This is a genomic window from Colwellia sp. MB02u-9, assembly GCF_014077085.1.
Lineage (GTDB): Bacteria > Pseudomonadota > Gammaproteobacteria > Enterobacterales > Alteromonadaceae > Cognaticolwellia.
Genome location: NZ_JACGVF010000091.1, coordinates 1 through 115343 on the forward strand (window position 1 = coordinate 1; position 115343 = coordinate 115343).

Sequence of the window (115343 nt, forward strand, 5' to 3'; positions counted from 1 at the left end):
GCTTGGCGCTGCAATGAGAAAGTTAGTACAGATTTGTTTTGGGGTGTTAAAGCACCAAAGCGAATACCGATCTCAAGCAATTTAAATGAGTGTTTGAAATCGGTATAGAGAGATGGTATCTACATAGGGCCTACGGGTGGTAATATAGCGTTAGGCAATTGTTTCATAGATCTTTTGTCGGTCTTTTATAGCTCTTTTGTAGGTCAGACTTCAGTCCGTCAAACGCTTAGCGGGCGATCAAAGCGATGGGTTAATAAAAAATCTTCAGCAGGTATTGTTTTGTTACCCAATCTTAATACCAACTTGATACCAACAAAGTTAAATTTCATTTAACCTGATGGACTAAAGTCCAACCTACATAGGGCCTACGGGTGATAATATAGTTTTGGATAATTGTTTTGTCGGTCTTTTGTAGGTCGGAATTCAGTCCGTCAAACGTTTAGCGGGCGATCAAAGTAATGGGCCAATAAATATCTGCAGTGGCTGTTGCTTTTGTTTATCGGCATTTGTGCTGAAGAAAGTTAAATTTTATTTAACTTGATGAATTAAAGCCCAACCAAGCGAGTAAACCTGATAGCCACTAACCGACAAACTTTATACCTGCCCGCCGCCATATATCATATTAAAAACATTGGCCATACTAAAATTGTGATGATTAACACTGAGCTTAACTAGCCTTTATTCAACCAGTAAGCGTGTTAAGTAAATTTAAGCATAGCTTCTGCTAGAAGGTAACTTCTTCACCTTCATTTAAAATGTGTAAAGGTATTGGCGAGTTCATTGCTTTATGCATTTTTAATAAACGTAATAACGGCGAATGGGAACTATGATCACCCATTTTCCAGCTATTATTGCCATAACCCCATGGGATCATGACTTTACAGTTTAGCGCTTGCGCCGCTACTAAAGCATCTTCGGGCGTGGTGTGAACATAGCGATACCATGCACTATTTTCTTGATGAAAATATGAAGCAATGGGCATCAAGCAAACATCCATATCACCATAACGCTGTTGAATATCTTTAAAATGCTCAGAATATCCGGTATCACCCGCAAAAAATATCCGTTGACCTTGGTGCTCGATAACCCAGCCGCCCCAAAGCGTAACATCTTTATCTTCGTATAAATAAGGGATTAAAATTCGACTACTAAAATGATGTGCAGGCACAAAGTTAATCTTCAGCTCGGCTAATGTCGTTTTTGAAAACCAAGCCATTTCATTAATGCGATAGCCTTTATTAGGAAAATGCGCTGCAAAACCTAAAGGCACAAAATATTGCGTATCGGTGCCAATTTTTTCAATATCAGCTTTATTAAAATGATCATAGTGAATATGTGAGTACAATACAGCGTCAACATCGCCAATTTCGCTGAGCGATGGCCACTGTGGTTCATTACGAAAAAAGCCAGCGCTTAACTTAAAAGCCCAATTCACTGGCCAATCAAATTGTTCACTCACTGGGTCTAGCAGTAAGGTACTGCCTTCAGGACTTTTGATATAAAAACTGGCGTGCCCAAGCCAGCGAAAACTAAAACCTGTGTTGACCTTAGGTGGCGATTGTTCACCAATAAAGCGACAATTTTCAGCCGGTGTTTCACATTCAACGACTGGTGAGGACTGATAACAATTGTCCTTACAGGTAATTAAGTAACTTTTTTTGCCGGGATATAAATTAGAAAAACGTGCGGGTTTAGCTAAACTTTCTTTATATTTTATAACAGAATCAGCTTGTTCTATCTGCCTTAACTGATTTTTTGCTGTGCAGCCAGTGAGTAGAATAAAGCAGACAATAGTCATTATCTGCAAAGCCACCATTTTTCGCAAACTAAACATTATTTGCAAGCTAATAACTCCTAAAACTGATGTTTATCAAGTGCTCGCTAAATGCTAACCCTGGCTTAGATTTATCAAGACTAGAAGCTATAATTTTTACGACCTGACAGTGCATGTGACAAGGTATTTCCGTCAACATATTCTAGTTCACCACCGACCGGCACACCGTGAGCGATACGTGAAATTTTAACATCGTAGGTTTGAGTCAGTTCAGCAATAAAATGCGCGGTGGCTTCTCCTTCCACAGTCGGATTAGTCGCCAAGATCACTTCGCTAAATTGCCCTGTCGCCAATTGTTTTTCCAACACGTCTAAACCTAAATCGTCTGGACCAATACCATCAAGGGGGGATAAATGTCCCATTAAAACAAAATAAAGCCCTTGAAACTCACCCGTTTGTTCAATAGCAATAACATCACCTGGCGTTTCAACAATACACAATTGCGCCGCTATTTTACGCTTTGGACTCAGGCAGATATCGCACAAGGCTTCTTCAGTAAATGTACGACATTGTTCGCAATGACCAATATTTTCCATGGCCCGAGCCAAGGTTTGTGAAAGCTTGTTACCGCCATGACGGTTTCGCTCAAGTAAATGAAAGGCCATGCGTTGTGCTGATTTTGCACCAACCCCAGGTAAACATTTTAATGAATCAATAAGTTCTTGAACTAACGGGCTAAATTTCATTACAACTCTTTCTAGGCTTATAGCAAATCGACTAATTAATGGCTCGGTTTGCTATTATTAATTTTTGCAAAGTGCTTGGCTAAAGAGTTATTGCCATTAATCCTATGACTCTTTATCAAGCAAACGAATAATTTTCAAAACGCAGTTTATCACTCGATTTAAGGATTGATAATAAATAATTAAAAAGAATTAATTATCTTCAAAATCGCTAATTTCCCCCAAAGCTTTAAAATTTCAGTATGATAGTCTCAGACTATTTAGCCAAATTCGGCAGTCATCTATAAGGGCAGTTAATGCTAATCAATATTTTCATAACGCTGGCGTTATTGCTCTTAAGCTTTTTAGGCTTACAACGGCTGTTTACGCTACCTAAAAACGTCTGGTTACTTTTTTTAGTACAACCTCTAGTGATGGCCGCATCGCCAGTGATTGTTTTTATTGGCGGTATACTTGCCACTAGCATGGGGGCTGATCCTGCACTAGTTACCCTACCGGTGACTATGATGATACTCGGCGTGGCCAGTGGCGCTATTCCAGCGGCGTTATTAGCTAAAAATAAAGGTCGACGTTTTGCGACATTTACTGGCTTCACACTAGGTTTTTCCGGCACACTGGTCGCCATGTTTGCTGCCTTAAACGCCCATTTTGAATTACTCATTTTAGCCAGTTTTTTACTGGGTATTAGCACCGCTTTTACCCAACAATTACGCTTTGCCGCGATTGAAAGTGTTAGCAACCGCAATGAAGTGCCAACGGTATTATCGATTTTAATGCTCAGTGGCATTTTTTCTGCTTTTTTAGGGCCTGAAATAGCCGTAACTGCAAAAGACTGGTTAAGCTCACCACACGGCTATGCCGGTTCTTTCTTATTTTTGTCTGGGCTATTTCTACTGGCTATGTTGCTGATGTTGAACTTTACTAATCCTGAAGTAACAACGAGTGATAACCAAGGAGAAGCTAGGCCCTTAAGTGAAATAATCAAACAACCCATTTTCATTATCGCCATATTGTCAGCCGCTATTGGCTTTGCTCTGATGAGTTATCTAATGACCGCAACTCCCCTGAGCATGCACAAACTTCATGGTCATAGTTTAAACGATACAAAATGGGTGATCCAAAGTCACATTGCCGCCATGTTTATTCCATCGTTATTTACCGCCTTATTAGTCAAACGCATTGGCTTAAAAAACTTAATGCTCGCAGGCACAATCATTTATGCGGTGGTCACAGTTATTGCCTTGTCCGGTGAACAAGTGATGCATTATTGGTGGGCATTAATTTTATTGGGCATTGGCTGGAATTTTCTTTTTCTTACCGGCACCTCGCTATTACCACAAAGTTATCAAGCTAGCGAACGTCATAAAGTTCAGGCGATTAATGATTTTATTATTTTTGGCTTTCAGGCTATTGCGTCATTAATGGCTGGCTGGATATTGTTTAAAGCAGGTTGGCATGTGTTGGTATTAACCGGTTTACCTTTTATTGTTATCTTATTCGTTGTTAGCTGGTTTTACTTTAAAAAAGAACGTGAAAAAATAAATAAAACCTCTGCCGCCACAGACACTGCGCTCAATGCAGAGCAAAAAAGAGAAGTATCATCATGAGCACTTTAACTATTTTACAACGTGGTGAGCCGGTTTTATCTGCTATCGCAAAACCAATAACCAATGTTCACACGGCTGACATAAAACAGCTAATTGAAGATCTAAAAGCTACCGTTGCCCAAGCCAATGGTGTTGGTATTGCCGCGCCGCAAGTTGGCAAAAGTGTGCGTTTATTTATCATGTGTTCTGCGCCCAGTGAACGCTACCCTGATGCGCCGTTATTAGCGCCTGCAGTTATCATCAACCCAGAAATACTCAGCGCCAGTACTCAGCAAGTGTTAGGCTGGGAAGGCTGTTTAAGTGTGAAAGGCAAACGCGCTTTGGTCAGTCGTCATCAAAGTATCTCTGTACGATATCTCGATGAACAAGGCCAAGCGCATCAACTAACCTTTACTGACTTTCTTGCGCGTATTTTTCAGCACGAGTTAGACCATCTTGATGGTATTACTTTTATTGAACGACTCGATCATGAAGCTGATGCCATTGATGAACAAACATGGCGAGCAACAATGGCAAGTAACAATGACAAGTAAAAATGAATAAAACCCCTTAACTAACGCCAAGTAACTTTGCTTATTCATCATAACTTTTGGCTTGTAAATTAACTTACTGGTTTTATGCTGTTAATTACCTATTACCGATAAGCAATAAGCAACGACAGATTACTCATCACTCAGGCTAACTATCCCATAAAATTGTCAATGGAAAAAACAATATGCTACAAGCTATTATCGACTACCATCTTGATGACGAAAATCATTGGGTAGCCAGACTACAATGTGGCCATTTCCAACATGTTCGTCATCAACCGCCTTTTATTAACCGCCCATGGGTAGTCAATAAGGCAACCAGACACGCCATGCTAGGTCAGCAGCTAAACTGTATAAAGTGTGATCATGGTGCCGCTAGAGACTTTCCTGCAACCGAATCAACGTCATCGTCTTAATAGGCTTATACTTGTGCGGTTTCAAAGTTCAGACTTGCCCAAAGGGATCGCAACTTAAATTGCATCTTGAAAAAGCACAACAACTAAGTAATGATTAAATCATGACTGATCAGTGTGGTTATCGACTCAACATACTTTTATGCACTGAGTTGACCAAAAAAACACATAACACTTACCTGAACAGCCCAACAGAGTACTTATATCTGCAACCCTGACAAGGGATCAAAGCTTAACTATTAACAATACAAGGATTTTTCGATGATTGATTTTAATAACAAAGGTTTTTTCAAGCTTAAGCAAGACACTGATTATGCTGAAAAAGTAAGCAGCCTACTATTAGATGATGAACAAATAGTTGACTCATATAAAACCATGCGTGACGGTGTAGTCTTTACCAATAAGAGAATAATCGCGGTTAATGTTCAGGGTATTACTGGCAGTAAAAAAGATTTCACCTCTTTACCTTACAAAAATATTGTTGCCTACTCTATTGAAACATCAGGTACCTTCGATCTTGATTCTGAACTAGAAATATATTTTTCTGCCCTAGGTAAAGTGAAATTTGAGTTTTCAGGGCAATCCTCAATGCTAGAAATATCAAAAATAATTTCTAGCTATTTATTATAAGTGCTGACAGTGCCTTGATCATGATCACTAAGCTACATACCGCTTATTTTTGATGTCAGGCTATAGTGATTTTAGCTGTTTTATCGCTAGTATAAGACAGCTAATATAAGGCCTACAATAGCGAAAAAATTAAACCCATGATAATTCCCTGCCCTCGCTTACCGGCTACTTTATTTACCAACAAAAATAACCTCTTCACCACACTCAAGCCACAGTGGATGCTTTGCCATTACTCGGGTAAACATCGGGCTTTGTAGGTAACGATTCAGCCAATTTTTCAGTTTAGGATACGGTGATTGCAAATACCACTGGCGTTCTATGCGGGCAAATTGACGAATAAACGGCAACAGAGCAATGTCAGCTAAACTCTCTTGAGCAGAGAATAAATAGTCATGCTGTATTAAGCGTGACTCCAATAATTGGATATAATGCTCGCATGCGGCTCGGCATTCATTCAGGTTAGTTTCATGGTAACGCTTTGCGCATTTATAAGCTTCTAAACGCAATTTAAATTCAACATCAAACTCGGTAATGAGTGCCAACATTTCATTTAACTTTTCGTTGGTCTTGTTGGTCTTGTTGGTCTTGTTTGGGAAGGTATTTACTTTTTCGTCTGGCTTTATAGGTAAATTAACCCTGTTATCAGTATGAAGTAAGTTGTTGGGATCAGATTTTTTAAGCGCCCATAGCATAATATCTAGGCTTTCATCGATAACGACACGGTTATCTTCTGCTCGATTTGTACTTGCTTCGCTTAATGCTTTATTCCCTCGCGCATTATCCTCCTTAAACGGGCTGTTTTCATCCAAGACTAAAATAGGCACGGTAGCCTTGGGGGAAGCTAAAATCATCGCGGCAGGTTTATCCGTTAATACCAGATCACGCAGCGCAACCGGTTGATGCGACTTAAAAATAGCAATACGTGCTCGCATTGCATAAGGACAGTTTCTTAATGAATAAAGGATAGGTAATGCCATAACACGCAACTATTGAATTAACATTATTTATAAACGGCAACTTTAACGGTATTCATTGGTGAAATATACGGGTAAAATCCCTGCTCTTAAATTTAGCGAAAAAAATAAGTTGTACCAATGGATCATAAAATAGAATTATTAGCCCCCGGTGGAGATGTCGACGCAATTAAAGCGGCCATTATAGCGGGTGCCGACGCGGTATATTGCGGCTTAGATACCCTAAATGCCCGTAATCGCGCCGCTAATATATCCTTTGAACAGCTGATTGGCATCATACGTTTGGCACACCAATACCAATGCCAAATATTTTTAACCTTAAATGTGATTATTTTAGAACGTGAATTTAAGTCTATTGCCAAATTACTCAGTAAACTGGTTAACACGACGTTAGACGGCGTTATCGTACAAGATATCGGCATGTTTAATATCATCAAGAAGCATTTCCCGACCTTAGACATTCATGCTTCAACCCAGTTAACCACACATAATATCGGACAAATTCCGTTCCTAAAAAAACTAGGTGCTTCGCGGGTTAATTTATCAAGAGAATTAAACTTACGTGAAATTACCGCCATAACCGCTGTCTGTCGTGAATATGACCTGTTAAGCGAAGTATTTGTTCATGGTTCGCTTTGTGTTGCCTTTTCAGGTTTATGTTATTCAACGTCTGCCAGTGTTGGCAATTCAGGTAACCGCGGCCGCTGTAGTCAAGCTTGTCGAGAAGAATATGAAACCACAGCCACAGGTCATAATTTTCCATTAAACATTAAAGACAACTCTGCCTTTTTTGATTTGCCTGCCTTAATCGACGCTGGTGTGCATTCGTTTAAAATTGAAGGACGTATTAAAGGCGCAAACTATGTACATACCGTGGTTGATAGTTTTCGTAAACAAATTGATGGCTTCCTCAATACCGGCGAATTAACCGAAGATGGCGAACGCCTTTACAAAGTATTTAATCGTGACTTTTCCAATGCATTTTTAAGAGGCGATTTAAATCAATCAATGTTTATTGATAATCCGCGTGATAATTCAAAAGTTCATGCCATAAATAAACATAACGCCACTGAAAGCCAAAGCCATTCGCAAGATAAGTCGCAACAAATTTCAGTGGTTCAAATTCATGAGGTTGAGCAAAACCTACAAACTGACAAAAATGAAATTGAAGCCGAAGTAGTTGAAAAAATAAAGCATTTAAGTATTGAAAAAGTACCACTAACATTACGTTTTTCTGGTCAAGCAGCACAACATTTAGAGGTTAGCGTAACCACTACCGGCTTCTCTGTTGAACAAAATAGCTTCACTGTGCAATCCACTAGCTTATTACGCGCCAGTGAAAACGCCAGTATTGATAAGGCCACGATAGACAAGCGCTTTAAAAGCTTTAACAACGCCGAGTTTTTACTGACCGAGCTAAACTGTGACAATTTAAATACCGGTTTAAGCATTCCGTTTAAAGAGCTAACTGCGCTGAAAAATCAAATCGCCAGTTTGTTAAATAATGCTGTTGATATCATTCCAGAAGTGACCTTGCCGCCATTAGTTAATCATCCAAAAGCAGCCTCTCAACTAAGCAGCGAAGTTAGAAGCGAAGTTCAAAGCCAAGCAAAAAATGAATTGTCTATTTTGATCTGTGACGAAGCAGATGCTGAGTTAGCGCATATTACCCATGCCGATATTTATTTTAAATTGCCTGATGCTTATAAACGTGACTGTACAAAATATGTTGGTTTTTTACAGGACAATCCACGTTTAATTCCGTGGTTTCCGGCTGTGCTAATTGGTAAAGATTATGACGCTGCCGTAACTATTTTAGAGCAAGTAAAACCGCCATTAATTGTCACTAACAATACTGGCATTGCTTATAAAGCCAATGCTTTAGGCATAAAATGGATAGCAGGCCCATTCTTAAATACCACTAATTCCTACGCGCTATTAGCGATGAAAGAAGACTTTGACTGTAGCGGTGCCTTTATTTCTAACGAAATTAACGCCATGCAAATGAAACATATTGCTCGCCCAGAAAACTTTAAATTATTTTATAGTATTTACCACCCTATTTTGTTGATGACTAGCCGACAGTGTTTCTTCCAACAAAGTGTTGGCTGTGAAAAACCACGTATCGACAATGGCTGTATGCTCTCTTGTGATAAATCAACAACCATCACTAATCTCAAAGGTGTCTCGTTCGCGATTGATAAACAAAAAGCCGGTTACCCGAGTATTTACAACCAAGATCAGTTTTTAAATATGGAAATTATTGAAGACTTATCTGATTTATTCGACGGTTTTATGATTGATTTAACCAACATAGGTACCGGTGATCGCCAAGCGCCTGATAAGGCGTTGTTGATCAGCCAGTTTGAAGAGTTATTAGCTGATAAAAAGCCTACTGACGAGTCTAAAAATCCGATAGATAGCCATTCATCAGCAAAACAACAGCTGAATAATTTAGTGCCTGAGTCAACCAATATTCAATATCATAATGGTTTGTAACTAAATCACTCGCTACTGCCCGGTCTTAAAATGACAAAAAAGCCACTGACATTTTCAGTGGCTTTTTTTATGCGATATATTGTTGATTCAATATACTTTTAGTGCGATATAGTTTTGATTCAATATAGTTATGGCACAGCTTGGCCGTTTCTAGCTTCTAATAAGCGATACCAATTTTCACGCGAGTAATCTAGTGTTAAAGCTTGTTTAGCGGCAACAATGCGCTCTGGTGTGGTTGACCCTATGATGGGGCAAATATTGGCTGGATGTTTTAATAACCAAGCCAGAATAACTTGCCAAGGCGCGCAAGCATATTTTTCACTTTGGTGGCTTAATTCGTTTTCAATTCTTTGTTCATCTTCACCTGAAAAAGTATTTCCCCAAGCAGAGTAAGCAACACCCCCTAAAGGACACCAAGCAATCGGTGTAATATCATGCTGCTGACATTGATCTAAGGTTCCATCCAGTAAGGTGTCAATATTGTGAATATTAATTTCAACTTGATTCACCAACAAGGGCATAGCTAACGCAGACTTTAATAATTCAACTTGCGACGGTTTAAAGTTACTGACACCAAAATGCTTAACTTTGCCACTGGCTTTTAATAACGCAAAAGTTTCAGCGACTTCATGCACATCAAATAAATAATCTGGGCGATGCAATAAAAACATATCTAAGTGATCGGTATTTAAACGTTTAAGTGAACCTTCAACACTGGCCAACAAGTATTGCTGGCTAAAGTCATAACGCGTGGGGGCATAAGTGTCGTGCTCATTATTGCGCGGTCGAATACCGGCTTTAGAGGTGAGAATAATTTGCTCACGTAAATGTGGTTTTTCAGCTAACAGTTCACCAAAAATACTTTCGCTTTCACCACCACCGTAAATATCCGCATGATCAAAGTGATTATAACCCGCCTCTAGCGCAGCCATTATCGCTGTTTTTCCTTTAATACGATCACTGGCACTATTGTCACCGGCAATACGCATGCAGCCATATATAAAACGAGAAGATTCGATGCTCGAGTTACCCATTGAGACTTTTTTCATGTCTTTACTCTTCATTATTATTGATTAAATATACTTAAAATTCTTCATGTGTTGGCCATTGTTCAGCCACCTGTGTTGGCCATTGAATAACCGAATGTTTAATTAAAGCCTTTAAAATATCATATCGTTATTCTACATATATAGGATGGCGATGAATATAATCATCTTTTTCTTCACGATTAAAATAAAACAACTTATTGCCATGCAAAAAGCGATTTTATTGCGACTTAGCTCGCCAAATTTTGCTCACTACTCACTGCTTGATACTAGAACTTAGTGTCGCTATTTTGCATTGAGATACACACAACGGCATATTCTTTTCACTGATTGACAGGGTTATATTGTTGAGTTGTCATTCCTGAAAATAAGCTTACATATAAACTTTAATCTAGCAAAATTGTTACATTACCTTTCGCCTTTATCAATGGATAATCTACAAATCTAGCTGTAGCGAGTGTTAACTTTATGGTTAACGAAATTCAATCTAAGTATAGTATTTATCGAGCCGTTCCAATAGGATATCAAAACTACGCATTCGATATTAATGTGCTTAAATGCTGTAAAAGTGTAGCGTTGGCTTAACTAAACGTAAACCAATGTAAAACGAAAAAAAACCATTATTATAACCATCACTACAAAAGGATTTATTGTGAGAACATCTGTAACATACCGCTTAATATACTTATTTATTGTCATAACCAGCTACTACTTGGGTTTTACTTTTATACCTGAAACTACAAACACCAGATTAGGACTCTATCCGGTAATTGTCGCGAGCGTAATATACTTTGCTGTGCTGCCAATATTTTACTGGTTTATGATCATAAAAGCTGGCAAACAAAAAGCGTGGAAAATAGTCATTATTTTCAGCCTTTCTTGTGCTGTTGCACGCTATAGTTATCCTGAAGATATTGCCCAATATTTTGATTTTATTCTCTGGCTACGTTATCCCATTATGGGCGTTTTGCTGGTCATTGAGTTTTATTTAATGTTTATGATTGTCAAAGGACTATACCAAGCTCGAAATTTATCAGGCGATCCTCGTATTGGCGTACTGGATAAATATGATGATGACAAAAAAAAAGGCTTGGCATTAACACTTGCCACTGAGCCTGCAAGTTGGTATTACGCTATTCCTCGCCTATCTAAGCGGCACGTAAAGTCATTAGGTAAAATTACTTTATTGTCAGGAAAAGCTAGTCACTTTTTAGTTATTATCTCTTCATTGATTGTCATAGCAAGCGTTAGCTACCAATTATTGGTCGATTGGAGCCAAACTGCTGCAATAATGGCGGCTAGCTTTATTTTATATGGCTTTATTCTAATGACAGCAAATTATCGCTTATCGCGCTATTATTCGTTTTATGTTCAAGATAAAAAACTGATCATTAACAACTCTATCTTCAACTTTATGATTATACCCTTTGCTGATATTAATACCGTGTCGATAAACCAAGCCGGTGAAGATGAAATTAACCACACAAAAGTTAAAAGTAAAGGTAAAAACAAAAGCAATGAACTTTTAAAAATTGGCCGTAGTAAACAGCACAATATAAAAATAACCTTTAACCAGCCAATAAAATACTGGGGCATGATGGGGGCTTTTGTTGAGTCGTTTGAACAAGTTTTAATCCAGGTTGAACAACCCATAGACGTGATTAACGCTTTCAGCGAAATTAATTCAGCACAGCAACCACTAGCTTGCTAGAATATCGCTGTTTAAGTGAAGACTTAACTTAAAGTCACATTTAACTCATTAAACTCATTCAACATAAGTAACATAAGCAACATTAAGGGCTACGCTTTGCAACATTTAGTTTGGGATTTTGATCCCGTATTTTTCTCCATTGGGCCATTGACTATACATTGGTATGGCGTGTTATTCGCCACCGCTATTTTATCTGGCTTACAAGTCATGAAGTGGATTTTTCAAACCGAGAAACAAGATTTAGTCGCGCTAGATAACTTACTGGTCTATATCGTTGTTGGTGTTATCGTCGGTGCCCGTTTAGGACATTGTTTCTTTTATGACCCAAGCTATTACTTTGCTAACCCACTGAAAATAATCGCCATTTGGGAAGGTGGTTTGGCCAGTCATGGCGGCGGTTTAGGGGCTATTATTGCGGCGGGGATTTATAGCAAAAAAAACCAGATGAACTTTCTCTGGTTACTCGACAGACTCGCGATATGTACCGCGCTGTTTGGTTTTTTTGTTCGCAGCGCAAACTTTGTTAACTCTGAAATATTAGGCACACCTAGTAATGTTCCTTGGGCGGTAGTTTTTGCCCGTATTGATAACCTTGCTCGCCACCCTTCTCAACTTTATGAAGCCTTGTCTTATTTAACGATATTTTTTGTTTTGATGATTTTTTATAAACAGAAAAAAGCCCAAACACCACCCGGTGCTATTTTAGGCGTTTTCTTAGTTTTAATTTTTACTGCTCGCTTTCTTATTGAAATATTAAAAGAAAAACAAGCGGCCTATGCGGCTGATATTGCCTTAACTGCAGGGCAAATGTTAAGTATTCCGTTTTTTATTGCCGGTGTCCTATTAATTGTTTGGTCAATTAAAAACAATAAAAAAGTAAAGTAGTCTTAACAAATGGCGTACAGAGCATAAAAAATTATGGCGAATAAAATAGGGTTAACAATTGATGAGTAAAAAATATTATGTGGTGTGGAAAGGGGCAAAAACTGGGGTATTTGAACAGTGGAATGATGTTAAAAGCCACACCCAAGGACGTGCCGATGCGCAATATATGGGTTTTGCATCAAAAGCTGAAGCCGAGGCGGCGTTTCAATCTACCTACACTAAAGCATTAACTAAGCGCTCGATGAGTAAAAGTGCCGGTACTAAACCTGCCGCTTCTGCTGCCTACGTTAAAGCGGATCGTAGCGCCGTAAGTAATAGCTTAGCGCCTGTTAAACAAAGTGCTGATATTAATATTTATTGTGACGGTGCTTGCTCTCCCAATCCAGGGAAGTCAGGTACGGGCATGGCAGTGTATCAAGAGCAACAACTCATTGAATTGTGGTACGGTTTATATGAGCCGATGGGCACTAATAATACCGCCGAACTTAATGGCATACTTGCCGCATTTAACTACGCACAAGATCATATTAAACAAGGTAAAACCGTGCAAGTCTTGTCTGACTCTAGATATTCAATTGATTGCATCACTAAGTGGGCAAAAGGTTGGCAAGCTAAAGGCTGGACTCGTGGCAAAGGTGAAGAAATTAAAAACCTTGAAATAATTAAGCAATGTTTTGCGCTCTACCAAGCATTGAAAAGTAATTTAATTATTAGTCATGTTAAAGGCCATGCCAATATAGAAGGGAATGAACTCTCCGATAGAATGGCGGTATTAGCACGCGTTAAGTGCACAAAAGGTTTTGTGCAATATCAAGACACACTTGATATTAAAACTATTTTGGCCATGGCTTCGGGTTAAGATAGTTTAGTCTTTTATCGCCATTTTATTAGTGCGCTCAGCTATTTTATACGGGTAAAAAATAACCCGTTGAAATGTTCTCCAAGTGAATGAGCTTGCTCTTAGGTAAATTAAACACCAAAAGGCAGCTTGAAGCTGCCTTTTGGTTTGAATTACTCGGATAATTTACCCTTAATAACCCGACTATTTTCTCCTTTATTGAGTGCAGCAATAATCACTCAAAACGCCACATACGACTTTAAATCCACTTTTGCTTGCAGGGTACAACTAATGCCGTTTTTATCAATAATAAAAGCACCTGGGCTTGTAAGCCGTTACCACCTTCAGCATTAAACTATTTAAGCGTTAAACCTGTATTAGCTAGGTAATGGGTTAATTTATCACTCGCTGCTTTCATCATGGTTTTAGCTTTATCAGCCGAGCTAGCTCACTTCTTCTGCACTTTAGCTTTTATTTTTCGCCTAAATTTGAATCGATTCATAAATCGATTCAACCGCGAAAAAATTTACACAGGCAAAAGTTTAAGCTGTGAGCGTCGACATGGCCGTGATTGACAGGATTAAAACTACGTTTGTGCGCCTTTGAAATAAATTAATAATGACTTATTGGCTTTTAGCTTATTAAAAATGTTACCTAATAAGCTAAAAGCCCTTGCCTAGTGCTACATATCCCAGTATCCTTCGCGGCCATTTTATATTTGGATATCAACATGATCGGATTTGATTACGGTACATCGAACTGTGCTGTCGGCGTAATGAAAAACAACACGCCAGAACTATTATCTTTAGGTGATCATGGTCGCTATATCTCCTCAACTTTGTATGCGCCCAGTCGTGACATTATTGTCAACTGGCTGCACGACAACTTGGCTTTGGCAGAACAAAAAAGCTTTCAACAGCAACGTCAAGCACAGCTAAACAAAGGAAAAAACTCACTACGAGAGCTGACCTTAGATGGCTATCCAACCGAATTATCGTTTGGCCAAGCCGCATTAAATAACTATTTACAAGAGCCGGACGAAGGCTACTACATAAAATCACCAAAATCGTTTCTTGGTGCCAGTGGTTTAATGCCACAGCAAGTTGACTTATTTGAAGATATTGTTGCCGCTATGATGAGCAATATAAAAACGCTCACCGAAGAAAGTCTTGGCAGAAGTGTTGATCAAACTGTTATTGGTCGCCCTATTAACTTTCAAGGTATGAAAGGCGAAGAAAGTAATCGACAAGCCATACAAATATTAACCAATGCAGCAAAACGGGTTGGCTTTAAAGATGTTGAATTTCAATTTGAACCTGTTGCAGCCGGCTTTGAATATGAAGCTAGTCTGACTACAGAAACTAAAGTATTAGTGGTTGATATTGGCGGTGGTACTACCGATTGTTCCATGCTTTTAATGGGACCAGAGCATGCTGCGTTAACTGATAGAAGCAATGATTTATTAAGCCACAGTGGTGAACGAGTTGGTGGTAATGATTTTGATATTGCCTTTGCCCTTAAAGGTATCATGCCGAGTTTTGGTTTAGATAGTTTATTAAAATCTGGTAAAACAATGCCAAGTAACAGTTACTTTCAGGCTATGGCGATTAACAATATTAGTCATCAAACACAATTTTACAGTGCCGAAAATGGACGGTTTTTGCAGCAACTGATCCGCGATGCAGAACATCCTGAGTTATTAACTCGTTTGTTAACTGTTCAACAACAAAAGTTGAGCTACCGTGTAGTTAATGCCGCAGAGCAAAGCAAAATTGGCTTAACCGAGCAAACCGAGCAGCAAATAGATTTATCTGATATCTATGAAGGGCTCACTGTTAAGCTTGATAGGGACGGTTTTACTGAGGCATGTCATCGACAACTCAGTGCGATAGCCGCGCTAATGAAAGATGCAATTGCCCAAGCTAACTGTCAGCCTGATGTGGTGTTTGTCACTGGCGGTAGTGCTAAATCACCGATGTTAAATAAGTTTTTACAATCGCAATTTCAACATACCCCTATTGTTGTTGGTGACCATTTTGGCAGCGTAACGGCTGGCCTAACGCGCTGGGCTAACACTATCTATGCATAAGCTATTGGTTGAGCAAAAAATTTAGCCCTATTTAAAGTCATTAACGCTAGCGAATAATAAAGTTTATGACTTTAAATGTTGATATTTTATAGACAGTTACTTTAATAAATAGCTTTTAATAAATAGCTTTTATTAAAGTAACTTATATTGATAAGTTTTGTTGATAAGTGTTAAACACGACTTGAGTTAAAAGAGTTATGAATAGTCTGTTGCTAAATGGCTAAGTGCCTGTATTTATGACCTTGATAGCTAATAGAACTACCGCAAGAATAGTAGATTAATCCCGCTTTAAGCTAGTGTGATTTATCAACGGCAATAATACCAATCTCACTCATTATCTGCTCATTTTTACTGGTTAAAATAACCCACTACTGCGTTATTTATTTAATAATTAGAACAACTAGTGATTAAAATAAATGCCTTATATTTGGCCATTTTTCCTGCGTATAAAATAGACCATCTAATTAATGAAATTGGTATAAGCTAAAATTTTGAAAAAAGTACCTATCGTTAATCACTAGTTGTAACTGCGTGAAAACACTAAAACTTGCCAGTAAATTTTACTAAGAAAATATCCTCAACTGTTCTGTACTGCTTTTCATCGCTAAAACTTAGTCGTTTGGCAGACATTTATCAACGACTACATGGCCTGATATTTAACTTACTAATTTAGTGAAACAGTTATAACGTCGAGCTATAGAGCATTAATTTTTTTTTGCTTATACATAGCTGCATCAGCTTCTTTGAGCATTGCTTCTATTGATTTGTCCGTGTCATGCTTAAAATAACTAACACCGGCACTGTACTCAATTTTATAGGGTTTATTTAAGGTTTTATTTGCTTGATCAATAGCGCCAGCAAATCGCTCTAGTGCTATATTTGCTTTCCCTGAGTAATAGTCAGAGTCGCTCAGCATAGCCACAAATTCATCTCCACCGAGTCGAGCGATCAAATCACAGTCTCGAAATGAATTAAGCATTATTTTGGCAAAAGTGGCTAAGACAAAATCGCCTTCGTGATGGCCATGTTCATCATTAATGATCTTAAATTGGTTTAGATCAAAGAATATAAACGACATTGACATTTGATTACGTCGACATACTTTTAAACTATGATCGGCCAGAGTCAAAAAACCACGTCGGTTAGAAATCATGGTTAACTCATCTAAGGTAGCGAGTTCAATAGATTTGATTTCTTGCTCAATTATAGCCCCTAGATCTTCAAGTAACTCTTGGTCTTCTTCGTTAAGATGTTTAGGTTCTGTATCGATAAGACACAAAGTACCTATATTAATACCTTGTCTAATTTTTAAAGGGCAGCCGGCATAAAAGCGAATTTTCGGACCGCTAGTAACAAGAGGATTATCGAAAAAGCGTTTATCTTTGGAAGCGTCAGGCACTATGAATAAGTTATCTTGATTAATAGCATGTGCACAGAATGAAATGTCGCGAGGCGTTTCCAAAAGCTCGAGTCCCTGCGTGGATTTAAACCATTGACGGTCTTCGTCAATTATACTGACCAGCGAGATTGATACGTTAAACATGCGTTTAGCCATACGAGTAATTCGATCAAAGCGCTCTTCGTGTGATGAGTCAAGTATTTTTAAGGTTCTAAGCGCATACAAACGTTCAACTTCATTTCTGGGCACTGCAGGCTTAATCATTAGGGGGTACTTAATTTAAAATGTAAACTCTTCAGATTGTATCAGCAAATTAAGATGGTTTCTTTAAAAAATAAAGCGCTTTAAAAAAAGAGTTTTGCACAAAATAATCGGGCCAGGCTGTGACCAATTGAGTCGCTAAACAACTGCTTGGATAAAATAAATTTATCTATATAAAACAATACATTAAACTTTGACTTATGAGTAAACCCACATCCATTTAAACCTTCATTCGTTACCTATTAACCAGCTAAGTTACTTAATATACATAAGGTAATACTGGCATAGCATTTATCACTTAACGTTTTGATTTGCCTACAACAACTCAATCTAAAATTAAATGATTACGTTTATATTTTCAAAGGATAAGGAGATATTTACTGGTTTAGATAAGTGTCTGAACATGGCCAAAACGATTTTATGTTCGCATGAATGCTAGGCAATAATGTTAGTCTTTTTTAAGATTTAAGTAGCTAGTTAAGCACTTAATATGAGACTTTATTATTAGGGTATATTATTCTCCACTGTCTTAGGGTTAAAAAAAATGACAACTTGTACCAATGGACATAAACCAGAGCAAGCCAAAGTGGCGCTAATTGTTGGCGCCAGTGGTTTAGTGGGACAACATTTGTTACAGCAACTATTAGCCAGCAAAACCTATAGCAAAGTTATCGCCTTAGTACGTAAACCACTCTTAATAGAAGATACTAAACTTGAACAATGGCAAATTAATTTTGAACATCTAGCAGCAGAATTGACCTCAAGTACCTTTTTGGATAATAAACCTCAGGATATAGGCGCTAACCACAAGATAAAAACGATTGATCATATATTTTGCACTCTGGGCAGTACCATAAAAAAAGCCGGTTCTAAAACTGCTTTTTCTGAAATTGACCATCATTATCCGCTGCTTATCGCCAAATACTTTTATGGTCAACATGCCACTTTATTTGCCATAGTCACGGCAATGTCAGCAAATGAAGCATCTGCTATATTTTATAACCAGATAAAAGGCAAAATAGAAAAAGACTTAAGTAACTTAGATTACCAACATCTGGGTCTATTTCGCCCGTCAATGTTATCTGGGCAGCGTGATGAATTTCGACTTGGCGAGCAATTAGGTACAATAGTGATGAACGCGCTAGCTTTTATTATCCCAAAAAAATACCAAGTAATTCAAGCAAAGAAGGTAGCAAACGCTATGCTAGTTTATGCAGAAAACCCTCCAGTGGGTGTTAGTATTATTCAGTCAGATCAGCTGCAAAATTACTAAGTGTTTTACCTGTCATGCGATAGCCAACCCACTCTTCTTGCGCGACAGCACCGAGTGAGTGATAAAATTCTCTTGACGGTGTATTCCAATCTAAGCAACTCCATTCAAACCGTGCGCAGTCTTTTTCCACAGCAATTTTTGCCATAGCTTTTAACAGCTTAACACCTGCGCCTTTACCACGATATTCTGGCATAACGTACAGGTCTTCTAAATAAAGACCTGATTTTGCTAACCAAGTTGAATAATTAAAAAAGTAAATGGCTGAGCCAACGGCAACCCCATCTAGCTCGCAAATTAAGGCAAAAACATGACTATTTTCAGCAAAAATGCTGGCTTTTATTGTTTGCTCGGTTGCTAATACTTCGTGTTCCGCTTTTTCATAAATAGCGAGATCGATAATAAATTTAAATAATATACTGGTATCGTCTGCTGTTGCTGTTCTAACGACTAAATTGCTCACATTTAACTCCTGACTATTTTATTGACTCATTTACTGGCTATTTTACTGGCCATTTCAGATAACACTGAATATTAGCAAATTATTGATTATTTAGCGCGTATTGTGCACGGCTAATTATTGCGCTTGAAAGCTGCTTAAATACCCCTTTCAATAATACCCAATGATGCCAGTAAAGTGTTCTAATTATCGGGTTTTCTGGCATTAAATTGATCAGCTCTCCTGATGCAAGTTCTGCTTGTATTTGCAATTTAGGGATCAAACAATAGGCTAAACCTTGTTTGGCAAAATTAACAAAGGCTTCTGAAGAGCGCACGGTATGACACGGGTATGAACCGCCTTTTAAGCCAAAGGTTTGTTCGATATATTTAATATGCATATCGTCTTTTTGATCATAAGCAACCGCGGGTGTTCGTGCCAAGGTTTGTTTATTAATACCCTCAGGAAAATAGCTTGCAATGAAGCTTGGCGCAGCAACTAACAAATAGTGCATATCACCGAGTTTTTCTAATGTACAGCCAGGTAAAGCCTGATCATATGTACTAATCGCACCAAAAACCTCACCATCTTTCAAATAGTTAATGGTTCTGTTTTCATCAGCCAATCGAAAATTTACCGCTAGGTTATATTGATGACTAACGTCACCAATTGCTGCAATTAACCAAGTGGCTAAACTATCGGCATTGCTAGCGATATTGGCAGTAATAGTTTCATGTTTTTTATTACCTGAAATATCAGGAATAATGTCTTGTTCAAGTAATTTTACCTGTTGATAATGGCCAAGTAATTTTTTGCCAATAGCCGTTGCCACTATCGGTTGTGCCCGAATTAATACCGGTTGGCCTATAATTTGCTCTAAGCTTTTAATACGCTGAGACACGGCAGATTGTGTGATAGCTAATACCGATGCCGCTTTGTCAAAGCTTTGCTCATTTAATACCACGCTCAATGCATGTAATAACTTATAATCTAGCAAGACCATTTACCCCCTGATGTTAGCAACATATCTTACTCATGTTAGCAAAAAATACATTAGCAAAACTAATCAAAGATTAAAATCATTAATTATACTTATGATTTGTTTTTCGTTAAATTAGCCACAATAACTTAGCACAGCATGAAATTTTTAGGAGCAAAAATGTTTTCCCCCCTACTACAAGGCCTTTTTTTAGGGGCTAGCATGATTATACCTATTGGCGCGCAAAACTCTCATATCCTCAATCACGGTATTAAAAAAAATCATCACTTTTTAGCCGCTTCAATTTGCATGGTTTGTGATGTTGTCCTTATTGCATTAGGGGTGTTTGGTGGCGCACAGCTTATTGCGACATCGCCAACCTTGGTAACCGTAATTTCTTGGGCAGGTATTATTTTTTTACTGGCTTATGCTAGCTTGTCATTTCGCCAAGCATGGCTTAATAGCAGCACCAGTGAGCAAAGTTCAACCGATAAAGCACACAAGAAGCCTGGTTTGGTGATTGTTTCAACGTTAGCGGTAACCCTGTTAAACCCGCATGTTTATCTTGATACAGTAGTGGTATTGGGCAGTGTTGGCGGACAATTTCAAGGTAATGAAAAAATCGCCTTTGCACTCGGCACTATGTTGGCATCTATGCTGTGGTTTTATAGCTTAGCTGGAGCGGCAGCAAAAATGTCACCTTGGCTTAACCAAGCTAAGGTGAGAAGAGTTATTGATATGCTTGTTGGACTAATCATGTGCGCCATCGCATGGTCATTATTTAATAGCCTAGCAAGTTAAGACAATCTTTTATGCCAATTTCCAGCGTGATACAGGGTGCAATTTTCTTCGCTGTCTAATTCTATTTGGTTTTTAACACTGTTTAGCTTTATGCCAATATCTGCCAAGCTATCGGCTATTAATAACGCTAAGTGCTTACTATCAGATGACTTGAGATAGCTCGCTAATTTTTTATTGCTATCAAAAACACAAACAACTTTTAGACTGTCGGGAAAGTTATCGAAATTAACCGTATGGGTTAACCATTCAAAGCCGTCAATTTCTTCTAGCGCTGATTGGCATACTTCGGTTAACGACTTTATGATTTGATTGTCTATTTTCTTATCTGATTTACGCATTATTTATTAACATTACCTTTAAACTTTATCTTCGATGAATACACTTTATATAATAGCACTTTGATTAAGTTTTTGGTCTTGTTGTAAGCAGAGATTTTAATGAAATAGCTTTCAAGTCAGGGAAGCTGCCATCATTATTAATTGGTTTTTAACTTAGCGATATGAGCATAAGTGGGTGCTGGCAAGCTAAAGTATGTTTGCGCGTCAACTTGGCTTAACAAATGCTCAACAAAAAGACGATTGTTATCACTCGTTAAATGCTGAAATTTTTTCAATTCAGCATGATTTTCTGTCGGTGTTTTGGCATATACTTTTGTCACTAAAAAAGCCGCTAAAAGTAAGGTAATAATAATAGTGAGGTTAAGTAGAGTAATCCTTCTAGTTAAGGTCATGTTATAAATTCCCTTTTTCACAAAAATCCAATGTTTGAACAACAGCTTAGCTTATACTGCCATAAAAGTATAAAATTTGTACTTTCATTTGAAAGCGTTATCTAAGGGCATAACTCAAAGTAACTCCACTTCAGGCCTATTTCTCTAAAAACGCCCCAGAAAAATAATTTATTTTGGCTACCAAACAGTAAATATCAACTTTTAATTTGTACTATCTAAAGTTTACTATTTAAAGTGTACTAAGTGATCGGGCAATGACTGTTAAAAGACCATCAAAAGAGTATCAAAAAAGTAACCAATGCCATATATTACTAGTGGGCAGTATAAACTCAAAATTTTCAAGCTATAGCTAAGTTAATGCAAGTTTAATATATATTAAGCACTAATTAATCGCTGATTTTTTCATTACATTTGGCGAAATTACCAATATAGTATTCATCTTAAAGCTAAAAAATTGTCCTTAAAATAACCTATAGTAGAAACGATCAGCAATTAACTCACTTTATGATGAGATTACTCATCAAAGTCATAGATAGTGATTTGATTCAGGCTTGGCAATAAAACCGACAAGAAGTAGAGGATAGAAGTGAATAACGCTAAACTCACCCAAGACGAAAACCTTTCCATCAAGGTCAGTTACCAGTTGTTGCCTACTGACCACCAAAGACTCGATTTATACTTTTCATTACCGGTTGAAATGGGTATCGGCCCTAAAACCCTAGACGAGGAGCATTACTTTCATAGCAGTATAGAAAATCATAGTGCTTATTACTCAGACCAACTGCACTTGCCGTTAGTAAGAAGCCGCTTTATTAGCCAAAAAAAAGGTGAGCTAAGTGACTATCGACTTAACCTTAATTTATTTTCTTATCAAATTTTAATTGCTCTCGACACTGATATAAAACAAACGATTAAGCTTAAAGAAAGTAAAGATTTTTACCCACAAGCCATTGTACTAGCAGAGTTGATTTCTGGTTTACTGAAAAAATTAAGACGATATACGCCATCAGATAAAAAGCTCAGTCCATTTTTTCAAAATGCTGACAACTACCTTAGTTGGCAAGTAGAGCAGTCATTTTTAAAGTTGCTATCTCGAGGACCAAAAAGTAGTGAATTTTCCACTGAAAGAAACTTCTTGTTTGCACTATGCCGCAGTGAAAATGAATACCGTACAACCCATAAATATAATTCAGAAGTTACCTTAGCTGACCCTAACCGCATCACCAATAAAATGCGTTTACTGCAACGATTAATCGAATACGGCGTAGTACTGCAAAAAGAAATGAAAAGCCTCAATCGCAATTTAAAGCGCATTGTACGTGGCACAGTTACAGCGATTATTATGGCGTTTGTGATGTTGTTAGTGCTAAATGCGCGGGCAAACTTCACTGAAGTCACGATTGCCTTAGTAGGCATGTTAGGCGTTGTTTATGGTTTAAGGGAGATATTTAAAGACGATATAACCCGTGTTATTTGGCGTAGCATTCAAAAAGGCTTACCTAAATGGAGAAATATTTACACAAATAATGTTAATAAAACCCGTATCGCTAGTCAAACCATTTGGCTAGAATATATTCGCAATAAAGATCTACCTCAGCAAGTTGATAAGTTATTTCAAACTCGGCGTCATCAAAACAAACAAGCGGCACAATTGCTACATTTTCGCAGTGACACTAAAGTTAATGCTAAAAGTTTTTTGCCTGGCTATGATGAAATTCAGCAACGTATCTATTTTAATTTAACCCCCTTTATTCGCTTCCTGAAAAAAGGAGAAGGCCGTTTATATTCACTTGATGGCAGTAAAATAACCAAGCAAGCGGTTGAACGCCGTTACCAAATTAATGTCGTATTAATGCAAACAGACAAACAAGAACTTCAACAAATACAACGCTTTAAGATAACACTAAATCGTTCAACTATTATTAACATTGAAGCAATGAAAATAGATGACGACGATTAATAGCGACAAGCTGATGGTCAAACTAGGAGATTAGGCTAGGTATTTTAAAGTAAAGCACAAGCATGCAAAAAATTATGTGGTGTTCAATTTTTATAATCTACTCAAACTGAGTAAAAATGACAATATTGCGGCGCTTAAGAAAATGTCTACCTTGCTATTTCTGTCACTTGGTCAGCGTTTGTTGCTTTACCTTATGCAAAAAACTGCCTACAATAACGGCGAAATTATCCTAGTAAAGCTTATAGTCTTACTATCGGTAAAGCGACAAGCTGTTTCATGGAACGAAAACGATCCAACCCACGGATAGGGCCAGCATTTTGGATCACCCTCTATAGCTTGGAGTTTCTTATGATTGATTTATTATTTAATATCATTGGCATGTCAGGAACCTTTCTCATCGTTGCCGCATTTATAATGTTACAACTAGAAAAATTAAATCCTAAAAGTTTGGCTTATAACCTAACGAACCTTTTTGGCGCAATATTACTGTTAATTAGCCTGTGCTATAACTTTAATTTGGCGAGTTTTGTTATTGAACTATTTTGGATTGCCGCCTCGGTGATTGGTTTAGTTAAGTATTATACCAGGTCACCAGAAACAGTAACCACCGACTAACGGTTACTTTTCGCAACAGTCAGCCTTTGTCTGCTAAGTTTTAAAAATTGAATCGGCAAAGGTTTTCGTTTATTAATCCTCCACATATTGTTTTTTTATGCACCAGCGTAGAGTTTATCCCCTAATTTAAGTCTTAGCACTTGTAATAGGTTATTTTACACGTATCATGCCGACCTATTTTTGTTTTTATCATCGGAAAACCCCTGTTTCATGAGAAAATTACTTACCTCGCCAAATGCCATGTCGCTTAGCGCTACCGAACAAACAATTTACCAAAATGCCTTGTCGTTAGTCGCCGATCTCAGCCTTAATTTAATGGCAGTAAAAGTAGAGAGTCATCCAGATAGTTTTCTTAACTGGTGCAGAGAGTTATACCGAATTTGCTTACACGACATCAACCAAGATTTATTAGAACCTAGTCAACAAAAACCCTTAAAAAAACTACAAGACACCATGTCAAACGGTGTTAGTGCTTGCCAATTAAAAATGGCTCGTATTATCCCATGGCCAATATTTACTAGTTTTGTACAAGAACACTCAAAGTTACAAGCCTTACCAGAAAGACTTAAACTCTTAAATTATATTGCGACGCTACGCCATAATAAATTAGCTGAAATGATTGATGAAGACAGATTAGCTTTTGCAGGCAAGCATAGCGCCCAGCATGATATTAGTGTTTATGACTTTGATGTTGAATGGTTTGCCGGCACACGCGGCGCAAAAACCTTTCACCAGTTATTAAAGTCTCACCCAAAAGATTTTGATCAAGCGCTTGATCATATTCCGTTAGACGGTGACGTTACCTTGGCAGACTATCAAAACTTTGTTAATGCCTACAAAGCAATATTTGCCAACCATACTAATGAAGAAAAAGCGCCGTTAAGTGCAGCAACTCGTTTATTGGCTATGCGCCGCCCAGACCAATTTATTGCTCTAAACAGTGGTAAAATAGATACCCTTTCGCAAGGCTTAGGTTTAGTAAAACTCAACAACCAAAGCTTTGATGATTATTGGCATGAGATGATAGAAGCCATTAGAAACACACAATGGTGGCGCAGTGAAATGCCTAGCGATGAAGCTGAACTTCAGCTTTGGCAAAATCGAGCCATATTAATTGATTTGTTTTTGTTTGCTGACAATTCATTGGCACAAAACTCTAACTATATTCGTATGCGTGATAAGCCTAAAAAAATAAAAATTGGTGTCGCTAAAGCGGTAAAACGTAGTAAAGCGTCAGCCGAAGCTATTGTAGATAAAGCTTTTGAATCAGATGATATTCCTGACTTTATTCTCAATATGCGCAGCACCATAGTGAACAGCGTTAAAGATGGTAAAACCGTTGATCAAGCGATAACCTTAATGCGTAACATTTTTGGTTAGTGTTTACTTTAAGCTCAGCTTATTGAAATTAAATTATTATAAGCCCAATAGCATTGGGCTTTTTTTATGGTTAAAATATCAGCTACTTCTCTGCTTTTTTATTTACCGTTAAGTTTTGCTGTTGACCCCGTTCACGGGCCATTAATAACAGAGTTAAATACAGTTTTGTCGGTAATGAAAAAAGCAAACCAAAGGCAATACAGCAGGCACAAATAATAATCCCCGTAACACCCATTTTTGTTGGTAGGTCTACATATAAAAGTAAGTAATATCCTAAAATAAGGAGCGTAATACCTAGCAAAATAAAAAACTTAATTAAACGTACTTGTACTAATACCGACATAAATCCCCGCTAAGACAAACTCAGTTTACTTGCTCAAACAACGCCTGCTTTGCTCAAAAGCAAGAGCGTCATTAAAAAATTTTCAATAAAAAGCTCTCCACACATTATCCACATGACTCGTTTCTGCAAGAATAGCCTAACGCTAACAACTATATTCTATGGTGTTGAAGCTTAAAATCGTTCACAAGTGTTATTTCAGTGCCTATAGTCACTCTTGGTCAAGGTACACAATAAATAATGACTACTTAATACTTAATTTGTAAAAGTTAGATATTATCTCCTGCTATTTGGCTAGTTATTTAGTCTAATAATGCAGAGGCTTTGACTCGGATCAACTAATAACTTAACCCTTAGTGCATACTGATACGATACTCACTCATTATTTGATCATTTCTACTGGCTAAAAAACCAACGGTTCGTTGTTTATGTAACTTTCACGTAGCTTTTATTTAATCAGTAGAACAAGTAATTATTGAATAAATACTATGTATTTAGCGGTTTTACCTAGGTATAAAGTAGACTCGCTAATTCATAAATCTGCTATTAAACAGATACAGTTTACATTCTGTGATAAATTTAATTGTAACCTTGCCCAAACCAAGAGAATTCAGAGACAATTATGCAGATACGCAAACAGCGCCAATCTTCTATAGACTGGTCTAAATACCTCAAATCTGGCAATCGAGTTTTTATTGGCTCTAATGCCGCAGTACCCAATGCCTTAATTGATAACCTTATTGCCAATAGCGATGGTTTACATGATATTGAAGTTGTTCATATTTTAACGCTTTCAGACAACGTTTGGGCTGATAAAAAGCACCAAGACCTATTTAAGGTCAACGCATTTTTTATTGGTGGCGAAAAAATTCGTACGGCAATTAATGAAGGGCGCGCTGATTATACCCCGACATTTTTATCTGAAATCCCCAGGCTATTTAATGAAAATATTTTACCCTTAGACGTAGCCTTAATCATGGTTGGCCCACCCGATGAATACGGTTATTGTTCGCTTGGGGTCACGGTTGATATTGTACCCGCAGCCATTAAAAAAGCTAAGGTGGTTATCGCACAAATTAACCCTAAAATGCCACGCACTAATGGTCATAGTTTTGTCCATATGAGTCAAATTCACGCTCACATCACCGTTGAACAATATTTACCCGAATTGCCCGAGCCTGAAATTGATCAGGTCACAGAACAAGTAGGTCAATACGTGGCTATGTTAGTAGAAGACGGTTCTACTATCCAAATTGGTATTGGTAAAATTCCATCTGCTATCTTGCGTTACTTAGCTAACCATAAAGATTTAGGTGTACACAGTGAATTAATATCTGACGGCATTATCGACTTAATGCTTTCCGGTGTTATCAACAATCGCAAAAAAACCTTTCATAAAGGAAAAACCGTCATCAGTTATTGTATCGGCACTCGTCGCTTATATAAGTTTGTTGATGGTAATCCCCATGTAGAGTTCTACCCGAGCGAACACATTAATTCGCCAGTGAACATTGCCCGTAACGACAACATGGTTTCTATCAATAGCGCCATCGAAGTTGACTTAACCGGGCAAGTGGTTTCTGACTCCATCGGCTATTATTTTTATAGTGGTATTGGTGGCCAAGTTGACTTTATTCGTGGCGCCTCATTAAGTAAAGGCGGTAAACCCATTATTGCCCTGCCATCGACAACCAAAGATGGCAAAATATCTCGTATCGTCGCACACATTACCGAGGGTGGCGGTGTAGTTACTTCACGGGGTCATGTGGCTTATGTAGTCACTGAATATGGTATCGCTTCGCTGCAAGGTAAAAGTATTCGTGAACGCGCATTAGAATTAATACGTATTGCCCACCCTAAATTTCGCGCTCAACTACTTAAAGATGTGCGAAAACATTATTGGGTGCCTGAATACCAAGAAAACACGCCAACATCAGTACCTGAACTGGGTAAAGTTGAGATCAAACGTTTTACTTTTGCTGATTCTGAATACTTCCTTAGACCCTTATCGCCTTCAGACGAACGTAAACTACAAGAGTTTTTTTATTCTCATAACCAAGAAACATTAATGATGCGATACAACCATCATATGACACAAATGACCCGAGAAAAGTCCTGTGATCTCGTCAGTGTCAACCAGCAGGTTGATTTAGCCTTGTGTTTAACTGAACGAGATGATTTAGGTGAATCTATACAAGGTGTTGCTCGTTATTATTACCTTGAAGCAAGTAATAGTGCTGAAGTGGCTTTTGTTATTAAAGAAAGTAAACGCGGCAAAGGTATGGCAAAAGCACTATTAAGTGAATTAATCGCTATTGCTAAAATTCGTGGTTTAACGCAATTAGTTGCTAGTGTACGACGAGACAATGCTCCTATGTTAAAAGTATTTGAAAATGCAGGGTTTTTAAGAGCACCTTCTCAAGATTATGACGAAGTAAGCTTGGCTTACACACTATAATTAATCAATTGGGTATAAGCACACAAAAGAAAATTTAAGCAACTAAACTACTATTAAGTGATAAGTAAGTTATAAATAACTTAATAGCTCAGAGATAAAGGAATGTAAATATGACAGTCGGCGTAATTAGTCACCACCATTGCTTGACCCACGATATGGGAGAGCATCACCCTGAGGCGCCAGAACGTATGGCGGCTATTCAGGATCAGCTTATTCGTAGCGGTTTGGATTATGTTATTCGACAATTTAACGCTAAACCTATTGATAAGGAACTACTTTATTTAGCACATGACAAAAACTATATCGAATCAATTTTTGCCAATGCCCCGAGTGAAGGCACTTATAATGTTGATGACGATACCATTATGACCCCAGATACCCTTAATGCCGCCTTACTTTCTGCCGGTGCTGCCAAAGACGCAGTAGACTTAGTGATGTCAAAAGAAATTTCATCGGCATTTTGTGCGACTAGGCCACCCGGCCATCATGCTGAATATAATAAAGGTATGGGTTTTTGTTTTTTTAACAATGTCGCTATCGCCGCCGCCTACGCCAAAGAGCACTATAAATTAAAGCGCGTGGCTATTGTTGATTTTGACGTTCATCATGGCAATGGTACAGAAGATATTGTAAAAAATAAAAAAGGTTATTTATTTTGTTCTACTTATCAATACCCATTCTATCCCTTTGAAATTAAAGAAAGTACTACGCCACCCATCATTAACACACCATTAGCTGCGACAGCAAAAAGTGCTGATTTTCGACAAGCTATTCTCGATACTTGGCTGCCGGCATTGAACAAGTTTAAACCAGAAATAATATTTATTTCTGCCGGGTTTGACGCGCATATCGAAGATGACATGTCACAAGTGAGTTTAGTAGATGAAGATTATCGTTGGGTAACTGACCAACTTAAAACGCTTGCTGATAAATATGCTCAAGGGCGTATTGTATCAGTGCTTGAAGGAGGATATGCTCTGAACGCTTTAGGCAGAAGTGCGGTCGCACATATTAATGGCTTAATTGGCTATTAGTTGGAATATAATCACCACTAGCCTTTGGCTTAAGTAAACTTGACCTAAAGCATTTGCTTTAGGTCATAGCAGGGTAAATAGTGATCTTTAAAGCCCTATCAATGCTGCTAGTCGCTATTTTTCTTCAAAAGTACGAACCGCTGGTTTAACCAATATTTCAAGATAAAATGCGCTTAACTCTGCCGCTACAAGCGTATCAATTTCTTGGCTAATCGCTGTCACATGAATAACGTCAGCTGTTTGCTCTGACTTACCAATTTTACAATCAAAATCCCAATAATCCGCATCTTCAGGTAGCTTTTTATTGCGCTCACGTTTTAAATATTTTTTAACTTCGTGTTTCGCTGACTCAACCATTCTAGCGACTTTAATTTTAGGGTGAGTTAACTCGAATGTTTTTTTCATGGAATTCCTTGGAGGAGATAAAAGTACGCTTTATAGTGAGTTTTTGTCATATAAAGCCAATAGGGCTATTTTACGTAAACATTTAAGTAATAGCCATACTTCATCTAATTGTTAAGTAAATAACCTCAAGGGTAGCTAAATTTTATATCTTAGTAGATTAAAGTGCGCTTTTTCGCAACATTCACAAGCGGGATAAACTAGGAGTAATATCTTGGCATTATTTCATCTGATGTAGATATAAGTAACTGGCTTTAACTCACTAGGGGCATGTATTGAGCCATGTATTTAGCAATGTAATCAAGCGCACGCATGCTTCAAAAGAAAATAGGTTTGAAATAGGCCTGAATATAAAAAAGACCGTTTAATAACGGCCTTTGGTATTTAACTTTTATTTTTAGTTTTAACTGTTAGTTAATACTAACTGACGTGCTTTAAGGACTTTCAAAAGCGTTTGACTGCTCTACTTCAAACTTCTTTTTTTGCTTAGCCGATAATACACCTTTACGATGTGCTAAAGCCGCTTCAAGCTTACTCGCTGCACTTGCTATCGCGGCATACAATTCTTTGTCGACAGCGTTAACTGAGACAGTAGCGCCTTCATAAGTGGTAGAAACTTCTAGTTTTTGTTGATTGGGCTCTACGGTGATAATGACGTCTAAGGTCATTAAGCTTGGGAAATGTTTAGCAATTTTAGCAAATTTGCTTTCAACTGCTTGGTTAATACCGTCGGTAATTTCAACGTGATGTCCGGAAATAATTATTTTCATATTGCTACCTTATTGGTTGTCTTCAATTATATATTCAGGGCGAAAGCGACAAAATACAATAGCTAAAATGAAATATTTTGTCGCATTTACGCTATGCAATTGAAAAGCCTATATTAAATTAAGATAAACTTAGGTCTACTCTATGGTTAATCGCCTATTTTTCAACCGTGACATTAAGCTAACCACTGCCAATACTATACCACCGGCAATAATCCCTGTGATGCCATTAAGTAAAATCGATAAAATACTTTCAGATAAACTACCAAAATATTGCCCTACCCAAAGTTCAAGGTAATGAAATTGACGACCAAGCCATGAAAAACTATGCACAATAATACCGCCACCAACCAAAAACATCGCAATGGTACCTACCACAGTTAATAGCTTCATTAAAAATGGCGCAAACATCAATAAACCGCGACCCATCGTGCTTTGCAAAGCCTTAAAGTGCCCTGACACCGAGTTTTTCAGCAGATAAAGACCTAAGTCATCTAATTTGACAATACCAGCAACCAGCCCATAAACCCCAACAGTAATCGCTATAGCTAATGATGAAACAACCAGCACTTGTGTTTGGAACGCCGCTTCTTGTACTGTGCCTAAAGCAATAACCACAATTTCTGCAGAAAGAATAAAATCAGTACGAATAGCGCCTTTTATTTTTTCTTTTTCAAAAGCCGCAATGTCAATATTTTCATCGTTAACGGCGTTAAGTAGTGCTTGCTGTTCATCTGCCAAGGCTTTTTTACTATGAAGAAATTTATGAGAAACCTTTTCAAAACCTTCAAAGCAAAGAAATAAGCCCCCAATCACTAATAAAACAGTGATCAATGGTGGTACAAAAGCACTAATGAACAAAGCAGAAGGCACTAAAATCAATTTATTAAGAAACGAGCCTTTGGCAACAGCCCAAACTACAGGTAACTCTCTATCGGCCTTAACACCGGAAACTTGTTCGGCATTCAGTGCCAAGTCATCACCGAGAACACCTGCGGTTTTTTTTACCGCTACTTTTGATAAAATCGCCACGTCATCGAGTACCGTTGCAATATCATCAAGTAAGGTTAATAAACTCGAACCCGCCACCTTTAACTCCTTTTATCAATAGCGTTATACCAAAGCTATTAAATCGCTATTAAATTGCTATTACACGTTAGTTAATCAGTTATTTTTTTAACATCGACTTTAAATTTGCAAACGGGTTATAGGTTGCGGTGTCTTGATTGGTATCGCCCGCTTTAATTTCTGTCTGATACTTTGCATGATCGGTATATTTCGCATGCTCATTGTCATGGCAGTAAATACACAGTAACTCCCAATTAGTACCGTCATTGGGGTTGTTCGTGTGATCATGGTCGACATGGTGCACTGTTAACTCTCTGAGATTTGAATATTCAAACGCGCGCGCACAGCGTCCACAAACCCAAGGGTATAATTTCAATGCTCGGTCGCGATAACCTTGCTCTTCGCGTTTATAATTAAGGCTAGAGCCTAATGTATCTGAGGACATAATATTAACTTTTCAGTAAAAAATATCTTTATTGTATGAGTAAGGCAACATAACTGCAATAAGGCAATTAGAATACATTAATCAAGCGCGTTATAGGCTTATCTTATTTATCAAATACCTGGTTAAAAACAATAAATCTTGCCACACTCCCCTAGCCTGCTCGCTTTACTTTTAAGCGATAACTTGCCATGATATTTTATAAAATAATAACGCGGAACTGTCATGAAAACAGTCGAAGAACAATTATCAAATTACAAAAGTGTGCACTTGAATAAACGTAATATCCACACTCACTTTATTGGCGTGCCGCTGATTGTTTGGGCGATTACCGTCTTGTTAAGTTTAAATACTTTTACCCTAGTGCTAGCAGAACAAACAGTTACCTACACACCCGCAATAATATTGTTCACTATTGCTATGCTTTACTACTTTACATTACATATAAAATTAGCCATTGGCATGTTGATATATGTCGCTGTAAACCTATACCTTGCTAGTTTAGTCACCGATATGGAAAACGTATTATGGCTAGCCATTATAGTGTTTGTTGTTGGTTGGATTATTCAATTTATTGGCCATATCTTTGAAAAAGCTAAACCGGCTTTCTTAGATGATATGATGGGTTTAGCTATTGGCCCTTTGTTTTTGATGGCTGAAGTTTACTTTATGCTAGGCTGGGAGAAAAAATTGGCCAATAACATCATCCCCAAAGCTATAGAGAAACGTCGTTTAATCGAGCGAGCACAAAAATAATTTAGTCAGTTGCAGCAAACATAAGTCAATACTGTCCTGAAAAGTTCACTAAGTTACAAACACTAAAAGCACTATCAATCACAGTGTCAGCCACTAGCTTAGGCTCAAACTTACAGCAGTGAAACTTTAAGGTAACGGTTTGTACGCCACAATTATAAAACCATGCCATTTTTAAACTGCTCTGAGCGCAGAGTTGGCATTAACGCCAATAACGTTAATAACGTTAATGCCAACTTTACCAACAAGCCTACCATCATAATCAACCACTACTTTATGACACCCTTTTTCTCAATACCTTTTGGCGGTTTTAAAAATCACTTTATTAACATACAGTTGATAACAACCTTGTCATTAACACTAAAGTATAACCGTCAATAATTTATAGTTTGCTATTATTAATAGCAACAACGTAAACAGATAAAATCTTTATTACTGATCCTTAAAGAGTCAAATCATGCAATCAAATGATTATAACAACAAGCAGGCTAAAGCAGCGCTCATTAGTATAGAATCTTTACATAATGCTATTTTCAACAGTGCCAACTTCTCCAGTATCACCACCGATGCTAAAGGCGTTATTCGGCTATTTAATGTTGGTGCCGAACATATGTTGGGCTATAGCGCTGCGGAGGTGATGAATAAACTCACACCAGCCGATATTTCTGATGAACAAGAGCTTATTGTTCGCGCTGAAGGCCTTAGCATCGAATTTAATACCAACATTAACCCAGGCTTTGAGGCTTTAGTTTACAAGGCGGCACGTAGTATTGAAGATATTTATGAACTGACCTATATCCGCAAAGATGGCAGCCGCTTTCCAGCGATAGTATCAGTGACTGCCTTGCGTAATACTGAAAAAAATATTATTGGCTACCTGTTAATTGGTACCGATAATACCGCACGTACTCTGGTCAGAGCCGGAGCATTACAAATTGCTCTTTTCAACAGCGTTAATTTCTCCAGTATCGCCACCGATGCCAAAGGTATTATTCAAATATTTAATATTGGCGCCGAACATTTGTTGGGCTATACGGCTAAAGAGGTAATTAATAAACTCACACCCGCCGATTTCTCTAATAAAAAAGAGCTTATTACACGCGCCCAAGCCCTCAGTATTGAACTTAACACGCCCATTAGCGCAGGCTTTGAGGCCATGGTTTACAAAGCTAGACACGGTATTGAAGATATCTATGAACTGACCTATATTTGCAAAGATGGCAGCTACTTGCCGGCAATGGTGTCGGTAACACCATTGCACAGTCCTCATGGTGTTATTATTGGCTATCTATTAATTGTTACCGATAATACCTTGCGCAAAAAAGCTGAATTAGCGCTCATGGAGGCCAAAGTTTTACAGAACGCTATTTTTAAAAGTAAAACTTTCTCCAGTATCGCCACCGATGCCAAAGGAATTATTCAGCTATTTAATGCCGGTGCAGAGCATATCCTGGGCTATAGCGCTGCGGAGGTGGTGAATAAACTTACACCAGCCGATATTTCTGATCCACAAGAGCTGATTGTTCGCGCTAAAGGCCTCAGTATTGAATTTAATACTAACATTAGTGCCGGCTTTGAAGCTTTGGTTTACAAAGCTAATCATAGCATTGAAGATATTTATGAACTGACCTATATCCGCAAAGATGGCAGCCAGTTTCCAGCAGAAGTGTCGGTAACGGCATTGCGTGATGCCCAAAATATTATCATTGGCTATCTATTAATTGCTAATGATAATACTGCACGTAAGAGAGAGGCTGAAGCTCGCCTGCAATTAGCCGCCAGCGTTTTTACCAACGCCAGTGAAGGTATTTTCATTACCGATGCTGCCGGATTGATTATTGACGTTAATAATACCTTTACGACGATCACCGGCTATAGCCGTGACGAAGTTATTGGACAGCACCCAAGTATGCTTCAGTCGGATCAACAAGAGCCTGAGTTTTATGACAATATGTGGCAAGTGCTATTGGAAAAAGGTTTTTTCTCTGGTGAAGTATTGAGCCGCCGTAAAAATGGTCAAGTGTACAGCGAAATGCTGAACATAAGTTCAGTCAAAAATGCTAATGGCCAAACAAGTAACTACGTGGCGTTATTCACTGATATTACACCAATAAAAGAACACCAAAATCAACTAGAGCATATTGCTCATTACGACATACTGACTAATTTACCCAATCGTGTTTTACTTGCCGACCGATTATCTCAAGCCATGTTACAGTGCAGCCGTCATCAAAAGTCACTCGCCGTGGTATTTATAGATTTAGATGGTTTTAAGAATATCAATGATGCCCATGGTCATCAAGTGGGTGATGACCTTCTGATTGCCCTCTCACTTCGCATGAAAGAGGCGTTACGTGAAGGTGATACTTTAGCTCGACTTGGCGGTGATGAATTTGTTGCGGTATTAGCTGATTTATCCAAAGTTGAAGACTGTGAGCCGGTATTAAAACGGCTGTTATTGGCTGCGGCTAAGCCGACGACCATTAATAACATCGTATTAAAAGTCTCAGCCAGTATTGGCGTTACCATCTATCCGCAAGACAGTGCTGATACCGACCAACTCATGCGCCATGCCGACCAAGCCATGTATGTCGCTAAAGAATCAGGTAAGAATCGTTATCACTTATTTGATACCGCTCAAGATGACGCCATTAAATTACAACAAGACAATCTTGAAGCCATTCGCCGCGCATTAGACCAAGATCAATTTGTGCTCCATTATCAGCCTAAAGTTAATATGAGAACAGGCTTAGTAACCGGCGTTGAAGCACTTATTCGCTGGCAACACCCAACACTAGGCTTATTAAATCCTATTGAGTTTTTGCCGTTTATTGAGAATAACCCCATAAGTATTGAGATAGGTGAATGGGTTATTGATACCGCACTGAAACAAATCAGCGCATGGCAAAAAATGGGCCTTAATGGCCCACTAAAAACTAGCGTAAATATTGCTGCCGTACAATTGCAGCAGCCTGACTTCACCCATAAACTAACAAAACTACTGGCCGCCCACGCCAATATAGCACCCCATTATTTAGAGCTAGAAGTGCTGGAAACAAGTGCTCTAGATGACGTTAGTCACGTCTCAGCCACCATGAATAAATGTATCGCGTTAGGTGTAAGCTTTGCCTTAGATGATTTTGGCACCGGCTACTTGTCTTTAACTTACCTGAGACGACTGCCCGCAGACTTGATCAAGATAGATCAGAGTTTTATCCGAGACATGTTAATTGACCTTGATGATTTGGCCATTGTTGAAGGCGTAATAGCGTTAGCTAAATCATTCAAACGTCAGGTAATTGCCGAGGGTGTTGAAACAATTGAACATGGCACTGCGTTACTGCAACTAGGTTGCGACTTAGCACAAGGTTATGGCATTGCCAAACCTATGCCCGCTAGCGAAATTCCCGCCTGGATCAATAACTGGCAGCCTGATGCGAGTTGGAAAACATAAGAATCTACATATAATAAACTCACTATAAATACTGTGAAGTGAGTTTAATGAGTTTAATGAGTTTGATGAGTTTGATGAGTTTAGATAATCATGCCACTTTACTTTTAAAAGGCAACCAAGCGCACTAAGTAACCCCCGACATTTAAAATTTCAGTTCAAATGTCGGTTCAAATGCCAATAAAAAAACGGGTTACAGACTAATATTTTTATATAAATTTATTTTAAAAAAACTTTCAGCAACTTTTTACTTATAAAAAATTATAATTTATCAATAGACAGTCACTGGCAACACTAACAGGGCGAAAACTACCATGAGTTTATTTTCTTTACTGCTGCCCACAATAGTACCTGCCAATTACCCACCTCATTCTCAAGCTTATTTCTAAGTAAGGAGTTAAACTTAATAGATAAGCTATATTTCTATTAAGTTTAACAAGCTGTTAAATGAATTTTTCATATTAACAGCGGTAAATTTAAATATGAAAACGATTGGCTAAATCTTGCATCTTGGTTGCTAAGTAAGCTTGTTCTTTTGCTGTTGCCGCTATTTGTGTAGCTCCTGCAGAAGTTTCTGACGATTTCAGTTCTATATTAATAATATTTTGCGCAACATCTTGTGTCACAACTGATTGCTCTTCAATCGCAGTAGCCACTTGTTCTGTCATAGCAAAAATATGACTAATCGTAGAGGTTATTTCTTGCAAGCTATGCTCGACATTTTTTGAATTCTCTACCGCAACACTCGCCTTTTGTTGGCTATTTTCGATAACTTTATGGGCAGCATTTACATCAGCTTGTAATGAACCAATAAAGCTCTCAATTTCTAAGGTGGATTGATGTGTACGTTTAGCTAGCGTTCGCACTTCATCAGCAACCACAGCAAATCCTCGCCCTTGCTCTCCGGCCCTGGCGGCCTCAATAGCAGCATTAAGTGCTAATAAATTAGTCTGGTCAGCAACTGATTTAATTACGTCAACCACCTTAGTTATATTGCCACTACTTGCATGTAAGCTGTTAATTCTTTGCGCTAATCTGTCAATTTCTTGCGAAAGCTCTTCAATTGAGTGATAGGAAAGCTGCACAACATCAAGGCCACTTTTTGCTTGGCTATCAGCCTCTCTGGCTGAATCTGCGGTAGCTTGGGTATTACCAGCAACCTCTTTTACCGTTGCTGACAATTCTTCTACGGCAGTAGCAATAGCAACAATACCTTCTTGTTGTTCCGCTAATGTAATCGCATTATGTTCACAAGTGACTGAGGTTTCTTCCGCTGCTGCAGATAGCGTTAAGCTAGCGCTAGAAATTTCATTAATGGTCTGCGAGAATTGCTCCAAAGTAAGATTTAATGCTATTGAAATTTGTCCTAGCTCACTCTTACCTTGTAATTTTGTTCGTACCGTTAAATCACTTTCGTTTCTAACCAGTCTCATGACTTGAGTCAATTCATTTACCCGTGAAGTTAAATCCTTAATTGACACACGGGTGATCACAATAACTAACATCAGTAAAACTATGGTTACAGCAATGCTTAGAGCTAAAGTATTAAACGCGGTGGCCTGTGCATTTTTAACAAATAACAGTAAGTTGTCAGCGATTTTCTGACCACTTTTTTGATACTGACCGATTTTTAATGTCGCTTGTTGAAACCAATACAGCGGGTCGACACCAAAACCTGATGTTTTACTTTCAGCTATGGTACGCAGTTTCATCACTTCTTTTATCGCTGGGTGAGCCATCTGCTCTTGGTAATAGCGGATATTTTCAGCGCTAGTGAAAGCTAAAAAATTAGCCATAAAAACTTTTTGTTCCGTCTCTAAAGTAACAAACTTAACAAAGGTACCCTCGCTAAATTCATCACGAGCAAAGGTGCTACTGAGGACAGCACGCTCAATTCCAGCACGCTCTTTACCCTGAAGAAAGTTGTAATAGGCAATGCTTTGCTCTGTTAATTTTGCATTGGTGCTGAGATCGGTAATGATGTAAGAAACAGAGAGTAACTTGGCATTAAGTCTTGTGTAGTAAGCAATCGCTTTACTACTGTCTATAGCTAAGTCACTCACTTGCGAGCGTATAAGGTTTAATTTTTCTAACTCAGCAGCAATCTCTTGATTTAACTTCACAATTGACACTTGCTTAAAGTCATTAAGCTTTAAAAAAGCATCACGCGAAGTTAATTTCTCATCGGTGGCGATGCGTTGTTTATTCAACCTAGTGACAAAGGTTTTTCCTTTAGAGCCTAAAAAGCCAGCAGTAGTGCCACGCTCTTTTTGTAACTCATGAACTAATTCACTATAACTAATCGATAATTGAGTCAATTCAGTGAGGTTTTTCATCTCGTTATTAACAATATAACTTTGTTTAATCGTTAAAATACTCAACCACAAAAAGCCAATAAGTGGTAAGGCCAATACTATAAAGATTTTATTTTTAAATGAAATATCAGAAAACGTCATTACTTATCCTTTGATAAGAGTAATTAAAAAAAGCAAAATTAGGCTAACAATCTAATCGTTAATTTTCTTAGCTAAATGCCCGCTCTACTTCAAGCTGCAGATTGGTGCGAGTTGAGAAAGGCTTAGCTAAACAGATTCATCGTTCCAGACTGAGCCTAAGTAAATACATCCGTGTAGACAGAGTATGGATTTAAGACAACATCTTAGATAGTGAAGCTAGAGCAAACTATGACGCAGTTGCTCTAATAACACCGTTCAATATGGCTATATCATCAAAATCCACAACGCAGTAAAAACACTTTATCAGCTTACCTGTAGGGGGGTTACAAGTTTACAGCTGATATTTTACTAAAATTTAAGGTACTCACTTAAGTATTAATAACACCATAATTTATTTTGGTGTATTTTTTGGCACAATAAAAGCTTTATAAATACTTAACATCCGGATTTTAGAAAAATATGGCTATAACTTCAAGCTATTTATGCCAAATACCTGGCTCAACTTTACCTTGAAATTCAATATCGGCTTGTTTAAATTCCATATCAGCATCGCTAACGTTTTCAAGCTGACGTTTAGCATTATAGTCTTTTGTTAGGGCCACTATTGTTGGCGTAAGTTGTACAATAGCGATAACGTTAACTAAAGTCATTAAGCCTAACGCGACATCAGCCATACTCCACACTTGAATTAAACTGGCACTTGAACCCCAAAAAACCATCGCCAAATACATTGTCGTGTAGATGGTGCGTCCAACTTTATTATCCAGTTTGAAAAAATGTAAGTTACTTTCGGCATAGGCATAATTTGCGACCACCGAGGTAAAAGCAAATAAGCTAATCGCTGCCGAAACAAAATAAACCCCGTTCGCGCCTAAGTGATGAGTAATAGCACTTTGGGTTAAACGAATGCCTTCCATTTCACCACTAATGTTAATATCGGCAAGTAAAATAATAAACGCGGTGCAGGTACACAACACCATAGTGTCTAAAAACACCCCTAACATTTGCACGTAGCCTTGGGTAACAGGATGATTAGGCACAGGTCTTGCGCTAGCAGCAGCATGCGGCACGCTACCTGCGCCGGCTTCGTTGGAATATAATCCACGCTGAATACCATTTTTAATCGCAGCACCTAGCATGCCAGCGCCAGCCTCTTGTAAGCCAAAAGCGGAAGTAATAATATCGTATAACATCGCAGGTACGGCACTCAGGTTCATCAAGGTAATGCTTACCGCCACCAAAATAAAAGCAATGCCCATAAAAGGCACAATTAACTCGGCAAAGCGTGCAATACGCTTTAAGCCGCCTAGTACAATCGCACCGGCAAGTAGCGTAATTAATGCCCCCGAGTACAGTGTAGGAATATTAAAAGCATGGTTTAACGAGTCGGCAATGGTATTAGCTTGCATCGCACTGAAACTAAAGCCGTAACCTAAAAACAAACATAGTGAGAACAAAATGGCCAACCAACGTTGGTTAAGACCTTTTTGGATGTAATAAGCAGGGCCTCCTCGATATTCTTTATGGTCGTCTTTGACTTTATAGAGCTGGCCTAAAATGCTTTCGGCAAAACCTGTTGCCATACCCAACAAGGCAATAACCCACATCCAAAATATTGCGCCACTCCCCCCAAGTGAGATAGCGACCGCCACGCCAGCCAAATTACCGGTACCTACCCGTGCCGACAAACCAATAAATAACGCTTGTAGCGAACTTATGCCTGAACTGTCTGTCGAGTTTTCATCATTTTTAGCACTGTTTTTTAAAACAGAAAACATATGACGAAAATTGAGAATTTGAACAAACTTTAGCTTATAAGAAAACCAAAAACCTGCGAATAACAAAACATAAATGAGAACTTGCCCTTCACCCCATAAAACATTATTTATGCTCGAGACAATTTGTTCGAAATTCATTGTTGCTGATCCTTGTTGACATTGCAGTGAGTTGTTGTAACTGGATAATAAATCTTACTTTAGCAAATTTTAAAGTTAATTATTAGTATGTTATGAAGTTTTAAAGGGAATAATTACCACTAAGATAAAATACCCTTCAATAACAACTAGGCACTAACGTTTGGCCAGATGGGTTAACTTCGATTGTTGAGTGTTTAATGCCATATTTATCTAATAACATGGTTTTAATTTCAGTTAAATCTATATGGTCAATATTCGTTGCAGGTTGTAATTTACATTCTAAAAACAACTTATGTTCATCGAGTTGCCAAACATGAATATCTAGCGCGGCATTCACCGCTACGTTTAACTCAATATCTGCTTTAAGTTCACTTATGTCAAACGCTTCAGGCACCGCTTGCATTAATATCTTTATGCTTTGAAGTGCAAGTAATCCGCCGTGATAAAGTACGTATATTGAAATTAAAACAGTCGCTATCACATCAACAAAATACCACTGATAAAATATGATCAAAACCCCGGCAATAATGACCGCAACCGACGCCAAGGCATCAGACACATTATGAATAAAAGCTGCGCGTAAATTCATGCTACTTTTTGCCCCTGACATATAAGTTAATACCGCGGTGGCAATATCGATAACCAAAGCAATACCTGCGATATAAATCACTATCCAGCCATTAATTTCTGTTGGATTAAAATATTTACTGACCGCTTCATAAATAAGATAAAGGCCAACAATAATCAGCGTAATACTATTGATCAAAGTACCAATAATTTCGGCTCTTTGATAACCAAAAGTCATATTTTCATCCGCTTTCTTAGCCGATACTTTACGCGCAAAAATCGCAATAACAATCGCGCCTGCATCACTTAAATTATGCAAGGCGTCGGCAATTAACGATAAGCTGCCCGAGAGTACACCACCCATGATCTGCACTATGGTTAATAAAACATTAATCAATACGGCAAAGGTCAATTTACCGTTGTCCTTATGTGATTGAGAATGTGAATGTGAGTGTGAGTGAGACATTTTTACCTCTTAAATATTTATCTGTAACAATAAAATAATAGCGTGATAAAGAGGATTATCACGCTATAAAAAACAAACATTTTATACCATAGCGATTAAACCCGATAAAACTAGTGCGTTAACTGCGCTATTTTTTCCTTTGAAAACCAGGAAAACAGCACAGGTAAAACAAATAATGTCAGCAATGTTGCGGTCACTAGCCCGCCAACAATAACACTCGCTAAAGGTCGCTGTATTTCAGCGCCTACGCCGTTTGACATTAGCATAGGAATTAAACCTAAAGCTGAAGTTATCGCAGTCATCAACACCGGGCGTAACCGTGAGGTAGCGCCTTCAAATACCGCTTTTGATACCACCAAGCCTGCTTTAATACGTTGATTGATACTCTCTACCATCACCACACCATTGAGCACAGCGACACCAAACAAGGTAATAAAGCCGACAGAGCTGGGTACTGATAAATATTGTCCTGAAAAATACAGTGAGAACACACCACCAATAACCGCTAAGGGCACAGTCACTAAAATCAGTAATGCTTGACCGCTTGAGCCAAAAGCAAAATAGAGTAATAGTGCGATTAACCCTAACGACACAGGTAAAACGATAGCGAGCCTAGCTTGTGCCCGTTGTTGGTTTTCAAATTGACCACCAATAACGACAGAGTAACCCGCAGGTAAATCAACACTAGCGGCAATAGCCGCACGAATATCTGTCACTACACTGCCCATATCTCGACCTTGTACATTGGCTTGAATAACAACGCGGCGTTGCACATCATCACGACGCACTTGCGGCGGGCCTGATGCTAACGAAATATCAGCAATATCACCTAAGCGCACCCAAGCGCCAGTGGGCGACTGTAAACGTAAATCAGCGATAACATCACGGTTGTTACGACTTTTCTCCTGTAAGCGGACATAAATATCGTAACGTTCATTGCCATTAATGACCTGCCCTGCGGTAGTGCCGCCAATACCATTTTTAACTAAGTCCATCACATCAGCAACAGAAAAGCCAAAACGAGAAAGTTGCTGCCTATTGGGTTTAATGACCAACTGCGCTTCACCAACAATTTGCTCCATAGCCACATCGCGCGCACCCTCTACCGCTTTAATGGCCGTTTCTATCTCTTGCCCTTTCGAGGCGAGAACATCTAAATCAGGCCCAAAGAGCTTAACGGCCAATTGTGCTTTTACGCCAGACAGTAATTCATCAACACGGGTCGCGATAGGCTGAGAGAAATTCAGTAACAAACCCGGAAATTGTTCTAACTTAAGGGCCATTAGGCGCTGTAATTCATCACGATTGGTAGCGCTGGTCCATTCATTAACCGGCTTTAAGCCAATATAAATTTCAATGTTATTTACCGGCTCTGGATCGCCGCCAATTTCAGCGCGTCCCATGCGACTTAACGCGTATTCAACTTCAGGAAAAGTCAGTAGCATTTTTTCTAATATTGGGGCAACTTGCAACGCGGTAGCTAAGCTTGAAGACGGTGCTAAGGTCACTCTTAAATTAATCGTGCCCTCTTCTAACTCAGGCACAAACTCTGTGCCTATTTGTGGTACTAAGGTGATAGCACTGAGTAATAAAAGCACTGATGAGCTAATAACAACTTTGGTGTGTTTCATGGCAAGCGCTAAAGCTTGACGATACCAACGCTCTAGTGGTCGTAAAATAATACTTTCACGTATTTTAACGTCTTTTTTAAACAGATAAGTAGCTAGGGCAGGAACGACAATTAAAGCAACAAAAATAGCAGAAACCACGGCTAAAATAATACTAATGGCCATAGGTTGAAATAATTTAGCTTCTACACCTTCAAAGCTAAATAACGGCATAAATACCACTAGGATTATGGTGGCGGCAAAAAATATCGGCCGAGCAACCTCTTTGCCGGCTTGTTTTAATCTCAAAGGGATAGCATTGCGCTTATCTGCCAAAGCACCTGGGCCGCTGTCAGTTATTTTTCTGTCATTGTCTGCTATATCAATAGACCCACCATTTATAAAGGCATTATTTATAGACAAGCCACCCTTTTCATTACCAACAGTGGCGGCACTTAGCTGTGCTTCATCTGCTCGGTTAAGATGTCTAAACATGTTTTCAACCATCACTACTGAGCCATCAACCAACATGCCCATCGCTACGACTATGCCACCCAGTGACATTAAGTTCGCCGATAAACCTAAATATGACATGATCATTAAGGTCATTGCGATTGAAATAGGAATAGAGATCAATACTAAGAAGGTTGCCCTTAAATTCATCAAAAATAAGGCCAGCACAAGCGCAATAAAAATAAACGCCAAAATAAGTGAGTCAACCACGGTATTAACCGCTTTTACAATTAAGTCAGATTGATCGTAAAAAGCTTCAAAGCGCACCCCTTTTGGTAGTGCTTGCTCAATTAAGGGTAACCGGGCATTTATGCCATCAATGGTTGATTTTGTATTAGCCCCCATACGCTTAAGCACAATGCCCGAAACCACTTCACCTAATACTTCAATATCGCCATTTTCTGCTCGGCGAGTCATAGTGGCCGCACCTTGGCGAATTTCACTACCCAGTTCAACGCTAGCAACATCAGCCACGGTAATAACCGTACCATCAACGATTTTAACCGGCACTTGCTCAATATCAGTTATACCCGCTGCGCCACCACTAAACCAACCCGTGCCACGAACCACTAACTGCTCTTGGCCTCGGTTCATGTACCAACCACCAACATTGCTATTGTTATTGCCTAAGGCGCTAACAATGTCGCTTTGGCTAAGCTCGTAAGAGAGTAATTTACTAGGTTCAATATTAACTTGGTATTGACGAACATTGCCGCCAAATGACAAAACATCAGTAACACCATCAACCGGCATCAGTAATAATTTAACCACCCAATCATTTAAGCTGCGCAGCGCCATTGCGTCATAACCAGCGTCTTTGTCGGCAATAAGTAAGTATTGAAATACTTGCCCTAACCCTGAAGTATTGGGGCCCATTTCTGGCGTACCCACACCTTTGGGGATCAGTTCTTTCGCTGCTTGTAAGCGCTCAAAAACCAATTGACGGGCAAAGTAAATATCAGTACCCGCTTTAAAAACCACCGTCACTCCTGATAAACCGGTTTTAGAAATTGACCGCACTTGCTCAACATCAGGCATGGCGTACATTACCGCTTCAATAGGATAAGTAATGAGTTGTTCAACTTCCTCTGCGGCTAGGCCCGGCGCTTCGGTATTTACCGCCACTTGTACGTTAGTTACATCCGGAAAAGCATCCAAATTTAACTGCGGAATAATAAACACTGAGCCAATCAGGGTTGCTACTAACATCAAGATCACCCATAGGCGATTGTTGACAGAAAAATCAATTATTTTATTAAACATAGTTTCTATTCCTTGGTTCTTCGCTCATGCTAGGCTTTAATGGTTATGCGGGTCAAAGCCGCCTTTGGCGATTTCAGAGGCAACAAAAAACGCGCCTTGAGTAACAATGCGTGTGTTTGGCGCAAGGCCAATTATTTCTCGATATTCGCCTAACGAACGACCTAAGGTTATTTCTACTGCGGTAAACTCTCCGGGGTGATCTTCAACAAATACCGTCCAATCACCATCGCTTGAGCGCATCAATGCCGACTCAGGTACGGCCATCACTTTTGTGTCCGTTTTAAAACTAAAATTTACATTAACAAACATACCTGGATGAAGACGATCCTGGTCATTTTTAACCACTAAACGTACGATGCGGGTGCGGGTTTTTGGGTCTATGGTGTGCGCTTCTTGAATAACAGTGGCGACAAAAAATTGCTTGGCCATTTCAATCACAGCTTGCGTACCTTTGGGTAAGTTTAATTGCTTATTGGGCGAAACCCGTGCTTCAACCCAGAGCTCACTTTCGTCTGCTAACACCATAATGGCGTCGCCTGCAGACACCCGTTGCCCCTGATAAAAATCATCACTTAATACCGCACCAGCCCGCTGTGCAATCAAGGTGTATTCGCCAAGTTCTTCTAAATGATTATTTGACGAGTTGTTTTTAACCACATAGGCAATAGCCTGCTCTGTTAAACCAAAGGCTTTCAAACGACTGTACGCCGAAATATAATCAGTTTCGGCCGCTAATAATTGGCTTTCACTAACGCTCGCTTTACCCAGCTTTTTATTTCTTTGCCAGTCATTATAAGCAACACGGTATTTCGCTTGTGCTTCTACAACAGACTCACTAAATAATGTGACTAGCGCATCGCCTTTTTCCACATGCTGCCCTAACGTGGCGTGGCGAGAAACCACCACAGATTCAGTGCGCGGTGAAACAATATAGCTTTTATAGCCATTAGCTTTAATCTCACCCGGTGCATAGACATGATTGGTAAACACCTTTGCGGATACCTCGGCAACTTCAATACCCGCAATCGCCATTTTTTCAAGGCTTAAGCTGACACCTTCTTTATGGGATGCTGCTGCAGGTTCATTACCTTTTAAAGCGTTTTCTATCAGATCTTGGCTAGAGTTTGATTTAGCGCTTTGTACAGAACCTATAAGCGTTTGTGCTTCATTGCCATGTTGGTGTGAATGTTTTTCAGCCTTATCTTCATGTCTTGAGCTGACTTCATCTGCAGCATGCTCTTTTTGCTTGAGGGGGTGACTGACTTGCTGTTCATCTTCTGTATGGTGTCTTGTTATTGATTGCGAGGTTGTTATTGATTTCGAGCTTGGTATTGCTGTGGGTGCAATGTTAACGGCTAACGCTGAAGCACTAAACACCACAAGCAAGACTAAAACCAATAGTAGCTTCGCATTAAACAAGCCCATTAATACTCGTGGAGAAATAGCGATATTTGCTAAAAAGCTGATATTTGAAGATCGAAAAAATAGTGCTGCCATAGTGAGGATGCTGATATAAAACTTATGCATATTGATACTCTTAATTTTCTTTTTAAGATTAATAAATCGAAACTATCCAAGCATTTAGCTGAACTTATCATTCAACAATAGCCGGAGATATTAATAGCGTAAAGACAAGGAACCCTGTTGAATTCGCTGAAAAAAAACACTATGCCGATTTATAAACCAGATACTTAAACCCGCAAAAAATGCTCGTTTAAGTGCTTATAAATTTAAGGTAAGTTTTAAACTATTGGAGGGCGGTGTTCTGGTGTGATCCAAAACGATAATAATGCTATTTTTCTGGTCAAAATATTATCATTAGATTTATGGATTACGCTTGATGCTGAATCACTAGCAATGTAAACACCTGTCGGTGCATGACAATGGCAGCAATGATGACAATCGAATGGGTCCTGCTCGGCATTATCAGCAGCATTATTATTAGTCGCTGTTAATGCACCTTCTTGATGTGACTGATGTGACTGATGTGACGAGTCTACGCTGCGATGGGAAATATTTTGAGCGCCGTCTGTTTCCTGATGACTACGGTGTGAATCAAAGGCAGCAGCAATTGTTTGACCGGCAAACAATAGTGCAAACATTATAATTAACAAGCGATTGAACACAGGCAAAGCTCTCTTAAAAACGAACTGGCAGTGTAAGTTAATTGCTGACAGGCTTCAACCGTAAAAAGCCAACTGTAAATTATTAGAGCTGATTATTAGCCCCTTTAGTTGATTAAGTTAGCTGTACTTAAGCAATTAAACTTCAACAACTCTATTTCGACCTAGGTCTTTTGTCTTAGAAAGCGCACTATCTAAGCTATGATAAATGGATTCAAAATCAGTAATAGATTTTTCAATGTAGGTAATGGAAAAACTTGCTGTAACCCTTATCTCTTTTGCATCATTTAATAACATAGGATTGTTTTCAAAACTACTGAGGATACGTTCAACAATAATTTGCGCAGATACTTTTTCTAAATCCTTTAAACAAACGACAAATTCCTCGCCACTAATTCTGCCAAATAAATCTTGCTGTCGAATATTATCTTTAGTTAATTTGACGATATGTCTCAGTGCTTTATCACCAATAACATGTGAATATTTATCATTAATGGCTTTAAAATTATCTAGGTCAAAAAGGATAATAGCGTGTATATCATTGTTCTTGGTGTTTTTTAGGTTCGCTATTTGTTCAAAAATAGCGCGTCTATTGTAAATACGGGTTAATTCATCAGTTTCTAACAATATTTTTTGTTTGTTTTTTTCACGCCATATAAATAAGCCGATAGCGAGTAAAACAAATATTAATAAACCGGATAGAACTAAAGTGATTTTTGATTGCTCTACTTTTGCTGAAACTAAACTAAGTTCCAGTGTCACTATATCTTGTTGCAATTCGGCAATATCTAGAACAGAAACCGAGTTTTGTTGATCAATCAAAGCTTGCTGATTAATATTAATGTAACTTTCAAAGTATTTTTGTGATGCTTCCACCTGATTTTGAGCAATATAATATTTGGTCAAAAACTCATACAGATAACGCAGATTTGATGCTTTTGTTTGCTTAATTAATTCTGCTTTCTTTGATATAAAGCTATTAATGCATTGAGTTCGATTATTTTCTACACAGGCTATCGCTTTATACAAGAGCATTTTATTATTGGATTGCGACTTTCCAATCCTACTTTGATAGGGCTCAAATTCATCAATAAGCACTAACATTAGAGCAAACTTTTTTTCCATGTAGGCAATTTTTATTTTCAAAATCAATAATAAAACGTTGTAATCTTCAGTGTCTATGAAAAGGTCGGCTGCTGATTCAAATTTTCTAAAATAATGCTTACCTTCTTCAATTTCCCCTGCATCTAATAATTCAGTCGCAATAGAATAATAAGACCAATGTATCTCGAAATCATCCTTAATATGAGACAACTGTTTTTTAAATTCATTCGCGGCAAGCGTAAACTGACCCAGAGATGAATATATTTGAGCTATGCTCATGTATATATTAGCTATAAAAGGGTTATCGCCTTTATTTACCTCCCGCAGCCTAACAAAGGCTTTTATTTTCTCAACTGCGGTCATTTCAGCGCAAGACTGAAGCTCAGCCATATCTAAGTACTTTAAAAACGCTGGTGACGCACTGGTCACCAACAACCTATTTTCATGCAAAAAATCGCAGGCTTTTGTTGGTGAATATCGGTGATAAAAGTTTGTTAAATCATAAATAGCAATGGATAGAATATTCTTATTTACTTCGTTACTGGGCAAAAGCGTTATTTTTTTTAAGTATCTTAAATAATCGTCACTAACCCCATACTTACAGAAAATAACAGTCGATTTTTGCCAGAGTAATTTTGAACGTGCTTGATTCGATAAATTAGGTGAGTTTGTTAAAAACCATTCAACTTTATCACTTATCACCTTGTCCACTGGACAAACATAATGATGTGATGGTTGAATACTATTCAAGGTAAGGTTCAAATCATTGGCGAATGCCGAATTAATTACAGATAAAAAACAATAATATATCACAGGAAATATAAAAAATTTATTAACTGCTATCTTAAAGATATTCAAAATCCGTTATTCCTTTAATGCTTAATATATAAATTAAAAGTCTATTATATAGAGCGAGTTTTCAAACTACTCGTCAGCCGCTTTAAAGGTTAATTTTAAGCAAACCGACGACCGTAGTCATAGATATTAGGCTGAAATTTTTTCGCACAGGTGTTTATTTATACTAGCTTTTACAAAAAACTGACTGAAAACCAACTAAAAACTGAGTAATTAAGATACCTAAATTTATTGAAAATTAAAAAATTTTTAATTTAATAGATATAATTAACAAAAGCATAGGTGCAGTTATTTCGTTTCATCAAACAGGCCATTGGGTTGCATTAGTGATCCTATTTTGGAATTCAACTTCACCCGTTAATTTATCATCTTAAACATTATACTTAATCCATAAGTAAAATTAAAAATTATCGCTATTACTTTGAATTGTTTCTATTTTGACATATATACAATAAATAACATATTCGTACAATAAATAACATATCTATCATTAACTTAAAACCAACTTAATTTACATAACCAGTCATTTCTAAAAAGCCACTGCCTTGATGACTGCCAGAAAATGTCACCATACCTTCAAAATACTCGATACCAAAGCGCATAATTTGTTTATTGTTAATCACGCTAACCTCAATATCGATATTGTCCTGGGTAATGACAATTGAAAACTGCTCAGGATAGCGCGAACTGTCACCTGATGATTGCAACTTGGTATTCGCTTTGATCCTAGTCAAGCTGATATCGCTTGATGATAATGTTTTAATTGTGCCATCGCGCCGCATAATACTGCCATAAAGGTAATCTTTAATGTCTGAACGAATTCGGTAAACCATTAGCGCCGTATTGTCATTTAAGCGTAGTGAAAACCAGTCCCAACCTTGTTGATCTTCTGCCAACATTTGTGACCCCCACTCACGATCAAACCAGGCATTACCTGTTACTTTTTGCCATTTATTTTGCCAAAACACTTCGCCACTGACGTTAATAAAAGGTTGTGAATAATAATAACTGGCGATCGCTAAGCTATGATGTTTTTGGCTAAAGCCGTTTTCGCCTTGCAGGAAGTACGGTGTTTTTCCTATTAGTGCTTCATCCAGGCTTAAATTCAAATTTACCTGCCAGCCTTGTGCTTGCTCAGCTAAGGCGACAAGAGTTGGCTCGACAACAATTGCCTTATCACTCATTGGCGGCTGAACCGTTAATTTATTCGCAAGTGGCTGTGGCTTTGATAAACTGGCTAACGGTTGAGCAGTATTAGCACTAATAACATTACCATAGCGTAAATTAGCCGGTAATAACCCTTGTGTTGATTGCCACTGCCAATTATCAATTGCCGCCTTAAAAGGTTGTGTGGTAATTTCCACGTTACCCAACTCTTCGCGTCCGCTGCGAAAAGCCGATTGATGCTGGTTTGCATCCGCTAATGCAGCATGGGCAAAATACCAATGTTTGTCTTCTACTGCTCGACGAAATAAGGTCCACTGCGCGGCCAATTCCTCACCACTTTCGGTGGTTAAATTAGCCGTTAGATACCACCATTCTTGTTGAAAATTTTTATGTGGAGCTTGTGCTTGCTCAAATGTAATGACATGGTCTTTAGTCGGTTGCTCAAAATCGCCAAGCGTATCACTAAGCCCTTTCAAAGCGGAGCGTTTTGCTGGCTTTTCATCACTACAGGCCGCAAGCAGAAAAAAACTAAGCAGTGTTGGCAGAAAAAATTTACTCAATACCGGACGGTTTATCATGACAAACTAGCTCTAACGTTAAGTTTATATAATGGCAGAGCCAATGCAGGGATCAACATCAAGATACCGAGTACACTACTCACCACAAATGGCCCTATTTCAAAAACCAAGGGCATTGACCAACCAAAAGAGGCTGGTAAAATCAAGCTCACCAGCGCATTTGCCAAGGCGGTAGCAACAGGCCAACTTAACAAAATAGCACCAAAAGCTAACAGCAACCATTGCCATAGCATATGGCTAAAAAGCTCGAACTGGCTGTAGCCTAAACTGCTTAAAATATGTAAGTCGGGTTTGCGGGCTAACTCCAAACTATTCGCTGATAAAAACAAACCTAAACAAGCAATAGAGAGTAATACAAAAGCAATAGCTTGTGTTAAAGCAAAGCTTTGCTCAAACACAGCTAACGCCAGTTTTTTGATTTGCTCCGGTTGATACATTTGGCTGTTGTCTATGCCGACATCATCAATAAGCGCTTGTTTTATAACATTGGCATCTAAGGTTAGAAACAGTCCAAAGCCTGTTTCTTGCCACGCTGATAATTCATCAATGTTAAGTTTTGATGGTATTTTTATGGCAAAAGCTTGATTACCATAATCGTAATAAATAGCTTGAACACGACAAGATAAACTTTGTTGACCTTGTTTTATTTCAATGATCTCTTGTACTCTAATCAAACGTTTGTAGGCTAGTTGTTCATTAATATAACAGCTTCTTTCTGTGCTATTAAGGGAAGCCAGCTGACCTGATTTCAGTGACAAGCTTTGTTGCTGCTTTTTCGAACTCAGGCGATGGACCTCAACAGTGTCTTCTTGATACTTTGCTACCGTACTGGCAAATAAAACATATTCTTCAACACCGTTTTTTTGTTGCAACCATTGGCTTAATGGCTGTTTTTGCTCTGCGTTGTAACGCACGAACAAGTCGGCATTAAGTAACTGATTTAAATAAGACACAAAGGCACTTTGAAAACTATTCACCATTAAAGCGGCGGCAATACTGGCGGTTAAGGCTAAATAAAAAGCGGCAATGGGCAGATAACGTCTACCCACTTGCTGGCTGGCATCTTGAAAAATAAACTTTAAGCGAAAAGATCGGCTGATTAATGCCAATGTTTGCAGAAAAAACTTCAACAAATTAGGCAATATCGCGACACTGGCGAGTAACAGCAAGCCGTATTTAAACATCAAATGGTGCCAGTTATTATCAGGCCAAAAAACAAATAAAACCAAGAGAATAGCAGCAACTATGGCTGTGGTTTTAAAACTAAAATGTTGTTGGGATAGCCGTGCAGAGAAGGCGATTTTTGCTGAGCCAATCAGTCTAAATTGTTTCAGTAACGCCGCCATAACAGCAATTGACGATATCGCAAAGGCCCATAAACTGTATTGCCATTGCCATTGAAATTGGCCGCTAACTTGTAATTGATAAAGTTGCTCTAGCGTCAAGCCCAATAATGGCAATATAAAAGACACTAAAACAAAGGCAATAACCATACCGAGCACACTCGCCAATAAGGTTAACGATAAGGCCTCACAGAGCATAACTTTCATAATGGTATTTAATTCAATACCCAGCAAACGCAATTGTGTGGCAAGCTCACGCCTTTTGGTCCAAGCTTGATTCGCTGCCTGAAAAGCAATAAAAAGGCTAACAATAAAACCCAAAATGGCTAATGCCGATAAATTCAGATGTAAGGCGTCGGCAAAACCTTCACGTTCTGTAATGGACCAAGTTTCTTGAATAGACAGGTAAGGAGGTAGAGCCGCTTTAAGTCGTGAAATTTCGCTGACTGACATCTCACTGACCATCAAATGGCTAAAGCCTTTAATGTCTGGAAATAGCTGCCACGCCAGTGCAATATCAAGCAAAGCAACATTGCCCCAATCGGCAACATTATTGATATTCACTGCTATCGCGTCATGGTTGCTGACCGTTAACGACACTGGCACACTATTTTTAATAGTTAAACCGAGCGAGTCTGCATAGCCTTGTTCAATATTGACAGCTTTACTGGTGTAGCTTGCTGGCATGGTAAGCACTAACGGCAAAATATCTATCGCTCGAAAAGCTATTTTCTCGCCATTAACTAAAATTTTACTGAAAATATGGGTGGGATTGAGTTGATAAAAGCCTTGTGCTCTTAACTGAGCATAATCACTTATTGAAATAGTTTCCCCCGACGCCGGTACAATATGAAAAGCAACAGGCGACTTTAAACGACTATTGGCAGATTGATACTGCTGCTCACTTGCATCATTTAGCACCAAAATACTCAATAAGGTGCTGGTTGCTATTGCTAAGCTAAAGATAAAACCAAGGTTGAGTAAAGGCTTATTAATATATTCGCCAATGTGGGCTTTTAGCACTAAAAGAAATTCAGAGTGTACTTTTTTTACGTTAGAACTAACCATCACATTAGCCTTCAAACAAGGTTAATGTGCCGTCAACAAGACGATAAATTTTATCCATACTGCGGGCTACATCAAGGCTATGGGTTACCATGAGTAAGGCTGTATCTTTAGATTTAGCCAAATTGACTAATTGCTCAACGACATGTTCACTGTTGGTTTTGTCAAGATTACCTGTTGGCTCATCGGCTAATAACAGCTGAGGTTTTGCATTTAATGCCCGCGCAATCGCTACGCGTTGCATTTCACCACCGGAAAGTGTCGCAGGAAATTTAGCAAGCAGTGACGATATGCCAAGTTCTTTAGCTAAAGTTAAGCCATGATTTTCATCAAAACGACCTGATAATTTGGCGCTAAATTCAATGTTGTCTTGTACTGACAAACTGCTTAATAAATTAAACTGCTGAAAAATAATACCTAGGTACTGTTTTCTTAAACGACTTAACTGTTTATCTGAGGCGTTAGATAAGGGTAAATTGGCAATCGCTATTTCCCCTTGCTGAATAGGCTCTAATCCAGCAATTAAATTTAGTAACGTGGTTTTGCCGCTGCCACTCTCGCCCATTAGTGCCACACATTCACCAGGAGCAACAGATAATGATAAATCAGTAAACAAATAACGATGGTTGTCACCATCGGTAACTTCATGACTTAATGCTGTTATTTTTAAAGACAAACTCGTTCCTTTTAACGCCGTTGCTGATGACAAATAAATGCTAAGCCATTTGTCAGGGTTTGCCCACGATTACTTGCTATAAAATACTGAGTAGATGCTATAACTTGTAAATTGTAAATTGTAAATTGTAAATTGTTATACTTTCGTCACTATGTATTTGGATCAGTAAGTCAGTGTTATATTATCAGTAAAGCGATATTTATAGTATTTAGATAGCCCGCTATAGCTCAAATGCCAATAAGTCACTGAGTACTGAGCGCTATTTTTTAACTTTTAACCCATGGTTCTTTTTATAACTGAACGCCACAAAACAGCTTAATATCATTCCAACAGCATACTTGAGCATTACTTTAGGATATAAAAAAGGCCAGTGTAAAATATCACACTGGCCTTGATAGAATAATGACTGTTTTATTCGTAAGAGCGCTCTAACCAAACAATTTGCATTTTTAGATCTGCAATTTCATCATTGGCGTCAGTTAACTGCTGCTCAATAGTTTTTGGCATTACCATAGCGTTGACGCTAAGCTCTATTACATTGACTGCTTCTTCATGAACCATGAGGCTCTCCTAATTAACGTTACCACGCTTGTATTATTACACAACAAGTTTCATTTTTCCCGTATTAAACGTAAATTAAATTTCACATCGAAAGCTAAGCATGCTTTTCCCAATCAAAACGAAACAAAATAACATAAGAACGAAACCTAATTAAGCATAGCAAAGCCTGAATAAATATAAAAAAACGCCTAAAGCATTAAAGAACCTTATTTAGAAAGCTTTCATCTAAACTTTCACTCAAGATTACATAAGCAGCCTTACATGAAAATTCTGTAAGCTGTATTCAACTTACTATTGATTTAAGCGCTATCTATCCCCATAAATGATAAACATTTAACAAAAATATTTATCATGCGCTTATTAAAATCAACTCAAGTATTAGATTTACATCCAAATATTGCACATCGTTTCACCCGTAAAGCGACTCGCGCCATTGTCTTGAACGGTGAGAATATTTTACTGCTATATACCAAGCGTTATCACGATTACACTTTACCAGGAGGCGGCATTGATGAAGGGGAAGATAATATTTCTGGCCTTATTCGTGAATTACGTGAAGAAACTGGGGCACAAAATGTCAATAATATTCAAGAATTTGGGTATTATGAAGAGTATCGTAATTGGCATAAAAATGATTATAATGTGATTCATATGCTGTCTTATTGCTATACCTGCGAAATAGATCAAGAGCTACTAGCGCCAGAATTTGAGCCTCATGAATTGCAAAATGGTATGCAACCCCTTTGGATGAACATCCACACCGCTATTTTACACAATGAAATGGTGATAAAAAATAGTGAAAAAAAAGGCTTATCCATCGAACGAGAAACCTTTTTATTAAAACGTATTGTTGCTGAATTACTTTAGCACCCCGGATGGCTATTTTACTTGGCCAGAGCAACGCTGATACTTTTGACCACTGCGGTGACAATACGGTTTATTTCTTGCTGTTTTCTCAAGCTATGATAGTTAAGCTTCACTACTACTTAACTAAAGCTAAGATTTTTTTTCGCTGCGTCGCTTAGCTTACGTTGCATAGTTGAACTCATTTTTTGCTTAGAAACAGCAAATAATTAATCCTCAAATACCCGTTTACCTCGTTCATTAACAACACCTTGGTTTTTGTTAATAACAACAAAAACGGTCATTGTTCTCATTCAACTTATCCATAACCTTAACTTAACCTTAGATAAACCTGAGTTCAACCTGAGATTTTAGCTGATAATCGATTAAGTGATACTTGCCACTGTACATTTCTTGTTAACGCGTTAATCTATCAGCAAATATAAATGCAACAGTGCTAATTTTCATGATAAAACCATTAACGCTCTCAATCGCCTTATTAATTTATTCATTATCTTCCTCAGCCTTTGAGATCCAAGCAACACAACAAGCTGCAGTGGCAATGCCTGATAGTTTTAGTGCCGAGGTTTCAGCAAAAATACTTTCACAAGGAGGTAATGCCATTGACGCGGCTATTGCTGCACAATTTGTTTTAGCGGTAACCCAGCCCGAAGCCGGTAATGTCGGTGGTGGCGGTTTTATGGTGATTTATAAGGATAATAAAGCAGACTTTTTAGATTATCGTGAAGTTGCCCCCTTAAAAGCCCATCGTGATATGTATTTAGATGAGCATGGCGATGTTATTCCATATCAGTCTTTATACGGTGTTTTATCTTCGGGTGTACCTGGCACGGTAGATGGCATGTGGCAAGCCCATAAAAAATATGGCTCACTCCCTTGGAAGTCTTTAGTCATGCCCGCGGTAGCCTTAGCTGAACAAGGGTTTATTGTTCATGAAAACCTAGCAAAAAACATTGCATGGCGTATTAACAGCTTCAAAAAAGAAGGTATAAAGGTTAATTTTTCTGAGCACTTTGCCAGCGCTAAAACCGGTACTTTGTTTAAACAAGCTAATTTAGCAAAAACACTAGAGCGCATTGCAGATAATGGCCGTAATGGTTTTTATCAAGGTGAAACCGCAAAAATAATTACTGATTTCATGACAAAAAACGGTGGCATCATTGGTTATGACGATTTAGATAATTATCGTGCAACATGGCGTAAACCACTAGAAAAAACCTGGCGTGGTCACCAAGTGCTAACGGCCCCACCACCAAGTTCTGGCGGTATTGCTATTTTACAGTGGCTAAATATGTATGATTTACTCTCAAATAATAAAGCACCATTAGCACATAATTCAGCAGCTTATATGCATCGCTTAGCAGAAATCGGGAAGCGTGTTTTTGCTGACCGTGCAGAATACTTAGGCGATCCTGATTTTTTTGATGTCCCTCAAGAAAAATTACTGGCTGATAGTTACTTAAAAACACGTATCGCAGGTATTTCAGCTGATGCTATTTCGGTTACTAACACCATTAAACCTGGCTTAAAAGAGAGCCCCGACACCACACATTTTTCCATTATCGATAAATGGGGTAATGCCGTATCAAATACAACAACCATTAATTATACCTTTGGTAGTGGTGTTATTGTTGAAGGCGCTGGTTTTATTTTAAATGATGAAATGGATGACTTTAGCGTTAAAGCCGGTGTGGCAAATATTTATGGCGCCGTCGGTGGCGAAGCAAATGAAATTCAGGCTAATAAGCGTATGCTGTCGTCTATGACCCCCACTATCTTGTTAAAAGACAACAAAGTTAAATTAGTGACCGGCTCTCCCGGCGGTACTACCATCATTAGTTCGGTTTATCAGTCTATGCTTAATGTGATTGAATTTGACATGAATGCTGAACAAGCGGCAAATGCCCCTAGATTCCACCATCAATTATTACCAAAAGATGTTATTCAACATTACCCTGGTATTGCTGAACAAGAAAAATCAGCACTTAAAAAAATGGGCTATACCCTAAGTGAACGTCGATTTGGCGCGGTTCAGCTGATCATTGCCAACGAGCAACAATTAGATGCGGCAGCAGAGTCTGGTGGTCGAGGTAAATCAATTGTTATCGAGTAATAACAGCAAAATCGAAAAAATATAAAGGTAAGCTCTTCGGGGCTCAAACACCCAACCGCTAGTGTTTTATTAACACCCAGTTATGAAAGGATTTTTTATAACTGGGTATTAATGCAAAGCATGATGACTGATTACAACACCATCAATAAGCACTGACTAAAAAATTCGTCTCACATTAAGTCGACTTGATTGAGGTAGCAAGGTACTAATGGCTTAACATTTCACCATAAATAAAACCAACAACAGCTTTCAGTGTTTCACATACTTTACATAGCAAGCAATATCCGCTCTAGATTAGTACTGAATATCAATCACTCATTAAGCCCGACCATTTACATGTAAATAATTCTCATTTAAAATAAGTGCCTGTATCAGCTAGGGTATACGCAAATAAGTAGTTTGTTTGTAATAGTGAATGAATAATAGACAAATATCTCCTCTGAGTTTAATAGAACTAATGGAATCCCAGCGCTATGGCGTAGAATATCAACCTATTGTTGATTTAAAATCTAAAGAAATTATGGCCTATGAGTGTTTAGCTAGGTTTACCGATATAGACAATAACAATATCCCACCAGACATTATTTATGCGGCGTTGCATGACAGTTCATTATCTCTCTTCCAAGTGGAATACCAACAAAAACTTCTGCAATTAAATTACGCGCCAATGAACAGCGATATATTTGTTAATTTAGATCAAGACTCTTATTTTTCTATTGGTGAAGGTAACGAAAACAACCCTTTTTTGAAATTATTTAAAAGCTTTAACCATGCTAATATCGTTGTTGAATTGATAGATAATTCAGAAGTTAACGACAGCATTAAAAGTTTAGCCATGATAGATATCTTAGCAAAGAACAGGATAAATACCGCGATTGATGATGTTTTCAACCCACTTTCGATGGTATCAACATCGGTAATTCAAATGGTCGACTATATTAAGCTTGATAAACATGTGGTCGCAGAAAAGCACAATAAGCACTTTATGTTGTTAGTTGAAGCGCTAATTAACTATGCCCATAGTGCGGGGAAAAAAATCATACTTGAAGGGATAGAAACTGAAAGTGATATTATTTTTGCGCGAAAAATAAAAGCTGATTACGTACAAGGTTTCTTATTTAAAAAATGGTTTCATTACCATAAATAAAAGCTATCAATAAGTACTAGAAAATAAAAAGCCAACGATCTTAATCGTTGGCTTAAATGTGAAGGTATTATTTATCAGCGCGGCCCATAAACTTACGATCTTCGGTATTAATTTTAATTTTATCACCCGTTGACACATGCTCTGGCACTTGCACCGTTAAGCCTGTTGATAAAATTGCCGGCTTAGTACGAGCCGTGGCAGAACCACCTTTAATTGACGGATCAGTTTCTGTAATCACTAATTCAACACTTGCTGGTAAATCAATAGCAACAGGTACACCATCAACAATAATCACTAATAAACCTTGCGTATCTTCATTAATGAATAAAGCTTCATCTGCGATTGACGCTTTGCTTAAGTTATAAGGTGTGTAGTCTTCGTTATCCATAAAGACATATTCTTCGCCATCGATATAAGAAAAAATCGCTGGACGACGCGTTAAATCGGCAAAATTAAGTGTGTCGTCAGCTTTAAAGGTTTCATCAACTTTACCGCCTGTTACCACATCGTACATGCGCATTCTGTATAAACTACCACCGGCACGACCTTGAGGTACTGAACGCTCAATATCTCTAACAATCATTACTTTACCGTTATATTCTATCGCGGCATTCTTTTTTATATCACTAGCTTTTGGCATGAAAAACCATCCTCATTAAATTTATGCAAGAAAATAGCATGTATAGCTTATTATGCAAGAAAATATTGGTTAATTGCTAGTCATATATATGTTAAAGCACCAATAATAGCCATTGAACTAATGAATTGCCAACTTAACGAGCATGAACAGCTTTATAGCGTCATTAAATAATTTAATGCGCCACTAATTACCGCCACCTGAGCAATAATGCAATTTTCATCATCAACCAGTGGACTATCAGGATAAGCTTCAGTGGTGGTAACGTAGGGCGCGTCAGTTAAGCCCATACATAAACCTAAGTCTCGAGCAGCATAGTTAATCACGCCAGCTTGCGCTAAAGGTACGCCGATTAATTTATCTTCGCTATCCGCAGGAGCAATATGGGTGACTTTTTCTACCGACGCAATAATAGCTTTTTGAAAATTCGCTTGGGGTTTACCGCTATCGCCAACTAAATAAAAACCGTCTGGTATGTTCCAATTTTTCTGTTCAATAGCATCTCTTGCAGAAAGTGCTGGCCTAAATTCACTGTTATCAGTATCTGTGGTTTCATGCAGGTCTATATGCGCCAAAAACTCAATACCCAGGGTTTTCATATACTGCATCACTGCTGATGACTCTTGTGCCTGGCTATTCTCGTAAAATGAGCGATTAGGATCAACCGTCAAAGGGTTCCAACGATTAATGGTTTCATAACCCCACGGACTAATACAAGGTAAAACCACAAAGTTAAACGCATCTTGAAATGGCTGTGCAGCGGTTTGTAGAAAACGAATGGCACCCTGAACACCACTGGTTTCATAACCATGTACGCCACCTGTGATTAAAATAGCTGGTTTATCTGCTAACCAATTTGTCGATTTTAAAGCATATAATGGATAAATTTCTTCATCATAGAGTAAGTTCCCATACTGCTCGATAGTATAGCTCTCGCTTAAACCCTCTAATTTAGTAACAACCTCTTCAAAGTAGCTGCGCTTTTTCTGCTGTTGTTGAAACCATATTTCCTTATCGCCTTCGGTCCACTTTTTGCCAAGCTCACCAATAGGGTATGCTGCTTCTATATTCATATTGTTACCTAATAAGTTTTTCACAGTTATAAATTGTATTAACCCTTGGTATGTTAACAATCAAATATAGCTAAAAATTTAATTGTCTTATCCTCATCAGGCTAATATATTCGGTATTATTGCCACTTGAAATCAATCTTTCAATAGCAAGACACTGCGCGTTTAATGAAAATGCAACTGTATCATTTTTTCATCATAGCAATGATAGAAATAAACCAAGGCTAGTGTCGATTAATAGTTACACACTTTATATCAAAATATGATCACTCACCTTATTACGTTCTTGCCATCAGCTTTACGCTGAAGCGGTCACCATTGCAGCAAATAAATATCGCTTTAAAGTCGCACTAATTGATAACTTTCTCGACAAATAAAAAACAATCTCTATAAGTACAAGCCTTACTCATTTGTAGTGATGAAACCAATCTAGTTAAAATAGCAGATTAAGGGCGTAAAAATATTAGTCGTATATCCATAATATGCATCAAAATTATTTAGTTCGATTGCTATAATATATGCTAATTTAAGCTCATGTAAAAAATTGATCTTAAGGACGGCATTTACAATGCCAAAGACTTTGCAAAACAGCGAAATACATCCAGTTGAAATTCAGTGCTATGAGTGCGCGCTGACCGTCAAATTACCTGTATTAAAAGAAAGTCAAAAAGCACAATGCCCGCGTTGTGGCTATAAATTAAGCGCTATTCATCGCAATGCTAATGAAAGAATTATTGCTTTGGCTATTAGCGCATTAATATTTTTATTAGCTTCATTACCTTTTACATTCTTGTCCTTTAGTACCAATGGCTTAGAAAACCACTTTAACGCCATTACAAGCTTTATAGTCTTAATTGATAATAATTATCAACTTTTAGCACTGATTGAGTTTCTCACTATATTTGCCATTCCAACTGTCGTTTTGTTGTCACTTATTTATTTGCTTATCCCGCTAAATAAGGGTTTATATCCTAAGTATGGCGGTCGAGTATTGGCCTTGGTTTTTAAGTTACTGCCTTGGAGTATGGTGGAAATATTCCTGATTGGCACTTTGGTTAGTTTAATCAAAATTATTTCTATGGCTGATATTACATTAGGCTTGTCTTTTTATGCTTTTATTTTATTTACATTGTCGATGACACTGGTAGTTTTACATATCGATAAGCGCGAGTTATACCAATTACTGGCTAAAGTTGAAAAAGCACATAATATCGAAATACACCAAAGTCACACTAAAGTAGCCCAAGAAGACCCAATAAAACAGGCACTAAGTGTGCAAAAAACTTGGGCGCTACTGCTCACCGCAGTGGTATTGTACATACCGGCCAATACACTCCCGATCATGACTACGCACTTTTGGGGTCAAGACAATCCCAGCACAATTATTGGTGGGGTTATTTTACTGTGGAACTTAGGCTCCTACCCTATCGCTGCCATTATTTTTATTGCCAGTGTTGTTATACCTGTCGCTAAAATATTAGTGCTGGCTTGGTTAAATTATAGTGTTCAAAAACAAAGTGATAGATTAAGCTTAGAAAGAATAAAATGGTATCGTATGGCTGAATTTGTCGGTCGTTGGTCAATGGTAGATGTTTTTGTCGTTATTATTCTGGCTAGCTTAATTCAGCTTGGCCCGGCCATGAGCATAACACCTGGAGCTGCTACCTTAGCGTTTTCCGGTTTAGTTATTGTCACTATGCTCGCCGCAATGAGTTTTGAACCGCAATTAATTTGGAAAAATATAAAAAATGATGAATGATGCTCAAATACCAGACGCAACAATAAAGCCAGTTAAAACCGTATCAACTATCTGGTTTATTCCTGCCATTGCAATCTTTATTGGCTGCTGGATGATTTATTATCAATGGAGTAATGAAGGCACAGAAGTCACCATACATTTCCTTACCGCTGAAGGCATGGAGGCTGAAAAAACCAAAATAAAATCTCGTAATGTTGATATTGGAGAAGTAAGTGCCATTGAGCTTAATCAAAACGGTAATGGCGTAATTGTTACGGCAAAGATAAAAAAATCAGCAGAACAATTTTTACTGGCCGACAGCACGTTTTGGGTTGTGTCGCCACAAATATCGCATACCGGCGTATCGGGTCTCAGCACCTTAATATCCGGCGTATATATTGAAATATCGCCCGGTAAAAGCAACGAAGAACGCTATGTTTTTGATGCCTTAAACTCGCCCCCCTTAACGCCTTCAGGCACTCCTGGCTTGCATATAACCCTTAATAGTAACGACCAGTTTGCTTACAAAAAAGGTGATCCCATTATTTATAAGGGCTTAACCGTTGGCCAGTTTGAGGATATCTATTTTAATTTTGAAGAACGCGTTGTTTATTACAATGCTTTTATCAAAGCGCCTTATCATCAACTTATCACCAGTAATACTAAGTTTTGGGATGTTAGTGGCTTGCAACTTGATTTAAATGCCGATGGCATATCAGTTAAAACTGGCAATTTTGAAACTATGTTAACCAACGGTGCCACCTTCGGTATTCCTAAAGGCATGAGCATTGGCGAAAAAATTGGTGAGCGCTCATATTTTGACATCTATGAGAGTTATGAAGCTGCTGACGACGAGAGATACCGCCGATCTATCGAATTTGTAGTACTGGTCAGCGACTCTATTAGAGGCCTGTCTGTTGGCGCACCCGTTGAGTATCGAGGAATACAAATAGGTAAGGTGCAATCAGTCAACATGGCATTAAGCCGAAGTGAGAACAAATTTACCAAGGCAGACTTTAAAATTCCCGTGCTGATTAGTTTACAGCCAGGTCGAATAGGCCTGCCCGATAATGATGAAGGTAAAGCGCTTATGACCAAACAAAACATTTACTGGATTGAGCATGGTTTAAAAGCCGTTCTGCGCACAGGAAATATTTTAACTGGCAGCCTATATGTTGATTTACAACACAATAAAGATCAACCCATCAGCGAAATAGAAAAATATGAAGACTTCCTAATTATTCCAACCAGTAGTGATGACTTTTCGCAAATTACCGCAAAAGCGGAACAGTTTATGGATAACTTAAATAATATGCCGCTCAATAGTATGAGTGAAAATGCCAATAAAATGATGTTAGAAATGACGCAAACCGCGCAAGAGTTTCAAGGGGTAAGTCATAGCCTTGATAGCTTATTGAGTAAAGTTGAGCAGCAAAAAATTAGTACTGAACTCAGTAAAGCCTTACAAGGTATCAATACCTTAACCAAAGACTTGTCATCTGGCTCTCAGGGCTATGAAGAACTGCGCACCACGTTACATACGCTCACTGCAACAATGAACGAATTAAAGCCTTTGCTGAATCAACTCAAGCATAAACCTAATAGCTTACTCTTTAATAATGGTGAAGTCTCTGAGCCAATACCGACAAAACTTAATGGAGCACAACCATGAAAAAGACTTTAATCGTCGCTCTTGTGTCAATTATTCTGCTTGGCGCTTGTAGCTCGGCTCCCGCTAACAAAACACAATATTATTTACTTAACAGTCCAACAGCAACCGGCGCAGTTAACACTGATAACAAGCATAATAAAAATAGTCCGTACTTTGGTATTACCTTGTTAGCATTGCCTGATTATTTAAGACAACCCAGTTTGGTTTTACAGCTTTCCAGTCACCAGTTGCACTACTCGCACTTTCATATGTGGGCAGAGCCATTACAGAACAGCTTTACACAAGCCTTAGCGCAAGACCTGAATAATATTGCTAGTCATTTTCATTATATTGTCACGCCAGACAAAAACCAAGTTACAGCGGCAACAGCAGTTGTAATTAACATCACGGCATTTCATGCCACTCATCAATCACAAGCCCTACTTTCAGGTACTTATTGGCTGCAAGGTAAAGACATGCAAAACCCAGAAAAAGAGCATAACTTTACCCTAACCGTAGCGCTTAATGAAAATGGCTATGAGCACGCTGTCGAGCAAATGCGAAAAGTGATCACCTCATTGGCGCAGCAAATAACCCATAGCTTAGTGGTTGAATAAAGTGCCTTATGTGAAATAAATTAGGCTTTGAATTGCTTAAGTTAGATTCGATTCAAAACTTTAAAGAAGAGTTAACTAAAATGACACCTGCTGTTAAGCAACTGAATAAATTAACACTCGCTTATCAATTACATCACTATCAGCATGATGCTAATTGTAAATCATTTGGCCTTGAAGCAGTTGATAAACTCAAGGTTAGCGCTGAAGTGGTTTTTAAAACACTAGTGGTTGATGTAGATAATGCTTATTTAGCCGTTGCTATTATTCCTGTGGTTAAGCAACTCAGTTTAAAGAAGCTGGCAAAAACCCTTAAGGCTAAAAAAATTAAAATGGCTGATGCCAATAAAGTACAAAACTCTACCGGCTATGTCCTTGGAGGCGTGAGTCCATTAGGGCAAAAAAAAACATTAGTAACCCTGCTTGACCACAGTGCTGAAGCGTTAAATACTATTTTTATTAGTGGTGGTAAGCGTGGTTTAGAGATAGAATTATCACCGGAAAATATTATCCTCTCGTTGCAAGCGAGTTACGCTGATATTACTAGCGAAGTATAAAGCCTAAGCTTAAGCTTAGAAAATCCCGTGGTAGAATTTTGTATGTCAAAAAATATTATTATCTTTATCTTTTTCAGCCTAATTTCCATTAACTGTTTGGCAAATCAACCCTTTAAAGTGGTGCTTGGACTTTCTAAGCCGCCTTATGTTATTGAAGAAAATCATTCGGGTTTCGAGTTAGAGTTAATTCAACAAATATTAACCATGATAGGCAAAGCACCAGAGTTTATTTTCATCCCCTATGGCCGTTCAGAAAAAATGCTCGCGTTACCCGATATTGATGCGGTAATGACAGCGAATAAACACATATTCCCTAATATAGAGACCTTAAGTAAAAACTACATCGATTATCAAAACGTGGCCATTTCGTTAAAAGAGAATGCCGTGTCACTTAATCGCATTGCAGATATAAGCCATTACTCGATTGCGTCATTTCAAATAGCCCACAAAATATTAGGAGTAGAATTTGCTGAGGCGGTTACTGATAGTCCAATTTTTATTCAAGTGGTAGATCAAGAAAAACAGCTAGAGTTACTATTTTTAGGCCGTGTAGAAGTAGTCGTAATGGATTTGAAAATATTTTTATACTACTTAAATAAACTCAAGTTAAATGAAAGAGAAAGTGATATTAAAGTTCACCATATTTTTCCAATAAACTCTTATAGCATGGCCTTTAAAAATGCTGATGATGTGCATGCATTTAATCAAGCCATGAAAAAATATAAAATGACTGCTGATTATCAAAAACTGATAGAAAAATATAATTTTTAATTATTAGGTACTAATATCACCTTGCCATCACTTTTATGTTGAGCGTAATGGTCTAATGCTTGGGCAAAATCATCAAAACCAACTCGGGCATAAATATCAGTCTTAAAAATCCCTTGAGCAAACAATTTTTGTACTTTCGAACTCAAGGCTAATACCTGTAACGGTGATGCGTCACCAATGTATTTTGCCAACCAAAAGCCCTCTATTCGCATATCGCGAAAGATCACATCAGCCACACTAAACAAGCCACCCAGCACATCTTGAGTTTCGGTTAGTCGACCATAAACCAAGGCCGTAGAACTATTAGGCATGGCGTTTAAAACTCTAGGGGTATCATCGGCGGCAACAGAATCCAACAATACTTTTGCCTTGAGTTTTTTCGCCCAATGCTTCAGTGATTGATCAAAATTATCGTCTGATGTTAATAACACGCAATCGGCCCCTAACGCTTGCAAAACCTCAACATTCGCTGCACTGCGCACTGTCGCTATGGTTTTAATCCCTTTAAGTTTTGCATAACGAATAGCGCCCTTACCCACTTGGCTTGCCCCGGCATTAATCACAATGGCTTTACTGCCCAGTGCTATAGCTCGCTCTACTAGGCAAACAGAAGTACAAGGGTTAACTATAATCGTTGCCGCTTGCTCGTCGCTTAATGCTTTTCGAACCGGCAAACATAAATTTGCTTGTGTAATGGCATATTCAGCCCACACGCCGTCAATACCGGGTTGTGCTGATAAAGCAACGCGCCTGCCCGTTAACCACTTACCGTAAAGTCCGGCATTGGCGGCTTCTACAATGCCACAACCTTCAAAGCCAACAAAGTCACCCTCTTGCGCAGTTAAACCGTATTTACCCAATAAGTACATTAAATCAGAGGGATTAACCGGTGTAGCCAACATTTTAACTAATACTTGCCCAGGCTTGAGTGCTGGTAGTGTTTTTTCAATGCCTGTTATTCTTTGTGAAGGTGTTAATTTTTCATCATCACTTAGTACTAAAGCAAAACCTTTTACCGCTTTTATTATCTTTTCAGCCAAAGTAAATCCCTAGTTTTTTGTATGGTTAAATTATGTACATTATACTTTCAATATATAAACAGCATACCTTAGAATAAGTTAATACTAAATAAGCTTAATTTATACTTTGGCGTTCGCGTTAAGCGGGGTCATTTTCAACATTTATCTAAGATAAACAACAAACGTTAATCTTTGTAATAGAGATTAACACCGTTATTTGGCCAAACCGATTAAGATTAAAGCCGTTAGCCAGTAAGTATGGTTAGGTATATTAAGCCTAAACGGCTTTAGTTATTTTACTGGCGTAATTAGTCAGTAACTTGTTGATTTGCGCTTTAGGCGTTTTAGCTAATTGCTTGATTAAACTAAAGGGAATATTTTCTAATCCGTAGCGTTCGCTAATATCATTTAACATAATCAACCAGAGTTCTGCGGTCATTTCTGCGTCAAATAACGCCCGGTGAAAACTCCCATCGGCGGCAATGTTTTTATAATTAATTAAGGTGCCCAATTTATGATTTGGCGCATCTTGATAAATACGGCGTGATATTAATAACGAACAAGTAAACTCGCCTAAAACCTGACGACCCAAACGAGCAAATTCAGCCTCAAGAAAGCGAGCATCAAAAGAGGCGTTGTGCGCTAATAAATTACTCTCGCCGATAAAGCTCGCAAAATCAGTCATCACTTTTGCACAAGGCGATGCAACCGCCAGCATTCTATTACTAATACCGGTATAGTTTTCAATAAAACTATTAATGCGTCGACCTGGATTCATCAAAGCTTGAAACCGGTCGGTCACTATGCCATTTTCAAGTTTAACAGCGCCGATTTCAATCGCACGTTCTCCTTGAGCTGGCGATAAACCCGTGGTTTCAAAATCGAGCACAACTATTGAGTTAGCTAACACAAACGCTTCCTTTGTCGGTTAATACCCATTGGATTAACCTGAATTGATTTAATACTATGACGTTAATGAAATTATCTCATAATTTAGTGCGCTACACATCAGCCACACGAGACAAGGATGTATTATGTTTAAATTCAAGCGGTAAAATAAAACCTCGAATGAACTTAACCAATTTAATGTTTATTTTTCTAAATCACCCTTATCTAACGCATTGAAGATAAATTATTTTATAGTAAAAAGTAACGTTACAAATAGCGTATTACTCAGGCCAACTCTAATTTTTTATCTTTTAATTTCGCATAGATAAAACCAAAACCCTTTTACATCCGTATATAAAAACAACTAACTTAACCAAGGTTGAACTTTATGTTTTCATTGTTTAAGCAAGACCCAACTAAAAAGTTAAACAAAAGTTATGAAGACAAACTTGAAAGTGCTATTTGTGCGCAAAAAAATGGCAACACTAATGATTTTTCGATGTTTACTGAAGAAGCGCTAAACATTAGAAAAAAAATACAAGCATTAGAAAAGCCAGCAAAGCTTAAAGCTTAACGACTTCAGTACCTCTCGCTCTACATCACTATTTGACCTAATATTTTTAGTTAATATTTTCTTTCAGTAGTAGATAATTCCCATCTACGTAAACAACTATTTGAACCTGATGATTAAAACACTTGATGGTATTTTATAGCGTAAAATAGTTCTATTAAGCTAAAACAGTTATTGAATAAAACAGCCTACCCTTACACGAATGTTGGTGGCAGCGAATGATCTGTAACGGTTTAAATATCGTATAAAATGTTAAATAGGCACACTAAAAAAGTTATTTTAGGTATGCTAAGTCGATTTATTATCCAAACGTATTGCTTCTTTAATCATTGTTTCCTTAAAAAATATCACAGACTTTATGCCTATGTAAGCTTAAGTTGAGCCTGCGATTTTAGCAAAGAGCAGCTAAATTTTATCAGGATATTTAGCAGCTCTTTAATTCATGTCAGCATAGATAACACTGTCATCAATCATTTGTTTTCATACTTGGTCAATAAAGCTTATTTTTTATTTAGTCAGAAATTCCTTACAGGATAAACATGCAAAAAAAATTTAATCCCGAAAAAGTCATCGATGTTGTTCATTGGAACGATAGTCTTTTTTCTTTTAAGACCACCCGTAGTCAAGGACTCCGCTTTAGGAATGGTGAATATATCATCATTGGCTTAGCACAAGAAAATACTCGACCGATTTTACGCGCCTACAGTCTCGCCAGTGCAAACCATGAAGATTATTTGGAATTTTTCAGCATTAAAGTTGAAGGAGGCGCTTTTACCTCCAAGTTACAACATTTAGCTATTGGCGATGAAGTCATTATCGGCAGTAAACCAACCGGAACTTTGGTTATAGATGATTTACGAGATGGTCGAAACCTACTCTTGGTAGGCACAGGAACGGGCTTGGCGCCCTTTTTAAGTATTATCAAAGATCCAGAAACTTATCAGCGTTTTGACAAAGTGATTTTATTTCATGGCGTAAGGTACGTGAATGAATTGGCTTACCACAAAATAATAACCACAGATCTGCCTCATCATGAATATCTTGGTGAGATGATTACTGAACAGCTAATCTACTATCCCAGTGTGACTCGTGAGAGCTATAAAAATGAAGGACGCATTACTGATTTAATAAAAACAGGCAAGCTCTGTCTTGATATTGGCATACCTGACCTTGATCCTGAGTTTGACCGCGTGATGCTATGTGGTAGTCCTGCTATGCTAAAAGACACCTGTGCCATGTTAGATGAAAGAGGTTTTCAGGAAAGTCGTAAAAAAGGCGTGCAAGGCGACTACGTTGTTGAAAGAGCTTTTGTTGAAAAATAGTACTTCAATAGTACTATTTAGCTTTAACAACACTGAAAATCAGCTTTATTAATGAGGTATTTAAGTAGCTAGCAAATCGCCATTTTCTGTATTTTAGCGGGTAAAAATAGGCAAATTGTAGCTTCGTTTACATCATCTAATGCTAGGTGGTGTAATGAATACAAATTAGGACTCACGAGCAACAAAGGTTTTTCATGAAAAAAGAAGAGAAGAACCGTTGTTGACACAAATAATACCTTTACAGTAAAAAAAAACCTTATAACCATCATGCAATAAACAACCGTAAATAAGCCGGTAATCAGTCAATTAATCGTTACCTATGTCAATTAAAGTGTTTCTTTCAAATTGACAATGCCACCAACAGGATAGAGTTTATAAGTAGCATAACGACTGACAAAATTTTATGTCTGGTATTTATCTATTTTTCCTCATAGAAAAAGTGGATCATTTCATTGGCGTCTGGTTAGGATTTTGCCGCACTTTCTAACGCTTTTATTTCAACCGCTATTTTTTCAGCTTCAGCAGTAACCATTGAGTAGCCTTTGATATCACCTTTTCTCTGTAAATGCATGGCTTCTTCAAGTTTAGCTTCATAACGTTTGTTTAATTTTTTTAATGGGTCTGACTTAAATATTGAAAACATAAAAACTTATTATTTAATGAGGTGTTATTTATTATACGGTTGAAAACCCATTTAAGTTTTTATTAATTACACTTTTTTAATAAAACATATCAAAAATTATTTTTATACCCATTTGATTAAGTAAGTGATCTACTTTTTCATGAGGGAAATCGATAAAACTAAAGACCATTGCAAGCGCTCTAAAAATATATTCAAAAATAGCGACTTATTCTAAAGAGCAAGCTATGAGCCCTTATTGGAAAATGACATCAGTTCATTCAGCTGATATATGTTTATAAAAAACGATTCAAAGTAAGTAAGGTTATTCATTCTTTTGGTATATTCTGCATTTGTGTAATATTCCTAACTAGTGGGGCATTAATTGTTATCACTTATTCCGAAATATTTTGTAAAGGTACAGGGTGCCGAGCTATGGTATATATATATGATCGCAACTCCTTTTATCATTATCGGGTTTGTCATTGCAGAAATGATATTTTTTTCCCGTTATCCTCTGGAAGATGAAAGCGAAACTATAAGTCGTTAAAGCAGGACAAATAACAGTTGGCTTTTGCTCCTACGTCGCTTATTTTAGCCAACATATTATTTACCTCTTAACGAGGCGTTAAATGCACAGTCAAACATGGAGTAGTTATGACGTTTATCGCATCATTTGCCGATGAAAGTGGAACACATAAAGGTTGCCCTTGCTATACAATTGGCATTCTCAACATACCTGAAGATTTTTTGCCGGTATTTAATCAAACCATTGAACAAATATATAATGCTAGTGGTCTCCAAGGCGAAATCAAATGGGAAAAAATTCGAAAAAGCTCAGGGCAAGTTAATCTCTGCACTTCTATTCTAAAACTTTTACTTCAGAGTCCATGCACATTTCATTCTATTGCTGTATCAAAAGAACCTTATAGAAAATGGCACTCTAACGAAGAAGCCGCTTTTTTCACAACATACGATTTCTTGCTACGTCAAAGTAGCCAAGGATTAAATTCAAAATTTAAAGTTTACATAGATCAAAAAAGTACTTCATACAGTAAACAAGATGAGGTGATGCAAATTATAACTAATCATATGTTAGCTAAGCTTCCAACTTCATCGACAATCGAGCATGTATCAATGGAAAACTCAAAATTGCATTGGGGCTTACAGGCAGTCGATGTGATAACTGGTGCTATCAATAGTGGTTATCATTTATTCTTTGATGAAAACGCTAAAATTCAAACAGCCAAGCAAATTACAATTGCTAGGATGGCGAAAATTCTAGGGTGGGATAAGTTGCAATATGATACTTATCCAAACGACCACTTTAATATTTGGCACTTCCCACCTGAAACGCGTGCTATACCGGGTACAAGAAATATTGAACCTAACTTTACAATAGGTGATATTAGTCGAGAAGAGTTTGGTGTAGTGTGCACTTAATAGCCATTCAACAGGGACAAAAAACAGTTGGCTTTTGCTCCTTTGTCGCTAATTTTAGCCAACTACTTTATTGCACATTAATTGGGCGTTAAGTAAATAATATGGTCGATCCACTGATAATAAAGCACTCTGACATCAAAGTAGCTAATGCCGATTATAAAAGTTTATTTCTCAAGCACGGAAATATTTTGTTTGAGTTAAACATTGAGGAAAATAGAGAGCTTGTTCACGCTGTAAGCCAGTATGAGCAATACACGGGTCAAGAACCTGATATCGACCAGAGAGAATGGATTAAGAAAAACATTAATCCGCTACCATCCCTTAAGCCTTTGGCTGTATTTATATTCCTGATTACACAGTGGCGAGCAACAACAATTGTAGGGAATGCAGAGTCACCAAATGATGGATATATATACGTCAGCATCACTACAGAAGGTTCAGGGCACTGAAATTACTTAACAAAAAAATGTTGCGGCGTTACCGATACAAAACCTAATCCAAAGTGTTAAGTGTCTTTAAAAGCTAATGTCTCAAATATGGCATAAGTGTATATTAGCAGTGTTTACTTTATGCAAAGAGACAGCTCTAATAAGGTCGAAATAATGTGGTACGGGTAAAAATTAAATATAAAAACGAAAGATGTAGCATAAAATAAATTTCAGGTCAGTTGTTAACCATTCAAATAAATAAATAAAAGTTAGTCAAACGTTTACAACATAATATATGGTTAGCTGCAAGAGCAACCATGGAGTCAATATGAAATTTTCACCTATTAATTTCAACGAAAAATTCACAAAATTCTCTGAGCATTGGTCACCTCGTGTCATTGCTGAAATGAATGAATACCAATTTAAATTAGTTAAAGTAGCAGGTGAATTTGTTTGGCACGATCACACGGAAACTGACGAAGTGTTTATTGTTATTGATGGCTGCCTTACTATTGAATTTCGTGATGGTATAGTTTCACTAGAGTCTGGTGAAATGTTTGTCATTCCAAAAGGTGTAGAGCATAAACCCTCTGCTAGCAGCGAGTGTAAAATTATGATTGTGGAACCCAAGGGTGTTGTTAATACCGGCGATACGGGTGGTGACCTTACGGCTAAAAATGATCTCTGGGTTTGAAGCGCAGCTAAAATTAATGCTACTGGTTACTGCTCATTCCTCACTAATTTTAGCCTCTTATTGTGATATGGGTATTTTTATGGATAAAAATCAGTATTCTCACCGAGCTATTTATTTTTTTCTCTCATGGACTTTACTAGGTACTAGTTTTTATACCACTGAAACTATCGCGTTAACATCATATTAGAGAAATTTAATAAGCCGAAATTCAGTTTTGGCGTTTTCAATAAAATACAACGTATGTACAAAAAAGCTATTAAAAAGGATGATAATGACTATACGTGAAGCTAAAATCAGTGACACTGAAACAATTCAGTCGCTAATTTTACGGGCAGTAAAGCCAGAAAGTAACGCCGACTTTAATAAAGCAGGTGTTAAATATTTTAAAGCAACACTCGAATTATCGGCGATAAAAAATCGTATTATGAACGATGAATATTTGATGCTGTGTTTTATCAAAGGACACAAGATGGTTGGAATAATTGCAATTTATAGAAGAGAGAAGTTAAGCCAGCTTTTTGTCGACCCTGCAGCTAGAAAGTTAAACATTGCTAGCCAATTATGGTCAGCGGCCGATAAAGTCTGTTTAGCCCAAGGCGGCAATGGTAACTACTGGGTAAAGTCTTCGACTATGGCAATTCCAGTTTATCAGCGTTTTGGTTTCCGTTTAAATGGCGCTCAAAAAAATAAAGACGGTATAGTTTATTACTCCATGCTACTCGAGTCATGAATGGTGAACTACAAACCCTTCAAATGGAAAAATACCGTTGGTGTTTTCTCTGCGCTAAATATTTTAGCCCGTAAGATTAAGTTAACTACCTACCACCACTTAACTTTTTGATATATAATAATTTATTTTATTATTTTTCAATAGTTGTAAAGCCGCGAGTATTTACCTCACATTCGCACTAATAAACCGAGGCTTATCATTACATCTAGGTCTTGATTTTAGAGCTTTTGTACCCGCTTAACCAGCCAGCTTACATTTGTTTATCAATACGTACTGTGCCATTGGCGAGATAAATCATGCGAACCGGGTCTTTTGGCTGAAATAGCATACGATGGTCTAGGTCTTGTATCACCATGTATTCATCACCGTTATTAATCTTGATCATTAGCTCGACTAACAGTAGGGTTTTTTCTTGATATTTAGGGTTTCTATCATGGCTGATTGAACCACCAATAATAGCGCCTAATATGGTTGCTACGCCGCGGCCACTACCGCTACCAAATTGATTGCCTATTGCGCCACCAATTAACGCACCACCAAAGGTTTTCCAGCCTTGGTTTTTATCTTGAATCAACTCCTGTTCGGTAATATTTCGTACCGATAATACCTGACCAAATAAAACTTTTTCAACTGGCACAGCTTTATTACGCTCATAATCAGCATTAGCGAAAGGGATGAATGCCGACCAGAAAATTAACGCTAGAGTAATTGTTTTCATTTTGCTCTCCTTTATTTATTAAATAGAGGGTATTAAATAGTGTGTAATAAATAGCACTTGAAGTATAACGTCTATAATCGTGCTGCTTTTTACCACACTATCTATTTTTTAAGCAGCACGCTCAAGGTCTCTAAAACCATCTCACTTTAGCGCTTACCAACCCACTGATTCTTTAGCTTTCGTTTTACGAATTTCAGTTTCATCGGCCCATTCAACTAAGCCACTTTCAAGATCCATTAAACGTAAAGTGAATTTATAGTAAACATCAGACTTATCTTGGTTGCTTTTAACGATACTCGATAAGTTACCGTATAACATATATTGCGCGCCAATTTGACGGCCAAACTGTGATGCTGTGTTTGGGTCAACCATGCCACCGTCATGTTGAAAGTTTAATTGCTCACGTGCCGCTTCTACTCGACCCATATCTACAAAACGGAACTTGCCAGAGCGTAAAAGCTTAGTAGCAATAGAGTCGGTGATTGACTCGGTATCAATATGCTCACTGGTTTTATTTTTTAAGCGTTCAACAAACATTACTGGACGGGTATTTTGCGTTAATGTGCCCACTACTGGTGACAATAATAACGAGTCGGTCATTTGGGCAGCAACCTTTTGTAAGTCCGTTGAACCAAAGTTAATATCGGTAGTTTCTACCGCGGTGGCATCGCCATACCGAACCACGGCTTTATTAGCACAACCCGCGGCGAATACTAGGGTTAAGCCGAGTGTTGTTACCAGTGCTAATTTATTCATAATGCTATTCCTTAACGATTAATATTTATATGCTTTTTCAGGGATTGCACGAACATAAACATTAAATGTACTGACATTAATATTCGGCGCTAATCCGGGTAAAGTGGTGGATTGTTTACCATGTAATTCCAATGGTATCCAGGGTGTTTTTCCGGCTTCAATAACAAAGCCTGCTTCGTCAAACCAATTGAAATGATATTGTAATTTTTGTGATTTTTCATAACGGCTAGTCAAGGTTAAGTTGACTTGTAATAAGCCATTATTTTTGCGCGATTTAACGTCGCTAATCACGAGTTTTTTCGCTAAATCAGCGTTTTGTACTTCAAGGTGTTTACTAAAGTCATCACCTTGGGTCATGGCACTGGTGCCTGTGCCAGAGGTCACAGGAGGCTTATTATTCGCACAGCCAGCGGTAATAAAAACGCTCACTAATATCACTGCTAAACAGCCGGTGATATTTTGGCCCATGTTAGCCATATTTTTGCTATTGAACATACTCCCTCCTAATGCATTAGTTATTTATAAATTTATCGCTTGATAACCAGTATAGCTACCGATAGCAGAAAAATTAATTAAGGTGATTCTATTTGGCTGCACGTCAACTTCAATGTTTTTTTGTTGTCCGTTTAGCTGCACTTGTAATACTTGCTTACCAGCGGGTAAATTCATCCGCACAATATCCACTTGATCGGGCAAGGTTGACCAACTTCGAGTATCGGCTCTTTCTGAGGCTATATTGTAAATACTGGCTAAAATATTACCGACATCGCCGGCCTCTCGACTCAATTTTTGTCGCATTTGTTCTTTCGCGACAACGCGAACGACTTGTCGAGTCAGCAGTGCGGGTAATTGATCTTGTAAGTCTTTCGCGGCTAACGATTGAATACGCACAATTTCATTCGACAAATAGCTTTGGTCTTGGTTTTTAAAGGTAAGTTTACTGTGCTTTGGTAAAGCCCCTTCATACACAGGTAAAGAAAAACTGAAAAACTTTAAGCCGCTGTTGCTTCGACCTATTGGCAGATTTAAGCCAATATCTTGCTTACTATTAACAATGTCTTGCTCAATAAACACAACGACTTGCCCTTGCTCTTTTGACGTTTGTGCTTGATATTTTCCAAAGCGTTGTTGCAAGCTAGCTAAGTCGTCTTGCATACCTAACTTAGCGGCTAAGCGTAAAACATCTTGTTGCAAATAATGGTTCTCTGGGGATATTTCTATTGCACGCTTATAATCTATGTAAGCGTCATTTAGCTCGCCACTGGCTTCATACAAGATGCCAGAAAGATAAAAGGTAAAGGCATTTTGAAAACCATTTTTCACTTGACCAATCGCACTTGCCATACTTGGATAACCACTATATAGGCTATCTGTGGTCATGCCTGAGTTGTTAAGCTCCTTTTGCGCTTGATAGATTTCGTTTTTATAAGCTTTAAGTGCCTTCTCTTGCACTAAATTTGCGCGACGTACTTCAACTAATGCGCCAACTAAATCATGTTGAAATAAGTAATTTAGCGCCTGATAACTATGCAACATACTTTGTTCATAATAAGGCACTTGATAAGAGGTCGCATTGTCGTTACTGACAACTGCGCTTAAATTTTCAAAACCTTTACTGATTTGAATTTTTGCCTTGTTGCCTTGTTCTTCAATCTCAACATAGGCTTGAGCAAAACTTTTTTGGCTAGCTTGCCAATCGGCGGCTAAAAATTCTAAGCGCCCTCTTTCAAGTAAATTTAAAACGTAACTGTTATTACTTTGAGCACGTTCACCTAGTAGGTTTTGCGCTTTAACAAATTCACCTTGGCGTTGGGCCGCTTTCACGGGTTTCATTTGGCTGTTATAGCCTTGAAAAAGATCAGTGAGCTCAAATGATGCACAACCAGATAAAGTTGTGATAATAATGCTGACAACCATGCGCTTAGGGAGGAAATTGATCATAAGAGTTAATTTATTTCCATAACATTTACTTACTACCGGTATTTGTCTCACTATATATTTATCTCATTATATATGAACGAGTTTATGAAGGTTATTAACTACTTTAGTTGCAAGTAAAAGTAGTCTTATTTGAGAGAGGTAGCAATACTTACTTTGTTGTTAAAGTGTAAAAAGAGGTAAGCAATTTATATCAACACTCTAAAAAAACTGCATCCTAAGTAACGCATTATTGTAGACCTGCAACAGCTAGTGCAACGGCTGTATCTTAAAATTTAGTTTTGGTATCTTGTTCATTATGTTCTCCGATTATTGTTGTATTTTTATATTGTTACCTTTGTAAGATATTTATGCGTTTGGTAATACTTTTCGTTTAAACCAGTAATCAAGGCTGACATAGCGCCCGCCACCGATAAAAAACAGTGCCAATAGCATAATGAAATAAGTCGCTGCGAACTCAATGCCATTATTTAAAATACTAATATTACCGCTGCTGGTAAGCCACTCGTAGTTACCGTGTTCTTGCAAAATAGCAACAATCATTTCTTTTTTCTCAACGCTTGCCTCTACTCGCTCGTTAGCAAATGGTGCATTAGCATCTGCAATCGCTTGCCAGCCATATTGTCCGTGCACAGATGTCATCGCTATAAACATAGTAAACATCAAAGGCACAGCCATTAGGCGCACGCCTAAGCCAAGTAATAAGGCAATAGCACCAATAACTTCAGCACCTACGGCTAAAATGGCCATAATATAAGGAAAGGGTAAACCTAAGCCCCAATCGTCATTACCAAACCATTGCACAATATTATCAAAACCCTCTATTTTAGTGGTACCCGCCATCCAAAAAATAGGCACCAAATACAAACGCAATAATAATGGCGCAAGAAAATCCAATTTTTTTGTTGAATTTAATATGTCATAACTTTTTTCCAATATTGCTTTAATCATGCTTTATTCCTATTTTTTTAAGCGTAATGTTTAATTTTATTTTACATTGCCCATACTTTACATTACCCATACATTGCCAAAATAATTAATTGGTTCTACAGCTTTAATTCGACATCACAGGAAATGCATAATTGGTAACTGCATAATTTGACCCGATAAGTTGTAAAGCTATTTCATTATTTTTAGTGACGATAGGATTAAAATATAGCTAATTATTTTTTTGAAATATAAATGAAGTTTATCGATTCAACATACCGCCAAGGCTTTACTAAGGATTTAAATAGCTATATAAACCCTTAGTAACTTAATGTAACAAACTGAAGTTAATATAAAAAATAGTCTGTGACTTTATGTCTAGGTAATTTTAGCTAGTGCCTTAAAAACGAAAAAATGACACTTAAGTCTGTGAGATTAATAAATTCATTAAATAAAATAGTAATTTTTATTATTTCGTCGAGAAGACAGGTTGTGACTTTAGGAGGATTTGGAGCTTAAAAAAAATAACGGGCAATAATAACCGCTAGATATTTGCCTGGAGGGAGCTATGAACACAACATATTGCAAGCATAAGCTGCATTGGTCTGGCAATATGTGTGTTCACTAACGCGATAGTAGGCGCTATAAGGTTAACATGGTAACCGTTTGGCTTGGCTAGTTATAACGTTTCAACTGCTGCCAGTGCTTGAGTAAACTCAGGCAGTTCTAACTCCAAACATTCATCATTTTCTTGCCAATTGATACCGATAATAACGCCATCTTCGAGTAAGTCTTCAATCCAAAATTCCATCCAATCAGCTAACGTAATAGCCGCAGGTATATAATCAGCCCACTCTTCAATACAATGACTTTTGGCCAGTGCTTGTGTTGACCAAAGTGGCATAACTTCAGTGTTTTCAAAGTTAATTGAATCAAGTACCACCCAATCTTCGCTGTTTTTATCTTGTAACGCCCAAATTATTTGTGTTTCTTTAACTTGATTTAAAAATGACTTCAGTGTTTTTTCAATGCTCATTGGTTTCATTACCCTAATTACGTTTTTAACATTATACCAAGTGAATTAAATCTAAAGATATGAATTTGTTGTTACAGGTAAATATTGCTCAGGAATTGCCACACATTCGTTACTTAAAAAGCTTTATACCTATTAAATTAACCATCTGTTAAGCTGCAGAGATGAGTAACTTAAGTAACAGAATAATCATTGAAAATTGAAATCGTAAATAATATTTCAGCTATAGCTGAACAAGACTGGCAACGGCTAAATCGACAGCCATCGGTGTTTTCAAATTATCAATTTCTCCAGTGTTTAGAAACGAGTGGCTCGGTTAGTGGTGCTCAAGGTTGGCAACCTCATCACTTACAATTGCGTGATAACGATAAAAATGAAATTAACGCTATTCTGCCCATGTACGTTAAATCTCATTCATGGGGAGAATATGTTTTTGATTGGGCATGGGCCGAAGCCTATGAAAAGCATAATATGCCCTACTACCCTAAATTAGTCGCTACTACGCCTTTTACACCGGTAACTAGCCATAAATTATTATCCAACCATGTTGGCCTTGCTGATGTTTTCGAGGTATTAACACACCATTGCCAACATAAAAACTTAAATAGCTGGCACTTATTATATTGCTTACCAACACAGCAAAAGTCTGATGATGTTTACCAACGTAACACAGTGCAATTTCATTGGCTAAACTATAACTACCGTGACTTTGACGATTTCCTCTCACGCTTCACCGCCAGAAAAAGAAAAAACACTCGCAAAGAGCGTCTTTCAATGGCGCAACAAAACATTGAGATTAGACGCGTTACCGGTAAAGATATTAGTGAAAAAGAACTTGAGTTTTTCTATTTAACTTATCAGCTAACTTATTTAAAACGTGGACATACACCACATTTATCGTTTAATTTTTTTAAGTCAATAGTAGAAAAGTTACCTGAGCATATCTTGCTGATCATCGCTAACTGTAATGGCGAAGACATCGCTTGTGCTTGGTTCTTTTTTGACGACAAGCATTTATATGGTCGCTATTGGGGTTGCACGAAGAGTTATAACAATTTACATTTTGAATTGTGTTACTACCAAGGCATAGAGTTTTGTATTGAAAATAAACTGAGCTTATTTCACCCAGGCACCCAAGGTGAACATAAAATAGCCCGAGGCTTTGAACCTAAGCTAACCACGTCATATCATTGGATCAAACATGCAGGCTTCAAACCTGCTATCAAAGCCTTTTGTTTGCAAGAACAACAACAAATGCGTACTTATCAAGCGCAGTGCCAAACACTACTACCTTATAAGTTAAACAATGAAAACGGTTAGTCACGCTAATAATCATATGAATAAAAAACTGAGTGAAAAATTGAGTAAACAACCATGAACAAACCCTTCTCCCAAGCCTGTGAGAACAATAAAGTCGCCATTTTAGCTGCGCTAGCTGATAGCTTTAGTGCCAGTAAAACTGTGTTAGAGGTCGGTTCAGGCTCTGGCCAACATGCGGTGTTTTTTGCACCCAACATGCCATGGTTAAGTTGGCAGACCAGCGATATATTGTTAAATCATCAAGGTATTAGCCAATGGTTAAGAGAATATCCTGCAGGTAACTTACTTCACCCAATTGAACTTGATCTCAACCATCCTTGGCCAATTGAAAAAATTGACGCCATATACACAGCAAATACCTTGCACATTATTAGCTGGCCATTAGTGCAAGCATTTTTTAGTGGTGTATCACAACATTTAAATCAACAGGGTAAATGTTGTGTTTATGGGCCATTTAATTATCAAGGCCAGTACACAAGCGAGAGTAATGCCGGTTTTGATATCTGGCTCAAAGAGCGTGATAGCCAAAGTGCTATTCGCGATATTGAGGCGATAATGGCCTTAGCGGATAGTGTGGGTTTATCGCTAGAAAATGATCATGCTATGCCAGCAAACAATCGCTTATTAGTCTTTCAAAAGCTGGGTTAATTCATTTATCTGCTAAGGGGATTAGTATTAAAACCATGATTGTTAAAAATATTGTTGTTAAACCCGTTATGGTTAAAAATACACTACGTTGAGCTAGTTATGGACAAACTGACCATGGATAGGCTAAGCGCAATAAAAACTACAGCGCTTGAGCTGCAAAGACTTTTACCTATGGGTTTTGAGCTCAAAACAGTAGAGGAATACAAAATGAGTCAGAGAAAAGATACTGACTAGAATATAAATTAGTGGTCAGTTTTACTTGACCACTACGCAGGATGCTCTAAGTCTTCATCATTTTTCATAAATGCTATCTTTTAACTACAAAGCTTGGTGTCTCGTCGAAATAACTTAGCAATAGTCAGCTGAAAACAAATTAATTCAAAATCACTAGTCTGGAACTTTCACCGAAATTTCAATTGATTTAGCATCACCCACAAGCCACTTTTGTAAATAGATACTGCCCATAGCTTCAGCCTTACCTGGCTCAGCTACTTCTTTAAAACGGATACTATTTTTGTTTTCTTTCTCAAAAACAAGTTTAACCTTAACTTCTGGCATTTTATCTCCCCTTCGATGACTTAGCTTTACGCTAGATTTAAACGTGCCACTAACCATGTGGCAATATCACGGATTTGTGTTGGATGAACACTATGCGCCATCGGATAAGTTTGCCATTTTACTGGGTAGTTTTTTGCATTAAGTAAGGCATTAGCCATTTTACCTGCACTTAAAGGCACAACATCGTCATTATCACCGTGTTGTTGCAAAATTGCTGTATCGCTATTCGCCGCACTTAATTGCTCGGGTAATGCATCAGCGTTAGGTAAATAACATGATAACGCCATAATACCTGCAAGCTTTTCAGGGTAACGCAAACCGGTAAACATGCTCATCACGCCGCCTTGGCTAAAGCCCGCTAAAATAATATTCTTTGCCGGTATACCCGCTGTAACTTGCTCGGCAATTAATGCTCGAATTTTGACTTCAGATTTAAGCACACCGTCCATATCAGCACGGTTATGTAAATCCATACTTTTTATGTCATACCATGAACGCATGACATGGCCTTGGTTAATAGTCACGGCTTGCTCTGGCGCATGTGGAAACACAAAGCGTACCGCGTGATTTTTAGGCAAACCTAGTTCTGGCACAATAGGCGAAAATCCTGCACCTGAGTCTCCTAAGCCATGTAACCAGATAACACAGGCTGTGGCGGGTGAAGTAGGTTCTATGGTAATACGTTCTAATGGAACAGCTGACATGCGTCTCTCTTTATAGTCTTTACGTGAAAAATGCCAATATCATAACGCTTCTATAGCGTAATACCAATCTCACTAATTATCTGATCATTTTTACTGGTTAAAATAACCAACTACTGCGTTATTTATTTAATAATTAGAACAACTAGTTATTAAAATAAATGCCTTATATTTGGCCATTTTCCCTGCGTATAAAGTAGACCACCTAATTAGTGAAATTGGTATAATTAAAATATTCTCATGAGTGAGAAAATCATAATTTTTTCGTGAGCTCTTTTGTAGCTAGGTATTTAAATCCATGATTTTGATTGATCCTATGACTCAACAGCCATAAAGTAGTGGTACAAAACGGATTAAACAAAGCCAGAAAGCCCATGGACGAAGGAATAAATATCCACAAATGATAGTCCCCAAAAAAAGCTTAATTGCTATTGTACTAAGCGTCATTATAACTACCCTCTTTTTGGTCTATTTTGCTCGCGTTGCTATTGTAAAAAACTTTAGTAATGATGAATTGGCGTTATATGACGTAAAAATAACCTGTCTAGACTTTCACTTCACCACAGATTTAGAACTGGCGATAAGTCACTTATGCCTGCAAACACCGCAAGCAGATATCAATATTGAAAATATGGCAATCACCTTTTCATTAGCTGCTGAGCAAAAAATTCAACGCATCGATATTGCTTCAATAACGGTCAAAGGCACAGCAGACTTGCTTACTCTATTCAAAAGTAGCCCGAAAAAAAATAACCCAGAAAGGTTAACAGAACAGCTAAATACTTATTTAACGCAACTTGAACAGCTTAAGTTACCTTTTAATATTCAGGTGGCAGCGTTAAGTTATTCACCTTTTTCGCCGGAAAATAGCAGTACAATAAATAGCAGTAATGCCACAAAAAAAGCACCTTATACAGGCCAACTTTCAGTTAGTGAAAATACCCTAGGGTTTTCATTAAAAGATCTTCAGCATAGCGTTTTATTATCTGTTGATTTATCGACTAACCCGCATAAAAAAGCCCCCTTGGCCTTAAAAATATCGGGTCAGTTAACCCCTTTAAAACAGTTTTTATTCGCACATAAACTACCGCTAGCGCCGGCAATAGTAAAATCTTTAGGCTCGCTTAACACTAGCGGTGAATTTTATAGCTTATTAAATTATCAAGCAGGACAATTAACCTTAGACTGGCAATTAAAAGATTTTTCACTTGCCGCTGCTCAAGGTATTGAAGCGAGTGGACCCTTTGAACTCTTGGGCACGCTTAATCTGCACAGCAAAATCAACTTAAACACGGCTAATTTAAGCACGTCTAACTTAAGAAAAAAAACCTCAAAAAAAGAAGATAAAGCGCTTAACAGCCCTGCTGAACTTGAAGTTGAATTTCAACATAACAACCGCTTGCAGCTGCAATATAGTCAGCCTCACCTTATTGATTACTTAAACAACAACGCGCTATCGCCTTTACTCATCACGCTACTAAAAGACAACCCCGTTGAGCAATTAACCTTTCAGCCAAAGGGCAAATTAACTTTTAACCTAAACGATCAACAGCTGTCGTTATCTGGCATAGCCATAAAGGCAGAAAGTGCTCAGCAAGTGCATCAACTGAACTTAGATAATATGGCCTTTAACCTAAAGCATTATCTCAACGTTGACCCAAGTCGCAACAATAATCCAGTAACAGAAGACCCAGTAAAAGAAAGTCCATTATTGGCAAAACTAAATTTTAAACTTGATAGCCCACTGTTACTCTCAAGCATTAATAATTTCACTTATGCACCGGTTATAGTTAAGCTGCAAGGCTCTATTAGCCAAAACCACGCGCAAACAATCATAAACCTTGATGAAAACTCATCGTTTACTAGCAACAAGATCGCCATGTCAACAAAGCAAAAAACAGCGGATAAAAAGCTATTTTCGATTAAACAGTTAGCCACAAAAGTACAAGGCAGTGTAGAAATACACCACCCAATTCAACAACAAACCGCTATGCAAGTTCAAAACCCTGTACAAGTTAAGCGTGCCATTAACTTAAATGTAAAAGTGCAAAGTCAGGCTGAAAAATTGCGTGTAGGTAAAATGATTGAAGTCAATAAATTAGCGCTAAACACCACTATTGCCGGTAATTTAAATAACATTGAAATAAATACTACGGCCACTGCCGATAATGTAGCGCTAGGAAATTTAACAATATCGGGCGCAGTAGATAAACCTAACATCGCATTAACGGCTGAAGCGTTACAGTTAACTGACCTGCTTGCTCTAAATCTTGAATTACCAACAAAAATAGCCTTAGTTGAAGGCACATTGAGCTACAGCGTAAAAGGTCAGGTAACTGATTTAACAGATTTTGAAAAAACACCACTCGCCATATCAATAGCAATGAAATCAGTCAGCGGTGAAGTAAATGGCATTTGGCTACAAGAGCTTAATTGGCAGCAAAACTTACAATTTTTAGCGGGTAAGTTAACCACGCTGCATGATGTATCTAAAGATCAAAAAGAAAACCTAACGATTGCATTGATAGATATCCCAACACCGGTATCTAAACTCTCCGTTAACACCGCTTTGAGTTATGAAAAAGACTTTACAATATCAGCGACAAAAGTCAAAGGTGATATATTAGGCGGTAGCTTTGCCATTCCAAAAGTTCAATGGCCACTTGAGCATGGCCATTCAGTTGACGTTCAGTTAACTAGTATAGACTTAGAGCAAGTGTTGGCGCTAGACAAAAAGCAAGGTATTGTAGTAACCGGCAACATATCAGGCCAGTTGCCTATTAGTTATGATGGCGAAAAATATACAATGGGAAAAGGCGAACTGCATAATGTGACTAATGGCCTTATTCAGGTGATGAATAATCCGGCGGTAGCTGAGCTAAAAGCGAATAACAGCCAGTTAAAGTTAGCGTTTGATGCCCTGCAGAACTTGCACTACCATCAGTTGTCTTCTGATATTTCAATGGCAGATGACGGCTATATGTTATTAAAAACCGTGATTAAAGGCCGAAATCCAGACATCGACAACGATGTGAATCTGAACTTGAATTTAAGCTATGACTTATTAGGCTTGCTTGAATCAATGTCAATTACCGAACAATTTGAAGAACGTATTATCAAAGGTTTACAAAAAAATAAGGAGTAAGTATGAGTAAAATACTAACCACAGTGTTAGCTATTTTTATAATCAGTGGCTGTACACATAAAATAGAAGTTAGCGCCAAAGAACCGATCACGATTAATTTAAATTTAAAAATTGATCATGAAATCAGGGTAAAAGTCGATAAACAACTTGATGACATTTTTAGTGCCGATAGCGACGTATTTTAAGGAGTAATTATGAATAACTTATCTAATAGATTAACTAATAAATTAACTAATAAATTAACGAGTAAAAAATCTAATAATATGACTAACAACCTAGTTAAAAAATTAACTTGTGCGCTGCTAGCTGTAACCATAACATTTTCCGCATGGGCTATTTCACTAGACGACGCCAAGCAACAAGGCTTGATTGGCGAAATGCAAAACGGTTACTTAGGCTTAGTAGTAGAGAACGTTGAAGCGCAAAGCTTAGTGGCGAGTGTTAACGAAAAGCGTAAAAGCATTTACCTTAACCTAGCGCGTAAAAATAACATCACCATGGCGCAAGTCACCGCACTAGCCGCTGAAAAAGCCTTAAATAAAACTCAGACCGGCCATTTTATTCAAAATGCTGCTGGGCAGTGGGTAAAAAAATAACCTTGTAACAAAATCACTTACAAAGTTGCTTACAAAGTCAAAACAATAGCAATGTAAAGAGGGGTAAAATAAGCCCCTCTTCTTAACCTCAGTTCAACTCAATTCGGCGCTGTCACTTTAACATAATCTAGCTAGCGGCCGCCTGTAACATAAAATCCACCCTATTTTTATTTTCAATTATCATTTACGCATTAGCTCTCGCTAGTTCTTTGCTAGTTCTTTGCTAGTTCTTTGCTAGTTCTCAGTAGAATTAATTACTTACAACTAAAATATATCAAGATTCTCAGTTGATCTTAATCAAAATAAACGAGGTAATATGTAGCGTTTTATAAAAATAATTGTCAAAATACGTATTAGAAACTTAGCTGAGAAATTAATTTATGACTTTCTTTAATCATCTTCGTTATACAAAAGTTATACAAAACAGAATTTATTAAGATTATTTAGACCTAAACAAGGAATTACCAATGAAAGCATTTAAAATTTCTCTACTCGCAGCCCTTATTAGCTCACCACTAGCTGCTGAAACTATTGATAAAACATGGGAGCTTGGCGTCTTTGGCGATTACATAAAGTCGAGTACTAACAAAGAAGCAAGAATGGATTGGGACCAAATTGAGGCTGGTAAATCTATCGGTATCGATTTACAAAAAATTATTAATGACTACTGGAATGTGCGCGTTGAAATTGCAAGAACTCGCTATGACGTAAACAACGGTACTGATAAAGATTATGGCACTCGCGGAGGCGTTGACGCTATATACAAACTAGAAGATAGCAATTTATACATGTTTGCTGGCGTAAAACGCTTTAGTAACGTGAAAAGCTACAATGCAGTAAATATTGGTGCCGGTTACAACTTTGAGGTTAACGACCGTTTATCTTTTTACAGTGAAGCCGCTATTTATAAAGATGTTGATTATGGTTATATCGATCAAGGTGTAAAATTAGGCCTTAAATATGCCTTTGGTGATGTTAAGCAAGCACCGGTAAGCATCAAACCTACAGTAGCAGCAGTACCCGCTGTTGTAACAAAAGTTTTAGACAGTGACAACGATGGTGTAAACGACAACATTGATCGCTGTGCTGACACACCTGTGACCGTGAAAGTAGATTCTATGGGCTGTACTTTATATTCAGAACATGCCGTTGAAATTAAGCTTAATATTGCCTTTGCTAATAACAGCTCTATTGTTAAGCCTGCATTAGTTGATGATATTCAAAGATTAGCTGATTTCATGAAAGAATATACTAATACATCAGTTGAAATTGAAGGACACAGTTCAATTACAGGTACTGCCGACTACAACTTAATGTTGTCGAAAAAACGTGCAGAATCAGTAAAAAGCATCCTGGTAAACAAGTTCAATATTGACGCTAGTCGATTAACGGCTAAAGGCTATGGTCAAACTCAATTATTATCAACAGATAATACCATTGCTGCCCATAAGTTAAATCGTCGTGTTGTTGCAAAAATTGCCACAAGCGTAAAAGAAGTCGTCACTAAAGGCTAGTTTTTCGCTTATGACTGAGAACAAAGTTATTTTAATCACTTTGTTCTCAAATTAACCACGACATGTAAGCCTATAGCCAAGTCACTTCAATAAGTATAATTTTGCTACTTTTGATGGTTTGGCTGTATATTTATTAAGATCAAAAGCATATGTTGAAGAAAGTGCATAAGTCTACCCTAGACTTTATTAACAAAAATATTCAAACTAACGCTAATTCATCATCTTACCCCGTACGTAGACAAGCAGAAGAAAAAATAATATCGGCTTCTGCTGTAACACCCATCAACCTCAACACTGCTGTTGAACACAAAGATTAATGCGTATTTGAGCTTTTACTGGGCCAAATCTGGTTTATATTTAAATCCTCAAAACAGTAAATTGGTTAACTATCAGAAAATTTTTAACATCAACTACAGCTCTTTCAATTTAGCTCATCAATACTCTAAAAAAACCTGAGTAATATTGCCAATATTTTCACTATCGTTATTGCCTTCATTAGTACCTTAACTTCGTTTTATAGCTTATGTCTTTTTAATCGAACCTTTTTTAATCGAACCTTAAGAAATTTTAAAACGCTATTTTGACTAATGACTAAGATTAAAAGCCAATATAAATTAAAAGCCTGAAATTTATTATTTTTAATCTCGGTCTAGACTGACATAACATTTTTAATAAGTTCATAATCAAGCATGATTAATAACAAAAATATTAATAACAAAAAATTAGGTACTCTCAAATGAAATACAGTTTAATAGCCCTTAGTATGCACTTTATTTTTCACGCTCAAATAGCTAGTGCTGAAGAAGCTAAGGAAACTGATGTTGAAGTTATTGAAGTTGCAGGTCAACGCATTATTAATCATGGTTTTTCGCCCAAAAACACCAAAATCAATGGGCCATTTGGCGATGATTTAGGCTTATCTGACATTGCACGTTCTATGACGCCTATTACTAGCGCTATGATGGAACAATTAAACATAACTGACTTGCAGGATATTTTAGCCGTAACGCCTAACAGCTACTCAGCCAGTGGTTTTGGTGCGCCAAGCTTACCGACTTTACGTGGTCAGTTAGGCGAGCTTTTTCAGGATGGTATGCGCCGACAAGCCGGTAATAACGGCTTTGGTGTACCACTTTCTTTTAATTCTGTTGATCAGCTTGATGTAATAAAAGGTGCGCCGCCAGTGTTATTTGGTAGTAGCCAACGTAACGGTGGTTTTGTTAATTTACAATCTAAACGCGCATCGACTGAAAAAAGTGCTGCAAAAGTAAAAATTAGCGCAGGTCGCTGGGATCAATATAGTGCACAACTGGATATAGGTGCGCCAATTATTGAGGGTGAGAGTGGTTTTAGAATCAGCGCAGAGCATATTGATAATGGTAGCTTTTACGATTACTCAAGCTTTAAAAGTGACAGCTTTTACGCCGCCTTTCGTTTATTGCCTGATAGCCAAAGCACGTGGGATATTAACCTTGAATTATACCAAGTTGAATTTACCGACAATGCTGGCATTAATAGGCCAACACAAGCGCTAATCGACAGCGGCTTATATATTACCGGCCAGGGCGTACAAGCTAATGGTAGCCTTATACCCGGCGCTGGAGCAGTAATTTCGCCAACCGGACAAGTACAAATTAGCCGTAGTAGGGTATTAACCGATCCTGATAATGAAAACGAAGCTAACACTTTTTTATTGCACAGCATCTACACCCGCGAACTAAGCAGCCAAACACAATTAAAAAATAGCACTTATTATCAACATTTAACCCGTGATGAAATTGCTCAAAATAGCTTTGTTGAGATCATAGATGCTGCCGATACCGCGCAAAACCGACTTGAGCTAAGTCATGATTGGAACAATCAGCAACAAACCATTGTCGCCTTTGATGTCCGTTATAATAAAGTGCGCGGTTATAGCCAATTTACCACCGAAGCTGACGACCCTATTGATTTAACTGGCCCTGTTGAGAGCCGCCGCATTCCCCTAACGGTAGCACAACAAGCTAGACTTGTGGAGCTGCGCCCCGGTGTATTTGTTTCACCCGGTGGTCAGTATGATGTCAATAATGACAACCTTGGTGACTATTCGTTATCAGATACTACCGACTCTACCAGCTGGCAAACGGGCTTTGCCATTCAACAAGACAGTCAATGGAGCGATCGTTTAAGAACAAACTTTGGTTATCGTATTGATTTTTATGATGTAAAAGCACGAGATCCTATTGCACCTACTGGGCAGAAAGCGGCACAAGATAGTATTAATAAAACCTTACATTCAGGCCAAGCCAGCGTTAATTACAAGCTTAATACTGATTTAACTATTTATGCTGCAACAAGTTATAACGAAGCAACTTCAAATAGTATGGCCGGTGGTAATTCATTAGGCGCTGATAACTTAATTAATACACAGAACTTTGCCACTGAAAACACGCTAAATGAAGTGGGCATTAAATATATACCCGACAACAGCGCTTGGTATATTGACGGAGCATTGTTTAATCAAAGTCGTAGCTTACGTAATCGCGACGGCAGTAACACCGGCATAAAAACCAAAGGTGTTGAACTGCAAGTATTTTATGATGCTGCGCCCTATTGGTTTAACATAGGTTACAGTTATCTTGATGCTCGTTATGACAATTCTGCCAGTAGTCAAAGTTCGTCGCAAATTGCTGATGCCTTTGATAATTCTCGTCCCGACATTATTCAAGGTACTAGCGTAGGTGCACCAAACTTCACCGCTTTTCCTCGTTCTAATAGGCGTGTACAAGGCATACCAGAGCAATCATTAAGTATTAATGGTGGCCTTTATATTACAGAATCTTGGCAAGCAGGCTTTGCGGCATTATATACCTCAAGTTACCCACTAGATTTTTTAGCAACCGTAAACATACGCGATCAATACACCTTAGGTCTTAACACAAGTTACCGAATTGGCGAGCAGACTAAATTGCGTTTCGATATCAATAATGTCACGAATCAAAAGAATTGGCGGCCAGTCTTTGAAGGCGGATATTTTGGTTCAACCTTGGTTTTCCCTGAATTACCTATCAATGCCAAGTTCACAATACAGCACAGTTTTTAAGGACAATTTTTATGTTTAAGAAGATACTATTATTCGTTATCGCCATTACACTGGTGGCATTGTTTTTTCATTTTGATCTCAATAGGTTACTTACTTTAGAGGGATTAAAAGCCTCAATGGCGCAATTTGGCCAGTGGCGCGAACAATCGCCATTATTGGTTATTGGGGGCTTTTTTACTCTTTACGTTTTGGTCGCTGCGCTGTCATTACCTGGCGCTGCCATTTTAACCTTGGCTTCAGGCGCTTTGTTTGGCTTAGCCCAAGGCTTGGTTATTGCCTCATTTGCCTCTAGCTTTGGTGCACTATTAGCCTTCTTGGTCTCACGTTATCTACTGCGCGATACCATTAAGGCTAAATTTCCTGATCGCTTAAAAGCCATTGATGCTGGTGTAAAAAAAGAAGGGGCATTTTATCTGTTCACCTTACGTTTAGTGCCTGTTTTTCCTTTCTTTTTAGTTAATTTATTAATGGCGGTTACCGGTATTAAAGCCTGGACATTTTATTGGGTCAGCCAAATAGGCATGTTTTTAGGCACCATGGTTTATGTTAACGCCGGTACGCAATTAGCTGAAATAGAGAGCTTGTCTGGTATATTATCACCTAAGCTTATTCTCTCTTTTGTGTTACTCGGTCTTTTACCCCTTATTGCTACAACTATCATTAACAAAATAAAACAACGTCAAGTCTATAAAAAATGGCAAAAACCTAAAAGCTTTGATCGTAACTTAATTGTTATCGGTGCCGGCGCTGGTGGTTTAGTCACCAGTTATATTGCCGCGGCAGTAAAAGCAAAAGTAAGCTTAATTGAAGCAGGTGAAATGGGCGGCGACTGTTTAAATTATGGTTGTGTTCCAAGTAAGGCAATCATTAAAAGTGCAAAAATAGTCGATCAAATTAAACAGGGTGAACACTATGGTTTAGAGAACGCGACCCCAGAGTTTTCTTTTAAGAAAGTCATGGCACGTGTTCACCAAGTGATTGCCGATATTGCTCCGCACGACAGTGTTGAACGTTACACTGACTTAGGTGTAGAAGTTATCAAAGGCTACGGAAAGTTAATCAATCCATGGACTGTAGAAATTAAACTTAACGATGGTACCATGCAAACATTAACCGCTCGCAGTATTGTTATTGCAACCGGTGCTCGTCCATTTGTGCCGCCACTACCGGGTATTGAAACCAGTGGTTATGTTACTAGTGACACCTTATGGACAGAATTTGCCAAACTTGATAGCGCACCGAAAAAATTAGTGGTATTAGGCGGCGGACCTATTGGCAGTGAACTTGCACAAAGTTTCGCTCGTTTAGGCTCACAAGTGATACAAATTGAAATGGCTGAACGCATCATGATCAGGGAAGACCTTGAAGTCTCTGAATTTGCTAGTCAGTCATTACAAAAAAGTGGCGTAAATATTTTAACTTCTCACCAAGCTTTACGTTGTGAACAACGTGACGGTAAAAAATTCATCATTGTGAAAAACCTTAAGCACGAACAAGGTACAGATCAAGAAGAAGAAATAGCCATTGAATACGACCAGTTATTATGTGCGGTTGGCCGCGCTGCTCGCTTAGAAGGTTACGGCCTTGAAACATTAGGTATAGAAACTAACCGCACCATTCAAACCAATGAATATTTAGAAACTTTATACCCTAATATCTTTGCCGCTGGTGATATTGTTGGTCCTTATCAGTTTACCCATGTTGCTGCACATCAAGGTTGGTATGCTGCTGTTAATGCCTTATTTGGCACCTTTAAGAAATTTAAAGTCGATTACCGCGTTATTCCATGGACAACCTTTATTGATCCAGAAGTGGCACGTGTCGGTATTAATGAACAAGAAGCTATTGAACAAGGCATTGACTATGAAATTACCCGATATGATTTTGCCGAGTTAGACCGCGCGATCACTGACGGTGCTGCGAACGGTTTTATTAAAGTGATCACACCAAAAGGTAAAGATAAAATACTGGGTGTCACTATTGTCTCTGAACATGCTGGTGATTTAATCGCTGAGTTCGTATTAGCAATGAAACATGGCTTAGGCTTAAATAAAATTTTAGGCACGATTCACAGTTATCCAACGTGGGCTGAAGGCAACAAATATGCGGCAGGCGAATGGAAACGTAATCATGCACCAAAAACCGTTTTAAGCTGGTTAGAGAAATTCCACACCTGGAGAAGAGGTTAATACCATGATTAACTTAAACAAAGCCCTCTTAAGGGCTAAATCTTTGCCGTTAGCTGTATTGTTACTGTTAAGCACAGTTTTTAGCGCCGTTAGTACGGCGCAAGAGACCTTGCATCAACCATGGCAGGCCTTATTAACTCAGCACGTTTCGCCAATTAATGATGATCATTCAAGCCAAGTAAATTATGCCGGCATGAAAAATGACCATGCAAAACTAAGTGCTTATTTAACTGCCCTTGGTAAGATTGATCAACAAACATTTGAGCAATGGCCTGCCCCTAAGCAATTGTCATTTTTGATCAATGCCTACAATGCTTGGACAGTTGAACTGATTCTAACGGCTTACCCTGATATAAAGTCGATAAAAGATCTGGGGAGCTTTTTTAGTTCACCGTGGAGTAAGCAATTTATTCCTCTGCTTGGTGAAACGCGTAGCTTAGACAATATTGAACATGAGTTAATTCGTGGTGATAATAAATATGCTGATCCGCGTATTCACTTTGCTGTTAACTGTGCCAGCATTGGCTGCCCTGCTTTGCGTGAAGAAGCTTATAGCGCTGACAAACTAGAGCAACAATTAAGTGAACAAACGATACGTTTTTTAACCGATAAGAGCCGTAATCGTTTTACTGAAGATGCAATGGAGCTTTCCGCTATTTTCAAATGGTATGGCGATGACTTCACACAAGGCTTTCGTGGCAGTAATTCTCTATCTGCTTTCGTATTGCTCTACCGTGAAGCATTGAACTTAACACCAGCGCAACAAGCAGGTTTAAAGTCGGAAGATATGGCAACGAATTTCTTAAATTATGATTGGGCACTCAATGCCGCTAGGTAAATCGAAGTGTTTTTTGAATGGTGAAAGGGGTCGTTTCTCGACTCTTTTTGCCACTCATTTTCCACATCAAGCGGTCATATTGTTATCGTATCAACAAGCCAATAACTTTATGGCATCAGTATCAAAAACCTCAAGGGTTAAAGCAGTTATGCCCGCTGTTTGGTTACCTAGGTTAAGGTTTTTAGCTGGGTTCACCCTGCTGTTTACCATGCTATTTACTATAAGCTCATTAAGTTATGCCAACACAGCCTTTGCAGCGGCCCCTGAAACAAGCTCAGTCGCTAAAGTGAACAATGTATTAATATCAAACAACTCACCGATACAAACAAAGTGGAGTACGGGAGAAACATTAGGAAAAAAACCCTCAGTTTATTTTCATGCTTGGGGCGGTGACCCACAAATTAATAGCTATATTCAATGGCTTGCTAAGCGAGTAAAGCAAGAATATAACATTGACTTACAGCATGTAAAACTAACCGACACCAGCGAAGCTGTTAGTCGTGTTTTAGCAGAAAAGTCAGCAAATAATCATCAGCAAGGACAAGTTGATTTAGTTTGGATCAACGGCGAAAATTTTGCATCAATGGCGAAGTATCAACTATTAGCGCAAGGCTGGGTTTCACAATTACCTAACTTTTGGCTAACAAACCCCAGAGAGAATGAGGCAATGACCCGTGATTTTGGTTTGCCAACGCAAGGTATGGAAGCGCCTTGGGGACAAGCTTCGCTAACCTTTTATTACACACCTTCAACTAATATCAATAAGCCAATAAACGCATATCAAGATAGTATTCGCCATGCGCCAAAAAACATTAGCCAATTATTAACTTGGGCTGAGCAAAACCCTGGTCGCTTTACTTACCCAAAACCGCCTGATTTTTTATCATTAAGCTTTTTAAAATATGCCCTAATCACACTTAATCAGCATCAGCCAGCGCAAGTAAAGTCAGGTCTATATCAAGCAGTAACAACACAAAGCCAAGCAACATTGCTACCCGTTTTATGGACATTTTTAGATAAACTGCATCCGTATTTGTGGCATCAAGGGCGATATTTTGTTGCCAGTGGCACAGCATTACAAAGACTGGTTGGTGACGGTGAGATAAACTTAGGTTTTACCTTCTCTGCTGCGCAAGTACCGGCAGCGGTTGAGCGCTATAACTTACCCAAAAATACTCGTAGCTTCGTCATGCAAGATGGTAGTTTAAGTAATATTCATTTTATCGCTATTCCTTATAATGCCGCGAATAGTGATGCCGCAAAAGTGGTCGCCAATTTTATGCTCAGTGTTGAAGCACAGGCTAAAAAACAACAAGCTAAAATATGGGGCGACAGCACGGTTCTCGATGTGCCGAAATTAAGTCAGCAAGAGCAATTATTGTTTAGTATTGAGCAGCAACACCCAAGCGCCTTACCTGTTAGCAGTAAAATCACAGCATTAAGTGAGCCCCATCCCAGTTGGTCAATATTATTAACCCGTGAATGGTTAAAACGTTATGGAGCGCAATAACAAATGAGCCATAAGCTGACCAGCAATTCCTTAAACAACCGTCCTCTAAAAGATGAGACCAAGCTGATCGACACACTTTTTAGTACCGTGGTAAAATTCAGCCCTAAATTATTAATAGCGATATTAATTTTACCTGTGCTGGGTGGTTTATTAGGTGTGCTTTTACCGGCCTTTGGTTGGTTACCGGCTTTAGACAGAACTCAGTTTGGCTTACAAGGCTTTCAGCAACTAGTACAAACACCCGGCATAGCTCAAATGATCGGCTTGAGTTTTTTCAGCAGTATTGTCAGTGGTTTATTAGCTTTTGTTATGACACTTTTACTGTTAGCCAATTATTTTGATAGCCCGTGGTTAGTACGTATTCAACGTTTGTTAGGGCCTATTTTAGTGATACCCCATGCCGCGGCCGCAATAGCTATTGCCTTTTTGATCACACCTTCAGGCATGATTGCTCGCCTACTGTCACCTTGGTTAACCGGTTGGCAAAGTCCGACAGATTGGTTACTGCCCCATGACCCTTACGGTATTAGCATTATTATGGGTTTAACGCTAAAAGAGCTGCCTTTTTTATTATTAATGACTTTGGGCGCTATTGCTCAACCCGAGCTTAATATCAAGTTACGGGCGCAATATCGTGTTGCACTTAGCTTAGGCTATTATCCGATAACGGCGTTTTTCAAGGCCGTACTACCTAACATTTATCCGTTAATGCGTTTACCCATGTTAGCCATACTCGCATACGCCAGCGCCAGTGTAGAAATGCCTTTAATATTGGGGCCAAATACACCACCGACATTAGCTGTGGCCATTATGAACTGGTTTCATGATGTCGATTTAAGCTTGCGAATAAAAGCCTCCGCTGGGGCAATATTACAATTGTTCGTTACGCTTTCGGTGCTATTCACTTGGTGGCTATTAGAAAAACTAAGCCAAGCTATAAGCAGTAAAAGCTTAAGTAACGGTCAGCGCACATACGGTGATGTTTTCTGGTCTAAAATCATCAATATTTTTACCCTGTTGTTAATCAGCTTTATTGCCTTGGCTTTGATTGGTATGGTGTTTTGGTCATTTGCCGGCTACTGGCAGTTTCCGTTAGCACTGCCTGAACAATGGGTAATAATGCATTGGCAATCGGCTTTGCTACAAGTACAAACACCGATAATAAACTCACTCTCCATTGGCTTGGTCGCGACTAGCATTGCCCTCATTTTAACCTTGCTGACCTTAGAATTTGAAAAACAAAACGGGGCCCAGCTCTCACGCTTTAGTAGTGTGATTATTTATTTGCCATTAATGATCCCCAGCATTGCTTTTTTATTTGGCTTAGTCTGGCTACAAGAAGCAGTTCATAGTAAAGCAACCTTTATCAATGTTGCCTTGGCACATTTACTGTTTGTTTTACCATATGTATTTTTATCTTTAGCCACCAGTTATCGCCTGCTTGATTCGCGTTATGCACAAGTAGCAGCAAGCTTAGGTGCATCGCCGCTTAAAATATTTTTACAGCTGAGTTTGCCACAATTATTAATGCCTATAATGATGGCCAGCGCATTAGGACTTGCCATTAGTTTTAGCCAATATTTACCAACATTATTAGTCGGTGGTGGGCGGCTTAATACCGTGACCACCGAAGCGGTAAGCTTAGCCAACGGCGCTAGTCGCCGCACAAGTGCGGTTTATGCGCTAATACAGATGCTTTTACCCGCCATCGCTTTTTCACTCATTTGGCTGATATCGAGGCGAAAAAACAGACAAAAGGCTCAAGTAAAGCACAATAACAAAACAACACGTTATATCACTAAGGTTAACCGATGAGCAGTTCTTTTGAGATAAACAGTTTACAGATAAAAAATTTAACCATAATGCGCCAGCAAACACCTTTACTAGCACTTAACGAAACGATAAAAGGTGGTGACGTACTGACCATAATGGGGCCGTCAGGCAGTGGAAAATCAACCTTGTTAAATTGGCTAACCGGTATGTTGCCCAAAGAATTTCAAGCCGATGGTCAGCTTTATCTCAACGGCGCTAATATTACCAAAGTCGCCAGTTATCGGCGTAATATCGGATTATTGTTTCAAGACGCTTTGTTATTTTCGCATTTATCTGTTGCTGGTAATATTGCTTTTGCGATGCCTAAAGGCGATAGCAAAACACGCGCAATAAAAATTAGTCAGGCACTGTCTGATGTGGGTTTAGCTGGTTTAGAAAATCGCCAACCTGAGAGTTTATCTGGCGGACAGCAAGCACGCGTGGCGTTATTACGGGTATTATTGAGTCAACCTAAAGCCATATTATTGGATGAGCCATTTAGTAAATTAGATAGTCAGTTACGCCAAGAAACTCGACAGTTAGTCTTTGAACAAATTAGACAACACCAATTACCTGTTATTATGGTGACACATGATGAGTCGGACGCCATAGCGGCTAATGGCAAAGTGTTGCACTTAAAGACACCACAACAAGACATTTAAGAAACAGACTTATGCTAGATAAATATATTACGCCTTTGATAAAGCCTTTGTTACAGCCTGTGGTTAGTTTGTTAGATAAACGCCAAGTAACCGCAGATCAACTGACCCTAGTCGGTTTTATAATAGGTTTGTTAGCTGTGCCTTTTTTAGCCTTAAACTTATGGAATTTAGCTTTATCTGCCATTGTACTAAACCGGCTATTTGATGGCTTAGATGGCGCACTAGCACGGCATCAAAACAACAGCACCAGCGCAGGTGGCTTTTTAGATATTTGCCTCGACTTTTTATTCTATGCTGCGATACCACTAGGTTTTGCATTGGCTAACCCCGAGCAAAATTCTTTAGCCGCCGCAGTATTGTTAGCGGTATTTATGGGGACTGGATCGAGCTTTTTAGCTTTTGCTATTCCGGCCGAAAAACTCAACTTGGACAAACCTCAATTTGCTTACAAAAGTTTTTATTATTTAAATGGCTTAACCGAAGGCACCGAGACCATTCTTATTTTTGTCGCATTTTGTTTATGGCCACAATATTTTGCTGAACTTGCCTATGGCTTTGCTTCATTAGCGGCAATAACAATTGTTACACGGGTTTATGGCGGCTATCATACGTTGAAAGAACACAGCTTAAAAAAGCCAACTAAGACGGCGAAAAATAATGCTAAAGATAAGTTAACCGAGGGGCAATAAATGTCAGATACCAGTTTACGATTAAGTATCTTCTTTGCCATTTTTATCACTATGTTAGTGCTAGAAAGCTGCTTTCCTGCGCGTAAAAGCAAACTGACTAAAGGTGTTCGTTGGTTAGGTAACTTTTCTTTGTTAATTTTATCGTCAGTCGTTGCTAGGCTATTAGTACCTATTGGTGTTACCGGTATTGCTTTGTATAGCTCAACACAAGGTATTGGCCTATTCAATGTCATTAACTTACCAAATTGGTTAAGTATTGCTTTGAGTTTGTTATTATTAGATTTAATGATTTATTGGCAACATCGACTTTTTCATCTTGTGCCGATACTATGGCGTGTTCATAAAGTTCATCATGCCGACAGTCATACCGATGCCAGTACGGGTTTGCGCTTTCATCCCATTGAAATAGTGTTAAGTATATTACTTAAAGGCGCAGCGGTTATTGTACTTGGCGTACCTGCACTTGCGGTGATTATTTTTGAAGTAGCGCTCAATGGCTTTTCGCTATTCAATCATGCCAATATTCGATTACCCCCTTGGTTAGAGCGACCATTACGAACCATACTTATTACGCAAGAATTACACCGTATTCATCATAGCCAAGTAGTAGAAGAAACTAATAGCAATTATGGGTTTAGTGTTAGTTGGTGGGATAGAATATTTGCTAGTTATAAGTCACAGGCACAAAAAAGTGATGAAAATTTAGCTATAGGTCTTAAAAGTTTTCCCGCCAATAAAAAAAATGCCAGCTTATTTACCTTATTAAAAATGCCTTTTAATAAGGTAAATAAACCTAAATAAACTCAACAAGGTAATTGGCTCAACTAAATTTAGACAAGCTAGATAAGCGACTTTTTTCAATTTCATTATTTCGCTTTCATCATCATTTAGGCTTTTGTAACCCAAATGATGATGAAAGCGGCAACGACTATAGAACATCACTATCTAATTCACTATCTAATTCAATATGTAACTCAATATGTATTGCTGTACTTCAAAGCGTGCTTGGTCATTTTTCCATTGCATTCATTCTTGTTTTAAGCGATCAAAAAAACTGATGTGGCTGGAAATCAACCACGATTATCTAAACCGTCACGCTACACAATAAACGCTTTACATAAAAAGGGGGCAACACAATGTTGCCCCCTTAATACGATTAAACCTTCAGTTTACATTTATAAACGTTCAAATATAACGGCAATACCTTGTCCGCCACCAATGCACATAGTAACAAGTGCATACTTGCCACCTACACGATGTAGCTCGTGAATGGCTTTAGTGGCAATTACTGCTCCTGAAGCACCAATAGGGTGACCTAAAGCAATTGCGCCACCATTTGGATTAGTTTTTAGGGGGTCTAAATCTAGTCCTTTAGCAACAGTTAACGCTTGTGCTGCAAAGGCTTCGTTGGATTCAATAACGTCCATATCATTAATAGACAAGCCGGCTTTAGCCAATGCCGCTTTAGAGGCTGGAATAGGACCTTCGCCCATAACATCGTTAGGAACACCGGCAACTGCATAAGAAACCATGCGTGCAATTGGCGATAAATTATTATGGCTTGCATAGTTTTCACTCGCTAGCGTTAAGAAGGATGCAGCATCGTTTATACCGGAGGCGTTACCTGCGGTTACGCTACCGTCTTTTTTAAATGCTGGACGCATTCCAGCTAATAACTCTGCCGTTGTGCCTGCTTTTATATGTTCATCAGTTTCAAAGAAAGTGCTACCGCGGCGACTCTTAAGCTCTATTGGCACAATCTGGCTTTTAAAATAACCCGCTTCTACCGCTTTAGCGGCACGAGCGTGTGATTCTGCAGCGTAAGCATCTTGTGCTTCACGGCTTAAATGCCATTTAGTCGCTAGGTTTTCAGCCGTAATCCCCATGTGACCAACGCCGAATGGGTCAGTTAATGTCGACACCATCATATCAATCATGGCACTGTCCCCCATACGCGCACCGGCACGCATAGCCGGTGACAAATATCCCCCACGTGACATATTTTCAACACCACCGCCAATCGCCAGCTGATGATCACCTAACATAATACCTTGGGCCGAACTCACCACTGCTTGCAAGCCAGAGCTGCATAAGCGATTAAGCGCCATTGCAGTAGAGTTTAAAGACATGCCGGCTTGAATAGAGGCTACTCGCGCAACATAGGGAAAGCGGGATTCAGTGGGTATAGTATTACCCACTATCACTGATTCATATTGCTCCGCGTCTACTCCTGACTTTTTGATACTTTCGGCTAATACTTGTCCTGCCAACTCAGCCGGCTCTATGTCTTTTAAACCGCCCGCAAAAGTACCAACAGCAGAACGCACGGCACTTAACACTACAACACTATTTACACTCATAATAATTTTTCCTCGCTAATTTAACGGATTCATATGTATGTTGATTTCAGCACTCAATGTAAAACTCGAATAATTTTTTGCAAATAAGTAAATAAGTAAATAAGTAAATAAAGAAAGTCTAAAGAGTTAGACAAAAGTGCTATATATGCAAAATAAAAAGTAGATAATTGTTTATCTACTTTAATAATATAAAAGTTATAACATGATATTTTCTATATCCTTTCCACTTCAAAATGCAGTTTTAGCGTTAAGCTAGCAAGTCAGATCAAGTTACTATATAAAGATAACGGCTGCACCCTTATCAAGTATTACACAGGTTTTTTAGGCTGCACCTGTGTACCTAACCCTTGTCACATACTGAAATCTGCATCTTAAAGTTAAGCAGGTATATCATTAGTACATGTGCTGACCACCATTAATGGATAAGGTCGAGCCAGTAACAAAACCAGCTTCATCGGCCACTAAAAATAATACAGAACGTGCGATATCTTCTGGTTGACCTAATCGCCCTACCGGTATTGTTCTAACAATTTTTTCTAAAACATCAGCAGGAACTGCTCGAACCATATCCGTTTCAACATAACCTGGGGCAATCGCATTGACGGTAATGCCTTTTGCAGCGCCTTCTTGCGCTAATGCTTTGGTAAAACCATGGATACCAGATTTAGCGGCTGCATAGTTCACTTGACCATATTGACCTGCCTGACCATTAACCGATCCTATATTAACAATGCGCCCAAATGAGCGTGCTCTCATACCTTCAATAACAGCGCGAGAAGTATTAAAACAAGAAGATAAATTGGTTTGAATAACTTTATTCCATTGCTCAAAATCCATTCTGTGCATGGTGCCATCCCTAGTAATACCGGCATTATTTACAAGAATGTCGATTGACCCGATTTCAGACTCTATATCATGAATACTTTTACTTACACTTTCAAAATCGCTGACGTCAAATTTAAACGACTTAATACCTGTTCGCTCTGTGAATTCTTGAGCTGCTTGATCATTGCCAGCATAATTCGCGATAACAGTGTAACCATGTTCTTTTAGCATTATGCTAATAGACTCGCCTATACCACGTGTTCCACCTGTTACTAATGCAATGCGTCCCATATTTGTACTCCTTGTTGTATTTTATAGTGGCTCTATAGAGGTTTGTAATCCGTTTATTAACACTGCTTTCATTTTAAACGTGAGTAATATACCAACACCTATCGTACAACTAGCATACTAACGTTTGAAAAAATCGATGTTAATTTCTTTATGTTAATTTTTTTAATGTATATATTTTACATTTTTCACTTTCTGTTATGTTACTAGCTTGTTAAATAACTTTAGTCAGTGTTTGTGTTTAAAACAACTTTTTAGTGGTTCTTTATTGTTCTAAAACAAATTTTTACTGGTTATTAATTTCGCCAAAATAATCGGTGTTATTTTACTATAATGTCTACACATTAACGTTTTGTGAATGTGCTGTATAAAACCGCAATTAGTTCAATTATCACTCAATAATGAAATGGTTTTGTTAACATTATCGGCGTATCATTATATTCTGTTGTTATTTGACGCAATCAATAAAGGGAAGTAAAACATGACTCAAAAGAAAACAGCTTTGGTAACGGGTTCTGTCAGTGGTATTGGCTTAGGAATAGCAAAAAATTTAGCTAAGCAAGGTTATAAAATCCTTATTAGCGATATTAATTTAGTTGTGGCACAAGAGGTTGCTCAAGGTATTAACCAGTCAGGAGGAGATGCCTTAGCCTTTAAGCTTGATGTGACGGTTCAAGCTGATATTGATAATGTTATTGCGCATGCAAATGAATTTAATAACCGTATCGATGTTTTAGTCAATAATGCCGGCATTCAATATGTTGCTAAATTAGAAGATTTTCCAGCTGATAAATGGCAATTAATTACTAATGTATTATTAGTCGGACCCGCAATGATGACCAAAGCGGTATTACCTTTGATGAGAGCTAATAATTTTGGTCGCATTATTAATATTGGCTCTTTACATGGTTTAGTCGCGTCGCCATACAAAAGTGCCTATGTTGCTGCCAAGCACGGCATTATTGGTTTTTCTAAAGTGATTGCGTTAGAAACTGGCGAGCAAGATATTACTATTAATACTATTTGTCCTGCCTATGTAAAAACGCCACTCGTTGAGAAACAAATTGCTGATACAGCAAAAGAACATGGCATTAGTGAAGAAGAAGTTGTTAACAATATTATGTTGGCTCCTATGCCAAAAAAAGCATTTATTGATATAGAAGAAATATGTGCTTCAGTGACTTATTTAGCCAGTGATCTAGCTAAAAATATGACAGGACAAACTATGGTATTAGATGGTGGTTGGGTAGCAAGGTAGTCGAGTTATCTCAATTCGTTACCTATATCCGTTACCATCAAGAGTACAGATTTTTGGTATTAATTAACCTGATTTGAGTCAAGCATAGTAATTTTAAGTCCATCGAAGCTGTATTTACACTATATAATTTATCCTTGGGCTGAGTTGTAACAGAAAAAGTTTTTTACATTACAGCACATTGAATTAGATTAGTTCAAGCGCTAAAACATACCACTTAATGGCTACGGACGTACAAGTGATGAGAAAGTAGGTTTGATCAAACCTACTTTTGAGTTAGTCAGTAAACTATTGCTCTGATACAACCGTTAGTTATATTTTTTAATAAATTTTGTGATACTAGGCGCGATTCTATTGCGAAAAGCTGAGCCACTGAAGGTGCCAAAATGACCGACACCATCAAAAATTTCATGCAGTTTATCTTGTGCTGAAATATTAGCACACAAAGATTGTGCGGCTTCAGTTTGACCTAAAGAACAAATATCATCATTTCGCCCTTCAATGGTATGCAAAGGAGTATGAGTTATTGACGACAAATCAACTAGTTCACCTCGGTAAGTCATTTTACCATTGGCTAGGTCTTGATTAATAAAAACTCGGTCAATGGTTTCTAAATAAAACTCACCATTAAGATCTAATACCGCTAGGTATTCATCATAAAAATCACGGTGACTTGCTCTCTTTTCTTCTTTGCCATGAAAAACATGGCTAATATAATCAGTATGTTTCTTTATATGGCTTTCTATATTCATCGACAGAAAAGAGGCTAATTGAATAAAGCCAGGATATACTTTTCTGCCAGCACCTGGAAAGCGATTAGGCACGGTCATAATCACGTTATTTTCAAACCAACTTAAATCTTTACTATTAGCATATCTATTAAGCTCGTTAGGATTAATACTAGTATCAATAGGACCCGCCATCAATGTAAGTGATTTAGGGGTGCAAGGATCTTTCGCTTTAGCCATCACCGCTGTTGCTATTAACGCCTGAACCGTAGGTTGACAAACGGCTAATACGTGAGTGTTTTCACCGATCTCATGCATAAAATCAATTAGGTAACTTACATAATCATCAAAACCAAAACTTCCTTCGGATAAAGGCACATGTTTAGCATCTAGCCAATCAGTAATGTAAACATCATGGTCTGCAACTAAACGCACTATTGTGGCTTTTAACAAAGTGCCATGATGACCTGAAAGCGGCGCCACTAGAAATAGTTTGGGTTGCTTAACATTGGTATCTTGTGCGAAATGAATTAAATTACAAAAAGGTTTTTTTAGAATGATCTGTTCAGTAACACCAATAGATTTGCCATCAATTAAGATGTTTTTAACATCATAAGCTTGTTTGTCATAAATTTTAGTGTAGTGATAGGCACTATCAAGCCCCGCACTGATGCTTTTTCCTAACAAGGTCTTGGCATAAGGGTTAAACGGGTGAGTTATGAATTGCTGACTCAAGGCAATAAAACCATTCATCATTTCGGCTGAGCGAGTATATAAATCGTAAGTTTGATACATCATCTGTTGTTTATCCTGCGGTGCAGCATTTATATATAAAATGAGTGTACATAGCAAATCTGTATTGGTCAATAATATTTTGCTGCACCGCATCAAAAATAAATATATCTTAAATGTTCACTCATTATAAACACGCATTATGTAGCTTAAATTTACGTTTGAAGACACGGTTAACATAAATAATAAGCAAATATGTTTGTATCTTATTAATATTGTTTGTAACTTGTTTGTTGATAATTTGTTAAAAATACTTTTACTTTGTGTTTTTTAACCGCAGATAAATTGTAATCATATAATTTAAAGGGATATATTATGGAATCAAGTCAACAGAAGGAAGTAATTGATTTTTTAGGGCAATACACAGAGGTATTTAATAGTCTGGTCAAACAAGTTTTACATGATCCTGATAAAAAAAGTTTAAATTCAATGATGGATTCAGAAAAATTATCTCAACTTTTATCTAAAGGGGTAAAAGTTGATACTGCCATGTTATTTAATAAACAAATGTCTTTTATGAATCAGCAAGCTGAGCTTTGGCAGAGTGCGACTAAAGCATTAATGGGTACAAAAGTTGAGCCTGTGGTGTCAGAGCAGCATAATGATCGAAGGTTTAAAGACAGCGAATGGTCTGAAAACCCTGTTTATAACTATTTAAAACAGTCTTATCTATTAAATTCTAACATGATGCAAGAAATGGTTAACAGTTTACATTTCGAGGATGCCAAAGCCGAAGAGCAAGTTAAATTCTATACTCGACAATATATCAATTCTGTTTCTCCAACCAATAATGCATTAACCAATCCAGAAGTTTGTCGAGACATTTTAGAGTCTAAAGGCGAGAACCTAATCAAGGGGTTACAAAACTTTATCCAAGACTTACAACAAAGTCCTGCCGATGCACTTAAGATCACCCAAACAGACCCTGATGCGTTTACTTTAGGTGAAAACTTAGCCTATACCCCTGGTGATGTCATATACCAAAATGACTTAATTCAACTCATTCAGTACAAAGCCAGCACTAAAAAAGTTAATGAAGTCCCACTATTGTTTATTCCACCTTGTGTTAATAAGTATTATGTCTTAGACATGGACGAGAAAAAATCACTGATAAAATGGGCAGTAAGTCAGGGGCATACGGTATTTATCATTTCATGGGTAAATCCAGACGCAAAACTTTCTCATAAAGGCTTTAATGACTATATGAAAGAAGGGCCAATTGCCGCACTCGATGTGATTGAAGAAGTCACAAAATCAAGCAAAATCAATGTGGTTGGTTATTGCATTGGCGGCACATTATTAGCAACAACCCAGTCATACTTATTGGCAAAAGGTGATACTCGAATAAACTCGTTAACCTTTTTAACCACATTATTAGATTTTGAAGAACCGGGTGAAATAGGCGTTTATCTCTCTGAGGAAGTATTACCTTTCTTGAAAAAAAATATTAAAGAGAAAGGCATCTTAGATGGCCGCGTGCTTGGTTTAGCGTTTAGCATGTTACGTGAAAACAGCCTATTTTGGTCATATTTTGTCAATAACTACCTAAAGGGCAAAGACCCTGCGCCGTTCGATCTTTTATACTGGAACAGCGACTCTTCAAATTTACCAGCAGAAACCTTTGATTTTTATATCAAGCATACCTATCAAGAAAATAACTTGATAAAAGATGGTGCCGTTGAAATTGAGGGTGTTGCTATAGAACTCAGTAAAATTAAAACACCCAGTTATTTCTTAGCCACCATTGCCGATCACATAGTGTTGTGGCAAGCATCATACAAAGGAGCTAAAGTGCTTTCTGGACCAACAAGGTTTGTTTTAGCTGGCTCTGGTCACTTAGCCGGTGTGGTTAACTCTGTCGATCATGGCAAATATCCACATTGGGTTAATGACGAACTTGCTGACTCTGCAGAGCATTGGTTTGAAGGCGCGACAAAAAATGAAGGGTCTTGGTGGACAGATTGGGAAAATTGGGTTGCTCCTCAATCAGGTCAGCAAGTAACCGCACGTAAACAAGGATCTAAAAAACATGTAAGTATAGAAGCGGCTCCCGGCAGTTACGTTAAAAAGCGTAATTAGTCTCGTGATAACCCCCCTCTTTTCTGCGTTATCTTGTTAACCTGATAGCACAGCTGAAAGTTAAACTAAAAAGCGACCAGAAAGGTCGCTTTTTTTCTAGAGAGTATATCTGTTATACTGAACACCAATAGCACTTACACTAAATTTTTAGTAACTTATCGTAAGTGAAAATTAATAACCGACTGAGATTATTACCCTTGATCACAATTAAAAGATATCCAAACCGTCGTCTGTATGACACTACAAAGAGTCATTATGTAAATTTGGATTATATTAGAGAATTAGTTATATCGAATCAAGAGTTTAAAATAGTTGACTCGAAAACAAGTGAAGATAAAACTCGTAGTATTTTAGTTCAAATTATAAGTGAAGAAGAAACAAGTGAGCGACAATCGCTGTTAACCAATACCTTATTGAAGCGCTTAATATGTTTTTATGGCAATGATAATCAAGATTATTTACAACAATTTCTTGAACAAAGTCTTGCTGCTTTTATTGAACATCAAGATGATATTTTAAAGCTGAGCAATGACATTAATAAAAACTCTCCTTTTGGTTTATTTAGCAGTATTGTCGAACAAAATATGAATATTTGGACTAAATTCCAGAAGCCAACAGATAAACAGTAACAAAATGTTGCACCGCAACAAAATAATAATTGACTAAAAACTTAAATATTGGTTAAATTCTCACCAAATGATGCTGCTTATCAGCAAAAATTAAGGAGAAGTTTATGTTTAATCAATTTACAGATTTATTTCAAACCTCATCAGACCCAATTGATAAGTTGGTCAAATTAAATATATCAACAGCAAATGCTATTGCACATCAACAAGGCTTGCTCATTACCAGTTTGTTTAATGACAGTATGTCATTTAGTCAAAAGATAATGACAACACTAGACATAAACATTTTTGTTGCCGAACAAGCAAAATTTAGTGCCTATGTGCAAAATGAATTAACTGATGCCATAAAACAAACCTCTGAAACACTCACCCATGCGCAAAAAGATGCAGAAGAAATTCTTAATGATTCTTTTGCCGTATTTTCAACTAAAGTTAATGACAATTTAGTGGAAAATGTCGCCGTTGCTCCAGAAGTGCTCAATAAAAATAAAACTCAGCCAGCGAAACAGACTGCAGTACAAACATCAGCACAAACAACAACTAAAGCCGTACCCAAAAAAGCTGAAGTTAAAGCCACGCCAAAAGCTGAAGTTAAAGCTACGCCAAAAACTGAAGTTAACATTATATCTAAAAAATAACTAAAACTTGTATTTACGCTATAGATTTAAACTGAATCAAAGATTTATTTTTAAATTATAACTATTATTTTACAATGACTTGAACTGGCATTAAAACTTTATGCTGCACAGCAGCAAAAAAAACATTGACGACTCTGTTGTGAGCACTTATACTCAATTTGAATTAAATTGCTGCACCGCAGTATAATATAAAACTAAATAGGAACTATCATTATGTTTACACAATTAACTGAACAATTTACTACTGCAATGAAATCATTAAACAATACAGACCAGTTCACTGCAGCAATGAAGCCATTTAATACCCTTGTAGAACTTAATACTAAAACGGTTGAACAATTAATCAATCAGCAATCAGCATTAATGACTACGATCCTGAACGACAGTGCAGCTCAAACTAAAGCATTGTCAGCTCAGAAAGATTTAGCCGCAGCGATTGAGTCACAAAAAGCTTACACTGAAGCGCTTCAAGCGAAAGTTACTGCTTCAGCTAAAGAGACTTATGATGTTGTCACTAAAACGTCTGAAGAAGTAACCAACTTAGTTAAAGATTCTATGGCGAACGCGACTAACACAGCTAAAGATTCTATGGCAAAAGCGACCAGCACTGCTAAAGAAACTATGGCAAAAGCGACTACCGCTGCTAAATAATTTATGACTAATAAATAAGCTAATTTGTGCTTGTTAATGAAAAACCAGTATCTTGATACTGGTTTTTTTTGTCGCTAAAAAGTAAAAGGCAAATAGTATCCGCTTCATTAATTAGGTGAGCTATTGTATACGCAGGAAAAAAACAGATATAAGAGTTTTATTTTAATCAATAATTTTTCTAATGATTAAAATAAAATAGATAACCAAGTAAAATAATCATAAAGTTAGTAAGCTTGGAATAAATTTTAAACAAGTTATACCAAAAAATACTAGCGTAATTAAACCCTCATCAAACAATCACGGGCTAACAACCTTGCTTCACCTCATATTACTCACAAAGTATTTCACCACAGAAAATACCAGAAAGATCACGATGATCACACTCAACTAGCTCTAGCTTGTATTCACATATCTTTGCAGAGCTACACATAAAATTGACAACAGCGGCAGACTTACCAAAAAAAGTACTCTACCTTTTATAAGATATGTACTTTATCAATCCCCTGATATGACTAAATGGGTCATGGGCCATGACGCACGAGTAAAGGCCACTAATACCATTAATTTAGAAGCAAAAAAGTCTATAATTAATATAGTTAGATGGTTAGAAATTTAAAGCTAAAAATTAGTCTTTCAGTCAATCAACCGCTATTGGAACCGCGTTTGCTACTAACCTAGTAGCCAGTGATCCCGACTTATCCATCGCTTTGCCAAGAAGAATGTACTATCCAATTGACCCTGGTATGAGTTATTAAATTCCGATGGTATGCAAAAAATCGAAGACGAAGATGCAGGCACTGAGAACGAGGATGCCGATGACGAGTCAGAAAAGAGCAAATCTTAGCTATAGCTTAGTTATTTAAGCTTCGGATAAATTCGTGGAATTTGATACCGTATTGAAATATATGTTGAAGAGATTGATGACGCCAAAGGCGCCATCATAGATAAATGTAATTCGATCCGCTGGGTTTAAGAAAGTGCAGATTTTGCTGCAGCCAACTCGGTTTGGCTGTTGGCAGTGAGTAAATCACCATCAGAGGATTCAAGATGCGCACGAATGAACCATTGGAACTGCTCAAGATCAGTCAACTGACCAATTAGCATGTCTTCCGATACCGGATCAAGTTCTGCCATTTCACCCATTGCTTTGCGATGATCACTGTTTACCCCGTTATACACTAAATCAAGGGCGGCCAAATGCTCGATGGCCAATGCCTTACCTAGCGAATAGTCATGCCAAGTACGACGGTCAGCAATAGATTGCGGAGTTCCTACCGGTGATCCGCCCAAAGTAGCTATTCGCTCTGCGATGCTGTCGGTCATCTCACGCACAGCTTCTACTTGAGGGTCTAGCATTTCATGAACGCCGATGAAATTGGGGCCAACAACGTTCCAATGAACGTGCTTTAGCGTAAGGGCCAAATCGATCAGTGCCACCATACGGTTGTCTAAAGTCGATATTACTCGGTTAGCAGACGCTTCATCCATGCCTGGCACTGTGAATTTAGTTGTTTTTTGCTGATTTATTTGATTACTTATAGTCATTATTTCTCCTATATGCTTCAACATAACCGGAGAGGTATACCTAGCCAAAAATGGCATAAAGTGCCCCTCCCTGACCCATCCACACTATCAAATGCGCAAACCCTTTGTCAAACAACAGAAACCGTCTTTGATATCACGAGTGAAAAATTTATGATGTCTGCAAAAAAGCATTACCCGCATCGATACCGGCACGATAATCATGCTGTAAATCCATATCCGAACTGCCTAAGCTTTTACTTCGAAGATGGTCTTTAGCAAAAATTTGAATGAGCTCAACATCGTCAGGAGGGTCAGCGATAAAGGCGAGTTCTTGACGATAAGCTTGCTCATGCTGAACCAAATAATCAATGGTTTTTGGGCAATGTCCAGACGAGTAAATCCATGACTTTAGTTTGTTTATCCAAACCGACTGAGCATGAAGATCAGCATTAACAGTGCGAATAATAACTATTTTTCGCGCACCGCGGCGATAGGCTTCACGCACGGGTAATGGCTCAGCTAGGCCACCGTCAAGGTAATAATCAGCTTGAGGTGCTTGTGCCTTATTAAACGAACGAGCAGTTAACCTAGGCGTAAGTTTAACTCCTTCTTTATATAAAAAAGGTAATGCACTCGAGGCTTTAAGCAATTTTCGCCAATGAGTACTATTGCCGTTTGGGCGCAAAAAATAACCTTGCCTATCACGTGAATTTGTTGCGGTGATCAATAATTCTCGTTTTCCCAATGATTTCTTTGCCGCTGCAAAGTCTAAGGCAAATCTACCTTGAATAGTGTTATCAAAGTACCAATCCAAATCCACAACATTGCCCCCAACTAATCCACGGCCTAGCTTATAAAAACGCTTTTGACGTGATAAACCACGGATTAATTGTTTGGCATAGCCTTTTTGACGAGATAAAAAGCTCGTGATATTTTGCGAGCCCGATGACGTCCCTATAAATAAATCGAAAGGATCAAAATCATTCTCTAACCAGGCATCTAACACACCTGCAGTGAATATTCCTCGTTGACCACCACCTTCAGCGATCAGCGCTATGTTTACGCTCAAATCAATTCGCCCTTCTCTTGTTGACCTTACACTTTGTTGTTCGTGAAGATAACTCCCCGAACACCTTTTGTGGCTCAGACAAATGCAATCTAAAACAGAAAACTTCTAACATTAGTTAAAGGTTAATTTATTAACATACAAATGCTATCACAATTCAATAAAAAACCATTAAACCTTGAATTAAATAAATAATAAATATTAACTTAACATTGATTAAGGGCGTTAAAGTCTAAAAGTAAGCTACAACAATAGGTAGATGTGTAATTACAAACCCAATCAAACTATACACTTAACAAGAAAAAGCGTCTAACTGGAAGTCCATTCTGACCGACAAACCACTTTGACTGAGTTTGTTTAATATTGCTTCTTTAAACTTGCTTGAGTACCTTTGATAATTCACGAACGTTAACTTACCGCACCCTGTGTATTTATAAATTAATTGAGGCAACCACTATCCTGATACAAGGGGGGGGGGTTTACATTCAGAACTCATGTTCCATACTCCCATAGTCTTAAATTTTTAATAGACTATGGAGTTATGATGAAGACAACAGGATATGCAGCAAAAAGCCAAGGCTCTCAACTCACTGAGTTTTCTTTCGAGCGCCGCGATTTACGCGATAACGATGTAGAAATTGAAATTCTTTACTGTGGTGTGTGCCATACAGATTTACACGCCGTACGAAACGATTGGGGCGGCAGCGAATACCCTCTAGTACCTGGACACGAAATTGTAGGTAAAGTAATGTCGATAGGTAGCGGCGTTACAAAATACAAGCAAGGCGATACAGTCGCTGTTGGTTGTATGGTCGACTCATGTAAAAGCTGTGACCAATGCGATAACCACGAAGAACAACTGTGTCGCGAGGGTATGGTTGGAACTTACTCGGGTAAAGACAGAATAAGTGGAGAAATGACCCAAGGCGGTTATTCAAAACATGTTGTTGTGCGTGAAGAGTTTGTACTCTCCGTTCCTGAAAGTTTAGAGCTATCACGCGTTGCACCACTCTTATGTGCTGGCATTACTACGTATTCTCCACTACACAAATGGGACGTTAAAGAAGGTAGCCGTGTTGCAGTCGTTGGCTTAGGCGGACTTGGCCATATGGCAGTTAAAAACGCTGTCGCTATGGGAGCAACCGTCACCGTCATTGGCCGTAGTGAGTCTAAAAAAGATGATGCGATAAACTTAGGCGCACAACATTACTTAGTATCAACAAACGATGATGAAATGGAAGGTTCGAAGTCTGCATTTGATATCATCATTGATACCGTCCCTGTAAAACATGATTTATCAATTTATACACCACTACTCGATATAGACGGGACACTTGTTATTGTTGGACAAATAGGTCCAGTTGACGAAGTTAACACGGTACCATTATTAATGGGTCGTCGTCGTATTGCAGGCTCATTAATTGGTGGCATTAAAGAAACTCAGCAAATGCTTGATTTTTGTGGTGAAAACAACGTATTGCCAGAGTGTGAAATGATCAATATTGACGAAATTAATACCGCCTACGAGCGAATGGAACGCTCTGATGTTCGCTATCGTTTTGTTATTGATATGGCGTCGTTAAGCGCATAATTATTTAATGAGTAATTAATAACTAAAACCAGCACTGTAAGCAGAGCTGGTTTTTTTTGCCGCGCCGAGTGCATAGTTTTTATGACATTTTAAAACAGCGACAGACAAGTAAAGTTATATTAGAAATAAAGCAAAAATCACTTGAAAGCGCTTTTATAATGTTAGTGTGAGTTTCAAACTTTAATGTCTTATCGCAAACATTAATAGCCAGTTTCATACATTAATATGCTCGCACATTCTCCTGACTCTACGACAACATAAATGGCGCCGTTAGACTGGTCTTCGATTTTGCTACTTGTGCTGGTGGTCCTTGTGCGACAACTAATCCACCTTCATCACCAGCGCCAGGTCCAATGTCGATAACCCAATCGCTGCTGCTAGCAACCTGCATATCGTGCTCAACCATAATAACGGTGTTACCTGAGTCAACCAATCCATTTAATTGCAGCATTAACATCGACACATCTTCTTGATGCAGGCCCGTAGTTGGTTCATCAAGCACATAAAGCGTATCGCCGCGCTGTGACCGCTGCAATTCTGTTGCAAGTTTAACCCGCTGAGCTTCACCTCCCGACAGTTCTGTGGCGGGCTGACCAAGTCTGAGGTAGCCTAGCCCAACCTGCAGCAACGCATCTAGTGCCTGCACTACTGAAGGTTCATTTTCAAAGAATTCGCGCGCAGTCTCTACCGTCAAAGCAAGGACTTCGGCGATATTTTTGTCGCGATATGTTACCTCAAGTGTCTTGTCGTTATAACGCTGGCCTCGACACACTGAACAAGGGGAGTAGACACTAGGGAGAAATAACAATTCCACACTAACAAATCCCACGCCTTCACAATTCGAGCAGCGTCCCTTAGCAACGTTGAAAGAAAAACGACCAGCGTCATAACCGCGTGCTTTCGACTTTCGAGTCGAGGCAAATAACTTCCGCACATGATCAAACAGGCCGGTGTAGGTTGCAAGGTTTGAGCGCGGAGTGCGACCAATTGGCTTCTGATCAACGCTGACTAATCGTCGCACAAGCTCCATGCCCGCAACGATCTGTCCACTGGTTGATGTTTCTAACTCTCGTTCAAGTAAGGCCGTCTCGTCACTTGGCACCTCAACGGTCTTTTTTTGACCCAGCGCATCGTAAACCAGTTCGACAAGCGCCTGACTCACTAGACTAGATTTACCCGAACCTGAAATACCGGTAACAGTTGACATAACACCGAGAGGGAATTCAATATTTAGCCCCTGAAGATTGTTTCGTTCAACCCCTTCTAACTTCAACCATGCTGTAGGCTTTCTTGGCAACTGTTTCGCGCTAGCAAGGGGTGAGAAAAGATGGCGACTGGTATGTGATCCTGTCACTGCACGCAAACCTTCTAACGGTCCGTTGTAAATCACTTCGCCACCGTGACTGCCCGCGTTAGGGCCAATGTCTACAATCCAGTCTGCATGTTGAATAACGCTAACATCGTGCTCAACCACGAATAAGGAGTTGCCAGCTCGAATCAGTTCATCCAATGCCCCTAGCAAGGATTGAGTATCGGCTGGGTGCAGACCTGCAGAAGGTTCATCTAGTACATAAACGACGCCAAACAGCTGTGAACGGATCTGTGTTGCCAAGCGCAAGCGCTGTAGTTCGCCCCCTGACAAGGTTGGTGTGCTGCGCTCCAAAGACAGATAGCCCAAGCCAAGCGTTGTGAGCGCTTCAACGCGAACCAAAATATCTCGGGTAATTCGCTGAACAACAATGTTTTTTTCTTGATGCGGATCACTTTTTGTTGAGGCTTTATTGCCAGCATCGCGTAAGCGTTTAGCTAGCTCATTTAAAGTTAAGCGCGACAGTTCACCAATATCAAGTCCAGCAAATTTAACCCTTAAAGACTCTCGTTTTAATTTCTTTCCCTTGCAGTCTGGGCATTGAGAAATATGCATGAATTGGGAAACACGTTTTTTAGTTCTTAGACTTTGGGTGGTCGCAAAGGAGTGCATAATAAAGTGTTTAGCGCTCGCAAACGTGCCCATATAATGGGGCTTTTCACCCTTATCAATCGCCTCTAACGTTTGCGCAAAATCATATTCGGGGTAAACCGGCACGGTGGGTGTTTCTTCAGTAAACAAGATCCAGTCACGCGTCTTCTTAGGTAGCATCTTCCACGGTTTATCAATGTCGTGTCCAAGAGAAACCAGTATTCTGCTAAGGTTCTTACCTTGCCACGCAGGTGGCCATGCTGCAATGGCACCCTCTCTAATCGTCTTAGTATCATCAGGAACAAGCATCTTTTCTGTGACTTCAAAAACTCGCCCAATGCCATGGCATTTGGGGCAAGCACCTTCTGGTGTGTTTGCAGAAAAAGAATCTGCATACAGTATTTTTTGCCCTTGCGGATACTGCCCAGCACGAGAATAAAGCATGCGTAATGCATTGGAAATTGTTGTCACACTCCCTACAGAAGAGCGAACAGAGGGTGTGCCTCTTTGCTGCTGCAGTGCGACCGCTGGTGGCAGACCGTCGATTGAGTCGACGTCTGGTTCATCTACTTGATCGATTAATCGGCGAGCAAAAGGAGAAACTGAATCAAGATAGCGGCGCTGTGATTCTGCAAACAGAGTCCCGAAAGCAAGCGATGACTTTCCAGAACCAGAGATGCCCGTAAATACAACGAGTGCGTTACGAGGTAAGTCTATATTGATATTTTTCAGGTTGTGAACGCGAGCTCCGCGCACTTGAACACAGTGTTCAGCATCACAAGGGACGCTATTTACTTTCTTTGGGGTGATAGTAGATCCTCCTTTAGCTTTACTCATTTAAACTTTTACTTCTTTTTGTTGTGTCACATTGTCTAAGCAATAGTGTCATGACCCCTATTG

General features: G+C 38.3%; 97 protein-coding genes. 53 read left to right on the forward strand and 44 right to left on the reverse strand.

From position 1 onward, the window contains the following. Positions 1-724: 724 nt before the first annotated feature. Both H4J65_RS07105 and recR read right to left on the reverse strand, forming a co-directional pair. Entirely contained in the window at positions 725-1834 is a 1110-nt protein-coding gene (locus H4J65_RS07105; RefSeq protein ID WP_259367563.1) for an MBL fold metallo-hydrolase, read from the reverse strand. Positions 1835-1914: 80 nt separating this feature from the next. After that, complete coding sequence (recR, locus tag H4J65_RS07110) at positions 1915-2520, reverse strand: recombination mediator RecR (RefSeq protein ID WP_182137581.1); 606 nt, start codon at positions 2518-2520, stop codon at positions 1915-1917. A gap of 293 nt (positions 2521-2813) precedes the next feature. Here recR and H4J65_RS07115 point away from each other — a divergent pair, with 293 nt between their 5' ends. From H4J65_RS07115 to H4J65_RS07130, 4 genes are all read left to right on the forward strand, one after another. Then, positions 2814-4124, forward strand: coding sequence for an MFS transporter (locus H4J65_RS07115; RefSeq protein ID WP_182197054.1), 1311 nt, complete (start codon positions 2814-2816; stop codon positions 4122-4124). Beyond that, on the forward strand, positions 4121-4657 hold the full coding sequence (gene def, locus H4J65_RS07120) for a peptide deformylase (RefSeq protein WP_182197056.1): 537 nt from the start codon (positions 4121-4123) through the stop codon (positions 4655-4657). Before H4J65_RS07115 ends, def begins: the two co-directional genes overlap by 4 nt. A 182-nt stretch (positions 4658-4839) precedes the next feature. Continuing rightward, entirely contained in the window at positions 4840-5070 is a 231-nt protein-coding gene (locus H4J65_RS07125; RefSeq protein WP_182197058.1) for a DUF3565 domain-containing protein, read from the forward strand. Positions 5071-5328: 258 nt separating this feature from the next. Beyond that, positions 5329-5697 (forward strand): PH domain-containing protein, encoded by a 369-nt coding sequence (locus H4J65_RS07130; protein WP_182183264.1) that lies wholly within the window; start codon positions 5329-5331, stop codon positions 5695-5697. A gap of 170 nt (positions 5698-5867) precedes the next feature. Here the strand turns inward: H4J65_RS07130 and H4J65_RS07135 are convergent, their stop codons facing one another. Next, complete coding sequence (locus tag H4J65_RS07135) at positions 5868-6674, reverse strand: glutathione S-transferase (protein WP_182197060.1); 807 nt, start codon at positions 6672-6674, stop codon at positions 5868-5870. Positions 6675-6791: 117 nt separating this feature from the next. Between H4J65_RS07135 and H4J65_RS07140 the strand changes: the two genes are divergently transcribed. Beyond that, entirely contained in the window at positions 6792-9170 is a 2379-nt protein-coding gene (locus tag H4J65_RS07140; protein ID WP_182197062.1) for a peptidase U32 family protein, read from the forward strand. A 128-nt stretch (positions 9171-9298) separates the two neighbouring features. Here the strand turns inward: H4J65_RS07140 and H4J65_RS07145 are convergent, their stop codons facing one another. Continuing rightward, the gene (locus H4J65_RS07145) at positions 9299-10219 is read right to left on the reverse strand and encodes an aldo/keto reductase family oxidoreductase (RefSeq protein WP_182197065.1); all 921 of its coding nucleotides are present in this window, start codon (positions 10217-10219) and stop codon (positions 9299-9301) included. Positions 10220-10868: 649 nt separating this feature from the next. On the opposite strand from H4J65_RS07145, the gene H4J65_RS07150 reads away from it, so the two are divergent. From H4J65_RS07150 to yegD, 4 genes are all read left to right on the forward strand, one after another. Further along, complete coding sequence (locus tag H4J65_RS07150) at positions 10869-11927, forward strand: hypothetical protein (RefSeq protein ID WP_182197067.1); 1059 nt, start codon at positions 10869-10871, stop codon at positions 11925-11927. A 96-nt stretch (positions 11928-12023) separates the two neighbouring features. After that, on the forward strand, positions 12024-12812 hold the full coding sequence (gene lgt, locus H4J65_RS07155) for a prolipoprotein diacylglyceryl transferase (protein ID WP_182197069.1): 789 nt from the start codon (positions 12024-12026) through the stop codon (positions 12810-12812). A gap of 61 nt (positions 12813-12873) precedes the next feature. Further along, on the forward strand, positions 12874-13671 hold the full coding sequence (locus tag H4J65_RS07160) for a ribonuclease H family protein (protein WP_182183249.1): 798 nt from the start codon (positions 12874-12876) through the stop codon (positions 13669-13671). Positions 13672-14380: 709 nt separating this feature from the next. Next, positions 14381-15739: a molecular chaperone gene (yegD, locus tag H4J65_RS07165; RefSeq protein WP_182183247.1), complete on the forward strand. Its 1359-nt coding sequence runs from the start codon at positions 14381-14383 to the stop codon at positions 15737-15739. Between the two features lie 694 nt (positions 15740-16433). On the opposite strand, the gene H4J65_RS07170 is transcribed toward yegD, so the two are convergent. Then, positions 16434-17402 (reverse strand): sensor domain-containing diguanylate cyclase, encoded by a 969-nt coding sequence (locus tag H4J65_RS07170; RefSeq protein WP_182183244.1) that lies wholly within the window; start codon positions 17400-17402, stop codon positions 16434-16436. Between the two features lie 541 nt (positions 17403-17943). Between H4J65_RS07170 and H4J65_RS07175 the strand changes: the two genes are divergently transcribed. Continuing rightward, on the forward strand, positions 17944-18672 hold the full coding sequence (locus H4J65_RS07175) for an oxidoreductase (RefSeq protein ID WP_182137567.1): 729 nt from the start codon (positions 17944-17946) through the stop codon (positions 18670-18672). Here H4J65_RS07175 and H4J65_RS07180 read toward each other — a convergent pair. Together H4J65_RS07180 and H4J65_RS07185 are read right to left on the reverse strand one after the other, a co-directional pair. Then, positions 18641-19132 (reverse strand): GNAT family N-acetyltransferase, encoded by a 492-nt coding sequence (locus H4J65_RS07180; RefSeq protein WP_182137566.1) that lies wholly within the window; start codon positions 19130-19132, stop codon positions 18641-18643. The two genes, H4J65_RS07175 and H4J65_RS07180, sit on opposite strands and share 32 nt — an antisense overlap. Before the next feature lie 79 nt (positions 19133-19211). Beyond that, the gene (locus H4J65_RS07185; RefSeq protein ID WP_182137565.1) at positions 19212-20111 is read right to left on the reverse strand and encodes a LysR family transcriptional regulator ArgP; all 900 of its coding nucleotides are present in this window, start codon (positions 20109-20111) and stop codon (positions 19212-19214) included. A 156-nt stretch (positions 20112-20267) separates the two neighbouring features. Between H4J65_RS07185 and H4J65_RS07190 the strand changes: the two genes are divergently transcribed. Next, complete coding sequence (locus H4J65_RS07190) at positions 20268-20888, forward strand: LysE/ArgO family amino acid transporter (RefSeq protein WP_182183242.1); 621 nt, start codon at positions 20268-20270, stop codon at positions 20886-20888. Here the strand turns inward: H4J65_RS07190 and H4J65_RS07195 are convergent. Further along, positions 20885-21226, reverse strand: coding sequence for a Fis family transcriptional regulator (locus H4J65_RS07195; RefSeq protein ID WP_182137563.1), 342 nt, complete (start codon positions 21224-21226; stop codon positions 20885-20887). The two genes, H4J65_RS07190 and H4J65_RS07195, sit on opposite strands and share 4 nt — an antisense overlap. 137 nt (positions 21227-21363) lie before the next feature. Then, positions 21364-21618, reverse strand: a complete 255-nt coding sequence (locus tag H4J65_RS07200) for a hypothetical protein (protein ID WP_182183239.1) — start codon at positions 21616-21618, stop codon at positions 21364-21366. 586 nt (positions 21619-22204) lie between these two features. Between H4J65_RS07200 and H4J65_RS07205 the strand changes: the two genes are divergently transcribed. The 3 genes from H4J65_RS07205 to H4J65_RS07215 all read left to right on the forward strand — a co-directional run bounded on the left by H4J65_RS07205 (position 22205) and on the right by H4J65_RS07215 (position 25573). Next, a complete protein-coding gene (locus tag H4J65_RS07205) occupies positions 22205-23578 on the forward strand; it encodes a hypothetical protein (RefSeq protein ID WP_182137561.1) in 1374 nt (457 codons plus the stop codon). Between the two features lie 348 nt (positions 23579-23926). Next, positions 23927-24193, forward strand: coding sequence for a hypothetical protein (locus tag H4J65_RS07210; RefSeq protein ID WP_182137560.1), 267 nt, complete (start codon positions 23927-23929; stop codon positions 24191-24193). A gap of 210 nt (positions 24194-24403) precedes the next feature. After that, complete coding sequence (locus H4J65_RS07215; RefSeq protein ID WP_182137559.1) at positions 24404-25573, forward strand: hypothetical protein; 1170 nt, start codon at positions 24404-24406, stop codon at positions 25571-25573. Positions 25574-25655: 82 nt separating this feature from the next. Here H4J65_RS07215 and H4J65_RS07220 read toward each other — a convergent pair whose 3' ends face one another. Then, positions 25656-25916, reverse strand: coding sequence for a hypothetical protein (locus H4J65_RS07220; RefSeq protein ID WP_182183234.1), 261 nt, complete (start codon positions 25914-25916; stop codon positions 25656-25658). 619 nt (positions 25917-26535) lie between these two features. Between H4J65_RS07220 and H4J65_RS07225 the strand changes: the two genes are divergently transcribed. Both H4J65_RS07225 and H4J65_RS07230 read left to right on the forward strand, forming a co-directional pair. Continuing rightward, on the forward strand, positions 26536-28371 hold the full coding sequence (locus H4J65_RS07225) for a GNAT family N-acetyltransferase (protein WP_182137557.1): 1836 nt from the start codon (positions 26536-26538) through the stop codon (positions 28369-28371). Positions 28372-28481: 110 nt separating this feature from the next. Beyond that, a complete protein-coding gene (locus H4J65_RS07230) occupies positions 28482-29405 on the forward strand; it encodes a histone deacetylase family protein (RefSeq protein ID WP_182197071.1) in 924 nt (307 codons plus the stop codon). 114 nt (positions 29406-29519) lie between these two features. Here H4J65_RS07230 and H4J65_RS07235 read toward each other — a convergent pair whose 3' ends face one another. The 4 genes from H4J65_RS07235 to H4J65_RS07250 all read right to left on the reverse strand — a co-directional run bounded on the left by H4J65_RS07235 (position 29520) and on the right by H4J65_RS07250 (position 32087). Continuing rightward, positions 29520-29810, reverse strand: a complete 291-nt coding sequence (locus H4J65_RS07235) for a DUF6172 family protein (protein ID WP_182197073.1) — start codon at positions 29808-29810, stop codon at positions 29520-29522. Between the two features lie 431 nt (positions 29811-30241). Further along, positions 30242-30577, reverse strand: a complete 336-nt coding sequence (gene hpf / locus H4J65_RS07240; protein ID WP_182137554.1) for a ribosome hibernation-promoting factor, HPF/YfiA family — start codon at positions 30575-30577, stop codon at positions 30242-30244. 135 nt (positions 30578-30712) lie between these two features. After that, positions 30713-31663 carry a DUF808 domain-containing protein gene (locus H4J65_RS07245; protein WP_182197075.1) on the reverse strand — a complete coding sequence of 317 codons (951 nt, stop codon included), beginning with the start codon at positions 31661-31663 and terminating at the stop codon, positions 30713-30715. Positions 31664-31742: 79 nt separating this feature from the next. Next, positions 31743-32087: a YajD family HNH nuclease gene (locus H4J65_RS07250; protein WP_182137552.1), complete on the reverse strand. Its 345-nt coding sequence runs from the start codon at positions 32085-32087 to the stop codon at positions 31743-31745. Between the two features lie 222 nt (positions 32088-32309). Here H4J65_RS07250 and H4J65_RS07255 point away from each other — a divergent pair, with 222 nt between their 5' ends. Both H4J65_RS07255 and H4J65_RS07260 read left to right on the forward strand, forming a co-directional pair. Next, positions 32310-32840, forward strand: coding sequence for a DUF962 domain-containing protein (locus H4J65_RS07255; RefSeq protein WP_182137551.1), 531 nt, complete (start codon positions 32310-32312; stop codon positions 32838-32840). 454 nt (positions 32841-33294) lie between these two features. Further along, positions 33295-36291: an EAL domain-containing protein gene (locus tag H4J65_RS07260; protein ID WP_182197077.1), complete on the forward strand. Its 2997-nt coding sequence runs from the start codon at positions 33295-33297 to the stop codon at positions 36289-36291. Between the two features lie 473 nt (positions 36292-36764). On the opposite strand, the gene H4J65_RS07265 is transcribed toward H4J65_RS07260, so the two are convergent. The 11 genes from H4J65_RS07265 to H4J65_RS07315 all read right to left on the reverse strand — a co-directional run bounded on the left by H4J65_RS07265 (position 36765) and on the right by H4J65_RS07315 (position 54548). After that, positions 36765-38744, reverse strand: a complete 1980-nt coding sequence (locus tag H4J65_RS07265) for a methyl-accepting chemotaxis protein (protein ID WP_182197079.1) — start codon at positions 38742-38744, stop codon at positions 36765-36767. A gap of 476 nt (positions 38745-39220) precedes the next feature. Beyond that, positions 39221-40660 (reverse strand): sodium:alanine symporter family protein, encoded by a 1440-nt coding sequence (locus tag H4J65_RS07270; protein WP_182197082.1) that lies wholly within the window; start codon positions 40658-40660, stop codon positions 39221-39223. Between the two features lie 136 nt (positions 40661-40796). After that, positions 40797-41693, reverse strand: a complete 897-nt coding sequence (locus H4J65_RS07275; RefSeq protein ID WP_182137547.1) for a cation diffusion facilitator family transporter — start codon at positions 41691-41693, stop codon at positions 40797-40799. Between the two features lie 110 nt (positions 41694-41803). Further along, positions 41804-45076 (reverse strand): efflux RND transporter permease subunit, encoded by a 3273-nt coding sequence (locus H4J65_RS07280; RefSeq protein ID WP_182197084.1) that lies wholly within the window; start codon positions 45074-45076, stop codon positions 41804-41806. A gap of 36 nt (positions 45077-45112) precedes the next feature. Continuing rightward, a complete protein-coding gene (locus H4J65_RS07285) occupies positions 45113-46603 on the reverse strand; it encodes an efflux RND transporter periplasmic adaptor subunit (RefSeq protein ID WP_259367556.1) in 1491 nt (496 codons plus the stop codon). A 215-nt stretch (positions 46604-46818) separates the two neighbouring features. Further along, positions 46819-47178 carry a hypothetical protein gene (locus H4J65_RS07290; RefSeq protein WP_182197086.1) on the reverse strand — a complete coding sequence of 120 codons (360 nt, stop codon included), beginning with the start codon at positions 47176-47178 and terminating at the stop codon, positions 46819-46821. A 159-nt stretch (positions 47179-47337) separates the two neighbouring features. Continuing rightward, entirely contained in the window at positions 47338-49161 is a 1824-nt protein-coding gene (locus H4J65_RS07295; RefSeq protein ID WP_182197088.1) for a GGDEF domain-containing protein, read from the reverse strand. Between the two features lie 503 nt (positions 49162-49664). Next, positions 49665-50903, reverse strand: coding sequence for a lipocalin-like domain-containing protein (locus tag H4J65_RS07300; protein ID WP_182197090.1), 1239 nt, complete (start codon positions 50901-50903; stop codon positions 49665-49667). Next, positions 50900-53314 (reverse strand): FtsX-like permease family protein, encoded by a 2415-nt coding sequence (locus H4J65_RS07305; RefSeq protein WP_182197092.1) that lies wholly within the window; start codon positions 53312-53314, stop codon positions 50900-50902. Before H4J65_RS07305 ends, H4J65_RS07300 begins: the two co-directional genes overlap by 4 nt. A 4-nt stretch (positions 53315-53318) precedes the next feature. Next, positions 53319-53987 (reverse strand): ABC transporter ATP-binding protein, encoded by a 669-nt coding sequence (locus tag H4J65_RS07310; protein WP_182197094.1) that lies wholly within the window; start codon positions 53985-53987, stop codon positions 53319-53321. 411 nt (positions 53988-54398) lie between these two features. Beyond that, entirely contained in the window at positions 54399-54548 is a 150-nt protein-coding gene (locus H4J65_RS07315) for a hypothetical protein (RefSeq protein WP_182138021.1), read from the reverse strand. A gap of 351 nt (positions 54549-54899) precedes the next feature. Here H4J65_RS07315 and H4J65_RS07320 point away from each other — a divergent pair, with 351 nt between their 5' ends. The 3 genes from H4J65_RS07320 to H4J65_RS07330 all read left to right on the forward strand — a co-directional run bounded on the left by H4J65_RS07320 (position 54900) and on the right by H4J65_RS07330 (position 58672). Beyond that, positions 54900-55415, forward strand: coding sequence for an NUDIX hydrolase (locus tag H4J65_RS07320; RefSeq protein ID WP_182197096.1), 516 nt, complete (start codon positions 54900-54902; stop codon positions 55413-55415). Positions 55416-55857: 442 nt separating this feature from the next. Then, complete coding sequence (ggt, locus tag H4J65_RS07325) at positions 55858-57525, forward strand: gamma-glutamyltransferase (protein ID WP_182197098.1); 1668 nt, start codon at positions 55858-55860, stop codon at positions 57523-57525. A gap of 415 nt (positions 57526-57940) precedes the next feature. After that, complete coding sequence (locus H4J65_RS07330; RefSeq protein ID WP_182197100.1) at positions 57941-58672, forward strand: EAL domain-containing protein; 732 nt, start codon at positions 57941-57943, stop codon at positions 58670-58672. A 67-nt stretch (positions 58673-58739) separates the two neighbouring features. On the opposite strand, the gene yeiP is transcribed toward H4J65_RS07330, so the two are convergent. Then, positions 58740-59312 carry an elongation factor P-like protein YeiP gene (gene yeiP / locus H4J65_RS07335; RefSeq protein WP_182137537.1) on the reverse strand — a complete coding sequence of 191 codons (573 nt, stop codon included), beginning with the start codon at positions 59310-59312 and terminating at the stop codon, positions 58740-58742. Positions 59313-59464: 152 nt separating this feature from the next. Next, entirely contained in the window at positions 59465-60382 is a 918-nt protein-coding gene (locus H4J65_RS07340) for a M14 family metallocarboxypeptidase (protein WP_182197102.1), read from the reverse strand. Positions 60383-60947: 565 nt separating this feature from the next. On the opposite strand from H4J65_RS07340, the gene H4J65_RS07345 reads away from it, so the two are divergent. From H4J65_RS07345 to H4J65_RS07365, 5 genes are read left to right on the forward strand one after another with little or no spacing between them, the layout of a single operon-like run. Further along, the gene (locus H4J65_RS07345) at positions 60948-62138 is read left to right on the forward strand and encodes a paraquat-inducible protein A (RefSeq protein WP_182197104.1); all 1191 of its coding nucleotides are present in this window, start codon (positions 60948-60950) and stop codon (positions 62136-62138) included. Beyond that, a complete protein-coding gene (pqiB, locus tag H4J65_RS07350; protein ID WP_182197106.1) occupies positions 62128-63789 on the forward strand; it encodes an intermembrane transport protein PqiB in 1662 nt (553 codons plus the stop codon). The genes H4J65_RS07345 and pqiB overlap by 11 nt, the downstream gene beginning before the upstream one ends. Continuing rightward, entirely contained in the window at positions 63786-64385 is a 600-nt protein-coding gene (locus H4J65_RS07355) for a membrane integrity-associated transporter subunit PqiC (RefSeq protein ID WP_182197108.1), read from the forward strand. The genes pqiB and H4J65_RS07355 overlap by 4 nt, the downstream gene beginning before the upstream one ends. Before the next feature lie 32 nt (positions 64386-64417). Further along, positions 64418-64939: a Cys-tRNA(Pro) deacylase gene (gene ybaK / locus H4J65_RS07360; RefSeq protein WP_310649924.1), complete on the forward strand. Its 522-nt coding sequence runs from the start codon at positions 64418-64420 to the stop codon at positions 64937-64939. Positions 64940-64981: 42 nt separating this feature from the next. Then, the gene (locus H4J65_RS07365; RefSeq protein ID WP_182197110.1) at positions 64982-65710 is read left to right on the forward strand and encodes an ABC transporter substrate-binding protein; all 729 of its coding nucleotides are present in this window, start codon (positions 64982-64984) and stop codon (positions 65708-65710) included. Here the strand turns inward: H4J65_RS07365 and H4J65_RS07370 are convergent. Then, positions 65707-66750, reverse strand: coding sequence for a zinc-binding dehydrogenase (locus tag H4J65_RS07370; RefSeq protein WP_182197112.1), 1044 nt, complete (start codon positions 66748-66750; stop codon positions 65707-65709). The two genes, H4J65_RS07365 and H4J65_RS07370, sit on opposite strands and share 4 nt — an antisense overlap. A 256-nt stretch (positions 66751-67006) precedes the next feature. After that, a complete protein-coding gene (locus H4J65_RS07375; RefSeq protein WP_182183177.1) occupies positions 67007-67639 on the reverse strand; it encodes a PolC-type DNA polymerase III in 633 nt (210 codons plus the stop codon). Between the two features lie 366 nt (positions 67640-68005). Between H4J65_RS07375 and H4J65_RS07380 the strand changes: the two genes are divergently transcribed. Both H4J65_RS07380 and H4J65_RS07385 read left to right on the forward strand, forming a co-directional pair. Beyond that, complete coding sequence (locus tag H4J65_RS07380; RefSeq protein WP_182197114.1) at positions 68006-68191, forward strand: DUF6435 family protein; 186 nt, start codon at positions 68006-68008, stop codon at positions 68189-68191. A 536-nt stretch (positions 68192-68727) separates the two neighbouring features. Next, positions 68728-69510, forward strand: coding sequence for a ferredoxin--NADP reductase (locus H4J65_RS07385; protein WP_182197116.1), 783 nt, complete (start codon positions 68728-68730; stop codon positions 69508-69510). A 463-nt stretch (positions 69511-69973) separates the two neighbouring features. On the opposite strand, the gene H4J65_RS07390 is transcribed toward H4J65_RS07385, so the two are convergent. Next, positions 69974-70153 carry a DUF6435 family protein gene (locus tag H4J65_RS07390; RefSeq protein ID WP_182183172.1) on the reverse strand — a complete coding sequence of 60 codons (180 nt, stop codon included), beginning with the start codon at positions 70151-70153 and terminating at the stop codon, positions 69974-69976. A 633-nt stretch (positions 70154-70786) separates the two neighbouring features. Between H4J65_RS07390 and H4J65_RS07395 the strand changes: the two genes are divergently transcribed. From H4J65_RS07395 to H4J65_RS07410, 4 genes are all read left to right on the forward strand, one after another. Further along, the gene (locus H4J65_RS07395) at positions 70787-71572 is read left to right on the forward strand and encodes a DUF3800 domain-containing protein (protein ID WP_182197118.1); all 786 of its coding nucleotides are present in this window, start codon (positions 70787-70789) and stop codon (positions 71570-71572) included. A 101-nt stretch (positions 71573-71673) separates the two neighbouring features. Beyond that, positions 71674-72021: a hypothetical protein gene (locus H4J65_RS07400; protein WP_182197120.1), complete on the forward strand. Its 348-nt coding sequence runs from the start codon at positions 71674-71676 to the stop codon at positions 72019-72021. A gap of 307 nt (positions 72022-72328) precedes the next feature. Next, positions 72329-72694: a cupin domain-containing protein gene (locus H4J65_RS07405; RefSeq protein WP_182197122.1), complete on the forward strand. Its 366-nt coding sequence runs from the start codon at positions 72329-72331 to the stop codon at positions 72692-72694. A gap of 271 nt (positions 72695-72965) precedes the next feature. After that, positions 72966-73424 (forward strand): GNAT family N-acetyltransferase, encoded by a 459-nt coding sequence (locus H4J65_RS07410; protein WP_182197124.1) that lies wholly within the window; start codon positions 72966-72968, stop codon positions 73422-73424. Positions 73425-73674: 250 nt separating this feature from the next. Here the strand turns inward: H4J65_RS07410 and H4J65_RS07415 are convergent, their stop codons facing one another. From H4J65_RS07415 to H4J65_RS07440, 6 genes are all read right to left on the reverse strand, one after another. Continuing rightward, the gene (locus H4J65_RS07415; protein WP_182197126.1) at positions 73675-74142 is read right to left on the reverse strand and encodes a glycine zipper 2TM domain-containing protein; all 468 of its coding nucleotides are present in this window, start codon (positions 74140-74142) and stop codon (positions 73675-73677) included. A 153-nt stretch (positions 74143-74295) separates the two neighbouring features. After that, positions 74296-74898 (reverse strand): penicillin-binding protein activator LpoB, encoded by a 603-nt coding sequence (gene lpoB, locus H4J65_RS07420; RefSeq protein WP_182197129.1) that lies wholly within the window; start codon positions 74896-74898, stop codon positions 74296-74298. An 18-nt stretch (positions 74899-74916) separates the two neighbouring features. Further along, a complete protein-coding gene (locus H4J65_RS07425) occupies positions 74917-75393 on the reverse strand; it encodes a YcfL family protein (RefSeq protein ID WP_259367558.1) in 477 nt (158 codons plus the stop codon). 24 nt (positions 75394-75417) lie between these two features. After that, positions 75418-76839, reverse strand: coding sequence for a COG3014 family protein (locus H4J65_RS07430; RefSeq protein ID WP_182197131.1), 1422 nt, complete (start codon positions 76837-76839; stop codon positions 75418-75420). Between the two features lie 345 nt (positions 76840-77184). Beyond that, complete coding sequence (locus H4J65_RS07435) at positions 77185-77787, reverse strand: DoxX family protein (RefSeq protein ID WP_182197134.1); 603 nt, start codon at positions 77785-77787, stop codon at positions 77185-77187. Positions 77788-78442: 655 nt separating this feature from the next. Next, the gene (locus H4J65_RS07440; protein ID WP_182237225.1) at positions 78443-78799 is read right to left on the reverse strand and encodes a DUF2750 domain-containing protein; all 357 of its coding nucleotides are present in this window, start codon (positions 78797-78799) and stop codon (positions 78443-78445) included. A 189-nt stretch (positions 78800-78988) separates the two neighbouring features. Here H4J65_RS07440 and H4J65_RS07445 point away from each other — a divergent pair, with 189 nt between their 5' ends. Continuing rightward, complete coding sequence (locus tag H4J65_RS07445) at positions 78989-80116, forward strand: GNAT family N-acetyltransferase (RefSeq protein WP_182197136.1); 1128 nt, start codon at positions 78989-78991, stop codon at positions 80114-80116. A 54-nt stretch (positions 80117-80170) separates the two neighbouring features. After that, positions 80171-80764 (forward strand): DUF938 domain-containing protein, encoded by a 594-nt coding sequence (locus H4J65_RS07450; protein WP_182183144.1) that lies wholly within the window; start codon positions 80171-80173, stop codon positions 80762-80764. Positions 80765-81151: 387 nt separating this feature from the next. Here the strand turns inward: H4J65_RS07450 and H4J65_RS07455 are convergent, their stop codons facing one another. Both H4J65_RS07455 and H4J65_RS07460 read right to left on the reverse strand, forming a co-directional pair. Continuing rightward, on the reverse strand, positions 81152-81322 hold the full coding sequence (locus tag H4J65_RS07455; protein WP_182135332.1) for a hypothetical protein: 171 nt from the start codon (positions 81320-81322) through the stop codon (positions 81152-81154). 26 nt (positions 81323-81348) lie between these two features. Next, positions 81349-82026 carry an alpha/beta hydrolase gene (locus tag H4J65_RS07460; protein WP_182197139.1) on the reverse strand — a complete coding sequence of 226 codons (678 nt, stop codon included), beginning with the start codon at positions 82024-82026 and terminating at the stop codon, positions 81349-81351. Between the two features lie 397 nt (positions 82027-82423). Between H4J65_RS07460 and H4J65_RS07465 the strand changes: the two genes are divergently transcribed. The 13 genes from H4J65_RS07465 (at position 82424) to H4J65_RS07525 (ending at position 98861) form a co-directional block, all read left to right on the forward strand. Beyond that, entirely contained in the window at positions 82424-85168 is a 2745-nt protein-coding gene (locus H4J65_RS07465; RefSeq protein WP_182197142.1) for a YdbH domain-containing protein, read from the forward strand. 2 nt (positions 85169-85170) lie between these two features. Beyond that, positions 85171-85353, forward strand: a complete 183-nt coding sequence (locus H4J65_RS07470; protein WP_182135985.1) for a YnbE family lipoprotein — start codon at positions 85171-85173, stop codon at positions 85351-85353. Positions 85354-85431: 78 nt separating this feature from the next. Then, complete coding sequence (locus H4J65_RS07475; RefSeq protein WP_182197308.1) at positions 85432-85764, forward strand: YdbL family protein; 333 nt, start codon at positions 85432-85434, stop codon at positions 85762-85764. A gap of 467 nt (positions 85765-86231) precedes the next feature. Further along, complete coding sequence (locus tag H4J65_RS07480; protein WP_182197144.1) at positions 86232-87278, forward strand: OmpA family protein; 1047 nt, start codon at positions 86232-86234, stop codon at positions 87276-87278. 149 nt (positions 87279-87427) lie between these two features. Beyond that, positions 87428-87595 carry a hypothetical protein gene (locus tag H4J65_RS07485; RefSeq protein WP_182197147.1) on the forward strand — a complete coding sequence of 56 codons (168 nt, stop codon included), beginning with the start codon at positions 87428-87430 and terminating at the stop codon, positions 87593-87595. 419 nt (positions 87596-88014) lie between these two features. Next, entirely contained in the window at positions 88015-90360 is a 2346-nt protein-coding gene (locus H4J65_RS07490) for a TonB-dependent siderophore receptor (RefSeq protein ID WP_182197150.1), read from the forward strand. An 11-nt stretch (positions 90361-90371) separates the two neighbouring features. Further along, positions 90372-92549, forward strand: coding sequence for an FAD-dependent oxidoreductase (locus H4J65_RS07495; RefSeq protein ID WP_182197153.1), 2178 nt, complete (start codon positions 90372-90374; stop codon positions 92547-92549). A 4-nt stretch (positions 92550-92553) separates the two neighbouring features. Beyond that, positions 92554-93387, forward strand: a complete 834-nt coding sequence (locus H4J65_RS07500) for a DUF547 domain-containing protein (protein ID WP_182197155.1) — start codon at positions 92554-92556, stop codon at positions 93385-93387. 148 nt (positions 93388-93535) lie between these two features. Beyond that, on the forward strand, positions 93536-94897 hold the full coding sequence (locus tag H4J65_RS07505; protein ID WP_404851943.1) for an ABC transporter substrate-binding protein: 1362 nt from the start codon (positions 93536-93538) through the stop codon (positions 94895-94897). A 3-nt stretch (positions 94898-94900) separates the two neighbouring features. Next, entirely contained in the window at positions 94901-96712 is a 1812-nt protein-coding gene (locus tag H4J65_RS07510) for an ABC transporter permease (RefSeq protein ID WP_182183125.1), read from the forward strand. Continuing rightward, complete coding sequence (locus H4J65_RS07515; RefSeq protein ID WP_182183122.1) at positions 96709-97371, forward strand: ATP-binding cassette domain-containing protein; 663 nt, start codon at positions 96709-96711, stop codon at positions 97369-97371. Before H4J65_RS07510 ends, H4J65_RS07515 begins: the two co-directional genes overlap by 4 nt. 11 nt (positions 97372-97382) lie before the next feature. Next, entirely contained in the window at positions 97383-98060 is a 678-nt protein-coding gene (locus H4J65_RS07520; protein ID WP_182197157.1) for a CDP-alcohol phosphatidyltransferase family protein, read from the forward strand. After that, positions 98061-98861, forward strand: coding sequence for a sterol desaturase family protein (locus tag H4J65_RS07525; RefSeq protein ID WP_182197160.1), 801 nt, complete (start codon positions 98061-98063; stop codon positions 98859-98861). A 374-nt stretch (positions 98862-99235) separates the two neighbouring features. Here the strand turns inward: H4J65_RS07525 and bktB are convergent, their stop codons facing one another. Further along, on the reverse strand, positions 99236-100420 hold the full coding sequence (bktB, locus tag H4J65_RS07530) for a beta-ketothiolase BktB (protein WP_182197162.1): 1185 nt from the start codon (positions 100418-100420) through the stop codon (positions 99236-99238). 393 nt (positions 100421-100813) lie between these two features. Further along, the gene (gene phbB / locus H4J65_RS07535; RefSeq protein WP_182135974.1) at positions 100814-101536 is read right to left on the reverse strand and encodes an acetoacetyl-CoA reductase; all 723 of its coding nucleotides are present in this window, start codon (positions 101534-101536) and stop codon (positions 100814-100816) included. Positions 101537-102014: 478 nt separating this feature from the next. Here phbB and H4J65_RS07540 point away from each other — a divergent pair, with 478 nt between their 5' ends. Then, entirely contained in the window at positions 102015-102791 is a 777-nt protein-coding gene (locus H4J65_RS07540) for a 3-hydroxybutyrate dehydrogenase (RefSeq protein ID WP_182135973.1), read from the forward strand. Between the two features lie 305 nt (positions 102792-103096). Here H4J65_RS07540 and H4J65_RS07545 read toward each other — a convergent pair whose 3' ends face one another. Further along, the gene (locus H4J65_RS07545) at positions 103097-104314 is read right to left on the reverse strand and encodes a polyhydroxyalkanoate depolymerase (protein ID WP_182197165.1); all 1218 of its coding nucleotides are present in this window, start codon (positions 104312-104314) and stop codon (positions 103097-103099) included. A 309-nt stretch (positions 104315-104623) separates the two neighbouring features. Between H4J65_RS07545 and H4J65_RS07550 the strand changes: the two genes are divergently transcribed. The 4 genes from H4J65_RS07550 to phaP (H4J65_RS07565) all read left to right on the forward strand — a co-directional run bounded on the left by H4J65_RS07550 (position 104624) and on the right by phaP (H4J65_RS07565) (position 108302). Beyond that, a complete protein-coding gene (locus H4J65_RS07550) occupies positions 104624-106387 on the forward strand; it encodes an alpha/beta hydrolase (protein WP_182197167.1) in 1764 nt (587 codons plus the stop codon). 164 nt (positions 106388-106551) lie between these two features. Beyond that, positions 106552-107016 carry a polyhydroxyalkanoate synthesis repressor PhaR gene (phaR, locus tag H4J65_RS07555; RefSeq protein WP_310649792.1) on the forward strand — a complete coding sequence of 155 codons (465 nt, stop codon included), beginning with the start codon at positions 106552-106554 and terminating at the stop codon, positions 107014-107016. Positions 107017-107120: 104 nt separating this feature from the next. Beyond that, entirely contained in the window at positions 107121-107651 is a 531-nt protein-coding gene (gene phaP, locus H4J65_RS07560; protein ID WP_182197177.1) for a TIGR01841 family phasin, read from the forward strand. A 213-nt stretch (positions 107652-107864) separates the two neighbouring features. Then, positions 107865-108302 (forward strand): TIGR01841 family phasin, encoded by a 438-nt coding sequence (gene phaP / locus H4J65_RS07565; RefSeq protein WP_182135311.1) that lies wholly within the window; start codon positions 107865-107867, stop codon positions 108300-108302. A gap of 969 nt (positions 108303-109271) precedes the next feature. On the opposite strand, the gene dps is transcribed toward phaP (H4J65_RS07565), so the two are convergent. Further along, positions 109272-109847, reverse strand: coding sequence for a DNA starvation/stationary phase protection protein Dps (dps, locus tag H4J65_RS07570; protein WP_182197179.1), 576 nt, complete (start codon positions 109845-109847; stop codon positions 109272-109274). 148 nt (positions 109848-109995) lie between these two features. Beyond that, positions 109996-110901: a patatin family protein gene (locus tag H4J65_RS07575; protein ID WP_182197313.1), complete on the reverse strand. Its 906-nt coding sequence runs from the start codon at positions 110899-110901 to the stop codon at positions 109996-109998. Between the two features lie 535 nt (positions 110902-111436). Here H4J65_RS07575 and H4J65_RS07580 point away from each other — a divergent pair. Next, positions 111437-112483, forward strand: a complete 1047-nt coding sequence (locus tag H4J65_RS07580) for an NAD(P)-dependent alcohol dehydrogenase (RefSeq protein ID WP_182135303.1) — start codon at positions 111437-111439, stop codon at positions 112481-112483. A gap of 247 nt (positions 112484-112730) precedes the next feature. On the opposite strand, the gene H4J65_RS07585 is transcribed toward H4J65_RS07580, so the two are convergent. Then, positions 112731-115280: an excinuclease ABC subunit UvrA gene (locus H4J65_RS07585; protein ID WP_182197182.1), complete on the reverse strand. Its 2550-nt coding sequence runs from the start codon at positions 115278-115280 to the stop codon at positions 112731-112733. Between the last annotated feature and the right edge of the window lie 63 nt (positions 115281-115343).

Coding starts and splice junctions, on each gene's coding strand:
- H4J65_RS07225 (WP_182137557.1), top strand. CDS start 26,536: ATGCAGATACGCAAACAGCGCCAATCTTCTATAGACTGGTCTAAATAC.
- H4J65_RS07355 (WP_182197108.1), top strand. CDS start 63,786: ATGAAAAAGACTTTAATCGTCGCTCTTGTGTCAATTATTCTGCTTGGC.
- H4J65_RS07455 (WP_182135332.1), bottom strand. CDS start 81,322: ATGCCAGAAGTTAAGGTTAAACTTGTTTTTGAGAAAGAAAACAAAAAT.
- H4J65_RS07300 (WP_182197090.1), bottom strand. CDS start 50,903: ATGATAAACCGTCCGGTATTGAGTAAATTTTTTCTGCCAACACTGCTT.
- ggt (WP_182197098.1), top strand. CDS start 55,858: ATGATAAAACCATTAACGCTCTCAATCGCCTTATTAATTTATTCATTA.
- yeiP (WP_182137537.1), bottom strand. CDS start 59,312: ATGCCAAAAGCTAGTGATATAAAAAAGAATGCCGCGATAGAATATAAC.
- H4J65_RS07365 (WP_182197110.1), top strand. CDS start 64,982: ATGTCAAAAAATATTATTATCTTTATCTTTTTCAGCCTAATTTCCATT.
- H4J65_RS07115 (WP_182197054.1), top strand. CDS start 2,814: ATGCTAATCAATATTTTCATAACGCTGGCGTTATTGCTCTTAAGCTTT.
- H4J65_RS07495 (WP_182197153.1), top strand. CDS start 90,372: ATGTTTAAGAAGATACTATTATTCGTTATCGCCATTACACTGGTGGCA.
- H4J65_RS07415 (WP_182197126.1), bottom strand. CDS start 74,142: ATGAAAACAATTACTCTAGCGTTAATTTTCTGGTCGGCATTCATCCCT.
- H4J65_RS07405 (WP_182197122.1), top strand. CDS start 72,329: ATGAAATTTTCACCTATTAATTTCAACGAAAAATTCACAAAATTCTCT.
- H4J65_RS07500 (WP_182197155.1), top strand. CDS start 92,554: ATGATTAACTTAAACAAAGCCCTCTTAAGGGCTAAATCTTTGCCGTTA.
- H4J65_RS07280 (WP_182197084.1), bottom strand. CDS start 45,076: ATGTTTAATAAAATAATTGATTTTTCTGTCAACAATCGCCTATGGGTG.
- phbB (WP_182135974.1), bottom strand. CDS start 101,536: ATGGGACGCATTGCATTAGTAACAGGTGGAACACGTGGTATAGGCGAG.
- H4J65_RS07380 (WP_182197114.1), top strand. CDS start 68,006: ATGTTTTCATTGTTTAAGCAAGACCCAACTAAAAAGTTAAACAAAAGT.
- H4J65_RS07200 (WP_182183239.1), bottom strand. CDS start 21,618: ATGACCTTAACTAGAAGGATTACTCTACTTAACCTCACTATTATTATT.
- yegD (WP_182183247.1), top strand. CDS start 14,381: ATGATCGGATTTGATTACGGTACATCGAACTGTGCTGTCGGCGTAATG.
- lpoB (WP_182197129.1), bottom strand. CDS start 74,898: ATGAATAAATTAGCACTGGTAACAACACTCGGCTTAACCCTAGTATTC.
- H4J65_RS07505 (WP_404851943.1), top strand. CDS start 93,536: ATGCCCGCTGTTTGGTTACCTAGGTTAAGGTTTTTAGCTGGGTTCACC.
- H4J65_RS07145 (WP_182197065.1), bottom strand. CDS start 10,219: ATGAAAAAAGTCTCAATGGGTAACTCGAGCATCGAATCTTCTCGTTTT.
- H4J65_RS07410 (WP_182197124.1), top strand. CDS start 72,966: ATGACTATACGTGAAGCTAAAATCAGTGACACTGAAACAATTCAGTCG.
- H4J65_RS07195 (WP_182137563.1), bottom strand. CDS start 21,226: ATGCGTAAATCAGATAAGAAAATAGACAATCAAATCATAAAGTCGTTA.
- pqiB (WP_182197106.1), top strand. CDS start 62,128: ATGATGAATGATGCTCAAATACCAGACGCAACAATAAAGCCAGTTAAA.
- H4J65_RS07140 (WP_182197062.1), top strand. CDS start 6,792: ATGGATCATAAAATAGAATTATTAGCCCCCGGTGGAGATGTCGACGCA.
- H4J65_RS07520 (WP_182197157.1), top strand. CDS start 97,383: ATGCTAGATAAATATATTACGCCTTTGATAAAGCCTTTGTTACAGCCT.
- H4J65_RS07475 (WP_182197308.1), top strand. CDS start 85,432: ATGACTAACAACCTAGTTAAAAAATTAACTTGTGCGCTGCTAGCTGTA.
- H4J65_RS07315 (WP_182138021.1), bottom strand. CDS start 54,548: ATGGTTCATGAAGAAGCAGTCAATGTAATAGAGCTTAGCGTCAACGCT.
- H4J65_RS07510 (WP_182183125.1), top strand. CDS start 94,901: ATGAGCCATAAGCTGACCAGCAATTCCTTAAACAACCGTCCTCTAAAA.
- H4J65_RS07425 (WP_259367558.1), bottom strand. CDS start 75,393: ATGTTCAATAGCAAAAATATGGCTAACATGGGCCAAAATATCACCGGC.
- H4J65_RS07210 (WP_182137560.1), top strand. CDS start 23,927: ATGATTGATTTATTATTTAATATCATTGGCATGTCAGGAACCTTTCTC.
- H4J65_RS07305 (WP_182197092.1), bottom strand. CDS start 53,314: ATGGTTAGTTCTAACGTAAAAAAAGTACACTCTGAATTTCTTTTAGTG.
- phaP (WP_182197177.1), top strand. CDS start 107,121: ATGTTTAATCAATTTACAGATTTATTTCAAACCTCATCAGACCCAATT.
- H4J65_RS07450 (WP_182183144.1), top strand. CDS start 80,171: ATGAACAAACCCTTCTCCCAAGCCTGTGAGAACAATAAAGTCGCCATT.
- H4J65_RS07435 (WP_182197134.1), bottom strand. CDS start 77,787: ATGATTAAAGCAATATTGGAAAAAAGTTATGACATATTAAATTCAACA.
- H4J65_RS07480 (WP_182197144.1), top strand. CDS start 86,232: ATGAAAGCATTTAAAATTTCTCTACTCGCAGCCCTTATTAGCTCACCA.
- H4J65_RS07275 (WP_182137547.1), bottom strand. CDS start 41,693: ATGTCTCACTCACACTCACATTCACATTCTCAATCACATAAGGACAAC.
- recR (WP_182137581.1), bottom strand. CDS start 2,520: ATGAAATTTAGCCCGTTAGTTCAAGAACTTATTGATTCATTAAAATGT.
- H4J65_RS07385 (WP_182197116.1), top strand. CDS start 68,728: ATGCAAAAAAAATTTAATCCCGAAAAAGTCATCGATGTTGTTCATTGG.
- H4J65_RS07390 (WP_182183172.1), bottom strand. CDS start 70,153: ATGTTTTCAATATTTAAGTCAGACCCATTAAAAAAATTAAACAAACGT.
- H4J65_RS07460 (WP_182197139.1), bottom strand. CDS start 82,026: ATGTCAGCTGTTCCATTAGAACGTATTACCATAGAACCTACTTCACCC.
- H4J65_RS07545 (WP_182197165.1), bottom strand. CDS start 104,314: ATGATGTATCAAACTTACGATTTATATACTCGCTCAGCCGAAATGATG.
- H4J65_RS07185 (WP_182137565.1), bottom strand. CDS start 20,111: ATGGTCTTGCTAGATTATAAGTTATTACATGCATTGAGCGTGGTATTA.
- H4J65_RS07255 (WP_182137551.1), top strand. CDS start 32,310: ATGAAAACAGTCGAAGAACAATTATCAAATTACAAAAGTGTGCACTTG.
- H4J65_RS07340 (WP_182197102.1), bottom strand. CDS start 60,382: ATGAATATAGAAGCAGCATACCCTATTGGTGAGCTTGGCAAAAAGTGG.
- H4J65_RS07260 (WP_182197077.1), top strand. CDS start 33,295: ATGCAATCAAATGATTATAACAACAAGCAGGCTAAAGCAGCGCTCATT.
- H4J65_RS07585 (WP_182197182.1), bottom strand. CDS start 115,280: ATGAGTAAAGCTAAAGGAGGATCTACTATCACCCCAAAGAAAGTAAAT.
- H4J65_RS07525 (WP_182197160.1), top strand. CDS start 98,061: ATGTCAGATACCAGTTTACGATTAAGTATCTTCTTTGCCATTTTTATC.
- H4J65_RS07440 (WP_182237225.1), bottom strand. CDS start 78,799: ATGAGCATTGAAAAAACACTGAAGTCATTTTTAAATCAAGTTAAAGAA.
- H4J65_RS07285 (WP_259367556.1), bottom strand. CDS start 46,603: ATGCATAAGTTTTATATCAGCATCCTCACTATGGCAGCACTATTTTTT.
- H4J65_RS07330 (WP_182197100.1), top strand. CDS start 57,941: ATGAATAATAGACAAATATCTCCTCTGAGTTTAATAGAACTAATGGAA.
- hpf (WP_182137554.1), bottom strand. CDS start 30,577: ATGAAAATAATTATTTCCGGACATCACGTTGAAATTACCGACGGTATT.
- H4J65_RS07400 (WP_182197120.1), top strand. CDS start 71,674: ATGGTCGATCCACTGATAATAAAGCACTCTGACATCAAAGTAGCTAAT.
- H4J65_RS07540 (WP_182135973.1), top strand. CDS start 102,015: ATGACTCAAAAGAAAACAGCTTTGGTAACGGGTTCTGTCAGTGGTATT.
- H4J65_RS07160 (WP_182183249.1), top strand. CDS start 12,874: ATGAGTAAAAAATATTATGTGGTGTGGAAAGGGGCAAAAACTGGGGTA.
- def (WP_182197056.1), top strand. CDS start 4,121: ATGAGCACTTTAACTATTTTACAACGTGGTGAGCCGGTTTTATCTGCT.
- H4J65_RS07130 (WP_182183264.1), top strand. CDS start 5,329: ATGATTGATTTTAATAACAAAGGTTTTTTCAAGCTTAAGCAAGACACT.
- H4J65_RS07395 (WP_182197118.1), top strand. CDS start 70,787: ATGACGTTTATCGCATCATTTGCCGATGAAAGTGGAACACATAAAGGT.
- H4J65_RS07490 (WP_182197150.1), top strand. CDS start 88,015: ATGAAATACAGTTTAATAGCCCTTAGTATGCACTTTATTTTTCACGCT.
- H4J65_RS07125 (WP_182197058.1), top strand. CDS start 4,840: ATGCTACAAGCTATTATCGACTACCATCTTGATGACGAAAATCATTGG.
- H4J65_RS07470 (WP_182135985.1), top strand. CDS start 85,171: ATGAGTAAAATACTAACCACAGTGTTAGCTATTTTTATAATCAGTGGC.
- H4J65_RS07235 (WP_182197073.1), bottom strand. CDS start 29,810: ATGAAAAAAACATTCGAGTTAACTCACCCTAAAATTAAAGTCGCTAGA.
- H4J65_RS07250 (WP_182137552.1), bottom strand. CDS start 32,087: ATGTCCTCAGATACATTAGGCTCTAGCCTTAATTATAAACGCGAAGAG.
- H4J65_RS07580 (WP_182135303.1), top strand. CDS start 111,437: ATGAAGACAACAGGATATGCAGCAAAAAGCCAAGGCTCTCAACTCACT.
- H4J65_RS07485 (WP_182197147.1), top strand. CDS start 87,428: ATGTTGAAGAAAGTGCATAAGTCTACCCTAGACTTTATTAACAAAAAT.
- H4J65_RS07220 (WP_182183234.1), bottom strand. CDS start 25,916: ATGTCGGTATTAGTACAAGTACGTTTAATTAAGTTTTTTATTTTGCTA.
- H4J65_RS07175 (WP_182137567.1), top strand. CDS start 17,944: ATGACAACTTGTACCAATGGACATAAACCAGAGCAAGCCAAAGTGGCG.
- dps (WP_182197179.1), bottom strand. CDS start 109,847: ATGACTATAAGTAATCAAATAAATCAGCAAAAAACAACTAAATTCACA.
- bktB (WP_182197162.1), bottom strand. CDS start 100,420: ATGAGTGTAAATAGTGTTGTAGTGTTAAGTGCCGTGCGTTCTGCTGTT.
- H4J65_RS07465 (WP_182197142.1), top strand. CDS start 82,424: ATGATAGTCCCCAAAAAAAGCTTAATTGCTATTGTACTAAGCGTCATT.
- H4J65_RS07290 (WP_182197086.1), bottom strand. CDS start 47,178: ATGTTTGCACTATTGTTTGCCGGTCAAACAATTGCTGCTGCCTTTGAT.
- H4J65_RS07105 (WP_259367563.1), bottom strand. CDS start 1,834: ATGTTTAGTTTGCGAAAAATGGTGGCTTTGCAGATAATGACTATTGTC.
- H4J65_RS07270 (WP_182197082.1), bottom strand. CDS start 40,660: ATGAATTTCGAACAAATTGTCTCGAGCATAAATAATGTTTTATGGGGT.
- H4J65_RS07430 (WP_182197131.1), bottom strand. CDS start 76,839: ATGATCAATTTCCTCCCTAAGCGCATGGTTGTCAGCATTATTATCACA.
- phaP (WP_182135311.1), top strand. CDS start 107,865: ATGTTTACACAATTAACTGAACAATTTACTACTGCAATGAAATCATTA.
- H4J65_RS07230 (WP_182197071.1), top strand. CDS start 28,482: ATGACAGTCGGCGTAATTAGTCACCACCATTGCTTGACCCACGATATG.
- H4J65_RS07320 (WP_182197096.1), top strand. CDS start 54,900: ATGCGCTTATTAAAATCAACTCAAGTATTAGATTTACATCCAAATATT.
- H4J65_RS07265 (WP_182197079.1), bottom strand. CDS start 38,744: ATGACGTTTTCTGATATTTCATTTAAAAATAAAATCTTTATAGTATTG.
- H4J65_RS07170 (WP_182183244.1), bottom strand. CDS start 17,402: ATGATTAAGCCTGCAGTGCCCAGAAATGAAGTTGAACGTTTGTATGCG.
- H4J65_RS07515 (WP_182183122.1), top strand. CDS start 96,709: ATGAGCAGTTCTTTTGAGATAAACAGTTTACAGATAAAAAATTTAACC.
- H4J65_RS07550 (WP_182197167.1), top strand. CDS start 104,624: ATGGAATCAAGTCAACAGAAGGAAGTAATTGATTTTTTAGGGCAATAC.
- H4J65_RS07345 (WP_182197104.1), top strand. CDS start 60,948: ATGCCAAAGACTTTGCAAAACAGCGAAATACATCCAGTTGAAATTCAG.
- H4J65_RS07135 (WP_182197060.1), bottom strand. CDS start 6,674: ATGGCATTACCTATCCTTTATTCATTAAGAAACTGTCCTTATGCAATG.
- H4J65_RS07190 (WP_182183242.1), top strand. CDS start 20,268: ATGTTTTCCCCCCTACTACAAGGCCTTTTTTTAGGGGCTAGCATGATT.
- H4J65_RS07215 (WP_182137559.1), top strand. CDS start 24,404: ATGAGAAAATTACTTACCTCGCCAAATGCCATGTCGCTTAGCGCTACC.